This is a genomic window from Citrobacter sp. MGH105, from assembly GCF_001037485.2.
In the GTDB taxonomy this organism is placed as follows: Bacteria; Pseudomonadota; Gammaproteobacteria; order Enterobacterales; family Enterobacteriaceae; genus Citrobacter; species Citrobacter portucalensis.
On sequence record NZ_CP073049.1, the window covers coordinates 1 to 115,343 of the forward strand.

Annotated in this window: 114 protein-coding genes (1 of these 114 running past the window's edge); 71 read left to right on the top strand and 43 right to left on the bottom strand. The window is 51.9% G+C overall.

Going from position 1 to position 115,343, the window contains the following annotated elements:
• From SK35_RS24355 to SK35_RS24420, 14 genes are all read left to right on the top strand, one after another.
• The coding region (locus tag SK35_RS24355) for a RepB family plasmid replication initiator protein (protein WP_015063098.1) at positions 1-876 on the top strand (876 nt) is incomplete at its 5' end.
• Between the two features lie 1,058 nt (positions 877-1,934).
• Entirely contained in the window at positions 1,935-2,120 is a 186-nt protein-coding gene (locus SK35_RS24360; protein WP_032610388.1) for a hypothetical protein, read from the top strand.
• 289 nt (positions 2,121-2,409) lie between these two features.
• Complete coding sequence (locus tag SK35_RS24365; protein ID WP_015063100.1) at positions 2,410-2,763, top strand: hypothetical protein; 354 nt, start codon at positions 2,410-2,412, stop codon at positions 2,761-2,763.
• Positions 2,764-2,814: 51 nt separating this feature from the next.
• Positions 2,815-3,132, top strand: coding sequence for a type IV conjugative transfer system protein TraL (locus SK35_RS24370; RefSeq protein WP_022652151.1), 318 nt, complete (start codon positions 2,815-2,817; stop codon positions 3,130-3,132).
• Between the two features lie 11 nt (positions 3,133-3,143).
• Positions 3,144-3,929, top strand: coding sequence for a TraE/TraK family type IV conjugative transfer system protein (locus tag SK35_RS24375; protein ID WP_022652152.1), 786 nt, complete (start codon positions 3,144-3,146; stop codon positions 3,927-3,929).
• A 2-nt stretch (positions 3,930-3,931) separates the two neighbouring features.
• Positions 3,932-5,170 (top strand): TraK domain-containing protein, encoded by a 1,239-nt coding sequence (locus SK35_RS24380; RefSeq protein ID WP_015063103.1) that lies wholly within the window; start codon positions 3,932-3,934, stop codon positions 5,168-5,170.
• A gap of 1 nt (position 5,171) precedes the next feature.
• On the top strand, positions 5,172-5,612 hold the full coding sequence (gene htdO / locus SK35_RS24385; protein WP_015063104.1) for a plasmid transfer protein HtdO: 441 nt from the start codon (positions 5,172-5,174) through the stop codon (positions 5,610-5,612).
• Positions 5,602-6,960, top strand: a complete 1,359-nt coding sequence (gene trhB / locus SK35_RS24390) for an IncHI-type conjugal transfer protein TrhB (protein WP_022652153.1) — start codon at positions 5,602-5,604, stop codon at positions 6,958-6,960. Before htdO ends, trhB begins: the two co-directional genes overlap by 11 nt.
• 8 nt (positions 6,961-6,968) lie before the next feature.
• Entirely contained in the window at positions 6,969-7,475 is a 507-nt protein-coding gene (locus tag SK35_RS24395; RefSeq protein ID WP_015063106.1) for a hypothetical protein, read from the top strand.
• A gap of 105 nt (positions 7,476-7,580) precedes the next feature.
• The gene (htdT, locus tag SK35_RS24400; RefSeq protein ID WP_185757620.1) at positions 7,581-8,333 is read left to right on the top strand and encodes a protein-disulfide isomerase HtdT; all 753 of its coding nucleotides are present in this window, start codon (positions 7,581-7,583) and stop codon (positions 8,331-8,333) included.
• A 9-nt stretch (positions 8,334-8,342) separates the two neighbouring features.
• Complete coding sequence (locus SK35_RS24405) at positions 8,343-9,293, top strand: TraV family lipoprotein (RefSeq protein ID WP_015063108.1); 951 nt, start codon at positions 8,343-8,345, stop codon at positions 9,291-9,293.
• Between the two features lie 8 nt (positions 9,294-9,301).
• Complete coding sequence (trhC, locus tag SK35_RS24410) at positions 9,302-11,983, top strand: IncHI-type conjugal transfer ATPase TrhC (RefSeq protein WP_015063109.1); 2,682 nt, start codon at positions 9,302-9,304, stop codon at positions 11,981-11,983.
• Positions 11,984-14,343: 2,360 nt separating this feature from the next.
• Positions 14,344-15,597, top strand: a complete 1,254-nt coding sequence (locus tag SK35_RS24415) for a ParA family protein (protein ID WP_015063110.1) — start codon at positions 14,344-14,346, stop codon at positions 15,595-15,597.
• A complete protein-coding gene (locus tag SK35_RS24420) occupies positions 15,594-16,598 on the top strand; it encodes a ParB family protein (protein WP_022652164.1) in 1,005 nt (334 codons plus the stop codon). Before SK35_RS24415 ends, SK35_RS24420 begins: the two co-directional genes overlap by 4 nt.
• A gap of 185 nt (positions 16,599-16,783) precedes the next feature.
• Here the strand turns inward: SK35_RS24420 and SK35_RS24425 are convergent, their stop codons facing one another.
• From SK35_RS24425 to SK35_RS24440, 4 genes are read right to left on the bottom strand one after another with little or no spacing between them, the layout of a single operon-like run.
• Positions 16,784-17,176, bottom strand: a complete 393-nt coding sequence (locus tag SK35_RS24425; protein ID WP_022652165.1) for a hypothetical protein — start codon at positions 17,174-17,176, stop codon at positions 16,784-16,786.
• A complete protein-coding gene (locus SK35_RS24430; RefSeq protein WP_015063113.1) occupies positions 17,173-17,694 on the bottom strand; it encodes a hypothetical protein in 522 nt (173 codons plus the stop codon). Before SK35_RS24430 ends, SK35_RS24425 begins: the two co-directional genes overlap by 4 nt.
• Positions 17,687-18,526 (bottom strand): hypothetical protein, encoded by an 840-nt coding sequence (locus tag SK35_RS24435; protein WP_015063114.1) that lies wholly within the window; start codon positions 18,524-18,526, stop codon positions 17,687-17,689. The genes SK35_RS24430 and SK35_RS24435 overlap by 8 nt, the downstream gene beginning before the upstream one ends.
• A complete protein-coding gene (locus SK35_RS24440) occupies positions 18,526-19,473 on the bottom strand; it encodes a metallophosphoesterase (protein WP_015063115.1) in 948 nt (315 codons plus the stop codon). The genes SK35_RS24435 and SK35_RS24440 overlap by 1 nt, the downstream gene beginning before the upstream one ends.
• 372 nt (positions 19,474-19,845) lie before the next feature.
• On the opposite strand from SK35_RS24440, the gene parM reads away from it, so the two are divergent.
• The 11 genes from parM to trhN all read left to right on the top strand — a co-directional run bounded on the left by parM (position 19,846) and on the right by trhN (position 34,686).
• Positions 19,846-20,880, top strand: coding sequence for a plasmid segregation protein ParM domain-containing protein (parM, locus tag SK35_RS24445; protein ID WP_015063116.1), 1,035 nt, complete (start codon positions 19,846-19,848; stop codon positions 20,878-20,880).
• Between the two features lie 26 nt (positions 20,881-20,906).
• Positions 20,907-21,584 (top strand): hypothetical protein, encoded by a 678-nt coding sequence (locus SK35_RS24450; RefSeq protein ID WP_015063117.1) that lies wholly within the window; start codon positions 20,907-20,909, stop codon positions 21,582-21,584.
• A 564-nt stretch (positions 21,585-22,148) separates the two neighbouring features.
• Positions 22,149-22,601, top strand: a complete 453-nt coding sequence (locus SK35_RS24455; RefSeq protein WP_015063118.1) for a hypothetical protein — start codon at positions 22,149-22,151, stop codon at positions 22,599-22,601.
• Entirely contained in the window at positions 22,591-23,025 is a 435-nt protein-coding gene (locus SK35_RS24460) for a hypothetical protein (RefSeq protein WP_022652166.1), read from the top strand. The genes SK35_RS24455 and SK35_RS24460 overlap by 11 nt, the downstream gene beginning before the upstream one ends.
• A 2-nt stretch (positions 23,026-23,027) precedes the next feature.
• The gene (locus tag SK35_RS24465) at positions 23,028-23,585 is read left to right on the top strand and encodes a hypothetical protein (protein WP_022652167.1); all 558 of its coding nucleotides are present in this window, start codon (positions 23,028-23,030) and stop codon (positions 23,583-23,585) included.
• A 121-nt stretch (positions 23,586-23,706) separates the two neighbouring features.
• Entirely contained in the window at positions 23,707-28,005 is a 4,299-nt protein-coding gene (gene rsp, locus SK35_RS24470) for an IncHI-type conjugal transfer protein RSP (RefSeq protein WP_022652168.1), read from the top strand.
• 278 nt (positions 28,006-28,283) lie between these two features.
• Positions 28,284-28,796 (top strand): IncHI-type conjugal transfer protein TrhF, encoded by a 513-nt coding sequence (gene trhF / locus SK35_RS24475; protein WP_015063122.1) that lies wholly within the window; start codon positions 28,284-28,286, stop codon positions 28,794-28,796.
• Positions 28,783-30,291, top strand: a complete 1,509-nt coding sequence (trhW, locus tag SK35_RS24480) for an IncHI-type conjugal transfer protein TrhW (protein WP_015063123.1) — start codon at positions 28,783-28,785, stop codon at positions 30,289-30,291. Before trhF ends, trhW begins: the two co-directional genes overlap by 14 nt.
• Position 30,292: 1 nt before the next feature.
• Positions 30,293-30,424: a hypothetical protein gene (locus SK35_RS27085; RefSeq protein WP_022652169.1), complete on the top strand. Its 132-nt coding sequence runs from the start codon at positions 30,293-30,295 to the stop codon at positions 30,422-30,424.
• Between the two features lie 11 nt (positions 30,425-30,435).
• A complete protein-coding gene (gene trhU / locus SK35_RS24485) occupies positions 30,436-31,491 on the top strand; it encodes an IncHI-type conjugal transfer protein TrhU (protein WP_022652170.1) in 1,056 nt (351 codons plus the stop codon).
• An 18-nt stretch (positions 31,492-31,509) separates the two neighbouring features.
• Entirely contained in the window at positions 31,510-34,686 is a 3,177-nt protein-coding gene (gene trhN, locus SK35_RS24490; RefSeq protein ID WP_015063125.1) for an IncHI-type conjugal transfer protein TrhN, read from the top strand.
• A gap of 28 nt (positions 34,687-34,714) precedes the next feature.
• On the opposite strand, the gene SK35_RS24495 is transcribed toward trhN, so the two are convergent.
• Positions 34,715-35,587 carry a hypothetical protein gene (locus SK35_RS24495; protein WP_015063126.1) on the bottom strand — a complete coding sequence of 291 codons (873 nt, stop codon included), beginning with the start codon at positions 35,585-35,587 and terminating at the stop codon, positions 34,715-34,717.
• A 182-nt stretch (positions 35,588-35,769) separates the two neighbouring features.
• On the opposite strand from SK35_RS24495, the gene trhI reads away from it, so the two are divergent.
• The 25 genes from trhI (at position 35,770) to SK35_RS24625 (ending at position 57,966) form a co-directional block, all read left to right on the top strand.
• Positions 35,770-37,578 carry an IncHI-type conjugal transfer helicase TrhI gene (gene trhI / locus SK35_RS24500; RefSeq protein ID WP_015063127.1) on the top strand — a complete coding sequence of 603 codons (1,809 nt, stop codon included), beginning with the start codon at positions 35,770-35,772 and terminating at the stop codon, positions 37,576-37,578.
• Positions 37,579-37,951: 373 nt separating this feature from the next.
• On the top strand, positions 37,952-38,827 hold the full coding sequence (locus SK35_RS24505) for a hypothetical protein (RefSeq protein ID WP_015063128.1): 876 nt from the start codon (positions 37,952-37,954) through the stop codon (positions 38,825-38,827).
• Between the two features lie 58 nt (positions 38,828-38,885).
• Entirely contained in the window at positions 38,886-39,263 is a 378-nt protein-coding gene (locus tag SK35_RS24510; protein WP_022652171.1) for a hypothetical protein, read from the top strand.
• A 60-nt stretch (positions 39,264-39,323) separates the two neighbouring features.
• Positions 39,324-40,310, top strand: a complete 987-nt coding sequence (locus tag SK35_RS24515) for a hypothetical protein (protein WP_022652172.1) — start codon at positions 39,324-39,326, stop codon at positions 40,308-40,310.
• A 59-nt stretch (positions 40,311-40,369) separates the two neighbouring features.
• On the top strand, positions 40,370-41,422 hold the full coding sequence (locus tag SK35_RS24520) for an ATP-binding protein (protein ID WP_022652173.1): 1,053 nt from the start codon (positions 40,370-40,372) through the stop codon (positions 41,420-41,422).
• Positions 41,423-41,460: 38 nt separating this feature from the next.
• A complete protein-coding gene (locus SK35_RS24525; protein ID WP_032610391.1) occupies positions 41,461-41,730 on the top strand; it encodes a hypothetical protein in 270 nt (89 codons plus the stop codon).
• A gap of 71 nt (positions 41,731-41,801) precedes the next feature.
• Complete coding sequence (locus tag SK35_RS24530) at positions 41,802-42,929, top strand: DUF3150 domain-containing protein (protein ID WP_015063132.1); 1,128 nt, start codon at positions 41,802-41,804, stop codon at positions 42,927-42,929.
• Between the two features lie 77 nt (positions 42,930-43,006).
• Positions 43,007-45,019: a vWA domain-containing protein gene (locus tag SK35_RS24535; protein WP_022652174.1), complete on the top strand. Its 2,013-nt coding sequence runs from the start codon at positions 43,007-43,009 to the stop codon at positions 45,017-45,019.
• Between the two features lie 70 nt (positions 45,020-45,089).
• The gene (locus tag SK35_RS24540; RefSeq protein WP_015063134.1) at positions 45,090-45,311 is read left to right on the top strand and encodes a hypothetical protein; all 222 of its coding nucleotides are present in this window, start codon (positions 45,090-45,092) and stop codon (positions 45,309-45,311) included.
• A gap of 114 nt (positions 45,312-45,425) precedes the next feature.
• Positions 45,426-46,658, top strand: coding sequence for a DUF7146 domain-containing protein (locus SK35_RS24545; RefSeq protein ID WP_032610499.1), 1,233 nt, complete (start codon positions 45,426-45,428; stop codon positions 46,656-46,658).
• Positions 46,659-46,931: 273 nt separating this feature from the next.
• Positions 46,932-47,456: a hypothetical protein gene (locus SK35_RS24550; protein WP_022652175.1), complete on the top strand. Its 525-nt coding sequence runs from the start codon at positions 46,932-46,934 to the stop codon at positions 47,454-47,456.
• A gap of 77 nt (positions 47,457-47,533) precedes the next feature.
• Positions 47,534-48,412 (top strand): hypothetical protein, encoded by an 879-nt coding sequence (locus SK35_RS24555; protein WP_015063137.1) that lies wholly within the window; start codon positions 47,534-47,536, stop codon positions 48,410-48,412.
• A 67-nt stretch (positions 48,413-48,479) separates the two neighbouring features.
• Positions 48,480-49,415: a hypothetical protein gene (locus SK35_RS24560; RefSeq protein ID WP_015063138.1), complete on the top strand. Its 936-nt coding sequence runs from the start codon at positions 48,480-48,482 to the stop codon at positions 49,413-49,415.
• A 77-nt stretch (positions 49,416-49,492) separates the two neighbouring features.
• On the top strand, positions 49,493-50,413 hold the full coding sequence (locus SK35_RS24565; RefSeq protein WP_022652176.1) for a hypothetical protein: 921 nt from the start codon (positions 49,493-49,495) through the stop codon (positions 50,411-50,413).
• A gap of 73 nt (positions 50,414-50,486) precedes the next feature.
• Positions 50,487-51,422, top strand: a complete 936-nt coding sequence (locus SK35_RS24570) for a hypothetical protein (protein ID WP_022652177.1) — start codon at positions 50,487-50,489, stop codon at positions 51,420-51,422.
• A 176-nt stretch (positions 51,423-51,598) separates the two neighbouring features.
• Positions 51,599-52,555, top strand: coding sequence for a hypothetical protein (locus SK35_RS24575; protein ID WP_022652178.1), 957 nt, complete (start codon positions 51,599-51,601; stop codon positions 52,553-52,555).
• 408 nt (positions 52,556-52,963) lie between these two features.
• Complete coding sequence (locus SK35_RS24580) at positions 52,964-53,233, top strand: hypothetical protein (protein WP_015063142.1); 270 nt, start codon at positions 52,964-52,966, stop codon at positions 53,231-53,233.
• A 109-nt stretch (positions 53,234-53,342) separates the two neighbouring features.
• Positions 53,343-53,879: a hypothetical protein gene (locus SK35_RS24585; protein ID WP_223203164.1), complete on the top strand. Its 537-nt coding sequence runs from the start codon at positions 53,343-53,345 to the stop codon at positions 53,877-53,879.
• A 7-nt stretch (positions 53,880-53,886) separates the two neighbouring features.
• Complete coding sequence (locus SK35_RS24590) at positions 53,887-54,144, top strand: hypothetical protein (RefSeq protein ID WP_015063144.1); 258 nt, start codon at positions 53,887-53,889, stop codon at positions 54,142-54,144.
• 73 nt (positions 54,145-54,217) lie between these two features.
• Complete coding sequence (locus SK35_RS24595) at positions 54,218-54,754, top strand: hypothetical protein (RefSeq protein ID WP_015063145.1); 537 nt, start codon at positions 54,218-54,220, stop codon at positions 54,752-54,754.
• Between the two features lie 16 nt (positions 54,755-54,770).
• On the top strand, positions 54,771-55,217 hold the full coding sequence (locus SK35_RS24600; protein ID WP_015063146.1) for a hypothetical protein: 447 nt from the start codon (positions 54,771-54,773) through the stop codon (positions 55,215-55,217).
• The gene (locus tag SK35_RS26970; protein ID WP_015063147.1) at positions 55,210-55,818 is read left to right on the top strand and encodes a hypothetical protein; all 609 of its coding nucleotides are present in this window, start codon (positions 55,210-55,212) and stop codon (positions 55,816-55,818) included. Before SK35_RS24600 ends, SK35_RS26970 begins: the two co-directional genes overlap by 8 nt.
• Positions 55,808-56,767 (top strand): DNA replication terminus site-binding protein, encoded by a 960-nt coding sequence (locus SK35_RS24615; RefSeq protein WP_022652180.1) that lies wholly within the window; start codon positions 55,808-55,810, stop codon positions 56,765-56,767. Before SK35_RS26970 ends, SK35_RS24615 begins: the two co-directional genes overlap by 11 nt.
• A 10-nt stretch (positions 56,768-56,777) precedes the next feature.
• On the top strand, positions 56,778-57,686 hold the full coding sequence (locus SK35_RS24620) for a hypothetical protein (protein ID WP_022652181.1): 909 nt from the start codon (positions 56,778-56,780) through the stop codon (positions 57,684-57,686).
• Positions 57,622-57,966 carry a hypothetical protein gene (locus tag SK35_RS24625; protein WP_015063150.1) on the top strand — a complete coding sequence of 115 codons (345 nt, stop codon included), beginning with the start codon at positions 57,622-57,624 and terminating at the stop codon, positions 57,964-57,966. Before SK35_RS24620 ends, SK35_RS24625 begins: the two co-directional genes overlap by 65 nt.
• 24 nt (positions 57,967-57,990) lie before the next feature.
• Here the strand turns inward: SK35_RS24625 and SK35_RS24630 are convergent, their stop codons facing one another.
• From SK35_RS24630 to SK35_RS24695, 14 genes are all read right to left on the bottom strand, one after another.
• Positions 57,991-59,172: a tyrosine-type recombinase/integrase gene (locus SK35_RS24630; RefSeq protein ID WP_015063151.1), complete on the bottom strand. Its 1,182-nt coding sequence runs from the start codon at positions 59,170-59,172 to the stop codon at positions 57,991-57,993.
• 374 nt (positions 59,173-59,546) lie between these two features.
• Positions 59,547-59,792: a DUF2274 domain-containing protein gene (locus SK35_RS24635; RefSeq protein WP_006378741.1), complete on the bottom strand. Its 246-nt coding sequence runs from the start codon at positions 59,790-59,792 to the stop codon at positions 59,547-59,549.
• Positions 59,789-61,072, bottom strand: a complete 1,284-nt coding sequence (locus tag SK35_RS24640) for a TrbI/VirB10 family protein (RefSeq protein ID WP_016487820.1) — start codon at positions 61,070-61,072, stop codon at positions 59,789-59,791. The genes SK35_RS24635 and SK35_RS24640 overlap by 4 nt, the downstream gene beginning before the upstream one ends.
• A 2-nt stretch (positions 61,073-61,074) precedes the next feature.
• Complete coding sequence (gene trbG, locus SK35_RS24645; protein WP_016487821.1) at positions 61,075-62,067, bottom strand: P-type conjugative transfer protein TrbG; 993 nt, start codon at positions 62,065-62,067, stop codon at positions 61,075-61,077.
• Positions 62,064-62,768, bottom strand: a complete 705-nt coding sequence (trbF, locus tag SK35_RS24650; protein WP_006378793.1) for a conjugal transfer protein TrbF — start codon at positions 62,766-62,768, stop codon at positions 62,064-62,066. Before trbF ends, trbG begins: the two co-directional genes overlap by 4 nt.
• Positions 62,769-62,786: 18 nt before the next feature.
• The gene (trbL, locus tag SK35_RS24655) at positions 62,787-64,052 is read right to left on the bottom strand and encodes a P-type conjugative transfer protein TrbL (RefSeq protein ID WP_022652183.1); all 1,266 of its coding nucleotides are present in this window, start codon (positions 64,050-64,052) and stop codon (positions 62,787-62,789) included.
• A complete protein-coding gene (locus tag SK35_RS24660) occupies positions 64,049-64,375 on the bottom strand; it encodes a hypothetical protein (RefSeq protein ID WP_006378798.1) in 327 nt (108 codons plus the stop codon). The genes trbL and SK35_RS24660 overlap by 4 nt, the downstream gene beginning before the upstream one ends.
• Before the next feature lie 12 nt (positions 64,376-64,387).
• Positions 64,388-65,131: a P-type conjugative transfer protein TrbJ gene (trbJ, locus tag SK35_RS24665; RefSeq protein ID WP_006378800.1), complete on the bottom strand. Its 744-nt coding sequence runs from the start codon at positions 65,129-65,131 to the stop codon at positions 64,388-64,390.
• Positions 65,128-67,578, bottom strand: coding sequence for a conjugal transfer protein TrbE (gene trbE / locus SK35_RS24670; RefSeq protein ID WP_006378801.1), 2,451 nt, complete (start codon positions 67,576-67,578; stop codon positions 65,128-65,130). The genes trbJ and trbE overlap by 4 nt, the downstream gene beginning before the upstream one ends.
• Positions 67,579-67,590: 12 nt before the next feature.
• Complete coding sequence (locus SK35_RS24675; RefSeq protein WP_006378802.1) at positions 67,591-67,860, bottom strand: VirB3 family type IV secretion system protein; 270 nt, start codon at positions 67,858-67,860, stop codon at positions 67,591-67,593.
• Positions 67,857-68,243 carry a TrbC/VirB2 family protein gene (locus SK35_RS24680; RefSeq protein WP_006378803.1) on the bottom strand — a complete coding sequence of 129 codons (387 nt, stop codon included), beginning with the start codon at positions 68,241-68,243 and terminating at the stop codon, positions 67,857-67,859. Before SK35_RS24680 ends, SK35_RS24675 begins: the two co-directional genes overlap by 4 nt.
• Positions 68,230-69,309 carry a P-type conjugative transfer ATPase TrbB gene (gene trbB / locus SK35_RS24685; protein ID WP_022652184.1) on the bottom strand — a complete coding sequence of 360 codons (1,080 nt, stop codon included), beginning with the start codon at positions 69,307-69,309 and terminating at the stop codon, positions 68,230-68,232. The genes SK35_RS24680 and trbB overlap by 14 nt, the downstream gene beginning before the upstream one ends.
• Complete coding sequence (locus tag SK35_RS24690; RefSeq protein WP_006378865.1) at positions 69,306-69,782, bottom strand: CopG family transcriptional regulator; 477 nt, start codon at positions 69,780-69,782, stop codon at positions 69,306-69,308. The genes trbB and SK35_RS24690 overlap by 4 nt, the downstream gene beginning before the upstream one ends.
• The gene (locus SK35_RS24695; RefSeq protein ID WP_016487822.1) at positions 69,779-71,776 is read right to left on the bottom strand and encodes a conjugal transfer protein TraG; all 1,998 of its coding nucleotides are present in this window, start codon (positions 71,774-71,776) and stop codon (positions 69,779-69,781) included. The genes SK35_RS24690 and SK35_RS24695 overlap by 4 nt, the downstream gene beginning before the upstream one ends.
• Positions 71,777-72,082: 306 nt before the next feature.
• Between SK35_RS24695 and SK35_RS24700 the strand changes: the two genes are divergently transcribed.
• The 3 genes from SK35_RS24700 to SK35_RS24710 all read left to right on the top strand — a co-directional run bounded on the left by SK35_RS24700 (position 72,083) and on the right by SK35_RS24710 (position 74,350).
• The gene (locus SK35_RS24700; protein ID WP_006378991.1) at positions 72,083-72,988 is read left to right on the top strand and encodes a LysR family transcriptional regulator; all 906 of its coding nucleotides are present in this window, start codon (positions 72,083-72,085) and stop codon (positions 72,986-72,988) included.
• Between the two features lie 280 nt (positions 72,989-73,268).
• Entirely contained in the window at positions 73,269-73,799 is a 531-nt protein-coding gene (locus SK35_RS24705; RefSeq protein ID WP_016487823.1) for a polyketide cyclase, read from the top strand.
• Positions 73,800-73,843: 44 nt separating this feature from the next.
• Positions 73,844-74,350 carry a hypothetical protein gene (locus SK35_RS24710; protein ID WP_006378996.1) on the top strand — a complete coding sequence of 169 codons (507 nt, stop codon included), beginning with the start codon at positions 73,844-73,846 and terminating at the stop codon, positions 74,348-74,350.
• Positions 74,351-74,685: 335 nt separating this feature from the next.
• Here SK35_RS24710 and SK35_RS24715 read toward each other — a convergent pair whose 3' ends face one another.
• The 4 genes from SK35_RS24715 to SK35_RS24730 form a co-directional block, all read right to left on the bottom strand.
• Positions 74,686-75,003 (bottom strand): DMT family transporter, encoded by a 318-nt coding sequence (locus SK35_RS24715; RefSeq protein ID WP_000539741.1) that lies wholly within the window; start codon positions 75,001-75,003, stop codon positions 74,686-74,688.
• Positions 75,004-75,061: 58 nt separating this feature from the next.
• Positions 75,062-75,325, bottom strand: coding sequence for an EexN family lipoprotein (locus tag SK35_RS24720; protein WP_016487824.1), 264 nt, complete (start codon positions 75,323-75,325; stop codon positions 75,062-75,064).
• Positions 75,326-75,357: 32 nt separating this feature from the next.
• A complete protein-coding gene (locus tag SK35_RS24725; RefSeq protein ID WP_006378999.1) occupies positions 75,358-76,263 on the bottom strand; it encodes a LysR family transcriptional regulator in 906 nt (301 codons plus the stop codon).
• A gap of 89 nt (positions 76,264-76,352) precedes the next feature.
• Positions 76,353-77,756, bottom strand: coding sequence for an efflux transporter outer membrane subunit (locus SK35_RS24730; protein ID WP_016487825.1), 1,404 nt, complete (start codon positions 77,754-77,756; stop codon positions 76,353-76,355).
• Between the two features lie 101 nt (positions 77,757-77,857).
• Here SK35_RS24730 and SK35_RS26975 point away from each other — a divergent pair, with 101 nt between their 5' ends.
• The 6 genes from SK35_RS26975 to SK35_RS24760 all read left to right on the top strand — a co-directional run bounded on the left by SK35_RS26975 (position 77,858) and on the right by SK35_RS24760 (position 82,673).
• Positions 77,858-78,346 (top strand): TetR family transcriptional regulator, encoded by a 489-nt coding sequence (locus SK35_RS26975; protein WP_022652185.1) that lies wholly within the window; start codon positions 77,858-77,860, stop codon positions 78,344-78,346.
• Between the two features lie 15 nt (positions 78,347-78,361).
• Entirely contained in the window at positions 78,362-78,982 is a 621-nt protein-coding gene (locus SK35_RS24740) for a DUF3313 family protein (protein WP_016487830.1), read from the top strand.
• Positions 78,979-80,136: an MlaE family ABC transporter permease gene (locus tag SK35_RS24745; protein ID WP_016487831.1), complete on the top strand. Its 1,158-nt coding sequence runs from the start codon at positions 78,979-78,981 to the stop codon at positions 80,134-80,136. The genes SK35_RS24740 and SK35_RS24745 overlap by 4 nt, the downstream gene beginning before the upstream one ends.
• Before the next feature lie 29 nt (positions 80,137-80,165).
• A complete protein-coding gene (locus SK35_RS24750) occupies positions 80,166-80,954 on the top strand; it encodes an ABC transporter ATP-binding protein (protein WP_028689679.1) in 789 nt (262 codons plus the stop codon).
• Between the two features lie 91 nt (positions 80,955-81,045).
• Entirely contained in the window at positions 81,046-81,975 is a 930-nt protein-coding gene (locus SK35_RS24755) for an MlaD family protein (RefSeq protein WP_016487833.1), read from the top strand.
• Entirely contained in the window at positions 81,972-82,673 is a 702-nt protein-coding gene (locus tag SK35_RS24760; protein ID WP_016487834.1) for an ABC-type transport auxiliary lipoprotein family protein, read from the top strand. Before SK35_RS24755 ends, SK35_RS24760 begins: the two co-directional genes overlap by 4 nt.
• Before the next feature lie 75 nt (positions 82,674-82,748).
• Here SK35_RS24760 and SK35_RS24765 read toward each other — a convergent pair whose 3' ends face one another.
• The 9 genes from SK35_RS24765 to SK35_RS24805 form a co-directional block, all read right to left on the bottom strand.
• A complete protein-coding gene (locus tag SK35_RS24765) occupies positions 82,749-84,743 on the bottom strand; it encodes a relaxase/mobilization nuclease and DUF3363 domain-containing protein (RefSeq protein ID WP_016487835.1) in 1,995 nt (664 codons plus the stop codon).
• Positions 84,744-85,191: 448 nt separating this feature from the next.
• Positions 85,192-85,779, bottom strand: coding sequence for a S26 family signal peptidase (locus tag SK35_RS24770; protein WP_006379345.1), 588 nt, complete (start codon positions 85,777-85,779; stop codon positions 85,192-85,194).
• Positions 85,776-86,333 (bottom strand): DUF2840 domain-containing protein, encoded by a 558-nt coding sequence (locus tag SK35_RS24775; RefSeq protein ID WP_006379346.1) that lies wholly within the window; start codon positions 86,331-86,333, stop codon positions 85,776-85,778. The genes SK35_RS24770 and SK35_RS24775 overlap by 4 nt, the downstream gene beginning before the upstream one ends.
• A complete protein-coding gene (locus tag SK35_RS24780) occupies positions 86,330-86,593 on the bottom strand; it encodes a hypothetical protein (protein WP_022652187.1) in 264 nt (87 codons plus the stop codon). The genes SK35_RS24775 and SK35_RS24780 overlap by 4 nt, the downstream gene beginning before the upstream one ends.
• Positions 86,590-87,228 carry a ParA family partition ATPase gene (gene parA, locus SK35_RS24785; RefSeq protein WP_003092312.1) on the bottom strand — a complete coding sequence of 213 codons (639 nt, stop codon included), beginning with the start codon at positions 87,226-87,228 and terminating at the stop codon, positions 86,590-86,592. The genes SK35_RS24780 and parA overlap by 4 nt, the downstream gene beginning before the upstream one ends.
• 241 nt (positions 87,229-87,469) lie before the next feature.
• Positions 87,470-88,327, bottom strand: coding sequence for a replication initiator protein A (locus SK35_RS24790; RefSeq protein ID WP_003092315.1), 858 nt, complete (start codon positions 88,325-88,327; stop codon positions 87,470-87,472).
• A 14-nt stretch (positions 88,328-88,341) separates the two neighbouring features.
• The gene (locus tag SK35_RS24795; protein WP_001247107.1) at positions 88,342-88,626 is read right to left on the bottom strand and encodes a helix-turn-helix transcriptional regulator; all 285 of its coding nucleotides are present in this window, start codon (positions 88,624-88,626) and stop codon (positions 88,342-88,344) included.
• Between the two features lie 111 nt (positions 88,627-88,737).
• Positions 88,738-89,508, bottom strand: coding sequence for a DUF2285 domain-containing protein (locus SK35_RS24800; protein ID WP_006379424.1), 771 nt, complete (start codon positions 89,506-89,508; stop codon positions 88,738-88,740).
• Between the two features lie 342 nt (positions 89,509-89,850).
• On the bottom strand, positions 89,851-90,198 hold the full coding sequence (locus SK35_RS24805) for a DUF2958 domain-containing protein (RefSeq protein WP_016487838.1): 348 nt from the start codon (positions 90,196-90,198) through the stop codon (positions 89,851-89,853).
• Positions 90,199-90,485: 287 nt separating this feature from the next.
• Between SK35_RS24805 and SK35_RS24810 the strand changes: the two genes are divergently transcribed.
• Positions 90,486-90,779: a helix-turn-helix domain-containing protein gene (locus SK35_RS24810; protein WP_006379425.1), complete on the top strand. Its 294-nt coding sequence runs from the start codon at positions 90,486-90,488 to the stop codon at positions 90,777-90,779.
• Between the two features lie 312 nt (positions 90,780-91,091).
• On the opposite strand, the gene SK35_RS24815 is transcribed toward SK35_RS24810, so the two are convergent.
• The 4 genes from SK35_RS24815 to SK35_RS24830 all read right to left on the bottom strand — a co-directional run bounded on the left by SK35_RS24815 (position 91,092) and on the right by SK35_RS24830 (position 95,425).
• A complete protein-coding gene (locus SK35_RS24815; RefSeq protein WP_001273857.1) occupies positions 91,092-91,406 on the bottom strand; it encodes a DUF736 domain-containing protein in 315 nt (104 codons plus the stop codon).
• Positions 91,407-92,176: 770 nt separating this feature from the next.
• Positions 92,177-92,386 carry a hypothetical protein gene (locus SK35_RS24820; RefSeq protein WP_016487839.1) on the bottom strand — a complete coding sequence of 70 codons (210 nt, stop codon included), beginning with the start codon at positions 92,384-92,386 and terminating at the stop codon, positions 92,177-92,179.
• 61 nt (positions 92,387-92,447) lie between these two features.
• On the bottom strand, positions 92,448-94,517 hold the full coding sequence (locus tag SK35_RS24825) for a ParB/RepB/Spo0J family partition protein (protein WP_006379606.1): 2,070 nt from the start codon (positions 94,515-94,517) through the stop codon (positions 92,448-92,450).
• An 80-nt stretch (positions 94,518-94,597) separates the two neighbouring features.
• Positions 94,598-95,425 carry a DUF932 domain-containing protein gene (locus SK35_RS24830; RefSeq protein WP_003092327.1) on the bottom strand — a complete coding sequence of 276 codons (828 nt, stop codon included), beginning with the start codon at positions 95,423-95,425 and terminating at the stop codon, positions 94,598-94,600.
• A gap of 392 nt (positions 95,426-95,817) precedes the next feature.
• Between SK35_RS24830 and SK35_RS24835 the strand changes: the two genes are divergently transcribed.
• A complete protein-coding gene (locus SK35_RS24835) occupies positions 95,818-98,274 on the top strand; it encodes an ATP-binding protein (protein ID WP_016487840.1) in 2,457 nt (818 codons plus the stop codon).
• 66 nt (positions 98,275-98,340) lie between these two features.
• On the opposite strand, the gene radC is transcribed toward SK35_RS24835, so the two are convergent.
• From radC to SK35_RS24850, 3 genes are all read right to left on the bottom strand, one after another.
• Positions 98,341-98,850: a RadC family protein gene (gene radC / locus SK35_RS24840; RefSeq protein WP_016487841.1), complete on the bottom strand. Its 510-nt coding sequence runs from the start codon at positions 98,848-98,850 to the stop codon at positions 98,341-98,343.
• A 351-nt stretch (positions 98,851-99,201) separates the two neighbouring features.
• A complete protein-coding gene (locus SK35_RS24845; protein WP_016487843.1) occupies positions 99,202-100,266 on the bottom strand; it encodes a PDDEXK nuclease domain-containing protein in 1,065 nt (354 codons plus the stop codon).
• Positions 100,263-101,462: a tyrosine-type recombinase/integrase gene (locus tag SK35_RS24850; protein WP_014603550.1), complete on the bottom strand. Its 1,200-nt coding sequence runs from the start codon at positions 101,460-101,462 to the stop codon at positions 100,263-100,265. Before SK35_RS24850 ends, SK35_RS24845 begins: the two co-directional genes overlap by 4 nt.
• A gap of 313 nt (positions 101,463-101,775) precedes the next feature.
• Between SK35_RS24850 and SK35_RS24855 the strand changes: the two genes are divergently transcribed.
• The 8 genes from SK35_RS24855 (at position 101,776) to SK35_RS24890 (ending at position 107,834) form a co-directional block, all read left to right on the top strand.
• Positions 101,776-101,988: an Hha/YmoA family nucleoid-associated regulatory protein gene (locus SK35_RS24855; protein WP_022652191.1), complete on the top strand. Its 213-nt coding sequence runs from the start codon at positions 101,776-101,778 to the stop codon at positions 101,986-101,988.
• Positions 101,989-102,164: 176 nt separating this feature from the next.
• Positions 102,165-102,806, top strand: coding sequence for a hypothetical protein (locus tag SK35_RS24860; protein ID WP_015063153.1), 642 nt, complete (start codon positions 102,165-102,167; stop codon positions 102,804-102,806).
• Positions 102,807-103,097: 291 nt separating this feature from the next.
• Complete coding sequence (locus SK35_RS24865; RefSeq protein WP_022652192.1) at positions 103,098-104,171, top strand: competence protein CoiA family protein; 1,074 nt, start codon at positions 103,098-103,100, stop codon at positions 104,169-104,171.
• A 527-nt stretch (positions 104,172-104,698) separates the two neighbouring features.
• Entirely contained in the window at positions 104,699-105,091 is a 393-nt protein-coding gene (locus SK35_RS24870) for a hypothetical protein (protein ID WP_022652193.1), read from the top strand.
• A gap of 409 nt (positions 105,092-105,500) precedes the next feature.
• Entirely contained in the window at positions 105,501-105,731 is a 231-nt protein-coding gene (locus SK35_RS24875; protein WP_022652194.1) for a hypothetical protein, read from the top strand.
• A 152-nt stretch (positions 105,732-105,883) separates the two neighbouring features.
• Complete coding sequence (locus tag SK35_RS24880; RefSeq protein ID WP_015063155.1) at positions 105,884-107,089, top strand: hypothetical protein; 1,206 nt, start codon at positions 105,884-105,886, stop codon at positions 107,087-107,089.
• Positions 107,090-107,104: 15 nt separating this feature from the next.
• The gene (locus tag SK35_RS24885) at positions 107,105-107,284 is read left to right on the top strand and encodes a hypothetical protein (protein WP_032610397.1); all 180 of its coding nucleotides are present in this window, start codon (positions 107,105-107,107) and stop codon (positions 107,282-107,284) included.
• Between the two features lie 49 nt (positions 107,285-107,333).
• Positions 107,334-107,834 carry a hypothetical protein gene (locus SK35_RS24890; protein WP_228745493.1) on the top strand — a complete coding sequence of 167 codons (501 nt, stop codon included), beginning with the start codon at positions 107,334-107,336 and terminating at the stop codon, positions 107,832-107,834.
• Here the strand turns inward: SK35_RS24890 and SK35_RS24895 are convergent.
• Positions 107,831-110,728, bottom strand: a complete 2,898-nt coding sequence (locus SK35_RS24895) for a Tn3-like element Tn5403 family transposase (protein ID WP_004206881.1) — start codon at positions 110,726-110,728, stop codon at positions 107,831-107,833. The genes SK35_RS24890 and SK35_RS24895 overlap by 4 nt on opposite strands.
• A 94-nt stretch (positions 110,729-110,822) precedes the next feature.
• Here SK35_RS24895 and SK35_RS24900 point away from each other — a divergent pair, with 94 nt between their 5' ends.
• Together SK35_RS24900 and SK35_RS24905 are read left to right on the top strand one after the other, a co-directional pair.
• On the top strand, positions 110,823-111,428 hold the full coding sequence (locus SK35_RS24900) for a recombinase family protein (RefSeq protein WP_000509966.1): 606 nt from the start codon (positions 110,823-110,825) through the stop codon (positions 111,426-111,428).
• A 147-nt stretch (positions 111,429-111,575) separates the two neighbouring features.
• Positions 111,576-112,895 (top strand): IS1182-like element ISKpn6 family transposase, encoded by a 1,320-nt coding sequence (locus tag SK35_RS24905; protein WP_004152397.1) that lies wholly within the window; start codon positions 111,576-111,578, stop codon positions 112,893-112,895.
• A gap of 249 nt (positions 112,896-113,144) precedes the next feature.
• Here the strand turns inward: SK35_RS24905 and SK35_RS24910 are convergent, their stop codons facing one another.
• The 3 genes from SK35_RS24910 to istA form a co-directional block, all read right to left on the bottom strand.
• Positions 113,145-114,026, bottom strand: coding sequence for a carbapenem-hydrolyzing class A beta-lactamase KPC-3 (locus SK35_RS24910; RefSeq protein ID WP_004152396.1), 882 nt, complete (start codon positions 114,024-114,026; stop codon positions 113,145-113,147).
• A gap of 386 nt (positions 114,027-114,412) precedes the next feature.
• Positions 114,413-115,192 carry an IS21-like element ISKpn7 family helper ATPase IstB gene (gene istB / locus SK35_RS24915; protein ID WP_004152394.1) on the bottom strand — a complete coding sequence of 260 codons (780 nt, stop codon included), beginning with the start codon at positions 115,190-115,192 and terminating at the stop codon, positions 114,413-114,415.
• A protein-coding gene (istA, locus tag SK35_RS24920; protein ID WP_004199214.1) for an IS21 family transposase crosses the window boundary here: on the bottom strand, positions 115,189-115,343 show its 3' portion. Its footprint extends 871 nt past the window's final position; 155 of the gene's 1,026 nt are visible here — the last part of the coding sequence; the start codon falls outside the window, past its right edge; the stop codon is at positions 115,189-115,191. The genes istB and istA overlap by 4 nt, the downstream gene beginning before the upstream one ends.

The following is a 115,343-nucleotide window of genomic DNA, read 5'->3' on the forward strand; positions in this document are numbered from 1 at the left end:
ATGAGTGATAACAATGAGTTAGCACATCCGTTTGATGTGACCAACACGGATACAGGGAGGACTTATCAACTGAGTCCAAACTCTTCGAAATCGGTCCAACCCATTGCTTTACTGCGCTTAAGTGTTTTTACCCCGGTGGGAACTAAAGAGAAGCGATTCAGAAATTTTGAGGTTGATGCTTCTGATGAGTTGTCGAGCATGGAACTGGCCCGGTCAGAAGGATACGATGACATCCGGATCACTGGCCTTAAGCTTTCGATGTCCACGGACTTCAAGTGTTGGCTTGGGTGCATTATGGCGTTCAGTAAATATGGATTCGCCTCCGAGAAAATAACATTGTCGTTCAATGAGTTTGCAAAAATGTGTGGTATCAGTTCTACAAATATCAACAAGCGAACCCGTTCACGATTTCAGGAAGCGCTGGCAAACCTCGCGTCCGTTGTTATTTCTTTCCGTGATTCTAAAACTGAACGCTTCACTGTCACACACCTTGTGCAGAAAGCTATGATTGACCCTAAGAAGGACACAGTAGAGCTCGTGGGTGATCCCTCGATGTGGGAGCTTTACCGGTATGATCATAAAACCCTATTAAGCTTACAGGTACTGTCGGTTCTCGCCAAAAAAGAAGCTGCACAGAGCCTGTACATCTATTTTGAGGCAATGCCTGCCGGAACGTTATTCGTTAACATGAAGCGTTTGCGTGAGCGGCTTCTTTTGACGACTCCAGTACGTACTCAAAACCAGATCATCAGAAAGGCTATGCTGGAGTTAAAATCAATAGGATACCTTGAATATCAAGAGGTTAAGAAAGGTAGAGATATTCAGTTCCAGATTTTTAAGAGAAGTCCAAAGCTTGCTCTGGCAAAACAAAGCTGATCCTCTGGTTCAGTTCGCAGAAAAGTAACTTTGGATGTAATGAGGCGTACGGGCATTCATCCAAATGCTTTTTTGGACGCCTCTGCTGATATGAATACCCTTCCCTGCTTCCCTGCTTCCCTGCTTCCCTGCTTCCCTGCTTCCCTGCTTCCTTTCTTACTTTTGCTTAAGCACCCTGGGAATTTTGAGCATTCGATCGAATGCTTTATTTAACTAATTTTCACTGAGTTAGATAACGAATACTAAGCAATTGATTTTGAATGATTTAATCAGAAGTCATTCATCCAGATGCCTTTAGATAAAACTACCCATCAACGTTTGTGCATAGTGGCTATACGTGAAAAATCCCTGTCCTTCTCATGTCACACTGAGATTTGCACAGAAAATTAAAGCCTGTAATTGTCTGGGACATGATTAGAACAGAGGCGTTTTGATAAATATCCAGTTCAAAACAGAGGTCCCATAAGTAAACATAACCTCATGAAAATAAAAGCAAATCGTTTAAAAATCCCATAGTGGTGGTGAAAAGCATTTGCTTCAATGGGGGGAGAAAAGTGACCTTTGTGAAAAGCACTTGCTTCAATGGCGACAGAAAAGTGCCTTTTGTATAAAAGCATTTGCTTGAATGAGTTTGTGTAAGGTGCCTACGTTGGAAACCCCTGGCATGAATGAGGCGGGAAGATGCCTTTAGCTGAAAAGCATTTGCATGAATGGGACAGTAAAAAGGTGCCTTTAGCTGAAAGCATTTGCATGAATGGGGCCGCAAACGGTGGCATTGGTCGAAAAGCATTTGCATGAATGGTGCAGCAAACGGGGCATTGGTCGAAAAGCATTTGCATGAATGGGATAGTAAAAGGTGCTTTTGGTTGACAGGCATTTGCATGAATGGCGCCGTAACGGTGTCTTTGACCGGAAAGCATTTGGATGAATCGACCTGAAAAGGTGCCTTTGGACTGAAAGTACCTCTCTTAATGGGATTCGATAGCTGAATTTCACCAAAAAGCATTTACATGAATGGAATAGTAAAAGTTGCCCTTGGTCGAAAAGCAACTGCATGAATGAGCCCGGAAAAGGTTCCTTTGGTCGAAAAGCATTTGCATGAATGGGTTTCGGATATGTGTCTTTGCTACAAAGGCATTTGCATGAATGAGGCTGGAAAAGGCGCATTGTTTGAAAAGCATTTGCATGAATGGGGCGACACACAGGATGTGGCTGAAAAGCACTTGTATCAATGGGAAAAGTGACTTTTTTAGAATGACATCCTTACACAGAGCTTTCTCAAATATCGGACTGGATGGTTATCACAAAAATGGTGAAGAGATAGACGATGAACTTCTTCCCTATAAAGAAAAAATAACCTGCCTCACCTTCTTCAATCCGATATACACACGGTATTCACATGTGACATTCATAGGCTAAAAAAACACCAGGCGCAATTAAGGGAAAAAAAGGGTGGTTAACAGAAAAATGAAAGAAAAATAAAAAGTATTATGCAAATGCGTTTACGTGAACTCAAATCAACACGGAGTAATTATGGAACTGACATTGAATACTAACGTTGAAAGAGAACAAACTAACGCTTTTGCATTTCTGAAGTCTAAACATGCAAAAGTGCCTTTGTTTATTCTCCTGTTTTTAGCAAGTTGCGGTTTAGCGTACGCGGGTTCCGACGACGGAGCCTTCGGCGATATCTGGGCCTACATGAGCGAAGCATTAACTGGTGCGCCGGGTAAAATCATCGCTTGCGGCATGTTGTTCTCCGTAGCTTATTTCGGCGTTGTAAAACCTAACCTTGGTTTGGCGCTGGTTTCAGCATTAATGATGCTGATTATGGCAAACGGTGAAAAAATTATCAGCACGTTCCTGGATGCTGGTATCCCGCTGTGATTTGTTAGAACAATAACGATGAGGGGGATATTCCCCCTCTCTGGAGTTTTTATGACAAGTCAGTACGAGGTACCTCCACATACCTATCGTTTCCCTTACAGAATTAATATGCCTTTGTTGATTCTATTCTGGGATGCAAAGCAATTGGGTATAACATTCGTGACTATCGCGAGTGGTAATATTTTTGATTTCTTTATAACTTCTGTAGTTGTTGCGGTTGTGTTTTGGTTTGCATATAAAAAAGCAGCTGAAGAAGGAGTTAGAGGAAAACTCAAACACAAACTGTGGTGGTTCGGCTTGTTTCCAGGGAAATCAGTGTTTAGTAGTCGTTACTTTACCGATCCATTTATCAGAAACCTCTATTCTTGATGGAGCTAAGAATGAAACTTCTCAGCAAGCTTAAAATTCCATTCATTAAAAGTGCCAGTAATGGCGATTTTGATAAAAAGGACGAGACTTCGCAAAATGGAGGCGAAGACTCAAAAGGACGCTTTCGGGATTCTAAAGCTCGCTTTAGTAAAGAGATTGAAGCTTCTGAAATTGGAATTACTTATAGTGCATTGATTAAACGTGACGAAAAACTCTTACGTGTGAATTCAATTGCTATATTAGTCATCGCAGTTTTAGTGGTAAAAAATCAATTTCTTACCGATCCTGTGACTATTGTGCTTCCGCCTAATATGACGGAAGAAGTTAAAGTTGTGGGAAATAAAGCCTCAGAGTCATATAAAACTCAATGGGCCTTATTCTTCAGTACTTTAATTGGGAACATAAACCCAACAAACATAGGCTTTGTAACAACAACCATATTGGATGCGCTTTCTCCGGATTTACAGGCGAAAACCCGTGAGTCATTACAGCAGCAGACCAATATTATGCAAGCTCGTGGTGTTGAACAGTCATTTAAACCGATCGATATGTATTATGACACCAAAAATGACATGGTCTATGTCTGGGGAACGAAATCAACGCGTTTGATTAATGTTCCGGACAAAACAGAATCATCAAAATGGACGTTTGAATGGGTGCTGGGTATGAAAAACGGACGACCACGCATAGCCTATGTAAATCAGTATTCTGGTACACCAAATATTAAGAAAATTACAATCAACGGCAAAGAACAACTGGCAACACTCGATAATCCCCCGCCGTCTACAGGTAACTAATTATGACTTCTAAAAAGGGCTTTCGCTGTCACGCGATTACAGCAATGATCTTGCTGGCAACTTCGAATGTAGTCTTTGCTGAAGACTATCAGTTACCGGCGACAGTAAATAACCCGGTTGTTATGCCTGTCGGGGCAGATGAATTTCAGAATGGTGTGAAAAATGCGATTATTAAAGAATCTGGCACCGGCCCCGCGCCTGAGACGTCACAAGCAACAAAACCGACCACTGAACTACCAAGTCTTTCACCTGCAAGTAGTGCCTCCCCAGCTGTCAATGAGATAACTGGCGCATTGTCAAAAAACCCTACGCTTGTCGGTTATCAGCAACAGGTTAAATCCGGAAATTTTGATAGTTACGGAAGACCGGCAGGGAAAGAGCCTCAACAAAATGCACAAAGCACCGGGGCCCCTTCAAAAGCAGATGAGTTATATGTAGAGGCTCGTAATCGCTACAAAGAAGTGCAGCGAGTAAACGTCCCACCGGGTGGGAATATTGTACTGCCAGTTTCACGGGGTCTGCAAAACAGAATTTCAACTTCATTTAAAAACGCATCTGTAAGTACTTCAACGCCAGGTGATGAAGCCAGTATTTTCGTTAACGGCGGCGATGTATTTATTTCAACAAACACGGATAAGCCAATTGGAATAATGCTTTCAGAAGATTCAGTGCCTGAATCGACTTATAACCTGACACTGGTTCCACTGGATGTTCCTGGTGCAATGATTTCGGTCACAACTTCTTTGAGCCCGACAATGCAGGCGAAACGTGAGACATCTTTGGATAAACATAATTATGATGAGATGCTGGCACGATCCCAGTCAGAAGAGTTGGCACCATCTGACCCTCGTCAGGATGACCATAAACAGCGGATCATTGATTTACTGACTCCGGTTGCGCTAGGTGAGGTTCCTTCTGGTTTTAGTTTACAAGAAGACCGCTTGTCACGTATACCGAGCTCAGAGCAGTCCCCGTGTAATTTCAATATGTATTCAAAGTTAGGGCAAAGACTTGTGGGATCTAGGGAATTGATAGATGTCATTCTTGTTAAAAATGACAAGCCTTACGGACAAGTTGTCGCTGATCAGCAATGTATAACTGAAGGAGTAATTGCAAGTGCTTTGTTCGATAAAGCATTTCTTCAGCCTGGAGAGGAAACCGAGCTTTACATTGTGCGGGATAAATTATTTAAAGAGCGCCAGACTCGTGTAACCACACGACCAAGCCTGATTAAAAGATAAAATGAGAAAAGCTACTTTTCTTACAGGGGTCTCATTTGGACTAGTCGTTTTTTTGGGTACCAGTTATTACTACCAAACTGAGTACATTCCAAAAGGAACAGTGAATATAGTTCCCGATGACCACCGACCGGGTGAGACAGTTGACGATGCGTTTGAAGAACATACGATAATTATAAGCGACCCTACCCTTGCGCAAAAATTCGTTGGAAGCTCAACCGAGTTTGAAAGTCGGCGCGGAGTTAAGGAAATTAAAGAAGTTGGTTCGCTTAATAATGGTAAGGATTTTGCCCCTGTTGAATCCGATAATTCAGGATTGAATTTTAAAGATAAATGGCCCAGGGCGGGTGAACCTTATATCGTGCCTCAGATGACAGAAAACGAACGAAATTTGAAAGTTAAGCGCTTCCAGCAACCAAAGAGTGGAGTTAATAATGGACATTAAAAATGCCTGGGAAAATAAAACTGTCAGAATCTCAGTAATTGGTGCTGCGTTGATTGTATTGATTATCGTTATTAGTCAATCAATTTTTTCCACTCCGGTTAAAAAAGAGAAGAAAACCCAGAAAAAAGATATGCAAACTGGGTTCCTGATTGATGATTCACAAATGACTAAGCTGAGTAACGAGGAAAGCCAGAAGACTTATAACGAAATGGTCAGGCAGAACCGCATTGATCAGAATGCGGCAAAGGCAGATCGTGATAAAGCTGAAAAGGCCCAGCAAGAAAGCAAAGTACAGATTGCCAACCTTGCTTCACAAGTCCAGCAGCTCTCGACGCAGTTGACTGACATGCAGACCTCACGAAACGGTAATCGTAATCTCGACGCAGGTGGGTCACGCAAAAACGTCAATGAGCAGGCCCCAGCAACGCCATACCAGCTAAATCCAAATGCTGCGGTGAATGGGGCTAGTTCCGGATACGCTCCGATCACACCGACCCGAAATAGCCCAATGCGGACTATCACGCAGAGTTCAATTAAGACAAATGGTTCTGATGGTGTCATTCAGGTTATGCCGATATCCGAAAGCCGGATAAGAGAGGGGCGTGAGGTCGTTGCTGGCGGTGACAAAGCCCCGACACGAACTATTCGCGGCGACGGGACCGCTCCTGTAGACAGTAAAGCTCGGCATGCGGCACGTAAAGACGAAATGTTTCTCCCAGCGACGTCAATTATCACAGGGGTGCTAATTAATGGTCTGGAAGCCCCAACGAGTCTGTCGTCTAAAGCTGAACCCATGCCAGTCACTATGCGTATTAAAAAAGACATCATCATGCCAAACAATTTCACGATGGATTTGCGGGATTGTAATTTGTTGGGTTCAGCTGTGGGTGATCTGGCGTCACAGCGAGCATACATTCGGGCAACATCAATATCTTGTGTGAACTCGAAAGGAAAAGCTTTCGACGTCAAACTGGAAGCATACGCAGTTAGTGAAAATGACGGGAAAAATGGTATTCGTGGAAATCTGATAAGTAGAAATGGAAATGCGATCGCAGGTTCTGCTTTTGCAGGAGGCCTGTCAGCACTGGCTGGTAGTCTGAGCCCATCTAAGGTGTCTTCGTTAAATATCGATCCTAACTCAACGGCTGAATACCAATCGCCGAACATCGGGGCATTAGGAGCGTTGGCCGGAGCCGGAGCAGCTCAGGGCGGTCTAAACCGTCTTGTGGACTACTACACATCAATTGCTGAGCAGCAGTGGCCAATAGTCGAAGTTAGCCCAGGGCGCCCAATTACGTTTATCGTTCAATCAGGCGCAACAATACCTACAAACCTGACGAGTCGCTGAGGTTAATTATGGAAAATAACATTGAACCAGGAACAAAAAGTGATTCTGCTGAAAACGTGAAGCTTGAGGCGGCTAAACCTGTTGGGGGTATACGTACAACCAAAAAAGTAACTTTGGAAATAGATATCGAGAAAACCCTCAAGTATTTGATGCTAGCTGGCCTAGCTGTGCTTTTCGTGATCTATGGATACAAGGGGGCGAGTTTTGTTTATGAAAGCGTCAAAGCAATGTCGAATCCGTCCTACCAAATTGCAGTACTTGATATGCAAACTTTAAGGAAAGAATTTAATAAGCAGAATCCTGAGCCGGATTTGGTACAGTCTAAAAACAACTTTGAAAATTACTTTAAAGCATTAATGAAAGTTTACCGTTCTCGTGGCTATTTGGTTATTGATGCATCATTAGCAGTAACAATTCCAGATAATGTTCAAATAGTCTCTTATATCGACCTTGGTGGAAGTTTTGGTGAGGTACAATCTCTACAAGGCGAAACAAAAGAAAGTGAGATACGATAATTGAAAAAGTTACTTTTATCTCTGCTGGTCTCTATGATCACAGTGTGTCCACCCCTTACAAATGCTGCTGAAAATGTATTAAACAACACTGATGCAGCTGCATTAATGGAAAAAGCAAAAGAAGGTGGAGTGTCCACGAAACCTTTAGAGGGCGTACTGGCGAAAATGCAAAGCTATAAGCCTAAAGATGTTATTTACATCCCGACTGGAGGTCTTTATCTGTTCCAGGATGAACGTTCGCAGTTGATGGCTGTGACCACTGATGGACGTTATACAATAACGGGTGGTAGCGTCATGGACATTCTTCAGAGAAAGTCAGTCTTATCCGTAGAAGATGTACGAAAATCCTACTTTATTAATTTAGACGACGCCCCCTTTCCTCTTGATACTGTGGCATTGATCCCTTTAGGAAACCCAAAACTAAAAAGACAAGCCGCTATTTTTATCACGCTTGATTGTGATGGTTGCCAAGATTTAATAAAAAAATTCTATGACGAAAGAGAAAAATACCGGGTTGACATCATTTTAATCCCCTCCCCCGGTGAGCCAAAGCAAGAATTACGTCAACTATGGTGCAGTAAAGAAAAAGGCAAAGTGAATGACCTTGATATCTTGCGTTGGCTTATGGGAAATAAGACCGATATAGAACAAAGGCTCCTGACAAAAAAAGAGGCAGAAACATGTCCGGCTGAGCCATTGGTAGGATCTCTGATGCTGGCAGGTATTTATAAATTACAGGGCGTACCTTCAGTTGTGAGACAAGACGGACTTGCCGGTAATGGCATACCGAAAGATTTTGATTCATGGTTAAAACAAAGTGTCGAACCCTTACTCAAAAACCCATTTGCTACTAATTAAGGTAATGAAATGAACATTAAAAAAGTTATTTTCAGCGCTCTGGTTGTTGGTTCATCTTCATACCTAGCGGGTTGTACTATCGGCAGCTCAGAATCAGAATGTCCGGGAATTGAAAAAGGGGTCGTTTGTAAAGGCCCTCGTGAAGTTATGGAACTAACGAATAACCGTGATGATCTTTCCGGCCTTGCGGAGGAAGAAGCTAATTCGGGAAAGGAGAAATCGGCTGTCAATGACAGCCAGTACCCTGCCCAAATTTCGCCGCCTGGCGCTGTGCAATACCCTAAGTCTGCCGTCTTGGTAAATAAGCCTGTGACATACAAGACGACGCAAATTAAACCTGCTGGCCAAGTCCCCGTTATGTACGATGAGACATTAAAAATGGGCGCGCCAACATCAACAATCGGGCCACGGCCGATAAGCGGCGTTCCAGTTAATTCTAATGTAAGGATGACAACGAGCTACAGCTCAACAGGTGCATCCGGTAACCCTTTTATCCATCCGACTGCTGATGTCATGAAGCAAACAACACAGGTTGTATCTCCGGCACCTGTACCGCGCTACGTTGCGCCAAATTCCGATATCAGTGCTAGTAAAGACCTTTACTCCGTTAATAATGGACAGCCTGTAAACCCTACGCTCAGCTCTGGCCAGATCCAGCAATACCGTACACAAGGGTATAAACAGGCTGTGGTAGCTCCAGAACCGCTTGCTGTACTTCAGCAAGGCCGCGTCATGAGAATCACCTTTGCACCATACACGGACGATAATGACGCTTTAAACCTGCCTGGCTTTGTCTATGTGAATGTCAAACCCCAAACTTGGATTGCGGGTAAAAATTCGACATCAAATCCGGCGCGAATAGTTCCTTTGCAAGTTCAGGATGCCGCTCGTGAAAATATGCAACAGCAACAGCGAGCAACGAAAGCAGTTTCGTCTAACGGTATTATCAGACAACTCTGAGGTCGCGAATGAAATCTGCTAACATCTATAATAAAGAATTAAGTCGCCACCAGTTTGGTGGGTTTATTCCTGTATACGACCAGATTCCTGGCACGAATTATTTTCTAATAGACGGTAATCGGCTTGGGTTTATGTTTATTTGTAACCCCTCACCTGGTGTTTTTGATAATCAGCAGGATGTGTTAGCTGAATTATTTAAAATGGATTTTCCTACTGACACTATCTGTCAGACCTCATTAACAGCACTGCCGGACCTGACCTTGCATTTAAGTGCCTGGTCGGCAGTTCGTGGTGGTCGAATGGAAGGACATGATAAGCTTAAGGGGGACTTACTCACGGCCTACCAGCTGGATTATTATGATAGAAGTCTAAATGAACCCTTAAAACCGGATCATGATAAATTAATGCTTCGTGACTTTCAGATCTGGATGTCATTTTCTATTCCGTTGAAATCTGCGCTTCCTACTGAAATTGAAATTAATCGCATCGATGCACTGTACTCTGACCTAATCAGTAAGTTGAACACACTGGGCCTTTTTCCACATAAAGTTAGCGCCGAAAACTGGCTTTATTGCATGGATAAATTAATGCATCCGGGAAAAACATCACGTTGGGCTGAAGGTCATGTTGAAGTCAACACTATGAGGCGTCTTAACGAACAGCTAAATGTTCCGGGGCGAAAATATACAGTAACTGAAAATAATTTTTCATCTACAACGCAGAGTACTGATGTTTCTGAACATCGTTATTTCAAACAATTATCTGTGGTCAAGTTCCCAGAACATGTAAATTTTGGAAGCATGTATGAACTTGTAGTGAATTGGATGAATGGGCGTAAAACTATATTTAGCCCATTTATGATAACTCAAACAGTCCATTTCGCCGATCCCTTAAAATTAGCTAGAGATAACGTCAGATATAAGGCAATTACTAACAAACAAGCTAGTATCCCAACCGTCTTAACGTTTTGTCCAAGACTGAAGGACATGGATAATGATTACATGGCGGTAACACGTGAACTGGAAGATGGGGCCCGTCTTTTACACAGTTATCTGACATTTACCGTCATGGGGAATTCAGCATTAGATGTCCAGTCTGCCGCAGACCAGTTAAAATCATTTTATCTGGAAAGTCGCGTTAAAGTGGCTGATGATTCATACATCATCTTTCCATCTTTTGTCTCTTGCCTTCCAATGTGTAATGACCCCAAGACGATACTAGATCTGGACCGTTTTGAGGTAGTCAGTAATACTGGTGCAGCGCATATGACCCCTCTATTCGGCCCATGGAAAGGTAATACTGACAGACCTGTACTTAACCTCGTCTCACGAGAGGGCCAGCTGTTGGGGCTTGATATCTTCAAGACTTCTGCCAGCTATAATATGGTTGTTGGGGCGACTTCTGGTGCAGGCAAATCGTTCTGGGTTGCATACATCATTAATAACTATCTTGGTGCAGGGCCGCGTTCTAATAATCTGATCCATTATCGTGATACTTTTGAAGGTTTCAAAAACAATGCTTATGATGCATTTGACCCTGATGGAGCCCAGATTTTTGTAGTTGACGTTGGTCGCTCGTATCAGGGTATTTCGGAGCAATATACAAATAGTCAGTTTATAGATTTTGGTAAAAAGCCTGATTTTACTCTGAATCCGTTCGCATTTTTGACCGATGTCACTGTTGCAGACCGAGTTTTTGATGAAGCGCCTGTTTTCAATGACGACTCAAATAATAACGATGAAGAAAAGGATAAAGTTGCACAGACCATTATGGTCCTGAATCAGTTAAAAATAATGGCATCTGAAAAAGGAAATATTGACGACTTTCAACAATCGGTCATGCTTCAACTGATTGGTGATGAATATAACGAATCACGTAAAGTCGGAAGTACAGGCTCTATTACAGGATTTGCACGCCGCTGTTCTGCCCATGAAGATAAGCGTATTAAAGATATCGGTGAGCAATTAGGGCAATGGTGTGAAGGAGGCATTTACGGAAATCGATTTACCGAAAAGCTCCCGCCAATAAACTTCGGTAGTCGGTTTATAGTTCTTGAGCTTGAAGAGTTGAAGGGTACCCCTCACCTCCAGACAGTCGTGCTCATGTCGATCATTCAAGCTGCTCAGCATGCAATGTTTATCAAAAAGGACGGTCGCCGCCGGTTGTTCATCCTTGATGAGGCATGGGAGTATATTCGCCCGGATAATGCTTCAGGCTCCAGTAATCAGTCAAATCAGTTTTTCTCATCTTTCCTTGAAGCTGCCTGGCGCCGATTCAGGAAAACGAACTGTGCTGGTATTTGTATTACCCAGTCCTTTGAAGATTACTTCACCTCCTCGGTAGGTCGAGCCCTGACGGCCAACTCGCCGTGGAAGATCATCATGAAGCAGGAAAAGGAGAGCATAGAAGCCATGAAGGCTAATAACTACTTCTCCACGACTGATGCTGAATATGAGCGTATGAAAAACATACGAACGATAAAGCGTGCATTTTCTGAGATGCTCGTCCGATTCGAGAATTTCCAGGAGATATGTCGCCTCTATGTAGACAGGAAAATGGAGCTTTGTTTTACGACTGACAGTACCGACCGTGGAAAGCTATGGGAAATACAAAGCCGTCTTGATTGCTCTTACGGCGAAGCAATTGAGATACTGTATGAACAGGAAGTTGCTAGCAATGCAGCTGCATAACGTTTAAGTAGTACTGGATACCTCATCTTTACTGGATGAGGTATCCGTACTTTACTCAAAATACAGGTTTTTAACTGTGTTACACTGCCCTCCCCCGCAACAATTGTTCAGGTTCAGAATTTCTGGATCGAATTAACTCCCCTAAATATCCCTAAATATCCCTAAATTTTATTTGTAGATACTGTTGATTGGCTTCTCTGGGGCTTCTACTTAAGTTGATTGGTGATGTAGCTTTTATACGGCTGATGTTTAATCATGCTCGGCCTGTGCTGAGCTAAATTTCCTGCCTTGGATACGGATGTTGTGGTTGCAAGTGATAACCAAATTTGTCGCGCTACTGTATATTAGATATAAACACTATCTTTATGGTTAGCTAAGCAACCCATAATTTCTTATGTATCGATTTAAAGTTTGGTAAGGCATTGAAAAACAAACAATAACTCATGTCTTGTTGGTTTGTTTAACAAGTTAGAGATAATATTTGTGAGTTGGTTTCTTTTTGTTTTGTTAGTCAATTTTCGTATTTGTGGTTATCTAAACCAACCATAACTATTAAGTTGCAGTTTTGTTTTGAACTAAAATGAAATGCCTTCTATTTAGGTTGGTATAGTCAACCATTTTCAGCTTCAAGTGATTACTAGAATATGGTTAATCGAGATGTTGTAACTGGTTGCTATCTGTAAAACAAGCGTAGTGCCATTTACCAAAAAACCTGAAATTCGCATCTTGAAATTGGGGAAGTTTATTCCTAATAAAACAATTTACTGACGATCCAACCAATTCGCTCCGCCGGGTATGTGCGCCTTAATCTCCAAAATTGGTATATAAACACCTTAAAGTTTATCCCGGGTGTTGAGTAACATTGCTTTGCATAATTTAGCCAAAGGGTTATAGGCTCAGATTCGGCGTGCTTTCTTAGTATTCTGAATGCCATCTTTTGGATCACGAGGTAAGCAGGAAGGATTTAGTTCATTCCTGAATGGCGCCTTAGCCGTCGAAAATTTTGCGGGGGCCTGGCATATTCTACTCTTTTGCCCGGTATTAGAGTCCAGGCTTTAAATTCCAACAAAGTTCTAGCACACCGAAACCTTATTTCGAAAACACTAGAAAAGGTAAAGGAAATTAAATGTTAGTAACATAGAGATAATTAGAACGGCCTACGAGATTTCAGAAGAAGTAATCTGCACAAGTCTCCACAACTTTTGTGAGAACGCCCTCTTATTTTGCTGCGAAGAATTAACATTATTGTCTGGGTTCACGCCGAACCACACGGTACTCTTTCAGTCTGTGCGCTTCAGACCGGACGTCGTCTAACCAGCTTCCCATAAATATGTAGATTTATGTTTGCACCATAAGTCATTACCACTAACGTTAGAGAGGTCCAACCCGCGTTTCATATTTCAACTTTGTACTTTTCAGTTCTTACAACCAAACTTTAATGTTGTTTTGCTTTTATCGTAGGTCATGTATAGATCCCTCCCGGGAACTGATTCATATAACCCCTTAATCGCCAGCTCTAGGCGGGATACTGTCCGGGTGCCGGAACACATTTAACCCCCTTAATCGCCAGCCCAGGGCGGGATGCTGTTCGGGTGCCTGTATATTTAACCCCCTTAATCGCCAGCTCAGGGCGGGATACTGTTCGGGTGCCTGAATATTTAACCCCCTTAATCGCCAGCTCAAGGCGGATACTGTCCAGGTGCCGGAACATTTAACCCCTTTAATCGCCAGCCCAGCGCGGGATACTGTCGGAGCGGCGGTACATTGAACCCTCTTAATCGCCAGCTCAAGGCCGAATTCTGTCCGGGTGCCGGAGCATTCAACCTCCTTAATCGCCAGCCCAGGGCGGGATGCTGTTTGGGTGCGGGAACATTTAACCCCCTTAATCGCCAGCCAAGGGAGGGACGCTGTCCGGGTGTCGGAACATTTAACCCCCTTAATCGCCAGCCAAGGGAGGGACGCTGTCCGGGTGTCGGAACATTTAACCCCCTTAATCGCCAGCCCAGGGCGGGATGCTGTTTGAGTGCCGGAACATTTAACCCCGTTAATCGCCAGCCCAAAAAGAGATGCTTTTGAATACAGGGGAATTGACGTTAGTTGCCACATAGCTGACTCTTGTTAAGTCGGTAGTTTGCTATCGCCAATGTTGAAAGTCATTCCTTATAACTCTCTTTTTACACATAACAAAGTAAACCGATGAGGCTGATATCCCATAATCGACGAAAAAGAAACAGAACGTTAGCGTATAGTTAGAATTACGGTTACAATTAAACGCATAAGGCACGAATGTACGCATTATGCGTAAAGTGTACATATATGCGTTTAATTTCATTATTTAGGTTAAAAGGGATCGGAAGAGAATGAATCTAATTGATAAGATCGCCCTTGTCGGTCAACGAATGAAGAGCGAGCAGATTTCCCTGAAGGAGTCATTATTGGTCTCTTCAAGGGTTTCGGTCTCGGATGATAGTGTTGAAGGTGTAGATCGCCTCATCTATAACCATTGTTTGAATAAAAAAAATCTGTCAGATTTTTTTGGCAAGTCACGCGTCACCTTTAATAAAATCCTTGCCGATCTTGAAGATAGAGGTCTGGTTGGTGCTCCTATCTTTCAGAACAAAAACCATCTCTATACCAGGTGGGACGTCCAAAAAATCATGGATGCTCTGGGCTGTCCTCGGTACAGCGACTATTACCATAGCCGTGCAATCGTAACGCAGAACCATAAGGGCGGCACGGGTAAGAGTACAACTTCAGGGGCTCTTGCTGTAGCCGCAGCGCTTGATATGCATCTAAACGCAAGGACACTTTTGATCGAATGGGACCCACAAGGCTCAATTGGTAGCGGGATGATACAAAGTGTAGCGGAAGATGATGTTTTCCTCACTGCTATTGACGCCATCTTAGGGGTTTATGAAGAGGACTCAGATTACAAAAAATACCTTGATTTAGGGTATTCGGAAGAAGAAATCATTGAGAGTATGCCTTTTTCGACACACCTACCGAATCTTGATGTTATTACAGCATTTCCTACAGATGCGCGATTTAAAGATAAATACTGGCAGTGTTCCAGAGAAGAACGAACAGAGCTATTACTTCGATTCAAAGAAGTTATTCTGCCTGTTTTGAAGAAAAAATACGGCCTGATTATCATCGATACTCCACCAGAGGATTCGCCAATCACTTGGGCAGCTGATGAAGCCGCTGATGGCATTCTTGTTGCCGTATCACCTCGTGAATACGATTATGCTTCCACAACTGATTTCATGTTGACCATCAGCGAGCGTTTCAAACAATCGCCGAGCAAGGGCGAAAATCTGAGGTGGTTCAAAGTGCTGGCTGTTAACGTAGACGATAAGAGTCCATATGAAAAAATTGTTCTGGATAAACTGGTAAGAACAGTGCAGGAACTCTTTATGTCTGCAAATATTAAAAATTCCGAAGCGTTTAAAGCCGCAGCATCAAGGGGCAGAACCGTATTGGATATTAAAAAGTCTGAAGAGCTTTGCTCACCTAAGCAGCTTGATGTGGCTGAAGAATCTGTAATGGCGGTCTACCAGCAATTTATAAATGAGATTAAGAGTTTTTCTGTGAAAGAAAGGAGTAACGCATGAGTGATGAGCAGCATATCGGGAATGACAAATCCCGTTATATTAATGCACCTAAGCGTACTGAAGTCAGCCATCGCTCCGGGCTTCCAGGCCTGAAATCACAGCCTCGACTGAGGAAGCTGTTTGCTTTACATAATGGACGTAAGCTGGAAGCTGAACACATCATTGTACCGGCTGAGAAGGTGGAACTGGAAACCGCAGTACACCCTATGAACCCACGAAACCAGGAAGCTCTCACTGTAAATGCAGTTCGAGATATCCTGGAACAAATTAAGGTACGTGGTGTTGATACAGAAGGCGTTGCTGTCAAACGAAATGGGGTGTATCTGCTTATAGAGGGCAGTCGTAGGCGTTTCTGTTGTATTCAATCTGCGAAGGATTTGCCACTATGGGTGTTGCCGGATGAATTATCCCCGGAAGATATTAATTCCATCATTACAGCAGCACAGACATCACGGAGATTTTCTTACCGTGAAGTTGGATTCCAGTATTTACAGAAAATGAAAGACCTTGGATTTGCAACTAATGAAGAGCTTGCTAATTATCTCGGAATCAGCCATGTATCTGTTTCTAAGCGTATCCAGGCGGCGAAGATAGATAATTCTCTTATTGCTCTCTTTCCTGACTATGAAGGTATTCCTAACTCGTATTACAATCGCTTATCCCGACTACAGAAGTACGTCGAAAAGAATTTATTCTCTCTTGAGGAAGTTGTAGATAATGTTCGGGAGGAAATAAGGAGCTTGGATGTAACCGATATTTCCGAAGCACAGAAGACAGTAATAGATAAAATTACTACAGTAGTTGAACAGCTTGACATAAAACCTCCTAGCAAGGGGTGGGAAACTCGTGAATTAGCCGTGTTTGATAATAAAGATAAATATGCAAGGATTAGCAAAAATGCGTCTGGAAGAAAAATTAGGTTTGAATTTAATAGAATTAATAGCGAATTGATCGCAGAAATTGAGGAGTTTATAAAATCGAAGTTGAAAGAAAAAGAATAATTAAATTTTGCATTAATCCGCATCGCAAGGATGCGGATTTATTACTATGTTGACCTTAATTTCATTCCCTCCATTATCAATACTGTAAAGCCTTAATCATTCTAGATGCGTGTAACTGCATGATCTTTAGAACAAATATCCTTATAAATGAGATTGCAGGTCCCCATGACAGGGACCTAAATTAACTATTGAATGGGTTGATGTACAGGTTCAGAAAGAAAAGGCCTGAGATCTATGTGAACTGCTGCTGCATTACTGTCATTAATTACGTTTAAAGGGGCTTTACCTGGTAAAGACATTGTTGCAACGTCGGGACCTGAAACAGTAAAGTTATTTTCCGCGCTTGGCATTACTGTGAATATTTTTATTGCAACATTCTCATGCCGATACATAGATATCCCGAACGTGGAGCCTGCTTCAGTATTACTGACATCAACTTCAACCGGTGTCCTACCGATCACTTCATTGGTCAGTATATTTTTCACAATGGCACCATCAGGTGCTGTGTAGATGCGATAAGGATAAGCAAAAGCCACCTCGCAGCAGCAAATACAGATGACGGCCAATATAGATTTCATGATTGCTCCTGTTCCAAAAATGCAAGACTTAATGATTGCGTAACTAGCGTTGTGTTTGTTTCACCCGAGCCGGGAAATTCATATCTAATACTGAACAACAATGGCAATGTGGGTCCATCACTCGACTTTTGTGAAATTTTGGTAAATGCGTTATTAATAAACGTTAATTGGTCAGTGTTGTCGTAGCAAAGGCCGAGTAAACCAACAGTCGGAACAGTAAACAATGAAACTGAACCAGGTGTTAATAACAGTTTCCCACGCGATGAATAGGTGCAACGGCTTCCGGCTAGATTTAGATCCGATAACTCAATAAATTCCTTGGTACCATTCTTGGCGAGCAGCCAGACATCAGTGCCTGAACTCTCAATCAGAAAAGTAACTTTTCCGTCGGTATAGGATTCACTTTTGTTGCTCATCACAGGGTCGAAACCTACTGAGGGGAGGTCTGCAATTTTGCTTCCAACCGACTGACAGCCAGTCAAAAGACAGATAAAAATCACTCCGGCTGCTTTAATCATTACTAGCCCTCATAATCGTTTTCTGTATGGTGCTGATATCGAATTCTTCACCTGGGTAAACCGTCAAATTTTTGGAGAAATAATTAGAACCAACGAGGAAGCTGTTACGTTTACCAACCCAAACAAACTCTGAAAACATAAAAGACCTGAGTTTATCAGTCGCTATAATCTCGTAGGTATGTGAGGACGGTAATGATGCAGTCGCGACATCTGGGATTGTGACGGAAGAGTGAATTTTTTTGGGCACATTGAGACGTAGTGCGACTTCTGGTGAAGGGTCATACTCCTTTGAAAAATCCTGTGATTTTGAAGTTTGGGGGAGGGTGAATTTTTTACCCTGGTCTGGTCCAAAAATCGCAATAACGCTTTTATTCAATTTACTTACGGACACTATCGCCTGTAATGGGGTACTGGATAGGTCATTGACGAAAGAGATTGTCAGGCTGGAACCCGGCTCTAACCATAGAATTTTTTTACCGGCTGCATCTTCATCCAGGGATACAATATTTGATAACAAAACGCCATTTTTGGCTATAACGTCAAATGCAATTTTGGGTATCACAAGGTTCAAAGGCGTAAGTGTTGACTGATTTGCGATCTGGAGATAGTTACGCTTAGTCATGCTTGTTTTAATTACAGGTCTTTGTTGACCATTAACAAGCCACATACCGTCGACATATTTTGCAGAAATAGAAATAAATTCATAGTTAGCCTCAGATTTAGCAACTGACTGCTGAGAAGTAGGCATTGGTGTTTTAGTCGATGCGGTTGCATTGATTGATGGCCACACAAATGCCAGCACCGGTAAAATTATCAGTTTTAATTTCTGCATTATAAAGCAGCCTCTATGTTGTTATCTTTTAAATCCAGGTCAAGTGGTGTTGTGTTTTGTGTGTAAATGCCGTTCTTATTAAGGATCATTTGGTGGCAAATTAGGGTTGGTGTTGAGGCCAGTATCAACTCGACCAGCGTTATTGCCGGAACTGTAGTACGAGGTATACCTGGGGCTAGTAGTGCTGGATCGCTAATTGCTGACATGAACAGCGAGCCAGTATTGATATGGAGACAGTTGCCGACGAGTACAGGTAAGTTAGTCAAAGGTAACCCATGAGCCTTTCTGATGCTATTGACCGGATTCCGACCCAGTACAACGAGGTTGACATCGCTAATATTCATTGGGCTGACTGCGTGATCCATACCAAAAAGAAACTGACTCTGAAAGATATTCACGTTTGCCTGATTAAACGCGAGGAGAGCGTTATAGGTATTGTCGAAACCCTGTCGTATGTCCGTGTAGTCGGATGGACAAACACCGATAGTAATATTTCCTTTAAAAAGCACCTTCATCACCGTGGCCAGCTGGGTGGAGAGCAGTTTGCTGATCTCCTCTTCAAGATAACTGCGGTTAATTTGTTTATGCCAACGTCCGCCTCTTGCACACCACCGTTCGTTAAGAAATGTGCTTGGGTAATAAGTCCTACGATCATTATTTGTGGGTAAGAGCTTCTTCATCATCTCTTCACCAGCCCCGGCTGCTGAGAACACTCGCACAGAACGTCCATCAAAAATACCAGTGTTTATCGCTGTCATTAACTCCATGGGCTCAGGACCATAATCAAAGAGATTCCCGGTAGGGAAAATGATTAGTTCCTCATCTGGGCTCGATATCGAATGGATAAGATTACAAAGCGTCGAATAATGTCCATGGGGGTCTGCCAGAAAGAAAACCCTTCCGGAATAATTAGTCAGGTCAATTGTCTGGACGTGCTCAGATGCCATAAATGCCTCTTCTAGAAAGTACAGTAATAATACCGGATGAGTGTCGGCAATATTTTCGTTAAGAGGGCTAATTTCTGCGCTTAGGCAAAATAGAAGTTGAATTCATCTGTAGTATCCGCACAGAGAGACTTTTAAGTGCCGTCTTTGGATAGGATTTTTTAGTGTCGTAAAGCTGAAGAAAACGTCATTTATGTGTGTTTTTATCAAGTGTACATAAAGTAGAGCAAGACAATTTTTAAAAACGAAGGATTCTTTTTTAACAATAACTTACGTGTGTTTCTTGCCTCGTTTTTGTTGACCTAAAGCAACCATTAGTGTATAAATCCCATATCAAAAGTGGTGGGTTAATTAAACCAATTCGAGGGGTTCTGCATGACTGAATTAGTAAAAACAAAACTGGCTGTAGCTGAATCAAACTCTACTGAATTAGAGACACTTAAAGTTGTTATTGATGATGGTAGTAAAGCGGCAAAACTGGTTTGTGTTAACAATCAAGGTGACCTTGTTCCCTTATTGACTCAAAATAGTTTCGTTGCAGATTTCCGGGTAAGCCATGACGGGCTTATTCCGTTTAATTACCTTATTGATGGCCTTCAACGATTCTCTCATCACAGTGAATCTAGTAATGCCCTTGAAACTACCGACGTTGCGCATCAGTACGATGAGATCAGTCGTCTGAATGTTCACCATGCTCTTCATTCCTCTGGTTTAGAGCCGCAGGATGTTCATCTCTATGTAACATTGCCACTTAGTCAGTTTTATACCGCTTTGGGTGAAACCAATGACGAAAACATCCAACGGAAAAAAGACAACCTGATGAAGCCGGTTGAACGTTATATTGATGGTAAGCGTGTTTCATTTAATGTTGTTTCAGTTACCGTGTTTCCTGAGTCACTTCCGGCGGTAACTCGTGCAGATGAAATTGAGTTAATTGAATCTTTTGAATCAAGCCTGGTTATCGATTTAGGTGGGACAACACTTGATGTAGCAAGCATTACTGGTCAGCTGGAACAGATCTCCCGAGTCAAGGGTTTTGACCGTATTGGTTGTTCTATCGTATATGATGAAGTCCGTCGTTATCTGGATTCTTCAAAGCTGAACGCAAGCTACGCGTATATTCAACACTTGGTCGACAATCGTGATAACAAAGCCTCACTAAAGGTTTCTTCCGATGATCTTGATGGTGTCTTCCAAGCCGTAAATAGTGCCGTAGCGCAACTTCAAGAAAAAGTGATCAAAGCAGTCACTCAGGTGGAAGAACGTCCGCACAATGTATTCCTAGTCGGTGGGGGTTCTTACCTGATTGAACCGGCAGTGCGTGAACATTTTGATAAATCGAAAATCATCATGGTAGATAATCCGCAATTCGCTCTCTCACTGGCTATTGCAGATACTGTTTTTGCGTGATGATGGTTTTGTAAAGGGGGGGGGGTATGACAAAAAAAACTGAGAAGGAAAACGATCGCATCCAGATTAGCGCGTTTTGGTTATCGGAAAGGCAATCTCCGTATGCCTATAATTTTCTAAAAAAAAGTGACTTAACACATCGTGGCGAACAGCTTTCCATAATAAGGTCTGCAATCACTACGGGGTTAGTGCTAAATAACCTCTTCCCCGAGCTATCAAGTTTTATTAATGGACTGAATGAGAGATTAACGGCTGCTGATCTAAATCGGTTTTTTAATGATGAATTTAAAAAGAGTGATTTAAGTAATGAACAGTTGAAAGAACAAATAAGTCTTATGCTTGATTCGAAATTCAACGATTTAATTTTAAAGATTAATAATTGCAAGAATCCTGCTGCTGTATTTTCAACTAATTGTCAAACTGATGTCAGTGATGCAGTAAAGCCTGAGACAGCAAAGGAACAGCGGTTGGAATTAATGTCTACAGAACTGGCCAAAAACTCCATGCCTGTGACTGTAGAGACCTTGCCGCCTGTTGCGATCGCAAATCAGAATGATTCAGTTCTAAAAACTAATCATGGTTCTCCGGACGTTAACTTAGCTCAAACCGAAACCATGGCGCTCAGTGAACAAGCGCAAGTGCAGGGTGTGACAACAAAGCAGAAGAAAAGGGCAAATGCAAACCTCGCAAATCTTGCAAAGTAAATATAGAAGTATCAATTGATTAAAATTTGTAATCTCTCAAAAAAGTCAGCTTACCAGCTGGCTTTTTTGTTGGTATATTATTAGTAGATGAGGTTGGATGGTGAACCGGTTACATGTAGTTAATGGAACACTCAATGCTGCATAGCAAGTTAAATAATTTCGTAGAATTATAGATCCAACTCAAAAACTCATTATGAACCTCTTTGGTTGTTTCAGGTCTAACCAGTTTGTTTTATGAAACCTAATTTTAGTTATGTATACTACTAAAAAAAAGGTGGTTTAGCTCCTGTTTATGGTTGTTCGTTTGCACGATTTAAGAACAGGTGTTAAAACGGGTACAGATTTGTCCTAAAGTATTGGTTGAAGTAAGAAATATCTTACTAAAATTGGTACTTATTTATTATTTTATGTAAAAAATCTCTATGCTTTACTGGTCAAGTTAGGTTTTTTTGTTACCCTAGCACCCTATGATCCTAAGAGTTTCTGCCGTGCAATCTGGATGAGCGTAAAGAAACTAACGGCATCATGTGTAACTGTTTGATTATTATAATGAAGGCTGACTGAATGTTATCACGCAACTCACTAATACATGGTTTACGTCGAGATCAGTTAATCGAAGTTCTGTCTATTTCTGAATTCCCAGTTGTCCTGGTCGAGAATCCCTTCATTCAGCCTGAATCAACGGGCAAAAAACCTGTAATTTTTAATATTGATGAATTTCATGTTTCTATCGCTCCAATTTCCTCCCTTAAGTACGACTGGGAATGGGCTCCAATTGATACAATACTCATCGAAGTGGTCATTCCACCTGCGGAAGCAGACCTCGTAAGCGCCGAGAATGATTTTCTTCGCGATGCGGGTATTGGCCATATTCAATGCGAGCCTGGTGGTGTATCGATACGCCGTACAGTGACATTTGTTGGTGGTATCACCGCCGACAATTTGCTGTATCAGCTTAGGCTTATGTGCGTGAGTGCTTTACACCTGATTGGAGAGGAACTGGAGGATGAAAGTTAATTACAAGAAACTATTACCTCTTGTAGTGCTCGGTTTAACAATTGCGGGGGCTTACTCGCTTTTCAACGCAAGACCGGCGGAGCCCGACTTGTACGATTTTACTGGCAAAGTTCTTAAAGCCACGTCTGTTTTCCAACCCTGTGATAAAGAATCCACACCTTCGTTAAACGTTAAAATTGCAGATAACGGAAACATACATATCAATGGTGTTGCATCAAAAGTTACTTTTGTTGAAAAAGTTTCGCCTGATGAAATTTCTGTTAAGTGTGCTGGGTTACCAATCAAAAATGCTCGGCTTGTGCATACGAGCTCTTACACCATGATAATTTCGGAAGGAAAAGGTGGTTTTGTTATTTCGGATTTGATACGCATCCAGGATAATGAAGTCATCTCCGGTATATGGTTCTTTAAGAAGAGAGCATAGCAATGAAAGAACTGGAAGCTATTGGAACGAAGGCTCTACGGGCTAGGGTCTTCAGCCAGTCAGTGGCGATGGCATTTGAAGTGAACGTCGACATAAGTCGGTCTGCTGATAATTCAGCCTTCATAAGCGAGGCTGAAAAATATTACCTTACTCTCCAATTCGCCCCTCCGGCTGACAATAGAGAATATGGGTGGAATTCAGAGGGAAGTATTCTCATGAAACTATCCCAAAACGAAGCCATGGCGCTGGCTTCTGTCTTCCTGAGAATTAAACCTACACTTAAAATTGAAAAGAGAAAAACCACGCATCGCACACACCAGGCTTACAAAAATATCACTATCGGCCCAAATGACCGTGGGGGCTTGTTAGTCACGTCAGGCATTGTTCCGGTCGAAAGGGGTTCATTTAAACCCATAAATTATAATCTTCCCGTAACGCAAATGGATTGTGTTTCAACAGGACTTTTTTTGCTTGGATTCTTGACGCTTAAGATGCCATGGGTATCCTCAGAATCGATAATAACTGCTCTGCGCCTTTCGGAGTCGAAAAGCTGTCAGTGAGTTAAAAATCTTCAATTTTTAGCAAAAAATTAATATTTTTTTTTCCTCTTAACGAACAAGATTTCAGATTTTTTTATCGTAGAGTAATTTTAATTCTGCGTAAAAAAAACAGGTGTTCGTCATGAGAAAATCAGGTTTATGTTTAACCCTGTTGTTTTCTTTAATTGCCTCGATTAAGTCGGTACATGCCGAGGCAATTATGATTTCCGGAAAACTCCAGGCTGATATGCCTGCCGTCACGTTTAATCCCGACCCGGGCGATTTTGTTGCATTCGTAAACAATAATATAATTACTGCCTCAGGCTCTGGAACCGCATGTAATGTGACGGTTGATGATCGTGCGACATCAACGGTGGATAATCTTGTCTGCTTCTTTGAGTGGCTTCCAAATAGCTCTGGATTTACTGCTAACGGGTTCACGTTAACCGGGATTCCAAACAGCTCAGGAGACCTAAAACTCCCTTACAAAATTTCCTATTTTTCCGGTACAGAAAGGCAAAAAGTAGAAGTAGTGAAAGGGGAGTATACAGTTAATGCTCTCGTACCGGTTAAACCGACGATCACCGGCCTAAAGTCGTCTATGAATGGGCTGGTTCAAGAGGGTTACACACTTAAATCTTATATTAAGGATGAAGTGATCAGGAGTTTTGCCGTCTCAGTAGAACCCCGCAATTTTGTGCAATATATTTCTATCGGATCGGGTTCTGCCTGTGAAGTCCCTATTGGTGGGACCAGTTGCACGATCGATGTAGGAAGTATTAAAGTAAGTGATTCGGATTTATTGATAGGTTCACGGGAAATAACTGTCACCGCTAATTCGAAAAATAATTACTTTGCCCCTCCTGAAGCGCAAAAGCTTACGCTGACCTGGGACTACCGTCCTCCTGTTGTTGACCATACTCTCTGGAATTTCACTGATGAAGCTAAAACTATCAGTATTGGCGGTCAGCAAATCTATACCGGCGCTAAAACGGTAGCTGTAGCCGTCAAAGTGCCCCAGGAAGAGACTGAAGGCGAGTGGTGGCTACCAACAGCTATGACGCTGACGATGGTGCCGGACGGGGTTTTCAAGCCGACAACAAAAGTAACTTTGGATGACGGTACGGTTATCGACTTTAAGCAATCCTGGGTAACACCGATACGGCGTACCCTCCAGCCCGTGAGCGGACCCCAGAAGGTCGGCGATGAGTATCTGTATATCTTTGACTTAACAGACCTGACGAATGGCTCTTATGCCGCCACGTTCACTATAGAGAATACTAGCAAGAATACGTCTACGTACAATGAGCCCGAAAGCAAACTGATGCTTTCTGATAACCCCACACTCATGGTACTTAAGGATGGGGCAGCGCTGGCAAAACGAGCACCTGTTTATTTCTTAAATGAAATTATTGTTGCCGCATTCCAGGGGCAGGCCGGGGTTGCGGATATTAAAGCCGTTACTATCGATAACAAAGTTGTTGAACTCACCCCAACGAACTACAAAGGCATTTATTATCTGCCGGTGGGGGATGATCTAGATGTGAATGCTGACCACGAAATCACAGTCGTGGCGGAAAACCTGTATGGCAAGATTGTGACATTCAATACCACTTTCACGTATCAACCGACAGGGTTTGCGCTTAAAAACTTAGAAAAAGACGTCACCTTGTATTCTCGCGTTCGGCAATATACCGATCTGATGAGTCAGACAGCCGGTGATAAATGCACTCTCTTTACTACGGAAGAGAACGCGCAGGCTTATCTTGAGTGGTATGGCGGCAAATCTGATATCACTGCCTGTTACCCTCAGTGGAACAATGTACCGGACGGGCTTGAATTTTACTTTAAAGGCAGGACGCCAGGACTTACGGGGTTCTTCAATAAAACTGGCGAAAACCTGCTCGATTACCAAGTCTATATGATAAACGGTAGAGGCTCTAAAGCTGTGTCGGCCAAATACCGCCGCGTATTGACAACTCAACTGCCATATAACCCAATCCTTACTTACAAGAAAAATAAGTTGGTAACTGGGATCAACCCTAACACTGCACTAGCGTACACGACAGGTGGGGAAGCTGCTCGCCTCTTGGCAAAAGTGGTACCTGCTGATGTGACAGTCTATGTTTCGCAAAACGGGGGTGAGAACACAAAAACGACGTTTAAAAACCGTTCATCAAACAACGATGCAACTACATTCGTTCAGCGTCTGAAAGTAGCCGCAGCCCCACTGTGGACGAAAAATGTATTCGACATTGCTGTAGAGTACTCGAAGGACCCGACAATGCGGACCGCCGATACACTTAACGTGTATACGGTCCCCGACTTCAGCATTCGGGCTACGATGGAAGTCGAAGACAAAAAGACGGCTACTACAATGGAATTACCGTTGAAGGTGTCAGTTGGGCGCTATAACAATTCAACTCGCAAAAGCTCATTTAGCCGGACGACAATGGGTGACTGGGATGTAACCATTTACGCTCAGAAAAGTATCTATGGTAAAGATCCAGAAACAGGCCGTTTTAAAACGACGTATGAACGTACCCCATTAACCGAGGCATTGCCGGTGAATGATGCCGGGGTAGTCGAAACAAAAATCAAAATCGAGAATATGGACCTTGGGAACATGCGTCTTGTCGGGATAGCTAAAGTCCGTTCGCCTTTCGCTGATTTTGAATTGACCCGGGAAACAAGTGCGGTCGGCATACGTGTGTATAAGGGTGAAGAGCTGGAGGGTAATCTCTCAAAGAGCCTGATTATCGGCCGTATCCCGCTCAGTACGCTTGTGAACTTCAAATCGGCCAGCACAGCTAACTCTGATGCGCTTGCTCCTACCGAGTGGCAGGAGTCGTCAGACAATGGGCAGACATGGACGATGCTTTCGGACATGACTGGGAAGAGAAGTATTTCAATCAGAAAAACTGACGTCGGTAAGTGGCTCTACAGGGCCAAGATGACCAACAAGTTTACGTCAAAAGTGTCTTATAGCGACGTGCTGACAGTTGTAACGTACAAACAGCCTAAGCTAAGTATTGATGTTGCGGAAATTCTTGAAGGCGATGATTTACCAGTCTCGTTGCTGGATAATGATGAGCCGATTCCGCAGGGTACGGCTGAAGTAATGTGGTCGGAAGATAAAATTAATTGGGTCGCGGGTGACACTACCTATACCGTGACTGCCGCTGAGAAGCTTCCGCCAACTATCTACGCCCGGATGCGCTATCTGGATTCAGACGACCTGGCTGAAGAGTCCTCCTGGAAAGAGACGTCTGCGCGGTTAACGGTCGCTAAACCCAAGCGCCTTTCCGTTTCAGTGAGCAGCATTTCAAAGGTAGAGGTGGGAAGTAAAGTTACTTTAGATGGTAAATACTCCAACCCGAACAGTCGGTACCAGAACGGAAATGACGTCATTGAAGAATGGACTGCCCCTGACGGACAGAAAATCAGAGGGCCTAAGTTGTCGATGACGCTGACAGAGGAGATGCTGGATAAGCAAGGCTATGCGGCATTTACATACAGTGCATGGCTCGCTGACAGCAAGGAAAGTACCATTTCCACGCGGAAAGTATCGATTAAGTCCTGGGTGTATAAGTTCCCTGAAATGAAAGTCAGTACGAAGCTAAAATACACTATGGCCCCGTCGACCTTACACGTCGCCCTGACCGGAATAAAAGACGGTGACTATCCGGGAGTAACTTATTCACGGGAGTGGATCTACGATAAGGAAAATATCTCCATTTCAAAAGATGAAGGAGATACGAAAGAGTTTGCAATTGCGAAGCCGGGTAAATATACGTTGATGATCGTTTTCCGCGATAACCGTAATAACGAACAGCGTATTGAAAATACCTTCGTCGTCGATGAGCAAACTCCGATGACTGTTGAAATGACCCCAAAATTCTCTAATAAGTTCATGAGGGCTCCTCTTGATGTCACACTAAGATCTAATATTAAACTGGCGCACTCTGCTGACAGTATTGATACGGTGACGTATAAAGTAAATGGAGAGGTTGTCCAGGGTAGTAAAAACTATTGGGCTCAGGGAATTCCCGGTCTTACTGAGAAAAAATATGAAATCACGCTGGATGTTGTCAGTAAAATGGGACAGCGTGGTACAGCATCAGTAGATTTTGATGTTGTAAAAAACGCCGCTCCGCAATGTGTGCTAAGCCATACAGAATCCAATATGAGCTGGAGTTTCACAAATAAATGTGTCGATACTGATGGCAAACTGGTTCGTTATGAATGGTATATCAATGATGAACTAAGGAATGTTTTTGGCAGCACTGCGACACTATCGAAAAATCTTAATCGTGGGAAGCAAGATATCCGTGTAGTCGCATATGATGATAGTGGAGATTCAGCAACACAGCGCACGGTCGTATATGGCCCAGATGAGGAAAAATCAAAGGCTGTAGAAACAACTGGTACATCGCAGTAAGACAAATTTATGTACTGAAATAGAAGCCGGGACAGTAATGTCCCGGCTTTTTGTCTTTGGTCTTTTGAATTGATTTCGTCGGAAAAGTTACTTTGCATGAACGGTGATACAAGTCTCATGAATCACCAATCAATGGCAATAATGAAAGAAAAAGAGGGGCGTAAATTATCAGAAATAACTGGCTTTGTAGAAATAATGACGGTCCAAAACATGGATAATAGGTATTAAGGTAATGTAAAAATTAGTCCTTTGGTTCCGGTATCTGAGAGAAGCAGGTTATGAGCGAATACATACCTAAGAAGCGTGGGTTACTGAGTTTTGATTGGTACGTGCCGATCAATTTGGCAATTCTGATACTGGTACTGGCCATCTTCTTTACTCGATTTACATTTGGACATGGGCTATTAAATGGTTGTTTACCTGCTGATTTTTACATGATTGACTTGAAGGATAAATCTGTCAAGGCAGGAAACATCATTGCATTTCATATGCCAAAATCAGTCCGATTTATACGTGAAAATGAGAAGGTTATTAAAATTGTGGCGGGGGTAGGCGGAGATCGCCTAAGAGTCACAATGGATGGCGTTTATAACGGGAGCAAGTTTTATAAAGCTAATGCCAGACGTATTTCAATGAAATACAACATACCTGCTGAGTCTATTGAAAGAGAATTAACTATTCCGAAAGGAGAAGTTTTTTTAATTGGCCAAACGGATCACTCATGGGACTCACGATTTTGGGGGCCGGTTAAGTTGACTTCAGTTATTGGGAAAACATATGCGATCTATTGAATTAAAAACAACGATTAAGCCTCTGGCCACCTGCCTGGCGTTTTACGCCTTGATGTCCACCGCTACGGCTAGCCCCCAGTATCAACAGGTTGCTGACGACATTGCTAGGCAAGCTCAAGTATTGGGCGCTCAGTCAACGCCGCCGGAAACAGCAGAAGGCCCGCTCTCGTCAGGCTCTCTGGATTCTCCGGATGTCCAGAAGTACGTCCGCCAGGCTGAAGCTTTGAAGCAAAACAGGGACATCAGTCAGCCAACGAATCGGGGCTATGTACCGGGTATGAATGCTGACAGTGTGCAGGCGGTTATCGATCATACTCAGGCTATACGCGCTCAGAATAATAATTCTGAAGCAGTTAATGACATTATTCGCAGACGTGATGAAATTCAGGGAAATATTCAGCTGAACGACTCAGCACTGAAGTCTGTCGAAAATAAACCAGAAGTAATGCGCAGCCAGTCGACGAATATCGAAAAAATGTTTGGTACCTCAGGGATCACCGCCGCTGACTTCGAACGAAAAATAGATAGCAGACGGGAAGAGGTGCTTTCGACAGAAAACGGTATCACTATCTTTGCGTCATTTAGCCTGCCTGATTACGTCCTAGAAGATCTACTCCGTACCGCGTCACAAAATAAGGCGAGAGTGGTTTTTAATGGTCTGAAGAAAGGCACGACGCGTCTTCCGGAGACTCAGGCTGCAATCAATCAGTTGGTGGTGAAGGGGAAGTTTGACTCTCCACTGATTACGATTGACCCTGATGCGTTTGACCAGTACCAGGTCACGCAGGTCCCGACAATTATCTCCCGTGAGGAATCCCGATTCGCTAAAATGGTCGGTTCGTTTAACGTTGATTTCTTCCAGCGAGAACTGGCCAGAAATCCCGATCAGGATATTTTACCTAATGCTGGTACGACCTATCCGGTCGAAGAGAAAAGCATTATTAAAGAGCTCGAAGAGCGAGCACAAAAGTATGACTGGGAGGGCGCCAAGAAGCGAGCTGTTGCAGACACATGGAAGAACCAATTCATGGTTAATCTGCCTCCGGCTCAGGAGCACAAGGAATGGTTAATTGACCCGACTATCAGGGTCACTCAGGACGTGAAAGATAAGCAGGGCCGCGTCATTGCTTCTGCGGGCGAGCTGATTAACCCGCTGAGCAGGTTCCCGCAGAACCTCACCATGATAATTTTTGACCCATTGAATCCGGGGCAGCTTGATTGGGCTGAGAAGCAATATCGCCAACTTCTTGGCAGCGGACAGGTTATGCCGATGTTTACGCGAATTAAACAGGAAAATGGTTGGGACCATCTGAATGATCTGCGCGAGAAATTTAACGGGAAAGTATTCAAAGTCAATGAGCAAATTATTTCCCGCTTCCAGATTAAAAACACTCCAGTGTTGATTTCAACTGAAAAAGATAAATTCCGGATAACGCAATTCAGTGAAGCTGAAATACGTGGTGTTGGAGAAAAAATCTCGGCAGAGGAGAACTGATATGAAGATCGGATTTATTTTAGGGGCGCTGCTGGCCACATGGCTGACTCTGAATTACCCGGACCTGATGAGAGAGTATTTCAACAAAGTGGTTACGTATATGGAAAGCGTGACAACATTCATTACTAAATAGTGAGCGTGCCGGTGAAGAAGCTAAAAAAGTTACTTTTGGAAATTTTGGTTGCTGTCATGCTGTCATTTTCCCTGCCTGCAATGACCATGGCCGCAGATACCGGCGTCCCGGGAGCAATGTGCCAGTCAGCTGGTGTGTGGCAGGGACTAATCAAAAATATCTGCTGGAGTTGCATCTTCCCGATGCGGATCATGGGAATTGGTGCGGCACCTGAAGGTGCCGCACCCTCACGCCCCGGCTGCTATTGCACAGACCAAAATGGGATACCAGAAATCGGATGGCAGTTAAGTTTTTTCCAGCCAGTTAAAATCGTAGAAGTAGTGAAAAGCCCATGGTGCAGCCCATTTTTGGAGGGAACCATGTTGCAAAAATCACAGTTCGATATTGGCAAGAGCAATACTAACCAGCCTATGACTGCTACAGAAGCCGGATTCTACGACGTACATCTCTGGGAATTCCCGATCATGACAATGTTGAAATTGCTGATAATCGGTGAATGTACAGCAGAACCTTATATTGATGCCAGTCTGACGTATATCAGCGAAGTTGATCCAATGTGGGAAAGTGATCTGTTGACGCTCGTGCTGAACCCCGAAGCTGTGGTATTTGCAAACCCTATTGCCTCAATGGTATGTGCTGCTGACTGCGTGGCAGTGACTGCCGGAAAGGATAATTTGGCTGCCTATTTTTGTGCCGGTTGTGATGGTAACTTGTACCCGCTTACAGGGCACGTCTATGCGAATGATGATGCCGTCAGAACCAGTTCCCTTATTACACAACGACTACTAACTAAGTTACATCGGCAAGGAATGCTAATGAGAACAATGGGAGCAGATGCAATGTGTGAGAAAACATGGGAATACTTCACTCCTCGTTCACAATATAGACTTTCAATGCTTTACCCAACGCCAGAAGCTAAAGGGCCTGATTGCTGCCATAGGCTTGGTGACTCCGTACATGATTGGTCAACGCTGAAAGGTGGACGAAAGAAAATAGGCATAGATAATTATGTCTATATGCTATGGAGATATAATGACTGTTGCGTGCGTTTTAATCCCGGCGCTTAATTGCAGGAGGCTTTTAATATGAAAACTAGGAAATTAATTGCTTCAACAATTATTGCGTCTATGCTCGCAAATACTATGAGTTGGGCATTTTACGTTTCGCTCATTAACATGGTTATGACACCAAAAATATACGCAGCTGATGCGATATTTGATCAGTTGGAAAACAATTTTGACCTTGCGAACCCCAACGCAAATCGAAATGCAACAACAAGTGCTCAGGATATTGTAGAGAAGTACAAGAATGCTGATTCCGGGGAAAACCTGAGCGGAAAAATATCAGATAAATATGTAGGTAAAGCAGATTCAATAAACTTAGACGTTGGGAAGTACGGGGCGCTGAACTCAAACGAAAGTGTTATGAGTAATGCTGCATCTGACGGCAAGTCGATCGGTAAGACCGTACAGTTACCGAGCATGACGGGCGGTACGATCAACTCTAATTATACGAAAGAGGGGGCAAAGTTACTTTCCAGAGACAGTAGCGGTAACATTGGTATAAGTAACAACACGAATACAACGGCAGGAACTAAAACCAGTACAGGAGAGCTATTCAGCTCAGAGCAGAAGCACAGTGATATTCAGTTTAATTCCGGTGGCCGGTATGGAGATGAGGATGGATTCATCAATGACATCAAAAATCGAAAAAGTCAGCTGTTTGAAGCGCAGAGTTACGATGGGGTTGCCTACCGTACACTGGTGAATGCAAATAAAGACAACCCAGCATCTAATATTAAACCTAACGACCCTATGTTCAATGCTGGCCGAAATGAAATTGGTAATGCTGTAGCCGGTACAGGCAACTGGCTACAGAGTTGCAATACGGAAACAAAAAAACAAACTATTACTACACACTATCCAGATTATAAAGAGTTTTACTGCAACTCACCCAAGAAAGATAACTTTAATAGTTGCACAATAACTCGTGATTTTTCCGTACCTGTTTATATCTCAGGTGGTAATGGTGATATGTCTATGTGCGGGGATAATTGTGTGAGGGTCTGGTTCGGCAGAAGAGACGACAACTATTGGAACGATGGAGTATATGACAACTCATTAACCTTAAAATTTCATCCTGATGCAAAGCTTGCAACTGCGAAAATAATTAATGCAGAGTGGGATGATCATATGAGGGTCACGCTTGATGGAACGCAGATTTTTGCTCACATAGATGGAGAATATAGAAGTAGCAATTATCCATCACCACAAGGGCCATGGGAGCTGAAAAAATCATGGAAGCTTGACAAAGTCTACGATATTACCGACCAGGTAAGAAACTCTGTATATCAGGAGGTGGACCGTGAAGTGACAATGGCGTCACGCGTTTGGGTAGGTGGCGGTGGGGAAGGCTATTTTGAAGTTGAGCTGACTTTTGAAAATATGAAGCTGGAGGATAAACATATACAGGAACCCGCAGGTTGTTTTGATGCAGTACAAACGCCGAATTCATTCTGTCGGTTTGACCGGTTTGTGAACATGGATGTCGGTACAAAGCGGCTCCCGGAAACTGTGCTTAAAATGGCCACACCGCTTTATAAAGGCGATACCGGGTTCTTAACCTGGAAAACAAACCTTGAAGGTTACTTCTGTGATCCCCTGGCGAAGGAAAAGCTGTGCTCATATGATGCGAAGGGAAACATCATGAAAGACGCCGCAGGAAAAGACCTCTGCTACAACTACGACGACATTAAAAATATGCCTGACGCTTGCGGCACATATAAAAATGATGCTGCGTGTGTGCTCGATACACAGACTTGTGCAGAAGGTTGGTTCGATGAAGGCACAAATACATGCTACATGTATGAGCAGAAATATACGTGTGACAGAGGTAAGGACGTCGTCAGAGAGGTAGAGTCACAGACTAACGCCTGTGTAGGTATGATCCCATGTTCTGGTGGAACATGCGAAACCGGCCCAAAAGAGGAAAACAATGATTTTGGGAAAGTGGCCGCGTACTCAAACATGGTTCAGTACATGCAGGGTGAGGCAAAATGCGAAGATCCCAACGACCCTAATTCCTGCTCCGTCTTTGAGGGGAAAGCAGAATGGTGCGGCAGGTCCGTTGGTTTTGTGAACGGGCTGGCCAAAACAGATTGCTGCGAACAGCCACAGGGTACCGCTGGCTCACTAGAGGCGATTATGCTGGCTGGGTCGATGATCCGAAACACGAACTGGACACGAGTGAATGCTCAGCTGGTAAGCTGGACCGGTGGGGAGAGTGGAACCTGGGCTTCAATGGCTAACTCGGTTGGTGAATGGACAGCATCGGCAGGTAAAACTGTTGGTCAGATGTGGAACAATGTCACCAGTTCGCTAACCAGCGTCTACGAAAATGTGGCCGGTAACCTTGGGCGAACAGTAGGTTCATCCACTGCTGGTGGAAGTGGTCAACTTGCTAAGGAGACAATGAGCTCTTTCGGGCTTGGTACCCTTAAGAAGATGGCCATGGAAAAAGCATATGACTTGCTTCCCGATACAGTAAGGGACTTCGTTTTTAAAAATGTAGCGACAACGGGTGGCGAAGTAGTCTTTTCAGCAGCAATTCAAAACTTTATGCTTGCATTAAATGTCATTGGCTGGATTTATACCGCATATCAAATAACAAAAATGTTGCTTGAAATGCTTGTGGCCTGTGATCAAAAAGAAATGGAAGCGTCTATTCATAAAAATCAGAAATCCTGTTTCACACTGGATACTGAACGCTGTGTTAAATATCTCAATATGGGATTTACAAAGAAGTGTGTTAAAAAAGCAACAGACATGTGCTGCTACAATTCAATGTTATCTCGCGTGATTATGCAGCAGGCGTATCCTCAACTTGGAATAGATCCGGTTGCTTCGAGTTGCGTTGGATTATCAATTAGTCAAATACAGAGATTAGATTTTGATAAGATCGATTTAACTGAATGGATTAACGATGCCGTCCAGGTCGGAGAAGTTCCTGATCAGTACGCTACATTCTCCGAGTCATCGATAACAGAAAATTTGCCATTTAAAAATGAAAATTACCAACTTCCATCCCAAAGAACGAAAGAATCAATGGGTGGTGAGGATAATATGATAAAAGCTAGACAGGAAAATAATCAGGCAATTAAAGAGGAGAATGTGGACTGTAGCTATCTACCACGGCCCGCGATTTGTGAAGTTGGGTCAACTTATGTAGACCCAATTACTGGGAAGGAATTACCAAAATACTAAATGTAGGGGCTGTAAAGCCCCTTTATTTTTATTTTGCTTTAAGAGTTTTTTCAGGGAAACCCTTCTGACCATATTCTCCTGCGAAAAGATAATAATCTTTACCGTTAATAGATGCAGCAACGCCACCTGGGGTAGTGAATTTTGGACTGTCAGAACGGAAAATAATACCTGAGAAGTTAGTACTAGATTCATTGCCTTTAAATGGAATGAATACGTAACGAACTACTGAATAATCACCGGCAGGTAGATTAAGTTGAGGGATTTCAGATCCAGACGCTGGGCGAATAACCTGGAAGCTGTACATGGACTTAGTCGGCATTACGTCGGCAGCTGGCTTTGAAGGGAGGTCGCAGGTACTCCATTTATTCATCACTGCCATATCAATCTTGCATGAAGCCAGAGCCGCACTTTGCTTCGAAGGATTGAACCCGAGTGCCACCTGTGACTCTTTGGTGTGATTATAAACATATGCAGCACCGGCACGTACTAAGCTTTCATCGTTATAAGGAAGTTTTTTAGGGTTCGGGACAAAGACGACGTATTGGTTAACCTGGATATATTCAGCGTCAGAGGAGCTGTACATTGATCCCAAACTCATAATACTTAATCCACTGAGCCCTCCTGTAACATAGCCCATAGAGCCACTAATTAGCAGTTTGGAAAGCAAGTTATCTGCATCGCCACCCGGCTGGACTGTTTCTTCATTAAAAGTAACGTCAAAACCGGCCAAAGAGTAAGCATTTTTGGCTACCGAGTCTTTAGAATTAGCATGCCAGTAGAGCCCATGAGTGTCGCTGTGCTGTGCAGAATTCGGGGTTTTACCAGCATCCCGGGCACAACCAACCAGCGATGCACTGGCAACAAAAGCAGAAACCAGAGATACAAAACGTTTAGTTTTCATTTGAGACCCTTCTTTGAATGATTTTTTTGTCTAGAAGCATTATTTCATACTCGTCAGTTTCTCAAACAACCAAAATGCAGAAAAAATGAAAAAATGTGAAGCGAACAAAAACCAGCCTTGTAAAGAAAAATCCCTCTAAATTAAATCGTATAATCAGTGGGACTAAATATTCAGAGGCTTTTATGGGTAAACCAACAGATGAGCAAAGGGTCATCATTGAAAATGCAAACGCAAATAATATGGTTATTGCAGCACCAGGGTCTGGGAAGTCATTTACGATGATCGAGGCTGTGATCTCAATCCTCAGGCAGTTCCCATATGCCAAGGTTGGAATGGTCACATTTACTCGCGCTGCAACAAATTCATTGGCTGAAAAGCTGAAAAGTCGGTTAAGTAAAAAAGACCAGGATAGGGTGCTGGTAAATACTTTCCACGGCTTTATCCGGATGCAACTGGACATGGTCAACTGGAAGGGCAAGATGCTGATTAGCTCGGCACAGCGTTCTGTAATTCATCGTGCGTTAAAGGAGTCAGGCGCGCCTTTCCGTTACCCGGAAGCTGAATTTGCTATTGATGCGATTGGAAGGGAAATGGATACAGACATCATTTCAGTTCGCCATACGCGTCAACAAATCCACTTGTTCAACACATACCAGGCAATATGTCAGAAAGACCACGTAGCTGACTTAAATGCACTCTCACGTTTTGTCGTGGGCCAGATGCACTCAGGAAAAATGCAGCCACTAAATTTGACGCATTTAGTTGTAGATGAGGTGCAAGACACCGACTCGATTCAGTATGCCTGGATCGCACTACATACAAGGGGTGGTGTTAACACGAGCATCGTAGGGGATGATGATCAGGCAATCTATTCTTTCAGGGCCTCCGGCGGGGTAAAAATATTCCAGCAATTTGAAAAACAATTCAGGCCAAACATATTTTATCTAAATACCTGTTTCAGGTGTGAACCAGAAATTCTTAAGGTTGCAGGGGCATTGATTGAAAAAAATGTTTACAGATACGTTAAGGATCTGCGTTCAGCTAAAAGTGGTGGTGGAAAAGTTAATTTCCGCTCATATGTTGATATGGATGAACAGATTCAAGGCATCCTCAATCTAATTAACCAAGACCCAAATGGCTGGGCAATCCTTAGCAGAGGTAATGCACATCTTGATCAGCTTGAAAGCCTCATAGAGCAGCCGGTTCTTCGTTATGGAGGCAAGTCCTTTTGGGATGAGAAAGAGACGAGCGACGTACTGCATCTGATGGCTTTCTTTCGGCAGTCCAACGATGTTCGATTAATGAAGAGGGTGCTGGCGCTTTTCGGTGAAAATGAAGAAGTTTTGGATCAAACAGCATTTAGCATGAAAGGGAGAAAAGTAACTTTTGGTGAACTGAGCATCCCAGATGCAAGTTCCCTGGAAACAAGAACACTTCACTCAAACTTCACCCGGTTTACACAGGAGACTCGGGATAAAGTTGAAATCGAAAAGCGCTTCGCAAATCTGATTAAATGGATGGAATTGTCATCAATAAAAATGAGGACTCAGAAAGGTTCACCTTCACTGACACGAATTGCGTTAGATACCTGTAAGCAATGGGCTGAGAAAAATGGCTGGCAAAACATGATAAATCGAGCTGCGGCGATGTGTTTGGGGCCTAAAAAGAAGGATGAGGAATATACGCCGGATAAAGTAGTTTTATCGACATTGCATGGTTCGAAGGGGCTAGAATGGAAAAAAGTCATTATTATGAGTTGCAATGCTGACCAGATCCCAAGCAAGAGATCAGTGGGGCAGGAAGCGATTGAAGAAGAGAGAAGACTTCTATTTGTAGGATTTACACGAGCAGAACAACAGCTGCATGTAATGTGGTACGGTGATCCGTCCTTCTTTTTAAGCGAATGCGCCGAAGAAAAATTGAAAGAGGCAGCGAATATGAGAATAGAATCAAATTTAACAGAAGAATTTTCCAATCAGTATTTACAATAATGACTCTATGTTGTATAAGAATATTGAGCTTTGTATTATCGCTCCCACATTTCAAGTAACTGACAAAAGTTACTTTGCGCATTAAGCGCGGATTCAGCCGTGAAAAGCGGCCAGCTTACTTAAGCTGCAAGGCACCACCGGCAAAATGTCACCTTTGTCGCTGGTGCCTTTCCTATGCCCGTAAAAAGGCAAACCGAATTTACCAAATCGTAACTAATTTAGCTCTTGATTGAGCTATTTTCGTTGCGTACTTCTAATGCCAGAAAGTATAAATCAGGCGGTTCATAGCTTACGGGAGATGAATGACAGGCTTTGCCTTTGTGTTGGAATATTCCATTATTCCTTCCTTCTTACTATATATAGGTGACCCCAAATGTCTAAAAGCAAAGCACGCAGTAAAGCCCTTCTTCTGGCCTTCGCCGATCTGATTCCGGATATGGACAAGGCAGTTAACAAGAAGTTATTGGAATCTCTGATTATTTACTCAGGGCATGATAATGACCTTATTGTTATTTTGAATGAAGACGGACCAACTATAATTGAACTGAACTCTTTAAAATCGGTTTCTATGCTGGCCCAAAAGCTTTCAGCTTTTTCAACTTATTATCATGTAGAAATGCAGCAAATTCATGTCAATCCAATTGACTTTGAGAAGGCTTATAAGCTACTCAAAGAAGCACCTGCAATTCCCATGTTTAAAACTTTAGCTGAACTGGATAAGTTTTTAAATGAAGAGTTTGAAAAGTATGGGTTGAACACATTCCTTGATGTGGATGACCTAGATTATTCACTCGATAAATCCAGAGAGTTAAAAAATGATCAGTTGATTGCCTGGGTTTCTGAAATTATTGTGAAGCGCGATAAATTAGCATTGCGTAATCGCTTTAATGAAGTGACAAAGGCACATTATGAAACTGTAGATGCATTGTATGCAGCCGTCCGTCCCTTAATGAAAGAATTAGGTTTTCCTGATGAACTCATGCTACATACCTTTAGTGAATTGAGCGTTTTCGATTCCAAAGGCTGGGACCATGCTATCAAATCTAAAATTGAATTTCTCACAAAACGAGAAGCGCAATATTTAGATGACAAAATGAAGGCAGAAAAACGGCAGTTAACAATTGATGAACTTTTGACTCAAGTCAATAGCGCTAAAACAGCTAAAGAACCAAGACCTTTTGGTCAGACGTTTTGTTTTGCTGTTCTTGGCATGATGTCATTGATGTTCATTGTAAATAAATTTATTTAATCCTGTTAAGGGGGAACCCTGACAGGGCTTCTCTTTGATTAAAATGAGGAGAGAAGAAATGTCACATCTTGAATATGTTAATGAAGTTAAAGTGTCCGGGATAGTTATCAGTGCAATGGAGAAAGAAATGACTGACGGTAACGTTGGGTTATTAATAAAGCTCAAAAACAGAATGAAGACTGAAATTAATGGTGAAATCGCTGAGAGAGAATTTTCTATTCAAATCAAAGTGTCACCAGAAATGTATTCAGGCTGTTTCACTGGTATAAATCAAGGTGATGAGTTAATGGTCTCCGGTTATCTTGTTGTGGATATTGTCACGTTGGAAGGGAGAGAGCACCCTCTTGACTACATGAGAGTCGTTGCAACAAGTAAGTTAGCTCACATACCTAAACCCCCCAAGGGTTTTGGGCAAAGTAGCTTTAGACAGATCTGACATTTAAACCACCCTAAAGGGGAGAAATCCCTTCATGGGAGATCTCCCTTTGGAGGCCCCATGAAACAAAAAATTAGCTCGACATCATTTATTGGTAAACAAATGGATTTTTTCTCTATATTCGATTTTGAAGAAGAGGAAAATGAAATAATACCCATAGTTGAGTCTCCGCTTGAATATATAAATAATGCAATAGCCCAAAAGCAAAGCATGCAATCAGAAGAAAAACATTCTGGCCCGGAACTGGTGCCTCATGTGTCGGATGATGTTGCATTGCTAGGTCATTGTTCCAAATTACTCAACAATCAAATTCTGCATGGAATTAGTTTTGCTTCTGAAACTGATTATCTCTTCACTTTAGAAGAATACAATGCAGAATTAGGTGGTCTGGTTATCGACTGGGCTCCTGAAGATGTATATCAGTTATACGTCGTCGCAATGGAAGAGTCGTTGGAAAACGTTAAATATCTTGTCTTTACAAAATCACTCTATACAACTGATGAATTCGGAAATATCAAAGTGAATCCGCTTCTTGAAGCAGAAACACGTTGGTATATGTCGCAGTCATTTGAGCTTACATGTGCCACTCATGGTATAGATGCTATTGAGTTTAGGTCAGAGCTTAAAAAAAGCTTGTATGAATACACGCACAGTTTTGAAAGTGAAAATGTTAAATTATCTCAATATCATCAGGATAAAGAGATTATTTTGCATGATTGTAAGGAAGATATGGGATGGGATATCTTTTTCGACCGTGACTATTTATTGGCAGAAAATAAACTGGCAGTAAAATGGACTGATCGGGATATAATGGATGTCTATTCTAAAGCATTTAAATCAACAATTAATTTGTTTGAAAAACTTGTCGTAAATAACAAGTTAACATTAAGGGATACATCAGGTTGGGTTATCGTAAACCCTACATTTGAGCGCCAGTTCGAATGGATTGAATCTGAAGTATTCGAAATTGTAGGGACTCATCTTGGTTACAACGTTGATGCTATCAGAAAACAGATGGTTACAGCGTGTAAGATGACCTTCAACTAATATGCCACTGGCAAACATCTGCCAGCGGGCGGTGTTTGCATTTTACCGGAGTTTTAAAAATGACTAACGCCGCAACTATATTAGAAACCGAAAATTCATTACTGGAAGAAAATATTGGTAATCTGTTACCCGCAAATGTTATATCTACAAAAGCATATGCGAATAAGGAACAATATTACCTGGTTAAGGCCAAAGATTTGTTTGGTATTCCTGAAATGTCCGAGGATATGATAGTTCCAGTATTTAAACGTTTATCTCCACATCGTGCAAACCTGAATAAGGATTATATACCGAATGCTCGTATACTTGAGCAAGTAGTACAATTGCTCGTAAGTAACGATATAGATTTAAGTGTATGCCTGAAAGGGGAGTCTGGTTCTGGTAAGACTGAAATGGCAATGTACATTAGCCATATGCTGAATTGGCCGCTAACCATAAAGCAAATCAACAGTAATATTCGTGCTGATGAACTTGAAGGTGAGCGTAGTCTCATTAACGGAAACACCAGTTTTGTGCCCAGCGAGCTTGTAACGGCGTTTCAGGAAGGCCACCTCATTCTTCTGGATGAAGTGGACAAGATTGACCCTGATACCGCCGCGAAGCTGCATATGCCTATAGAGCGTAAGCCCTGGTCACTAGCCGCCAACGGTGGCGAAGTGGTTAATGCCAATAAGTTTACGCGGTTTATGGGTACAGCAAACACAAACATGAGTGGGGGATCTCGTAAGTTCGTTTCATCACAGCGGCAGGATGCAGCGTTTATTAAACGCTTCCTGATTGTGGAGATGGAAAGGCCTTCAGAGGTTGCATTAACCAACGTTTTGCTTAAACGCTACAATAGCCTGCCTATGCTGGTAATTGAAAAATTCGTTTCGGTAGCCGTTGCAGTAAACAACATAGGAACTGAAGACAGTGTAATGGATATTCGTCAGCTTGTGGCATGGGTTGGAACGTCGATGACGTTAAAGACCATGTCCTTACTGGATACGTTTAAAATTGCTTTTGCGTCGGCTCTGCCTGCACATGCCAGTGGTATGGTGCTGGAAGCCATCGATTTAAAACTCGGTGACGATAAGAACCGTACAATGGAGTATTACACTGCAAAAAAGTAGTTATAGATGGGACGAGTTATCAGAAGGCTGAATGCCTTGTGACAGACTTTGCTCATCTTTCGTTTTACGGTTTTTTGAGTGCAGACGGGGATGAAACTTTCGCGATTGCACAGGAAGGAAATCAATATATAGGTCTTAAGCAGCACAATAATGACTATTCATTTATTTGTTATCAAGATTGTGACAAAGATATGGAAGCCATGATTAAGGGCCTTGAATCAAAAGGATTCATGTATCAAGGAAGTATTCAATCGACGTCTGTCGAGAGTGAATTTCCTGGAATTCTTTTAACAACACTTGAGAAGTAATAATCTTAACCCTATCGGGAAATCTTTCCCGACAGGGAGGTTTTCCCATTTTTTTAATCTGGAGAAAACCTATGACTTTCAATACTTCTAAACTTAATAAAGTTTCCGCTAAGCAAATCTGTGATAACTTTGTAAAAGCACATCCTGATTTGTTGGAAGGTGCTGTTATAACAAAAATCGAAATCAGTGGTTGTCAGGGCTCTCGGCGTACCGATAAAATCGAACTGTCCTATGGCGGCGATGATATAACGGACCAGAAGAGCGTGTCTAAAAGTGAAGTTCGCTGGATAGACATAAAGGCACTGAGTTTCAAAAGCACTATCACTAGTCGAATTTCAACACTCTGTTCACGGTTGTGTATCCGCTATAGCAATATGTGGATTTTGCCTGTCGAAAGAATGGAGGAGTTTCTGGAAGAGGCACAAGAAATTGAACGTGAATTTCAAGCCGGTATCCAGAATGTGGTTGATAACTATGACACTCATATTCAGGCTGAGAAAGATCGCAGTCCGTTGATGTCAGATTTAATCGACCAGTTGAAATTAACGAAAGATGATTTTATTAAATCATTCCGGTTTAATCTGGCGCATTTCATTCCGTTTTCACCGATTAGTGTGGAGGGGGATGAAACACAGGACTTTTATCAGGAACAACTGATAATCGATTTGGCCGATGAAGCTATGAAGGTTTATGCAAAAATCAGTAAAAATGATAATTTGCGTTCCAGCACGATTGACCGATTAAAACAGATGCAAGATAAAATCATTAGCTTTATGTTCATTCATAAAGAGGCGGTTGTTCTTGCAGAAGCTATCAAGCACGTCATGAATAATTTACCCAAAGGCGCCATTTCTTCTCCCCGTGATGTTGCGGTGTTAAAGCAATGGTTCTATTTCATGAGTGATGCGTCAATGCTGAAACGTATTATTTCTGGTGAGCAGAAAGTAACAGATTGGCTGGATTCCATTACCCGGTCATTCAATATTGATTCACAGGATAATACGGCTAACTCTCAGAATGCTTTTGAGGATGATGTTTTTTCTTCAGCAAATGTGTTCAGAGAAGATCCGCTTGAAGAAGTTGAGAAAAACGCAGTAACTGCACCTTTGTCTGCTGTTGTCCCTGAAGAAGATGTTTCCCTTCAGGCCAGTGGTAGTAATAGTGCTTTTAACAGCGAACTCGAACTGAACGGCTGGTGATTTAGTCTTGTAAAAATAACCCCAGATGGGTACTTCACCATCTGGGTGAGTACCCTTTATTAATTAAAGGTACTCAAATGAAATTTGATTTGAAATCTTCACCCCGCCATATTCAACGCCTGACGAATATAGCCAGCGTGATAAGCGGTATAAGTGGTCTTAATGTTGTAATAGACAATAAGGTACATACACCTTATTTCAACAGCGAAAAGAACGTTTGTGTATTACCTAATGGTGATTATAGCGATGAGAAATTCGTCAAGCTAATTGAAGGGTTTATATGTCATGAAGCTGGACACGGTCGCTATACAGAACATGAAGTATACCGTGAAGCTTTTGTTGGGGAACTGATTAATGCAGATGGCTTCATCAGTATAGATGATAAGCTGAACGCTGAATTTCAAACCCTTAAACAAAAGAAAATCGCATATGCCCGGGCTTACCGTCTACATGGACTTATTAATCTCTTTGATGATGTCCAGATGGAAGAGAAAACGGGTATTAACTATCAGGAGGCAAAAAAGCGCCTCGCGGTAAGTTATGCCTTGATGGTTGAAGCTGGGCGAATGACGGTTGATGTTTCTTCAAGCCCTCAAAACCCTGTTCAGTTTATTGAAATGTTCCTGCTTAATACATTGCGGGTTAACGTTCTCCAGCAAGAAGGGCATAAAGAAACGCTTGATCCATTTTTCGATTATGCAAAGAAAATCCTTGAGCCTGTAATTTTAGAAGTTGATGAGATTATTCATCAGGCTCTAAGTTGCAAAAGTACGCAAAATTGCGATTCTCTGGCGCGTAAAACCTTGGCTCTTTTAGAGCGTTTACGGGATGAAGCCAAAGAGAAACAGCAAGAAGAGGATCAGAATAAAGACCCGCAAAACGACACAGACAATTCATCTGGCTCTGAGAATGAACCTGATTCCGAAACCAATGGTGACAACCAGGGTGAAGGGGATGGAGATTCCGAAGAGCAAGACGATGATGCTGGTAATGGTAAAGCACCTATGGAAGATAATGAGCCGTCAGAGCAATCTAAAGGGGATGAAGAAAGTGCTGAGAGCGGTAACGGTGAACCTGATGGAGAGCCCGAAACCGATGAATCGGCTAACCCTGACTCGTATGATGCTGACGGAACTCCTTCCCAAATCGACAGTTCCAATGGAAATCCTTCCGATGGGGAAAGTAACTTTTCTCCTGAGCAGTGGAGTATCCTTGCCAAATTGCTGGATGATTTTCTTAACAGCGATGAGGAAAGTGAAGATTTTCATGAGGCTCTTGCAAATGAAATCTCCGTAATTGCTGCCAGTGTGTCGGATGAGGTTAAAGCTGAATTTGGTGCAAATGAGTGGGATCTTCCAGATTTGCTTATTGATCTGAATGTCTACAATGAAGCATTAAATATCAGTCAGACTCTTGGGGCAGACTTATCTGTTTTACAGCAGGTAAAAATGCGTGGTCAATTTAAAACCCGTGATAGAGGCTTGTCATTCGACATTAATCGATTGATCCAGTCTCCGATGGGTGTGAGGGATGTATTCCGGTCGCAAAGCGAATCTAAAAACCGGGGCCACGTCGGCTTGGTTATTGTTCGTGATATTTCAGGTTCTATGATTCTGGATCACCGTTATATCCACGCAATTAAGACTGACCTTGCATTAACTTTGGCGATTGAAGCTAATTCAAAAATGCACGTTGCTAATGTGATTTATCCGTTTGTCGACAAAGACTTTGAAGTTATCAAAACGTTTGATGAAAACGCGGAAGAGACGCTTTCAAAATTTTCACTCGGCTGTAAAGGGAATAATACCCCAACGGGTTCCGCCTTAATGGCTGCTGTAGAATTGTTACTTGAAAGCCAGTTTGACAGGAAAATTGTTTTCCTTATTACTGATGGTTATCCGACAGAGTCTGATTACACCATTAGTGATGTTCTTACGGTAGCTGAAAGTAACGGTATTGAAATCGCTGGTGTAGGCATTAAAACTGATGAGTTAATTGGTTTTGATGAGGGCACCTTCGTAAATGTTGATGATATTTCTTTACTGCCGAATGTGGTCAGTAAATTAGTACATCAAATTCTATCTAATTAACTCTACCCAATCGGGGCAAAATGACGCCCGGTTGGGTCGTTTTGCTCCCTGAAGGATTAAGGAGCAATATATGACTCAGATAAAGACTTACCGTGTCGAGTATGAAAAAGTCGGGATGATGCATCGTGTCCGTATTTTTGGTCGCATGGGTGAAGTTGTCAAAAGTGAATTGCCAAAAGAAGTAATTCTCCGGGATGTATCTATACCGGAGGGTAATGTAAAAATGGCAACATCAATGGTTGATGGTTTTATCCAGCGTCTTGAAAATAATGGCTTCAAGTCTGAAGCGTAATTGTTAAGGGCCATTATGGCCCTTATTCTTAGATTCTGCGTTGTGGGTTTCTCCCTGTTTTCTGCATCGCAGAGGGCATTGAGAAACCCACAATGCCAGATAAGAGAGAACAAAATGACTTATGCATCACCGGCTGTTAAGCGTACACCACATGAAGTATCTGAGCACTTTATTAAAATGGTTCACGCTCGTGTTGCGGAAGCCTCTGGCTGGCGCTATGTATTCGATAGAATACCGGCATTTAAAGATGCTTGTGATAAAGCACCTAGCCAGGTTCCTTGCCCCTTCACCGGGGACGGGAAATCAAAGTTCCGTTTCCGAAAAAAAGACCTCTATACCGGTTGTGCTATTCACAATGATTTCCCTGTGAATGCATTTTGTGACGGTATTGATGTGCTGGCAGAGTATTACAAGTTGAGCAAAACCCAGACTTGTAAGAAGATCTTGACTGATTTCTTTGGTATGGATCTGTACGCTCCGTTAACTGATGCGGATCTCGAAAGTGAACGGCGTTATAAATCAACAGTTCGTGCAACCGAAACGCTTGATAGCGATGAAGTTGAAAAACGGCTGCGTAAACTTGAAGTGTTATATCACTATACAGGTGAAATCAAGCCAGGGAGTCCTGTGGGCATGTATCTCCGAAATCGTGGTCTTAAACGAATTCTGAGTAATCTGCCTAAGGATCTTGGTCTGAACAACCGACTTTACTATATGGATAAGTCACTAGAGAAACCGTCAACTTACCCGGGAATGATCGCAATTTATCGTGATACACGGGGACGTCCTCTGACAATCCATAGAACGTTCGTAGAGAAAAATGGTGATAAGGCTCGGGTAGAGAATCCGAAACTGATGATGAAACCGCCTGCCGATATGACCGGCGGCTCAATTCAGCTGTACGACCCACACTACAACTCAGGTACCCGTACCTGGACGTTAGGTGTGGCTGAAGGCATAGAAAACGCGCTGTCAGTAACTGAAGCGACTTCAACACCGTGTTGGGCTGCGAGCTCTGCCTGGTGTCTTGAAAACGTTGAAGTGCCGGATAGTCTACTGCCTCCTCCGGATGTGAAAGAAATACAGTTTTACGTCTGGGCGGATAAGGATGTTGTGAATTCAAGAGGCGCTTGCCCGGGTATGGAGTCAGCAATACGACTTCAGGCCCGAATGGAAGAGTTTTTTGCAAAGCGATATCCCACTTCAGAGCTGACAATTAAAGTCTTTGAACCAGATTTCGATATTCCTGAAGGGACGAAAGGAATCGACTGGAACGAAGTATTGAAATTAACAGGACCTGATGGCTTCCCAGTAAAATGGGCTCCTGAATGTCTTGCTCAGCTTTAAACCCGATAACTCCCCCGCCTTTTTAGGTCGGGGGGGGTTATCTCTTTAGTGTTTAATTTCATAAATACTAAACAGATAATTAGATTTCCTTCGTGAAAATCACCTGTTATTCAGGTTTTTTTTACGGCTGAGATGCTTGCTCAGTTAAATAAATGTGCGGTACATCTGGCTACGGTCGGTTGTATGACGTGGTATATCCATATAACTCAAAACCCCTGACGGGAGTATTACCGTTAGGGTGATGCTCATCGTTTAATATAAGAGAGCATTGTTATGAAAACTGAAAATCAAGACTTATTTAATAAGTTTGCTGCTGTGATTTCATCTCGTATCGTTGAGCAACCATCATCATGCTATTATCTTCATGATAGTGAAGTTGACCTTACGATTTTAAAACACAGCATAATAGATAAGGACAAAAACCTGTTGTATGTAATTCGCCCTTCAGGTACATGTTTGTTACGCTGTGATAAATATTTTTTTCCGAATTACTATCTTACCTGTCGTGGAGATTATAAAGCATTCATTTATGTGCATTTTAATCTTGCTACAGGAAAAGCGGAAGATATCACGTGGCAACAAGCTTTAGAAGTTTTGTCCAAACCGGGAAGGCCCCCATTGAGAGGTTCTCTTGGAAGATTTGATTATTTAAAACTTGTGGTTGATGATCTTCGTACCCGTGGTTATGCCGATTTTCTACCGGCATATAATCTGGATGGACTTCGTCATTTTGCAGTAAAGGATGAGCGACCATCTCTTGTCAGTTATATCGACAATGTCATAGCTCTTTGCGCATAAACATATCACATATTTTAACTACATCCCTGATGGCCAATCCCATCGGGGGGGCCCTCAGCATTTAACCTGGAGGCCTTATGAAATTAGCTACAGATCTTGTCAATGCAGTTCTGATAAAGGATGGTGTTGTACCGGTTTCCATTACTGAGATGCCTGTACAGTCTCTTGTAAATCCTTTGACACAAGTGCATCTCAGCCTGTACCTGAAAACAACGCATTTATCGCGGTTCGTCCCTGACTATGTCGAGACTCTGAAAGATTGTCCGGTATCGTATGATATCGGCCTTGAACTTCAGCAGTGTATCAGCAGTGCTGAATTGCTCTGCGAAGACATGGAATCGCTTGAATTTATCTCTGTATGGATAGAACTCTATACGTGTAATTCAAAGCAACAACGGTTTGAGGAAAGTAACTTTTCTCTTCGTTCCGAAGATATCGAGCTGGCTAAGATGCTAGCTTGTTCCCATGATCTCTTGATTAGCCAGGCTGCTTGTTTCTGGCTTTTATATTTTGATGACTTCATGAGATATGTGCGTAATAGACTCTGTACTTTACTCAGAGAAGTTTTAATACTGATTGCCGGACTGCGGAATGCATTCTTGCACCGTAATGAAGATCAGTTAATTAAGAGAGTGAAGTACGGGAATGAAATGCTGGAGGTAACTCTTAAAGCTATTGCACTATGTTCAATGGACCGGTATCTGAAATCATTTACCTCTTTACGAACAGAAGCGGCAGCTTCGGGTTTTATCAAATGTGTTAAGTCTTATATCAGTACAGGGTGGAGACATGGTTATATAGTCTGTCACTATTATCGAAATGGACAGTCTCTTGGTAAGTCATTACCACTTTTTATAAGTGAGACGTCTGAATACAGTATACAGAAACGAGTAAATCGTCTTATATCTTCCACGATATCAGGGCGAAATAAAGATTTAGGTCTTTCTGATTTCTGATTAACACTACCCATCTGGGGATTACTCCCCTGATGGGCGTAATCCCTTTTTATAACGAGAGGATTACATGAAAATTATCGAGAAAATCATTAATGCATTTCTGATGTCACGCAATCACGCTGTGAAGGTCAGCAATGTTATCTGCTTAACTGGTTGTGACGGTAAATTTACTGGTATACGCTGTGACGCCGATGTTTCATTTGATTTTCTTCATTCGTATGCTAACGCATACAGTTCAATATTTTTAGATATCCCGTTCCCTGGGTTCGAAGACCAGAACATTACGGATTGTGTTAAACGTCAGTTAGATGTAGTGAAAAATAAGCAGAATCGGTCTTTCTTTATTGACCATATTAGATTCCCGGTTACTGTCAAGGAAGGATTCACTCTACAGCGCGGTGGTAGTTACGACGTGACTGATAGTGAATATAACAAGCAACGATTGCTGCATTTAACTCGACATGGACGTTTTGGTGAAGACTATCTCACGTACAAAGAAGGACTGAGTCCCTTCTTTTCATTTGTGAATGTAGAATTACATGAAACTATGAAGGAAGGTATTCGTTTAGCACTTGATGTTTTAAATAAGATAACAACTGACCAACCTGACCGTCTTATAAAGGACTTTAAATATCATGACTGTTACAATAGTTATAATGTTCAAATATTTTGTAAGGGGTTGCCAGTTGATATTCTGGAAACGATGATCGCACCTGACTTTTTGTCATCCGACATGTCTGGTAGTCGTCAGATCATCAAAAATGCACGCCGCTATCTTAAAGGCTTTGCCCACAGTAATCGTGTTTACATGAAGTACGGTTGGCGCTTAGCGGATATCGACACGTCTGATTATGCTAAAGTCATGTCAGATAAAGAAATGCATGCCAGAGATGATCTTAAAATGTTTTGCGGTGTCTTTGTTAAAGAGTGCTTCGCATCCGGAAAAGATGAATACGAAGCCTACCTTCAAGAAAGACAACACGCTATTCGTTACGGGTATTAAAACTTATTTTCAACTTATCTAATCCCTGAGGGAACTCTTCCCTTGGGGAGAATTCCCTCTTAACCGAGGGCAATAAAATGAAAGCTATTTATAAATTAATTGAAGCGATGCTGGTGAAGATGGGTTTTGAAGGTGCTGCGATCCAAAGTGTCAATCTGGAAACCGGAGTCATTCAGAGTCTTGTTGTGAAGGTTGATATTCCAGTCCGGACTTTAAAACCGCATTTAATGCGTTATCTGCGCGACTGGGAGCCTTTATGGGGCCCTGACGTGGATAACCATCCTGTTGCACAATATTGCTCAGGAGCTGCGTTGTTGAAGGCTGGGCCGGTCACTCTTGAAACCTTGCAGTTTGAGGTTTCAGTGTCAGCAGCTCACCTGCGTCTTGTTGATGTTGAGCCAGACTGGCTGAATGAAGGTGTGAACCGTGAAAAACTGGACTATGTCTATTATCGTTCCAGCAATGCAGACAAGGATTTAATCCTTGGTATGGTTGAAAACGGTCACAATTTCATCAGCCATCTTCATGGCCAGTTACGGTCACGCTTATCTCAGGTTCTTCCGCTTATTTTCGCAGTTACAGAAAAGGTTGCGGAAAGTTCAGTTCCACAAGTGTTAACCAGGTTCTTCAGTGTTGACCATCAAATCAATACTCAGATAGTAGTTGAACCGGTACCCGTTTCAGTTGCAGACCAGATAATTTCTGCCAACTGGGATGTGAGTAGTATTTCTGGGGCTGACAAGTTCCTGAACCATGTTAATCGTTACCTGTCGGGTAGGGTGATGAAGCGGCGCATTTACGCTGTTATTGAATCTTGCAACGATGGCCCTTTAACTCTCGACGCGAATCTAGGTTGCTTTACTTCACCTCTTCTCGTCACTGAGTACAAAATGGTTCAATCGCATTCTTCATCGCTGTACAGAAAGGCTATAAATAACTCGCTTAAGCAAATCAATTCGTATGCTCCAGAGCATTCGGATGATCTGCTTTACATGTAATTAATAAATAACCCTAAGGGAAGCTCAATCCCTTTAGGGGATGCTTCCTTTATTCTTTCAAGAGGAAGTAGATATGTTTAATGAAAACGATGATATAAATTTTGTTAGCGCCATGCTTAAAAAACAACTTGGTCTGACAGTAATTCAACAGGATATTAAACTGTTTGATAAGTCTAATTTCTTTGAACAACTCTCATTCAAAGCAGAAGTGGCGACTGATGATTTGTTATTCTATCTTGATTCATATATCGAAGAGTTGATAAAACATAAAGCGCCGTATTCTGAAACCGAAGTTCTCCGGAATAAAATCAAATACCTTTTTAAAGTATATGAAAAGTCTGGGTTTCAGAAAATAACAATTCGTGGTTATCATAATGCGCATAGCACTATGAAATTTTTCGATATAGCAACATCAATATTGGCGGCCTCAGAATCGTTGCCTGAATATGATGAATTTCAGAAAGGTCTCAGAAAGGAAATTTATCAGAATAGAATGAGTGTTGACGGGAAAGTTCTTATTGCCCGGTATGCACTGAAGCAATTTTTCCATTCTGATTTTGGCGACTTTATCTATGAGTTTGAGAAAAAAATAACAGAGTGTCTATTTAATTCTCTTCAGGTTATCAAGTCTGTTAAAAATTCATTTCATAGTTTAGGTCAATATCAATATCACCGTCGTGTAAATCATGAACTGATGTTGCATCTTGAGCTGAACACTGATGAATACCCGGCTTGCATGCCTGATCTTTACATTGGTTTCAATGAGTCTGAAGGCACGACGGGGGCGTATTGCGATGATGAAAAACTCATTCGTCTTTATACCTGCGTAAGTTCCGGACACGATGTGCCGGTTATGATGAACGTTCGTTTCACTGGCAGTGATGGGAGTGTTAAGTGTGAATCCTCGCACGGAACCTTCTCTTCTGTGGGACCTTGTGGCCGAGTACAAATCTGTGACAGAGCAGCGTTGATCCATGAAGCGATTGAAGAGTTTCGGGACGGTGTTTAACCGGTCCTCATTCTCACCTCATCGTAAAAAGTAACTTTGTTCGACTAAATGATTGCGTTCACTTTCCTGTTTAACTGGCAGGATAGAATGATTTAGAAAAACATATTTTTATCCACCCACTGGGGAAGTTGCTCCCCTATGGGGCACTTCCTTTCAATTTTCCTGAGGAAGTGAAAATGACTAATTATACTGATAATCAAAACTACGTTCGTGCAGTACTGGCAGACATTGGCATTGATTTTGATGAGACAGAGATTCATATCAATGTCTCTCACTGCCAGGGCGACGAGGTTTCTTTTTCTTGCAGTATATCAGCCAGTGAATTAAGACAGTCTGTGGACCATTATGCGGAAACGCTTAATGCTACTCAACTGGATGGACTGGATGCTAATACCCTCAAGAAGCGCCTGGTTTACTTCCTTGAGGTCTTCGACCAAGTTTCCGGTCAGTATCTGGATATCTCTGGTAAACACTACGCGACTAGCCGCTTTGAATACGATGATGTCTGTTGTGATATCCTAAGTCTTTCTGCGGATAGCACACAACCTGGTGGCTATGATCGTGAAGAATACAAAAAACTGATGGAAGTTGATGGACAGGTTTTAATCGCCCGTTTTGCACTGGAACAATTCTGGAATACGCATTTTATTGGGCTTATCAACTATGTATCAGATGAAATAACATCCGGTCTTCATGATGCTTATCGCACTTTCAGTGATATAAGCATGGCCGCTTATACATTTAGTGAGTATTCATATTCACGTCGAATTACCGACGAACTGAGTCTGCATATTTCACTTCAAGAGGACGATTTCGACGATCAATTAACCGATTGTTATATGGATGAAACAACGCTGCCGTCCGGCAAAGTAGTTTTACGTCGTAATAATGAATCGATTATTGATATTTATGAAAGTTATGCTGCAAAATCTTACTTTCATATGGTTGCTCATGTTCGAGTCCTTGATCAAGATGGTGAAGTCGTTAATGAACTTTACCAAGGGGTGAATGTATCTGAATTGACTGGTGGCCGGGTTAAAATCCATGACCGTCAGGATCTAATTTATGAAGTATTCTCCACATTACGTAAACTCATCCCCGCTACAGAGGTTAAAGTCTCCGTTGCGGCATGAGTGCTGAAGATAGTTTTATATCTTCAGTTTTTTATACTCCCAAGAAGGCACGGTTATCCGTGCCTTTTTTTATTCCTCAAATCTGTTCTTTAATCCGCTATATTTCAACGTACTCATTGACCGATATGATTAACTGCATTGCTCTCCGGTCACAGCTCTTCATAAACCATCCGTTACCTTCCGCATCAACTCCAATCCAAAATGACACTCTTTCTGCTGCTTCCTTTCCTGCTCCGGTTAGTTTCAATTTTTTGACACGTGTTTCCGTTTCCGGCCGCAATCAGTCTACATGCTGGAGACTGCATAAATAAAATTTACTTACTTTGTTTTAGTTTCGCGAAAATAGGTCTCTTATCCGAAAAATGGAACGATAGAGATTTGTATACTGTTTAAAACAAAGGAGTGACTATGCCTGCCACCATAAGTCTGAGCAATATCCCTGTGAACTCGGTCTTTTCCCACGACCAAAGCCAGTTCTCTTATCGGCATGTTGATTTCAGTATTGAGTTGCTGCTTTCTTCGGGAAGTGACTCACAGCTGGAGTATCTTTTTCTCAAACCGGCAGCTGAAGTAAAGGCCGATCTACAGCGTCGTTTAGGCCGTGGGGAACTCTTTGTGACAACAGACAGTTGCGACAATTTTAGCGAAGTCTATGGCTGTATGGGACACGATTGCTGAGGGCTTTATAAAGGCAGGCGTCCGATTTTATAACAATACGAGACACAAGCACCTAATGATGACTGAATCGTTCTATGACTGGGTTGTGTACTGCATCACGGGCGTAATAATGGCGTCGGCGCTCCTCGAAGGAAAAAGAACCCGTTTCCCGGCTGCATTTTTTTACGGAAGCATTGTGCTTCTGGTTGTTTTGATTGTGGCCGGTGGCCTGAACTGGTGGTTTTACCGGTCAAAATTCGGCTCAGTCGTCGTTATTTTTGCTGCTACAACACTGTTAATGACCCGATTCAGGATGGTCATTTATGCGCTCAGGTTTCGGTCGCTGGTTGCAGGTCTGCAATCACACGTTAACAAGGGGTTCAGGATAATCCTCGTTTTACCCGAAAATGAGGACGAGAAGATCGTATTAATGAGCATGTTGTCTAAAAAAATACCCGCAGGCGCGTTGTTTTATACCCAAACTGCTCTGGGTCCATATTCAGGGGATCTACTGCATGCATTGGGACAAAAGCATCTTATGGGCGAAGGTTACCTGCTTCTCTGTGAGCAACAACTTCCTGCCCGAACCTGGCTAAGCACTGTGGAAAACGGTGAACCAGAGACGTCTCTTGCAGTCAATTTTCATTCGATCCCTGATATGGAGTGATACCCCTATGTACAATACCGATTCACAGACCGTACCAGCTGACACCCTGTGTGAAAGCAGTTCTCAGGTGAAAATTCAGTTAAGTCGAAGTGCCTCCCGGGCGCTGACGACGGCGAAAGAAATTCTTGAAACCCGGGGACTGGAATCTGTATCAACTGAAGATCTCGTTCGGGCATGCCTCGAAGAAAATCATCCTCTCGATCTGGCCAGCATCTATCTTGAGCATCGACTAAAACAGAAGGGGACCAGCATCTGCGAATTTTAGCGTTTTGCAACCTATTGGGGAAAATCCGGAATGTGTTTAAATAGCTGTAAATAAAGCAATCTACAGGTAAATCATGAAAAGCAATCTTCATCCTTTTGGAGCGTCTGGCACGAAACGAGTACTCAAAACGGACATTGCGTTGTCGCTGCTCTGTTGGATGTTTACCAGTCCCTTTAGCAACTGGACCGAAAAATATTTTACCGGCACAGAGGTGCCTGAAGCACCGATGCCCGAGTTGGGTCAGGCACCTGAGGCTATCTTTCGATTTGTGCTTAATGATGATGGTTTTGATGTTGGTTATGACGCTGTGGGTATGGATCTCTGCTGTTTCTCTATCCCACTATCTGCAATGCCAACAGTAAATCTCGACGAAGAAGAGACGTTATCCAGGCTGACTGGCGAAATGATCCACGGCGTACTGCTTTCTCTGCCTGAGTACCTTGAGATGCCAGACAGGCTTGTCTATCAGCTAAATGATGAGGTAATGGCGTTCAATTCACACTGTGGCAACGGAATTCTCCATGGATGGACGTCAGCGCAAGAGCTGTGGCGAAACGAGATCTTGCCACGCACACCTATTTTGATGCAGCACACCTCAGTCATTCACTGAGTTCCGGGGGCTCTGGATGAAAAAGCGACTTTACCTGTTGGAATGGAAACTTTGTGAGACACGAGCCTGGTTAGGATGGATGGTTTTTTGGTTGATCATCAGTTTTATGCTGTTATCTGCGATGTTGATGACAGGGCATTTGCTAAACAAGTTTGTCCTAGCGCCCGTCTGGCTGTTTATCTGGTGCTCTCCCTGGTTATGCTTCTTGTTGAAGGTACGCGTGACCGAGATTGATAAAGGGCTGGTGAATACCCTTCAGCTCGGAGGTTTACCGGTTTGTCGGTGGAGCCGTCCTGTAGTTCCCGGCATTTGGTCTGTTGATCGAATGAACGGCCGCTACAGGCTGAACCGTATTGGCACGGATGGCCTAACGGTACATTATCCGTGGCGCTTGCATTATCAGCCTTTGTTCCTGACTCCGGATAACCAGATTTCTGATATTAACGGGGGTAAACATGAATGAAAAATATGACGCTGTAGTGAGTGCAGCTACCTCCTGTCTGTTGTATGTCCGTGAAAACGGAAGGTCAGGCCTCGGGGAATGCCCGGTGGCGTATTCGAATGAACTCATCAACAGATGGCTTAGTTCGGCTGAACGTCGTAATTTGCATTCTCGTCAGTGTTTGCGTTCGATCCGAACCATTCTGAAGCAAGCCAGAAAGTGTCGTCAGCCTGATTTTAAGAGCGTGATGCATTTGCTGGTGGAAGGTAATGGCGTTATCCCGGATGTTACAGTATCGGATTTGGGTAATGTGCAGAGTATACGAAATGAACTTATTGGACTGGGCTGGTGGGTGAAGTTCGGTGTACCGCTGGACTGGCAGCGTATCAATCTGCAACACAGGCCTGTCAGTTTTGGCCTTTTGTCCGACCTTAATCGTTGTTTCAGGCATGACGGCCAGCAGGCTGAACCTCTGCCCCTTTATACAACAGGCAATTCCGATGAACTGCGGAAGGTGTTGGAAAAGTACAGCTACCGGCTGCGTATCGCATCTTCAGAAGTGGTTGAGGATGTAACGGTGTTGCGCTGTTTTATTGAAACCGGAGTGATGAATGTCCAGTGAAAATTTACCTTTCTACCGTGATCGGATTCTGGAGCGAATTGAACAGCTCAGAGCCTTTCTGAATAACCATCAGCCGGTGATGGCGGAACTGATGACTGTGGGGGCCGTCACGCGCCACGAAGAGCGGCTGAAAGAGGTTACCCCAATTGAGGTGAGTACTATTTCTGATGCCTCTGTAGATGACATTATCCGTGTATTTCAGGATTTTTGTATCGATGACATCGATGTACTCAGCAGGAATTCAACGAAAGTAACGACCAAATATCCGGGGCTGATTATTGTTCCTGAGGGTGCCGAACTGCTGAGCAGAATTATTCGCGATATCAACGACGCCAAAACTGACTTTGCCTCAGCTATGAAAAGGGTAAATGATCAGAAACACATCCGCTTTGAGGAAGTTCACCGTAAACTTCCCGGCCTTGTGACAGTGGCGTCTACTCGCAAAATTATGTTTGTGGAGGCACGGCTTAAAAAAGTTACTTTTTGCTGGCGACTAAACCGGAACCAGGTAAAAACCAACGCCAGTGAGCTCATCGCGATGCTGGATAAGCGTCGTACGGCAGCGGTCAAATCGCCAGCGACCACTGACCTGACAGTGGTTGCGAACATCGATAGGGCGAAGGCATTACTTGAAAGAAAGGTCCTACAAGACGGGGATGCGTTACGTCTTTGTCGGACCAATACCTTCCCGGTTCCGATCGCGCATCTGTTCTCATACCGTCCTGAAGGCACGGAGCGTGGAAGTAGCAAATACGCCGAGACGGATTACAAGGTGGTGAAAGCCTCACTGCCCATTTTCGCTGTTGGACAAAAGCCAGCATTTAAAGGTCTTCAGAACTGGGTGCCTGCGTCGGATGACGCACCGTCAAATGCACGAAGGATCAACCATAGCTACACGGAGCTTGTACCCGGTGCGGATCTTGGCATTTTCATTATGAGTAAGGTCTGAGGAGAAAAGCATGCAATGGATCTCCACTACCAGCCAGAAGCTCGATGAGAGACTTTATCGTGTCTGTGTCTGGGTGAAAAAATACCACGAGGACGCTATTAACCGTGTTGTATTGACGGTGGATCTCAGTAAAGCCCGACATGACCCGGGAGAGGATAAGGTACGGTCCGAGTTACTGTGTGGCCATTACTTTCTCATGAGGAAGGAAAACAATGCGAAATCGGCGCCAGCGGATCAAAACTTTGAATTTTTACCTGACGGCCGCAACCTGAGCTGGCAGACGTCGACCCCGGGGCTTCAGCAGCTTCTGCTGAACAATAATGTACCGGAGTCCCTCAGGACCCTGGCTGATTATATTCACATACGTCTGACCAAACTGACAATGGTCCCGATGTCGGGAACCATAATGAAAGCTGCACAGGAAGACAGTATCAGCTGGGTGAAAGTGGATCTGCGATATTTCTGGCAGTATGAACTGGTTGATTCCCATCTGGGACCTGTCCAGGTGTCTCATAAGGCGCTTGTGCGTTTTGGCCGTCTGGCTAAACACGATGAAAATGCCAGCGCTATTCGTATGCTTCGCCAGCGGTTGTCATCACCATTTATTCAGGAATATGAGATGCCTGAGGAGGAGCTGAAGCGTAAGCAACAGATCATGAATACCGCCGATGTGAAAATGCTTTTTCATGCTCATTATCCGGGGCAGAAATTGCTGTTGGCCCGGTATGCCAATGGCTGGGTGCTGGTGGATTGTTTCCTGTTCCACCATATCAAACCCAAAAAGAAGGCGAAAAACAAAACCAAAGCAGGCAAATCAGAAACACAAAATATAAAAACGACGGGGAGTGAGGATCATGGAACTGGGCATTATGGTGTGCATCGTGTTGTTACTCTCACTGGCAGCGGTGTGGATCAGTAACAAGGCGGTGGGATTACTGGAAATCCATTATTTTAAGCGACCGCTGAGCATGGAATATGCGGCGTGGCTGAGGGTGATGTGTGCCGGTTTGTTGTTTATTTTTATCCAGATGGCCCCGGCATTCACGTTTCTGTATACGCTTAAGCTGGTGGCACTGTTAAACTTGGGTGTGCAAACTATGAAGCTTAACGGCGTTTATAAAATGAAACGCACAGGTATGCTGCCGCCGAAAGACGCCCTTCAGGATCTGAACCGGTTTAATCCTTTCCGTAAGAAATAACCCTCAGCAGCGCCCGCATGGGCGCTACTCATCCAGCGCTCCGCGCATGAATTGCGTCATCGCTTTTTTACCAGCTTCAATGTTACGGATATAGCGTGAAACCATCTCCGCGTTGCTCCAGTTACCCATCTCCATGATCTGCAAGAGCGTATACCCGGCATGAGCAAGTTCGATGGCACCGCCTACGCGGACGCTGTGACCGGTCCAGCATCGGGTGCCCGTTTCCTGCGGATGAAGCTCTTCCCAAAGCGCTTCAAAGGCCCGGAGTAGCGTGTTCTTACTAAGCATACCCTCATCCTCGACGGGAATGGGTTCGCCATTTCCCCCGAGCGGGGTTCGGGTAGGCAGATAGGGCATGTTATGGTTTCTCAGCAGCGCATTGATTTCGTTACCCTGGCTTCGTAAACCCCATTCAGGTGGCATATATCCGTTATCCTGAAAGTTAACGGCCTGAAAGAGATAGTCCTTCGGATGGCTGTATTGATCCCTTCCGACCATACCCATCAGCCTTCTCAGTGTGGCTGTGAGGTTAGGGGTCAGATGATAGGTGAGCAGGGTACTGACAGTGGATTTTGTCCGGTATACCGTCAAGGTAAAGCTGCCGGTCTTTTCATCCAGCACAAGGTCTTCCATCCGAATTCGCCTGATCTCCGCTGAGCGAAGCAGTGTTTCAAACCCTGTCCAAATTAGGCAAAGGTCGCGGAGTTTGCGCACCGACTGCGTCGTACTGTGTGCTTTAATCAATGCCTTTAGATCCGTCACCATGAATGGCGTAGCCTGGCGGGTAACTTTCTGCTTTCGGGCTTCAGCCTGTTCGAGGGCCGCAAGAATATAACCCACTTCAGATGTGATGATCCCAGGCTGATCGAGTGCTTTCCTTTGGATACTGTTCAGGGCATGCAGGCACCCTTTAATACTGCTTCGTGACAGTGACTTCTGAAGATGGTCTAAATAGGCCAGCAGTGGAGTTTCAGTCACCGGGAGAGAGCTGGCGGGCCAATCTTCGTTCACCTCCTTTCCTGCATTTGCCTGATACCACTCATTCCAGGAACGCAGCCAATGGAGATACGTCTTAGCCGTATGGTATTTCAGGTGAGAAAAATAGCGGATGAGGCGCATCAGTTGCTTGTCATTAACTTTAACCGTAGACAATTGTTGATGGAGATCGTTGTCTGCAAACCGTCTGGTTACTGGCTGGCTATTCATTGTGTCCACCTGAATACACTGTTTTTATTTACAGCCATTTTAGCATTGCGGTACCTGCTTATGAACAGGTTCCGGGCAACAAAAAAGTGCCGGTGTCAAGTCTTTCGCGCAAATCAAGAAGGACTTGAAACCGTATATGGGACAGTAGGTTAGCTCCTTTCGGGGCCGCTTAGAAGAAGAGCGGCGTTGTCGGCTAGGAGCGACATAGGAGCGTTGGGAGAGAAAGCCGCATCGCACTGTGTAGTGCTGGATTGCCGAGGAACGGCGGGCCTGTCGCATCATCATAGCCCAACAGGCTCGGCGGCATCCAGAATGAAGAACGCGCAGCCTGGGCTGCGCGTTCGATGGATGCCGTTGAATAGCATGCGGTGCAATCATGGCGGCTTCGGTGGTGTGCTGCGGGTCGCCGTGCCCTTCCTGAATCCTCGATCCCCCGCCATGAACGCTTCCAGCATATGCGGGATCAGCGTCGCCGCATCAACGGCCTCGCCATACGCCTGCGCGTGTAGCGCGGCGTAGCGGTCGAGGTCGGCTTTCAAGCTGGTCGGGCAAACGAAAGTCAGCTTGGTGCTCTCGGTCTTCGGCAGCGGGCCGAGCCGCAGCTTCTTGGTCGTGCTCATCGTGAAGTCCCCCGGTTGAAGAACAGCGGCTGGTACCGCCGCAGCACCAGATCCCGGTTGACGATGATGCGAACCGGCAGGCCCGGCCGTTGCGTTAAGGTCGGCTGGATGTTGAGGTTGCGCCGGGTCATCTCCTGGCCGACCTGATTGATGCTGTCCTGCGCGCTGTCGCGCCCAGCGATGATGACGCGATCACCATCCTGCCGGTTCTCCGGCGCGGCCAGCTCGGCACCGACGCCCAGCAGCGTGGTGAGTGCCGCACCGGCAAAGATGCGGCCCCAGTGGTAGTCCACATCGTCCTCCAGCCCGGCATAGCCGGCTGGGTCGGTGCCGGCCAGGTTGTCGAGCGTGAGCGAAGACGTGTCCGGCAGGATGATCCGGTTCCAGACGACTTGAACGCGGCTCTGCCCGTAGCTGACCTGGCTGTTGTATTTGCCCAGGATGCGCGAACCCTGCGGAATCAGCAGGAAGCGCCCGGAGGCTGTGTCATAGACCGGCTCCGTCACCGTGGCGATCACGTCGCCGGGCAAGTCCGACTTAATCCCCGTCACCAAGGCACCTGCGACCACCGTTCCGGCCATGACCTGATACGGCGAAGTTGGCAGGGTCAGATTGCCGGAATTACGGGTTTCAGTGGAGCCACCTTTCAAGAAAGCCTCTTTATGGTCTTGCCGGTTTTGCACCGCTGTCGGGTCAGCAGGCTGGGCCGCCGTGGAGACCGGCCCGGCCGCCAGCGGGTCAAACACCGCATTGGCGGCGAAGCCCGGCGCAGCGGCCACCTGTGTCTGCGCCACCGGCGCCGCATTCTGCCCTCCCGAGCGGAAGAACACGGACGAGGCCGCGGCCGCTTCGGCTTCTTTGCGCAGAGCATCGTTCGGGTCGTGGCCGGGGGCCGCGTAGGCGGCCGTCGCCGGCTGCTGCGACTTCACGATGGCCGGGCCAAGATCGCCCGGCAGCGGCGGCCCCAGTTCGGGAACGGCAGGCGGCAACGCCGGCGGCAGCTTGGAGTAGTCCGTCGGCAGCGCATCCAGTCCTTCAGACTTCGAGACACGATCGACGTTGTAAAGCTCGGTCTGCTCGCCCGCACCGCGCCGCTGAGGTTGCAGCGACCACATCACCGCGCCGAGCACGGCCACCGCCAGGACGCCGGCGAGGATGGCCAGCGTGCGCCGATTCAGGCGCGTGACCGGGCGCGGCTGGGCGCGAAGCGCGACCGCCTCGGGAGCGATCTTGCCCGCCGCCTGCGGCGCGGCAAGGTCGGGAGTGTCATCCTGGCTCATGGTCAGTTCCTCCGCGCAACGCCATCGGTGCGCTCGATCCGCACCACGTCGCCGCCGTCGCCGCCCAGCCGCAGTTCGGCCGCGCCGAACAGGCGATCCACGACGTAGTACGGCGCGCGGAAACGGTAGTTCACCAATTGCCCGTCGCCCTGCGCGCCGATGACAAACAGCGGCGGCAACTCGCCCTGGGCGATGCCCGCCGGAAACTGGATATAGACCTTCTCTCCATCATCGAAGGCGCGTAGCGGCTTCCACGGCGGGTTGCTGCCCGATACCGCGTAGCGGAAGCGGATCTTGTCCAGCGACAGGCCCGTATCGACAGGCGTTGTCGCCTGCGCAGCCTGCGCCTGGCGCTGCAACGCGAGCATCCGGTCTTTCGGGTAGTCCCAGGATACCGACGCCATCCATGCCTTCTCGGTCGAGGTCAGCTCCAGCAGGTAGGTGCGCCGACTGGTGGTGATGACGAGATTGGTTTTCAGGCCGGAACGGATGGGCTTGACCAGCACATTGACGCGCAGATCGGCCCCGCCGCCGCTGGACGTGTCGCCCACGATCCAGCGCACGGTATCGCCGGCGGCGACCGTCACCAGTTCCTCGCCCGGTTGAAGCGAAACCACCGTCACGCGCCCCGGCGACGCATAGACCTGATAAAGCGCGCCATCGGTGAACGGCCACACCTGAATCGCGTTGACGTAGCCCTCACGGGTAGGCGCGATACGCGCTTCTGCATTGGCACGGGAAACGCGCACCTTTTCGTCGGCCGGCTCCGGCGCAACGGGGGCCTCATCGAGTTCCGGCAGCGGCTTCAACTGCGCCGGCAGCGCCAGCGGTTCAGGGACGGCGACGACTTCGACGGGCTTGGGCGGTTCGGGCAATGGCTGGGCCAGCACCGGCTCGTCGAGCGAGATGGACGGCGGCGGCTTGCCCTGCGAGGCGCAGCCCGCGAGGGCCAGCAGCGTCAAAGGAAAAACGTAAAGGCAGAAACGAAGTTTCATGGTTTGGCTCCTTCGGAAGAATCCAGTTCGCGGCTCCATGACAGGCCGTTGACGTAGATACCCAATGGGTTCTTGCGCAAGCGCTGTTCAGTACGCGGGGTTTGCAGGACGGTCGAAAGCACGGCGTTCCAGCGTTCGGTGCCGGCGGGCGCACCGTTGACATAGCGCTGCTCTGTCCAGCGCACGTTGAAAGACGTGTCGCTGGCGCGAACCACGCTGGTGATTTGCACCGTTACCGATTCCTTGCCGATGCGGGCGAATGGGTCATTGGTGCGGGCGTAGTCGTTGAGCACCGCCGCGCCCTTGTCGGTGGTGTAGTCGTAGGCATCGAGCCAGTTCTGCCGCACCACGATGGGGTCGATGGACAGCGAGCGAACCAGCGTCACGAAGCGCGCCAGGTGGTGCGCGATCTGCGCGTCGCCGGGCCGATACGGCGTAGCGGCCTTACCTACAGCGCGCACCTGCCCGGCCTGATCGACCTCGATGACATAGGGCGTCACGATGGACTGCGCCGAGCGCCACACCAGGCCGCCGGCCATCAACAGCGCGAGCACTAGACAGCCGAAGGCCATCAGGCGCCAATTCTTCGCCTGCACGCGGGCGGAGCCGATACGGTCGTCCCACACCTGGGCGGCGGCTTGATACGGGGTGGCAGGCTGCGGCGTATCGGCGTAGCGCACCTGCGGTCGTTTGAATCGCATGGGTGTTCTCCTTGAAGGTTAGGTATCGGAATCCCGCAGGCTCGGGCCTTGCCCGGAGCCGCCGCCGTCGCCCCCGCGCAGCGTGTGGGCGGCAGTGGTCGCGGCATGGGTAGCCTGCTGGCGGCGGTGCATCCGCTTGGCCCAGGCCGGTTGCTCTTGCTTCTGCGAGCCTGCGGTGCCGTCTGCGGTCTGGCCGCGGCCAGCACCGTCGCTGCCGGCTTCTGTGCCGTTCCAGCCAGCGCGGAAGGAGTCGGCCACCTTCTGCCCAACAGCGGAACCGGCCTGGAACGCCGATCGGGCACTGCCGGCCGCCGAAGTCGCGGCACGCGCGCCGGCACCGGCCAGCTTTGCGGCCGCCGGGGCCATTCGTGCCCCAGCCATGACGGCGCCGCCCACTCCCGTTGCGGCGGCTCCGATGGCAACGCCGGTGCCGACAGCCCCGACCGCAGCACCAGCCATCGCGCCCGCACCAAGCTGTGGCGCACCGGACACCAGGCCGGTGGCGATACCGGGGCCGAAAATGCCCAGCGCCAGCAGCGCGAGCGAGGCCAGCATCACGACCAGCGCGTGGTCGATTGATGGTTCGTCGGGATGTACCTGGAACTCGGCAAACAGCCCGGAACCAATGCCGACGATGACGGCCAGCACCAAGACCTTGATGCCTGACGACACCACGTTGCCTAGCACCTTTTCCGCGAGGAACGAGGTCTTGTTCCAGAGTGCAAACGGGATCAAGACGAAGCCGGCGAGCGTAGTCAGTTTGAACTCGATCAGCGTGATGAAAAGCTGTACGGCCAGCACGAAGAAGCAGAGGATCACCACCAGCCAGGCGATGAACAGAACCACGATAGGGTCGATGTTCACGAACACCTCGGGGAACCCAGCCATGTCCCCGATCTGTTCCAGAATCGGCGCGGCTGCGTCGATGCCGGTCTTCGCCAGCCGGCCCGGCTGAAGAAAGTTCTCCATCGTGATGGCCGAGCCGGTAGCGGTGATTCCCAAGCCGGCGAACGAGCGGAACACGATGCTCGCCAGCCAGTTGAAGTTGCCGATGATGTAGGCGAACGCGCCGACATAGAGCACCTTGCGCAGCAGCTTGGCGATCACGTCGTCGCCCTGGCCGGTGGCGTGGCTCATGGCCCAATACAGGCCAGCGATCGTCATGTCGATGACGATGAGCGTGGCGGTGAGAAATGCCACTTCGCCCTGCAATAAGCCGAAGCCCGAGTCGATGTAGCGCGAGAACGTATCGAGGAAACGGTCGATGATGGTCACGTCGTTCATGGCGAATCCTCGGGCGGAGTGAGCGGAACGGCGCCCTCTGGCAATTCATCTGCGGGCGTATCGAAGCTCGGCGGAATCGGCGGGAGTTCAGCCAGCGAGTTGTATTCATCCGGCCCGGTATGGCCGGCGAAGAAGCGCCGCCGGAAGGCTTCGGCGGCGGCGCGGCAGGCATCCTCGCCCATGGCCTGCCGGTCGACCGCGCATTGCCCGCGCAACGCCTTGAGCCGCACCGGATCTGCGGCCAGGGCGTCGGCCAGGTTCTCGGCCGGCTGCTGGCCGCACGCGGTCAGCAGCACGGCCAGCAGGACGGAAGCGCATCGCATGGCCGCCTCCGGTCAGTTGTTGTAGAAGTTGACGGACTGCGGCGTGTACGGCGTGCCGGTGCCGAGGAAGCGCCGCCGCACTTCGCGGGCGCGCTCCATAGCCGCCGCTTGCCGCGCCAGTTCCAGCGAAGCGGCCCGGTCTTGCGTGATCTGGAGCTGCTGCGCCTGGATCGACTGCTTGGCCTGCAAAGCCAGGAGCTGGTTCGTCGCCTGCATCGCTTGCAGCGCGCCGGTGGCCGACTGGCTCTGGCTCACGAGGTCGGCCAGCGCGCTTTCGTCTTGGGCGAGGTTCTGCGACACCTGCGCCTGCATCCGCATCGCGGTGTGCAGGCCGTTCAAGGTGTTCTGCCAGCGTTCGCGGGCATCCTGTGCCATGCGGTCGCCGCTGATGGTGGAGGCGTACTGTTCCGGGTACAGGCGGGCGAACGTGGCATCCATGCTCTGCACGTCGTAGGCCAAGCCGCGCGCCTCGGCGATCAGGCGCTCGGTGGTGGCGAGCGTCGAGCGCAGGCGGTTGACGATGTTGAAGTCGAGATTTGCCAGGTTCCTGGCCTGGTTCATCAACATCTGCGCCTCGTTCTGGAGCTGGTTGATCTGGTTGTTGATCTGTTCCAGCGTGCGCACGGCGGTCAGCGTGTTCTGCACGAAGTTGGACGGGTCGAACACCGTCAGCGCGGATGCGGGCTGCACGGCCAACAGCGATACCGACAGCACAGCAGCGAGTGAGACAGAGAGCAAACGGGGCTTGGTCATCATGGCGAAACCTCCAGCGGTTGAGAAGCGAGAAAGGAAGCTGCCGCCGGAGCGGACGGCAGCAGGTCGGCGGCCCAGCCGAGGCCGCGATGGCGCAGCCACGCGCCGGCGAAGCCGGGAGCGCCGGCCTGCGTCAGCACGCGGTCAATGTCGCGTTGGTCTTGAGGGGTGGATGCGCTCGCGAATGCGAGCGCGACAGGCCCCAGGTCGAGGTCGAACAGGCGATTGCCGAGGCGCGACTGGTAGTAGTAATCGCGCTTGGGCTGGGCGGTCGCCACGATCTCAATCTGGCGGCTGCTCAAGCCGAAGCCTTCGTAGATCGTGCGAATCTGCGGCTCGGTGGCCTGCGGGTTAGGTAAGAAGATCCTGCTCGCGCAGCTTTCGATGATGGCTGGCGCGATGGTCGAGTCCTTGATGTCGGCCAGCGACTGCGTGGCGAAGATGACGCTGACGTTCTTTTTTCTGAGCGTCTTGAGCCATTGCCGGATGCGGGCCGCGAAGGACGGCTCATTGAGGAACAGCCACGCTTCATCGAGGATCAACAGCGTGGGCGCGCCGTCGAAACGTTCGTCGAAGCGGGCGAACAGGTAGCGCAGCACCGCTTGCACGGCGGCCGGGCTGTGCATCAGTTCTTCCATCTCGAAGCCCTGCACGTCGGCCATGCCCAGCCGGTCGTGGTCAGCGTCCAGCAGCTTGCCGTGTGCGCCGCCCAGCACATAGGGCGCGAGCGCTTGGCGCAGCGCGTTAAACTGCAATAACACCGACAAGCCGGTCATGGTGCGCTGCTCCACCGGCGCACCGGCAAGGCTTCTCAGCGCCGACCAGATGGCAGCCTTCTCGTCCGGGCCGACCGTCACGCCTTCGTGCAGCAGCCGGCCCTCCACCCATTCGGCGGCCCAGGTGCGGTAGCCCTCGTGGGCAATTCGCGCGAGTGGCTGGAAGGCGATGCCGCCATCGGCGCCGAGGTCATAGTGCTCACCGCCAAGGCCGAAGATGGTGGCGCGCATCGAGCGGCCCATGTCGAAGGCGAAGATCCGCGAGCCGAAGTAGCGCCGGAACTGCATGGCCAAGATGGCGAGCAGCACCGACTTGCCCATGCCGGTCGGCCCGGCGACAAGGGTGTGCCCCACGTCGCCGATGTGCGTCACCAGCCGGAACGGCGTCGCGCCATCGGTGCGGGTGACGATCAGCGGCGGGCCATCGAGGTGTTCGTTCTTCTCCGGCCCAGCCCATACCGCTGACATCGGCATCATGTGCGCCAGGTTCAGCGTCGAAACGATGGGCTGACGCACGTTCGCGTATGCGTTGCCGGGGACGGACGACAGCCAGGCATCGACTGCGTTGAGGGTTTCGGGGATGGTCACGAAACCCCGGCCCTGGATGACGCGCTCCACCATGCGCAGCTTCTCGTCGGCCACGGCCGGGTCGGCGTCGAGCACCGTCACCGTGGCGGTGAGGTAGCCGAAGGCGACTTGATCGCTGCCCAGCTCCTGCAAGGCGGCATCGGCGTCGGCGGCCTTGTTGCTGGCATCGGTATCGACCAGCGGGCTTTCCTGCTGAAAGATCGTTTCGCGCAGCAGCGCGATGACGTTCTTGCGCTTGGCGAACCATTGGCGCCGCAAGCGCCCCAATTCCCGTTCCGCCTCGGCTTTGTCCAGGCACAGGAAGCGCGTACTCCAGCGATACGCAAAGCCCAGGCGGTTGAGGTCGTCCAAGATCCCCGGCCAGGTCGAGGTCGGGAAGCCTCGTACCGACACCACGCGCAGGTGCTGATCGCCCAGCATGGGCGCCAGGCCGCCGACCAGCGCGGCATCGGCAAGCAGTGCGTCGATATGGAACGGCACGTCGGGCACGCCGACGCGATAGCGCCGGGTGGAGACTGTGGCATGCAGGTAGGTCAGCGTCTGGCTATCGTCCAGCCAGGCAATCTCCGGCATCACACCATCGAGCAGGTCGAACACGCGATCGGTCTCTGCCACGAAGGAATCAAGCCGACCACGCCAGTCCACACCCTCAGTGGGCCGGTTCTCGTACAGCATCCCAGCCGCACGGGCGCGAGACTCTTGCGGCGGTAGGTGTTGCAACGTGAAGTGATAGACGCTCTCGAAATGGCCATCCGACTCCTCGAACGCCGCGCGTCGCTCCTCATCCACCAGCCAGGACAGTGGTTCGGGAAAGGAGGATTGCGGATAGCTCGATGCCCGCATCCGCTCGGCCTCGATATAGAAGGCCCAGCCAGACCCGGTACGGCGAAGCGCGTTGTTCTGCCGCGCCGACGTGGCAATCAGCTCGCCCTGTGTCGCACTGTCCAAGTCGGGGCCGCGAAACTGGAACGTGCGTTGAAACGAACCATCTTTGTTCAGCACAACGCCCGGCGCGACCAGCCCGGCCCAGGGCAGCCAGTCGGCAAGCAAGGCCGGGCGCTGACGATATTCGGCAAGGTTCAGCATGGCGTCCTCCCCTCACACGTCCAGAAGCGGGCGGTGTTTGATATGCCGCGCGAAGACCTGCATGAACTGCGGATCGACGCGCGCACCCCATACGGCCAGCGAGTGGCCGACGATCCAGAGCACCACGCCGGGAATCCACAGTTGCAGGCCCAGCCCGACGGCGGCGGCCAGCGTGCCGTTGGCAATTGCCACGGTGCGCGGCGCGCCGCCCAGCAGGATTGGCTCGGTCAGCGAGCGATGCAGCGGCACCTCGAAGCCTGGAAGGTCGCTGGCCGTACTCATACGACGGCCCCGCCGGAGAACGAGAAGAACGACAGGAAGAACGAGGAAGCGGCGAACGCGATGCTCAACCCGAACACGATCTGGATCAGCTTGCGAAAGCCGCCGCTGGTGTCGCCGAAGGCCAGCGCCAGGCCCGTGGCGATGATGATGATGACCGCGACGATGCGTGCCACCGGCCCCTGGATCGACTCCAGAATCGACTGCAAGGGCCCCTCCCACGGCATCGAGGAACCGGCGGCTTGCGCCGTTCCGGCCAGCAACAGCAGCAGCGCGGCCAGCAGCAGCCCCTGCCTCGCAGGGCGGGTGAGGCTGCGCAGCCGCGCCAGGCCGGACAGGCGAGGAAGCGGATTTACGGAAAAGCGGAAAGAATCAACGTGCGTCATGGCAGTTCTCCAAGTTGGTTGGGGGACGGGAATGTGCAGCGGCGTCGGCTGCGAGAGGAACCGGCGTCAGCTCGGGAAACGGCGTTTCCAGTGCGTCCGCCAGGCGATAGCCGGTGCCGTCGAAGCCGACGACACGGGCGATGGTTTCGACGTGGCGCTTGCGGCCGCGTCCGGCGATGTTGATGACGACGTTGACCGCCTCGGCGATCAGCGCCCGCGGCGGATTCACAGCGACTTCGAGAATCAACTGTTCGAGGCGCAGCAACGCGCCCAGCGCGGAGCCGGCATGGATGGTCGCAATGCCGCCGGGGTGGCCGGTGCCCCACACTTTGATGAGGTCGAGGGCTTCGCCGCCGCGCACCTCGCCGACGATCACGCGGTCAGGCCGCAGGCGCATCGTGGCCCGCACCAGCTCGGTCATGGTGACGACGCCGGCGCGGGTGCGCAGCGGCACATGGTCGCGGGCCGCGCATTGCAGCTCGATGGTGTCTTCGAGCACCAGCACGCGGTCGCCTGTGGCGGCGATCTCGGCCAGCAGCGCGTTCGCCAGCGTGGTCTTGCCGGTGCTGGTGCCGCCGGCGATTAGGATGTTCTGCCGCTCGCGCACGGCGCGGCGCAGGAACTCGGCCTGCCCGGCGGTCAGGATGCCGTCGGCCACGTAGCGATCCAGGCCGATGATGCTCACGGCCCGCTTGCGTAGCGCGAAGGCTGGCCCCGGGGCGGCCGGAGGCAGGATGCCCTCGAAACGCTCGCCGGTTTCCGGCAACTCGGCGGTCAAGAGCGGCTGGCCGCGATGCACCTCCGCGCCGACATGCGCGGCGACCAGGCGGATGATGCGTTCACCATCGGCCTCGGGCATCTCCACGCCCAGCGGCGAGCGACCCGACGACAGCCGATCCACCCACAGGGTGCGATCGGGGTTGAGCATGATTTCCACCACATCCGGGTCTTCGAGCGCAGCGGCGATCAGCGGCCCCATTGCAGTGCGCAGCATCTGGATGCGGCGATCCTGGGACGCTGCTGCGGATGAGCGAGGTTCGGGCTGGATCTGTGGAACGGCACTCATGACGCACGCTCCGCAGTTCGTTCATGGGCGGAGGCCATCGCTGCTGCGTCATCCATCTGCATCGGATCGGGGTGCAGTTCCTCCACCACGTCGCGCACCAGACTGCGGCCACGCAGAAGGTGGCGACCCAACTGTTCGACGAACTGCTCGAAGCGCACCTTGCCCTGGGCGCGTGCCGCATCCTGATGGGCTTCGGGCACCGGCGTGCTGACGGTCAGGAAGTAGCGGATGAACAGCGCCAGCGTTTCGATCTGGATGTTCTGGTCGCGCTCCAGGCGTTCGGTCTGCCGCGACAGTCGATCCAACCGCTTGGCAATGGCGGCCTCGCGCTGGTCGCCAGCATCGGGCGACAGCCAGGACGCCAAGGCCGCTGCGACGATGGACGACTTGGACACGCCTTTCTTGGCGGCCAGTTCGTCCAGGCGCTGGGCGTGCTCGGGCTGGATGAAAAGATTGAGGCGGTATTGGCTCATAGGTCGATTCCGTCGTTGGGGTCGAGGGAAGCCAGCCGGGCCGTGCGCTGCATGGCCGGGTCGAGCTGGCCGGGAAGCGGCAGCGCCAGGTCGTCGTCATCGAGCAGCGCCAGGTCGTTCGCATGTGCGTCCGGCTCGGGGTCGTAGGCGACGGTTTCGGAGAGTTCGGGCTGGCGGCGTGGGCCGCCGTCATCGGTGCCGCCCAGGCCATCGGCGGATGCCGAGGCCGGCGCCGCAGGTACGGCCGGGATCGCCAAGCCGCTCCAGTCGTCGGGGCGGGCTGGCGGCGCGTCGGCGTACCTCCCGGCTACGAGCGCGGGCGGTGGCAGGACGCGATTCTTGAAATTGGCGTCGGCGTAGTAGCGCAGCTTCTTCGCGCGGATCGGGGCGACGCTGGACACCATGACCACGGCGTCATCAGGTGGAAGCTGCATCACCTCGCCGGGCGTCAACAGCGGCCGTGCAGTTTCCTGACGCGACACCATCAGGTGCCCCAGCCACGGAGCGAGCCGGTGGCCGGCGTAGTTGCGCTGCGCGCGAAGCTCGGTGGCGGTGCCGAGGGTTTCTGAAATCCTTTTCGCCGTCCTTTCGTCGTTGGTGGCGAAAGTCACCCGGACATGGCAGTTGTCGAGGATGGAATGGTTCTGCCCATACGCCTTGTCGATCTGGTTCAGGCTTTGAGCGATGAGAAAGCTGCGGATGCCGTACCCGGCCATGAAGGCAAGCGCGGACTCGAAAAAATCGAGGCGGCCCAGCGCCGGAAACTCGTCCAGCATCAGCAGCAGCTTGTGCCGGCGCGCGATGCCATCGCTGCCGTCGAGCGATTCGGTCAGCCGCCGCCCGATCTGGTTCAAGATGAGCCGGATCAGCGGCTTGGTGCGGCTTATGTCGGAGGGCGGCACCACCAGATAGAGCGATACCGGGTGCTCGGCGGAAATCAGGTCGGCGATGCGCCAATCGCAGCGCGATGTGACTTCGGCCACGGTCGGGTCGCGGTACAGGCCGAGAAACGACATGGCGGTGGAGAGCACGCCCGATCGCTCGTTGTCCGACTTGTTAAGCACTTCGCGGGCAGCGGATGCGACAACCGGGTGAGGCGCATCGCCCAGGTGCTTCGTCGTCATCATCCGGTGCAGCGTCAGCTCGAACGGACACGCCGGGTCGCTGAGGAAGTTGGCGACGCCGCGCAGCGTCTTGTCCTCGCCTGCGTACAGCACATGCAGGATGGCGCCGACCAACAGCGCGTGACTGGTCTTTTCCCAATGGTTCCGGCGTTCGAGTGCGCCATCGGGATCGACAAGAATGTCGGCCACGTTCTGCACGTCGCGCACTTCGTGCGCGCCGCGCCTCACTTCCAGCAGCGGGTTGTAGGCTGCCGACTGCGCATCCGTGGGGTTGAACAGGAGGCAGTGGCTAAACCGCGAACGCCAGCCTGCGGTGAGCGTCCAGTTCTCGCCTTTGATGTCGTGAACGACGACGGATGCGGGCCAACTCAACAAGGTGGGAACGACCAGGCCCACACCCTTGCCCGAGCGCGTTGGTGCGAAGGTCAGGACGTGTTCCGGGCCTTCATGGCGGAGGTACTGGCCGCGATGCAGCCCGAGGAAAACCCCGTCGGGCTGGATCAGCCCAGCTTTGCGTATGTCTTCCGCATCGGCCCAGCGTGCCGAACCGTAGGTGGTGACAAGGCGCGCTTGCCGCGAGCGCCACACCGACATGGCGATGGCGACCACCACGGCCACCAGACCACTTCCACCCGCGATGGCCCCGCCGATATCGAAGACGTGCGGCGCGTAGGCATCAAAGAAGAACCACCACTCGAACAGCCGCCAAGGGTGATAGACCGGGGTTCCAAAGAAGTCGAACCATGGCGAGCCAAGGCGTAGTTGATAGCCCAGGGCGGCGGCTGTCCATTGCGTTGCACCCCACACGCCGGCGATCACGATGCCGAATACGGCGGCGATCTGCCCGAACAGTACGCCCTGAGCTTGCATTGACTGGCCTCCGATTTCCCTGCACTGATTCCTCGTTCAAAAGCGGCACAGGAACGTGCCGCATAGAGCGAGGATCGGTGCCGCGTGGGTGCCCGTCAAAGACCGTTTTGAGCACAACGGTCGAGGGAAAAGAAAGAATGAGCGGCGGGGCGAGTCGAAGACAAACGCCGCAAACTAAAGCACCCTATGGCGCATTTGGAGTTTCCAAGAGGTTGCCCAGAAAAAAATTCTCGCTGGGTCTCGCTCCCCTCATGAGCAGAATCTAGATATCATGGGAAAGAATTATTTATTGAAATCTGGATAAGAATGAAAGATATCAAGAGCATGGATCTCAACTTACTCAAGGCGCTGGACGTATTGTTGGACGAACGCAACGTGACACGGGCGGCAGCACGTCTTGGACTAACCCAACCGGCCTTGAGCGGCATGCTTGCGCGGCTGCGTGAAAGCTTCGGCGACCCGCTGTTCGCGCGTGCGCAGCGGGGCATCGTTCCGACGCAGCGGGCGCTAGACATAGGGATATCTGTCAAACAGGTGCTAGCGGAAATCGACGCGCTGCTCCAGCCACCTTCTTTCGACCCGGCCACCGCACAACTGACCTTCTCCATCGCCGCGACGGACTATGCGCTGCGTGCCATTGCTGTCCCATTTCTATCGGCACTCAAACAGCACGCACCGCGCGTTCGAGTCTCATTAGTGCCAGTCGAGAGCGGACTGCTACAGAACCAGCTTGAGCGCGGTCAAATCGATCTAGCCCTCCTGACGCCAGAGATCACTCCGCCAAATCTGCATGCCCGAGAGCTATTCAAGGAGCACTACGTGTGTGTCCTGCGGGAAGACCATCCAGCGGCTATGGGGCGCAAGCTGACAGTTAAGCAGTTCTGTGCTCTCGACCATGCGCTTGTTTCCTACGATGGTGGAGGTTTCCGCGGCGTCACCGACGATGCGCTAGAACAGTTGGGCAAACAACGAAGCGTCACACTGTCGGTCAAGAGCTTTCTGATCTTGCCAGACATCCTGCGTGCCAGTGACATGGTCGCGATCTTGCCGAGCCGCTTGGTCGCCGGTATGGACAAGCTGGCTATCTCCCTGCCGCCGATGAAGATACCGGGGTTCACCAAGACGGCTGCTTGGCACGAACGCACCCATCACGATCCAGCACATCGCTGGATACGAGCACTGCTGTTCACTTCCTGTGCTAACAACAAGTAGGCAAGATGGCTCTCATCGTCATGCTCAGCACAACTCTGCCTCGCACTACAAATATGCAATCAGCCGGCTCAATTGGAGACGGACCCTTTCGTAGCACCGCTGCGAGATAGCCTTGTCGGCGGATGGCAGAACCTAGACGCTGATATCAAATTATATGATTTCAAAAATAAAAAATTAGGATTTCACTTATTTCACAGGGAGGCTCATGATTGCTCTATGACCACTTGAATGACGCAGCCACCCCTGTTGCGTCATTGACATTTTGTGAAGGAGCTTCGATATGAGCAAGCAACAGAACGCCATCCTCTGGCCCGAAGGCTACACGCCGGGCTTTACTGAGAATTTCGCCTCTAATGAGATCATCGCCGCCGGCTTGAGCGCGGCCGACGTATGGCCGCTACTCGTCACACCATCGCTGTGGCCAAGCTACTACGCCAACTCGGCTAACGTGCGCTTTCATGGCGGCAAAGGCCCGGTACTGGCCGACGGCGATCGATTTTATTTCGAGACCTTCGGCTTCCCGGTAGAGGGGCAGTGCAACGAGTACGTGGCACCTGCGGATGGGCAACCCGGCCGCGTGGCCTGGCACGGCTGGTCCGGCGAGGAAGGCACAGATACGCGCCTGGATGTGCATCACGCCTGGCTGGTCGAGAACCTGGACGGCGGGCGCGTGCGCATCCTCACGCAGGAAACGCAGAAGGGCAAGCCGGCCGAGGAGCTGCACAACGCCAAACCCAACCCGATGATCAACGGCCATCAGGACTGGCTCGACAGCTTGGTCGAGACAGCGCGCAAAGCCAAGCAGGCGTAATGGTCGCTGGCCGCTTGATCCCAAGCGTCTGAACTGAGAAAACCATGATGGGAACTCCCCTCGAGATTCTGCTGGTTTTGACTTCGCAGGCAACGATGGGCGACGACCCGCGCCTGACCGGCGTGTGGTTCGAGGAACAGTCCACCCCGTACTACGCCTTGGTCGATGCAGGTGCCAATGTGGATATTGCGTCAATCGCCGGCGGCGAGATTCCGGTGGATCCTCATTCCATAGCGAGCGAAGGCATGAACCCGCCGAGCGTGGAATGCTTCCTCGATGACAAGGTGTCGATGGACAAGCTCGAAGGCTCGCTGAAGATCGACAGCATCGCCCCGGAAGGGGGTGCGGTGATGTTCCTGCCCGGCGGCCATGGCACCATGTGGGACTTACCCGGAGCGGGGCGCTCGTCAATCTGCTGTCGGGCGCTTGGGCTGACGGCAGGGTGGTCGCGGCGGCCTGCCACGGCCGAGCCGGACTGGTTAATGTCAAGGAAGCGAATGGCCAGCCGCTGGTTGCCGGCCGTCGCGTCAGCCCCTTTGCCAAACGCATGAGCCGCGAGACTGGGCTACCTGTGGCAGTGAGTTGGGGCATCGACGATCCGCGAATGGCCGAGCACGTGATCGCTGGCAGGTAGATGGGTTTGGTGATTCTTGGCCGCGCCATGCTAGCCAACCCACACTCTTTCTCCACCTTTGCAGGAGCTGAAGGTGGAGCACCCGGAATGGCTGCTCCACCGCCTTACGCGCACTGGCTCGAACTCTCCCGAGGCTGCGGCAAGCTCACCACATATAACGACTAGGAGGAGGTGACCGTGCGAGTTCCCAGAACCCGATCCAGTCTGTGTCGCAGGGTGTCCCAGTGACTACGCTATCAAAGGAGCTAGTACTCAACTCGATAACTTGAGCGTGATAACGCCCAGGATGATCAGCGCCACGCCAAGGTATCGCATCAGGGAGGTTGGGTCGCCATAGAAATGAATTCCGACTAAGAACGTTCCCGCCGCTCCGATACCCGTCCACACCGCATAAGCAGTCCCAATCGGTATCTGACGCTGAGCAAGCCATAGGAAGGCGCCGCTAATTGTCATGAAAGAGACGGCTACTGCGACCCCACTCCAACGCGATGTTGGCTCTTGCGCCATTTTCAGCCCGACCGGCCATCCGATTTCAAACAATCCAGCCAAAACAAGATAGATCCAGCCCATTGCAATTCTCCTTCAAGTTTTTCATATCCGGCATACATACTCCAGCGTGACCACCAGCTTAGAACTTCGGCGGCTCTTTAGGTGTGGTGTAGGGCACATCGCCATCTTCGTAAAAACGCTTTCGCGTAGCCTCGGCAACCCGGTTACATAGTTGGTCGCCCAGCATAGGACGATCCAACTTGCATTGCTGGCGCAACTTTTTCAGCCGCTCAGGATTGAGCGCTAATTCATCGACCGTCGGAAGGTTGCCTTTATCTGGTTTCCCGGATGGGCTGCAGGCTGCCAGTGTCGAGGAAAGCAATATGAGAGCAATCTTCTTCATGGTTAAGTTTCCTTGGGAGATTGTGTGATGGTTTACCGCCGACTTTTGGCGTCTGGAGATTTGATCGAATGAACGCGTTCCATGAAGCGAGTCAGTATTTCTGACGGCTCGCTGGCCGGTCGTAGCAGATAGGTCGTGAGCATGGGCGAACCTCCAGTCAGCGGCCGTGCGACCACACCCTGTTCCCTGCTGGCAGTAATATGCGCACCTCCTGTGAGGCCTAGTGCAAGTCCCGCCGAAACCAGGACCATCATTAGATCGCTGGAAGTCACGCGTTCGGCAATTAGAGGCTCAATGTCCACGCGACGTAGCACCCGTTCAACTTGCCGAGCATGGCCCTCACACGCCACCGCGTCGCAGAGCACCAGCGGATACCGCAACAGCTCTTCCAGGGGAATCTGTTTGTGGGATAGCAAGGGGTGCCGTGCGGGCACAGCTACCATCAGAGGGTCACTCCACACCGGCACGGCGATGATGCCTTCGCCGACTTCATCCGATTGAGCGAAGCCGAGATCGTACAGTTCGCCACACAATCCCTTGATTTGCTGTGACAAAGGCACTTCGAAGAAGCGAACTTCCACTTCCGGCTCTTCCTGCCGGCAGAGCGCCAACAACGCAGGCAGGCGCGATGGCGTGATTCCATCAGACAATGCAATACGGAGCTGGCAATGAAAGCCATTGGCTGCGGCGTTCACACTGTCGCGCGCCTGCTGCAAAGCTGCGAAGACACGGGGTACGCTCTCAAAGAAGAGTCTGCCTGCACGAGTCAAGCGGGTGCTCCGAGTGGTTCTCGCAAATAGCGCTACGCCCAACTCCTCTTCAAGCTCTTTGATGGCGCGCGACAGCGGCGATGTCTCGATGTGGAGGCGCTCTGCGGCTCGGGCAAAGTGCAGTTCCTCTGCCACCGCTAGAAAGTAGCGCAGATGCCGAATTTCCATGTTCGCATTCCTCCTCACTTAGGCCTCACCACCTTCGCCTTGCGCCACGCTATCTAGCCTTCGCAAGCTGCTCCAGCAAGCTTCCCCGATCAAACAGGTGGGCCGGATAGTGCTTTTGCCAGCACACCCCATTGCACGGCTGTCTCGGCCCGCGTGCGGATCAGCGAAGCCTGCGCTGACATCACCCCCGCCTCAGCCTCGGCCACCACCGTGGCGTCCACTTGTCCCGCCTCAAACAGACGGCGGCTGCGATCGAGCTGACGCTCCGCGACTGCGACCCCCTCGGTCTGATGCTCCAGTGCGGCGTGCTGCGTATGCCAACCGAGGTATGCGTTCTCTACGTCCTGCAATGCACTCAACAAAGTGCGCTCGAACTCCGCGCGCGCAGCTCGGCTGCGCGCCTCTCCGGTCTCGATGCCGGCACGGATCGCGCCACCATCGAAGATCGGCAACGAAACCCCGGCCCCAAGTGAAAAAATGTTGCCGGTAATGCGCGTCCCCGCACTCTCAACGCGCTGCCGTCCGCCGCTCAGGTCCAACACCAGCTTAGGGAAGCGTTCGCCTTCGGCTGCGTTCCAGCGCGCGGTTTCGGCTGCGAACTTCGCTTCGGCGGCGCGCACGTCGGGCCGCTCACTCAGCAGGTCCGCAGGTATGCGTGTCGGTGTCCAATTGGGGGCGGCGAGTGAAGCAAGAGTCGGAGAAGCTGCAGACGCTCCGGGCGTTTGTCCCGCTAGTACATCAAGTGCATGCGTCGCCTCGCCGCGCGCACGCCGAAGTTGCTCTTGCTCCACACGCAGTGCGACGACGCCGGAGCGGGTTCGCTCGATGTCGAAGCCGGTAGCTTGTCCGGCCTCGAACTTCCGTTGTGTCAGCAAGACGAGTCGCTCGGCGGATGCCAGCCGCGCCGTGGCGAGCGCTTCGAGTTCACTGGCTTGGCGCTGCTGCACAGCCGCCGACACTGTTTCAAACGCGACCTGCCAACGCGTGGCAACCCACGCTTGTTCGGCTGCCACCGCATCCAGGCGCGCACCTTCTGCTGCCTGCGAAAGCCGCCCCGACAGGTCTGCCTCCCACGATGCAGACAACGTGGCGCGGCCATCATTGCCGATCGCAACGTTCTCTGAATAGTCGCGTCCTCGAGTTGCCTGCGTGCCCGCGGACAACGAGGGGAGCAGGGAGGCCCGTGCTCGCCGCGTGGCGGCCGAGGCCTCGTCGACGCGCGCGCGCGCAATCGACAGTTCGGTGTTGCGCTCCAGCGCCGCCCGGACTAGGACATTGAGCTGTGGATCGCCGTAGGCCGTCCACCAGTCGACGGGAAGAGTACGGCGGGATGATTTGTCCAGGATGCCTTCACCTCCCTCTTCATTTGAGAAATGGGCCGGTACATCCAGGCGAGGCGGATCGGCAGAGTGCGGAGCATGGCTGCAAGCCGCAAGAAGCATTAGCGGCGAAATCATGGCCATGAGGCGATAGCGTTCAAGAATTTGAGACATGGCAGGTCCTTGCATTCCGAAAAAGTCTTGACGGACTGTTTTACGCCTTCTACTATACCGTCTGGACTGTATATGACTCAAGCTTTTTTTGGAGCACGACCATGCCGCCTCGCGCGAAAACAAAGTTGCCCCCCCCGTCCACCGCCCATAGCAGCACCGATGCGCAGCCCGTTCTCCAGCAAGGAGCCCAGCTAACTCGCGAGCGCATCCTGCAGGCCGCTCGCGAACTGGTGCTGGAGGAAGGCGCCAGTCGTCTGACGCTGGACGCCGTCGTCGTGCGGGCCGGGTTGAGCAAAGGGGCGTTTCTCTATCATTTCAAGACCAAACGCGATTTGTTCGTGACACTGATCGACGAGATGATCCGGGCGTTCGACGCGGTACAAGCCAATCACGAGCGCAGGTTTGCCGGAGATTTGTGGCTCGCGCTCAAGCGGATTCCGATCAGCGCGGCCTCTGCAGCCTGGGCAGGAATCGGGCTACTTGGAAACTTGGGTATCGGCGCCCTCTTGCTAGGCGATCTCGCATCAGTGACGCGCTGGTCTGGCACCGCCCTCATCGCAGCAGGCATTGCCTGTCTTAGTTTCGTTTGATCAAGGAGACCCATTATGAAGAGCAAAACTGCATTGATCCGCGGCGGCATTTTTTTTTGCGTAGCAGCCGCGCTCTCTGGATGCGCGACCAACAGCATGACGCGCTCCGGATTTCTCGGCGACTACGAGAAGTTATCGCCGACACGATACGAGAACGTACTGATGTACCGCGCAGCGGGATTCGAGCCCAAGCGTTATGCCGCTGTCGTGGTGGAAGATGCGCAGATCAAGACCGCCTCGGGTCGCATCGATGGGCTCGATGACGCGCAGCAGCGTGAAGTGCTAGACCATGTGACGAGCGAACTGAAACGCCAGGAAGGCAAAAGTCCCGCCACCCCAGGTGGCACGGGACAGGTTCGGGTGCGTGTAGCGGTCACCGAACTGCAGACACCGAATCGGGCAGTCAATGCAATGACGACCCTGCTGGTTGGACCCGTGACGACGGGCGGTGCCAGCCTAGAGTTCGAAGCAGTCGATGTAAGTACGGGACGACGCGTTGCTGCCGCCAGTTGCTTCGAGCGCGGCAACGTCATTAAAGAGTTCGCCGGTTCGTACACATTGCTGGGTCATGCCAAAGCGGCGATCACGAACTGCATCGAGCGCATCGACAGCGCTTGGCGGGACACGCAGCCATGAGCAACGCTTCACAGGCTTGGCTCCGGCAGGATGCCATGGTCGGCGGTGATCACAAATGGCTGGCGGGTGGCGACTGGACGATAGAGCACTACGCCAGTCTGGCAAAATCCGTGTCCGCCGCCCGCATCAGCCATGCCGAGGGGTACGCCACTCCCTTGCTCGACTGGACGCAAGTCCAGAGACTGGACACCGCCGGCGCGGCTCTGCTGGTGGAAATTCTCGGGCCAGACTCGATACTCGACCGGCCGGAGGCAGCTCCAAATCTGTCCCCGGATCGCCTCGCCCTAATGAAAGCGCTTGCCGCCGCTGCTACCGCTCAGCAGAAGACGGACAAAGCAGCGGTGAGCGGGAATCCTCTGCTCCGCGGTCTGGGACGCATAGGCCTGACCGTGGAACAGGGCTGTCGTGCGTGTCTTGGTCTGGCCGGGTTCGTGGGTCAGATCATCGAAACATGGAGCCGTACCGTTCGTCACCCGCGTCGCTGGCGCACGACCTCGGTGATCGCTCAAATCCAGCGGTCAGCGGTGGACGCCATTCCCATCGTGGCGCTACTGAGCTTCATGGTAGGAATGGTGGTGGCGTTCCTGGGCGCAACGGTGCTGGCCAACTTCGGTGCGAGCATCTTCTCGGTGCATCTGGTCGCCTTCTCGTTCATGCGCGAGTTCGGAGTGCTGCTCCCGGCCATATTGATTGCAGGCCGTACCGCAAGCGCGTATACCGCCCAAATCGGTTCGATGAAGGCAAATGAAGAGATCGATGCGCTTCGCTCCAACGCGCTCGACCCCATCGAGTTGCTGGTGCTGCCACGCGTGCTGGCGCTTCTTGTGTCCTTGCCACTGCTCACATTAGTAGGCATCTTGGCTGGCATTGTGGGCGGCGCCACTGTATGCGCACTGAGCTTGGAGATTCCTCCTGCACAGTTCCTTGCCATCGTGCAGGAAAAAATCGAGGTGCGCCATTTTCTTGTCGGAATGAGCAAGTCCCCGCTCTTCGCGGTGATGATCGCCGCTATCGGCTGCCATGAAGGGTTCAAGGTCGCCGGTAGCGCTGAGTCGGTAGGCGACCACACGACTTCTAGTGTTGTGCAATCAATCTTCATGGTGATCCTGATCGATGCCATCGCTGCACTGTTCTTCATGGAGATGGGCTGGTGAGCGCGGTGAAGGAAGACACCGACAACGGTGTGCGACACGCTATTGAAGTGCGCGGCCTAGACAACAGGTTTGGAACCCAGCAGGTCCATCAGGACCTGGACCTGGACGTGCGACGCGGGGAAATCCTTGGCGTGGTGGGAGGATCAGGCACCGGGAAATCCGTGCTCTTGCGTAGCATCGTCGGGCTGCAGAAGCCGCATTCGGGCGTGGTCCGTATCGGGGGGCGCGACCTACTGCGAGCCCAATGGCTTGCACGCGCGCGTATGGAGCGAAGGTTCGGCATTCTGTTCCAGAAGGGCGCGTTGTATTCATCGCTGACCGTCTTGGAGAACGTCGCTCTTCCTTTAATCGAGCATGTCGGTCTGGCGCGGCCTCTTGCCGAGCGTTTGGCAAGAAGCAAGCTGGGCTTGGTGGGGTTGCCTGCCGGAGCGGGAGACAAATATCCGGCCTCGTTGTCCGGAGGCATGGTGAAACGAGCAGCACTGGCGAGAGCCTTGGCGCTTGATGCGAACATCCTGTTTCTTGACGAACCCACCGCAGGACTGGATCCAATCGGGGCTGCATCTTTCGACCAATTGATTCTGACCCTGCGCAATGCACTGGGTCTCACGGTGTTTCTGGTAACCCACGACCTCGATACGCTGTACACCATATGCGACCGTGTCGCGGTCCTGGCGAACCAGAAGGTACTCATCAACGACGGCATCGAGGCAGTCGAGCGATTCAAGCACCCGTGGATACAGGAATACTTTCACGGCCCCCGTGGCCGTGCGGCCGCACAGGCCACTGGTGCTTCCAGCCAAGAGACGCAGCCATGAAACCCTTCCGCATCTGCATCATTCTTCCGTCGCGCACGCATTGGGCTGGGCGCACGCAATATTTACACTCTGAAAACGAGGTGGTCTGATCATGGAGCCACGTGCCCATCATGTATTCATTGGTCTGTTCGTCGTGCTGCTCGGTGCGATTGGTATCGGCTTCGCGCTCTGGCTCAGCGACACACGTTCCGACCACGATTACCAGTATTACCGGATCATGTTCGATGAGCCAGTGACCGGGCTTACGCCCGGCAGCCAGGTTCAGTACAGCGGAATCACGATTGGCGAAGTCGTTGCACTTTCTCTTTCGCCGCCTGACCCAAGGCGGGCGATAGCGCGCGTGCGTATCAATGCCACCATCCCGGTCCGGCAGGATACCCGCGCTGAATTGGTCATCACGGGAATTACCGGCAACGCGGTGATCGAGTTGAGCGACGGTGGGCCAAACGTGCCATTGCTGGATCGGAAAGAGGACGAGGAACCGTTGATCCTCGCGCCACGTTCGGCGATGGCATCCCTGGTCTCCGGCGAGGGTAACAGCATGACGACACTCAACGGCATCTTGCTGCGCACGCAGGAGTTACTGTCGAAGGAGAATTTGGCTCTTGTGCACCGCAGTCTAGTGAATCTCGAACAGACTACGGGCGCGGTCGCTGACCAGAGGGCCGAGATCGCGACGTTAATCAGCAATCTGACCGAAGCAAGCAGAGAATCGACAGCTGCCGTGCGCCAAGCAAATAGCACTCTTCGCGATGCCAACCTGCTACTAAATAACGATGGTAAGCAAATCATGGTGAACACGCGTGATGCAACGGCATCCCTCGAACGCGCCGCTTTCAGGGTTGAGACGCTACTGCAAAACAATCAGGAATCGCTGAACCAAGGCATGGCCGCCACAGGCCCTGCCATGCACGAACTCCAGCAGGCGCTGGCCAATCTAAACACCGTGCTGCGCCGACTGGATCGCAATCCGGCGCAATACCTGCTCGGTGGAGAGAACATTGAGGAAACCAAGCCGTGAACACTTCCGCCAGGATGATTCCCGTCGCTGCCGCGACTATGACGCTAGTACTCGGCTTGTCCGCGTGCAGTGTGCTTCCCAAAACAGCTCCAATGGTCACCTACAAACTGCCCGACTATCACATCGCCCAGGCGGAGAGTACGCCACGCGCCGTTCCTGGACCTGGGGCGCTGCGCGTCTACGCCCCTGAGAGTAGTCGCGTCCTGGATTCGGAGCGGCTTTTCATTGCGCAGCCCGATGGTCGCTTGTCGGCTTGGCAAGGAGTGCGTTGGGCCGACCCCGCACCGGTGCTGCTACGCGACCGAATCGTCGAAGCCTTCATGCGCGATGGGCGGTCGACTTCGGTGATTACCGATAGCACGCCAATGAGCGCCGATATGGAGTTGCGCAGTACGCTACGGGCGTTCCAGCTCGAATACCGCGGCACTGAAGCGATCGCCGCGGTTCGGGTTCGGCTCGATGTGCAACTGGTCGATCCGGCCAAACGGACTGCTATTGCCAGTAGACGCTTCGAAGCAATCCAAGCTACAGGCAGCAAGCGAGAGGCAGATGTGGTGAGCGCGTTCGGTGTCGCGACGGACGTGTTGGCCGGGCAGATCGTTGAATGGGCAGTTCAGGTCGGGGCAGCGCGTTTGCGAGTTGCACCGGAATCGGCAAGCAACCATGCACCCACAGCGTCGGCGATAAGCACAGACTAGTCGCCTTAACGGAGCACAGAAGCTAGGGCCAGAACGCTGCTCGACACCTTAACTCGGTACGACAGCCTACGGCCCCTATCCAATCCCAGGACCTCGTTGCCGTCCAACCTCCCATGACACACCGCCGCCGCGTACAGTCGCGGCGATCTGCTGCCCCAGTCGTGGCTCGATTATCGGCCGCCAAGGCACCAGACTGAACCCCATGCCGTCATCGAGCAGCGCATAGCGACCGCTGGCGAGAATGACCGAGCGCCGGTAGATGCCGGCTACGCGCTGCCCGTCTGTGACGTGCCGATGCTCCAACCCACTATCGGCGGCAATGTGCTGGGCGGCCTGCGCCAGCTCCCGATTGCGCAGCGTTTCCAGCAGATTCCGGGAGAGAATCACCCGCTGCCCACGCCGCTGGGCCAGCCCCTGTTCTTCGAGGAAGTCGGCGCGCTGCTGCAAGGCTTGCTTGGCATCGCCACCAAAGCCCAGGTCGCCCAATCCCCGGCCGCCGCCGATCAGTTGCTGGTCGAGCCAGGTGGCGCCGATCACGCGGGCCTGCCGCTCGATCGGCAGGTGAGATTTCAGGTCCACGGCCACGCCGCCCAGTCGCTGCGCATCGTACTGGCGCCCACGCTCGGATAGGTCGTCCGGCACTTTCCATAGCCCTTCCGCCACGCGCTCCACGATGCCGGCCCGGCGCAGGGCTTCCAGCCGTCGGACGTGGGCCGCGACGACTTCCTGCGGGTCGCGGCCGGGCTTGGCTCGGCCTTGCTCGATCGCCAGGTGATGATCGGTACGGTACAGGCCATCGCTCGCCAGTGCGGCGATGTTCTTGTCCGCCGCCCGTACCTCGGCGGAACCACGCACCTCCACCACCGCGCCGGTGGGGTAGCTCGCCAGTTCGTCGCGGGCGTTCAAAGCGACGTAGTGGGCCTTGCCGTCCACGCCGTCGATGACCAGATAGCCGCGGTCGTGCAGCTCGTCGGCCAGCCCCTTGGCGGCCACGCGGCCGACGAGGGTACGGCCGTCGTCGGCCGGCTCGAATACCGCCAGCTCGCGCGGCTGGCCGCTCATGGCGCGCTGCATGGTGCGGATGATGTCGCCACGCTCGCCCAGGGCACGCAGGGTCTTCTCAGCGTCGGCATGGATGGCCCAGGTGCTGGGCTGCACCTCGTCGGCCAGGCCGAGCCGCTGCAAGCGTTGCAGCCGGCCGATCAGTAGCAGGCGCTGGCGTTGCAACGTCGGTTCGTTGAAGCGTTCGATCCGCACCCGGTCATCCTCGCCGACCTCGCGCTGCAACGTGCGGTCGAGGCTCGTCCACCGCTCTTGCTTCACCTCGCGCTGCCAGGTCTGCTGGATCTCCAGTTCGGTGCGCGGCCCCAGCCATTCCGTCGCCAGCTCGGCGGCGCGATGGCGGAAGCCGTGGGCGATGTAGTCGCCCGCGATGACGAGGTCTCTGCCGGTATCGTCGCGTCCGCGCACGATCAGGTGCGTGTGCGGGTTGTCGGTGTTCCAGTGATCGACCGCCACCCAATCCAGCCGCGTTCCCAGGTCGGCCTCCATGCGGTTCATCAGGTGCCGGGTGTAGGTGCGCAGGTCGTCCAGCTCGGCTCCGTCTTCCGGGGAAACAATGAAACGGAAATGGTGTCGGTCGTCCTGGCAGCGTTCCTTGAAGGCATCGAGGTCGGCATGGTCGGTCTGCGGCCCGTAGGCACGGCCCGGCTCGCCGTCCCGGCCGGCACCGTCGCGCTCGATGTAGCGCAGGTGCTTGGCGAGCGACTGCGGGCTGGCGTTGCGCTGGTTGACCAGCAGCGTCTTGACGGTCACGCGCCGTGACATGGGTGTCAGCTTTGCACCTGCGAAGCGCGCTGCCGTATGGCCGCGCCCAAGCCGTGAGCCGGGCCGCTGGCCCGCGTGCTGGCCGCTCCCGCCAGCGACAGGACGGCGCACCGCCGACTTGCCGCCGCTGGCTTTGCCAGCCCGCTTGAGCACCTTGGAAACGAAGCTCTGGCCCTGGCCTTTGCCTCGGTTCTTCGGCGCGCCAGGGCGCACCCGGAAATCGTCGTCGCGGCGGTCGGTCATGGCAGCGCCCCTGGCAAGCTCCGGCGTCTCCGGGCGTGCGAAGCACGCGGACATGCCTGCATTGGCGCGGGCCTCGCGCCCCACGCGGCACGGCGGCAAAGCCGCTCCGTGCCGCGCCACCCCCATGTGCAGACAGGCCTTCGACGCGGCCCGGTGCCGCGTCCTTTTGTCTTGCCTTCCGCCTTTGCCCCTCGCTCCCGCTCCGGGCATCGGCGGCCCGGCGGCGCTGCTGCACCAGCAGCCAGCCCGCCGGCGAACACGCCAATGGCCGCAGGCCAGGCGCGTTCGAGGCAAGACGCCTGCACGTTGGACGGCTGCGCCGAAGGCAGCGCGAAGTGCGGTGCGAATGCACCCGCACTGCACGTGCGATGACAAGGCGACGAACAGTAGAACGACATGCCCGATGGCACGATGAGAGGCGCGGCAAAGTGCAGCGAATCGGCGGCCATCATGGACGTGTCTCCAGCCAGATCGGATGCGCAACGCCGATCGCGGTGGATGCACTGACCGGCCCGAAATAGCGGCTGTCGAACGACGCTGGGTTGGTCACGCTCAAGAGGAACAGTTCGCCCGGTTCGAGACGGCGGCAAAGCTGCAAGGATGGCAGCGGTCGGCCCTGCCGGTCGGCAGGCAGGGCGGCGGCCACCGGCACGCCGTCGATGCGAACCTGGCCGGCGACGATGCAGACGTGTTGTGGCGCGACTGCGCCCACACGTTTGAGCAGCGGAACGCGGGTCGGTAGGTAACTGCGCTGCGCAGCCAGCATGGCGGCCCTGTCGGGCAGCGGCACCAGCACGATGCTGTCCACGGACAGCGGACGTGGCCGCGAGGCGGTGCGCGGGTCGAACGGTTCGATGCGATACCAACCGACCGCCACGCTGTCGGACGGGTTGTAGGCCATTCGCGGCAGGGGCTGCACGAACGCAGCCCAGGCCAGCGCAGCGAGGCCGACGGTGGCGAAGCCTGCCAGCACGAGGCGAGTGCGCAGGCGCGAGCGAGGATGCGGCACGGGGCCGGTCGTGGAAATCGTGGTCATGGCAATGCCCTCCCTGCCAGCCAGGCGGCGTGCCGTTCTGTGGTGTATGTGGGTAACGCCGAGCGCGCTGCGAGCCGGTTCGCGAGCGTGCGCCAGTACGCGGGCGATGTGTCTGCGGCTGCGATGCCCAGCGCCTCGATGTCGTCGATGCGTTCCAGCACGGCGCGAACGTTGGCATCGCCTTCGGCGTGCAACAGCAGACGCGCGCCCGGCTGCACGCCGGGGATGCGTTGCACGGCGTCCAGCGGCGTGGCGGTCTGCATCACCATGAGCTGCCAGCGGATCGTGCCGTAGTCGTTGGCCTGCCAACGGATGCGGCACAGAACCGCGTTCGGCAGGAACACGGCGCAGCGCCGCCAGCGGTCGAGCTGGAGCGTGCGCGCCGGTTCGCCGAAGCGCAGGTAGAGCTTGAAGCGGGGTTCGATGTAGGTCAGCGCCACGCGCGTCAGCGGCACGTTGCCGGCCTGGCCGGCGAGTGTCGAAGGCGCCGGCGGCGGTGCAGCCGTGGGCGCACTTGCTTTGGGGGTGTGGGCGGTCGAAGCGGATGCGTTCACGGCGTGCCCTCCGGGGGAAACTCCCGCTCCAGCAGGCTGCGCAGCAGTTCGGCTACGGTCACGCCTCGCGTGAAGGCCGACACCTTGATGCGCGCCCGCATGGCGGGCGTGATGTCAAGCGTCAGTCGAGCGGTGTAGAGGTCGCCTTTCTGCAAGGCATCTGCGTCGCCCTGGCGAATCCACGCTTCGGCGTGCGGATTCGCTGGGGGACGTACACCGATGCCGACGCGCTTGCTGCGTGGTGATGGCTTTCCAGTCATGTCGGCCACCGCAGCAGTTCGTCGGTGAGCGCGGCGATCTCGCGGGCAGCGGCGCTGTCGGGCGCGGTTTCGCGGGCGAGCCGGCCAGCGGCTACGCTGTCGGCAAAGACGATGCGCTGGTGGATCTCCGAGCGCAGCGCGGGCAGCGGCTGTTCGGCCAGCGATTGCCGTGCCTCCCTGCCGATGATGGTGGTGCTGACGCGCCGGTTGATGACGAAGGCCGCGCGTAGCGCTGGCCGGAACACCTGTGCTTCGCGGATCAGTGCGACCATCTCGGCAGAAGCCCATACGTCGTAGGGGCTGGGCTGCACGGGGATCAGCACGCGCTCGGCCGCCAGCAGCGCGGAGCGCGCGAGGGCGGCGATGCGCGGCGGGCCGTCGATGATGATGTGATCGGCCCGCCTGGCGAGTTCTGGCGCTTCCTGATGCAGCGTTTCGCGGGCAAGGCCCACGGCGCTGAACAGACGGGGCAGGCCCTGCTGGCTACGCCGCTGCGTCCAGTCGAGCGATGACCCCTGCGGGTCGGCATCCAGCAGGATGACATGCAGGCCGCGCATCGCCAGTTCGCCGGCGATGTGCGTGGCGAGCGTGGTCTTGCCGACGCCGCCTTTCTGGTTGAGAAACGCGAAGATCATGGCGCGGCCCTCCGAGCTGGAAAGCCGGCCTGGGCGTGCCATTTCGTGGTTGTCCACCGAAACGGCGCGCTTCTACTAAAAGTTATGTATTTCTTGTTAGGTAAGTTAGAGGGAACGCAAACCCGCGCCGTTGTTGGCTTTCCGGCGTTTTCGTACTCCTGATAGCACGAGGGTCGTACTCCTGATAGCACGATACCCGGTACTCCTGATAGCACGAGGCCGTCCACAGGTTCTCCCGCAGTTATCCCCGTGCCGCGTGCGGCACGGGCCGGAAGGTCAGCAGCTCGGTGTTGTCGTCCGGCATCCGCTCGATGCCGAGGACGTAGCCGGGCAACGACTGCCGCGCCACCAGGGCGCGCACGTCGTAGGCGAAGTCCGAGAAGCGGGCCGCGCTGCCGGATTTGCGGTACAGGTGTCGGAAGTCGAATTGCCAGCCGTGCTCCTGCCGCCCGCCATGCTTGCGCACCAGGCGGTACAGCCAGCGTTCGATACCGCCTTTCAAGCGGAAATAGGCCGGGTCGATGGTCAGCACCAGGGCGGCGTCGAGCACGCCGGCATAGAACCAGTCCGGCAAGATCAGCTCGATGCCCAGCGGGGTGCCGCTGGCGTCGGCGAGTTCCTTCCACTCGTTGATCCACGAGAAGCGATGCAAGCGCCTTCCCGTGGTTTCGCGGATGGACGTGGCCACCGTGGTCGATTGCAGCCGGTCGAGGGCGGCCTTCAGGCGCTGGTAGTCGTTGAGGGACGTGCCGCGCCCGATGAAGCGCAAAATCTCGTAAGGCGTGGCGCGTATCCAGCGCGACGGGCGCAGGCCCGCGTCGCGCGCCTCCACGATCTGCGAGGCGGCCCATATCAGCACGTCGGCATCCCATATCGTTGCGATGCCGTGCTCCTGCGTGCCTTCCACGCGAATGGTGACGTTCCCGCTGCGGAAGTCGATCGGCGCCGTGCGCCGCGACTTGGCAAGCGAGAAGAACGGAAAGGCCATCAAGTCCTGGGAATCGCGTGGCGCCATGTCGCCCGGCAGCGCTCGGAACAGATCGAGCTGTTCGCGCTGCGGCAAGGCTTGCCCTGGCGGGCTGGACATGGCGAAGGCCACCCACGCGCCGACGATCAGCGGCCATCACGGTAGTCGCCCGCGTGGCGCTCGGCGTATTCGGGATCGGACGTGGCCTCGTAGCTGCGCTGGTCGGCCCAGGCATCGAGGTCGGACACCGCGTACATGACGCGGCGGCCGAACTTGCGGAACTTGGGGCCGCCGCCGATCACCCGCTGCTTCTCCAGCGTGCGCGGCGACAGCCGCAGGTAGTCGGCGGCTTCGTCGTTTGTCAGGTAGCGTTGAGGCTGCGAGGTCGCAGTGACGGCAGCGGCGGCAGGCCGCGAGGGAGCAGGTCGCATGGGATGTACCTCCATCAAGCCCGGCCACACCACGCGGCCGGATAGAGGCACTCTCAAGAAAGCAAGGCTTCTTGCTAAGGGACGATTCGCACGGGTCGAGAAACGTCCCCCCTAATGCGACGGGAACATTGGAAGCTGCGCTAGTCGGCGGTAGCCGCCGTGCATCAGCTCATCGCCGCGGCGTACCAGCCGCCGCACGCGGGCACGCAATGCACTGTCTTTGTGCCAGTCGGCCGCGACGGCATCCGCGCCGAACAGACCTTCGGCCACTTCGCGCAAAGAGGCTCCCGCGAGGGTCGCGTCGAGCGCTTGCAAGGTATGCAGTTCCAGCAGCGCGGCGGGCGTGGGGCGAGAGCGGGCTGTTGCCACAGGCGCGGCCACGGTTGCGGCAGATAGCGCATCCAGCTTCGCAGCGAGCGTGCGGTAGCGCGCACAGGGCGTGGCGCAGGCGCGTGTGGCGTAGAGATAGGCCGAGCCATCTTCTAGGTCGGGTGCGAGTGCGAGCCGAACGCAGCAGCCTGGCCAATGCGATACAAGCACCAGGCGCTTGCCGTCGTGGGTCAGTTGCTTGCGCCCAGGAATGCGCCAGAACTCGAAGGTATGCGCATCGGGTGGTGGGTCGGCGTCGGGGTATAGCTGCACCACGCCGTCGTGATCGGGGAACCAAGCAGGATGTGCATCGCGCGCATCCAGGCCGGGATCTTCCAGCAGGCGCAGGCCCCAGGCCTGCGCCGCATCTGGCTTGCGACGCCGGCGTAGCCAGTCGCGCCGGTAGCTTGCATTCCTGCGCAAATACTCCCAAGCCAGCGCTGGGCCATCGAGGTGCAGCGTGTAGAGATACGCGGCCGTGGGATACCAGTGTTGGCTGCTGCGGTCAGTCATGGCGAAACCTCCCTGTTTCTGGGAACGTCGCCACAATTCCGCTGTGCGGGAGCTATCGAATCGCCATCAAGTGGTCATCAAACTCGGGTTACGCTTTAACTGCTGGTGTCAAGACAGATTCGCTCCAGTGCATTGCCGAAATCGTCTAAATGCGACGACTGCACCGCCCGGAAATGGGGTGCAGCATTGAACACCGTGCCGAATCTCGCGCCTGGCATCATGACTGTTTTGGTCAGGAGCGCACCACCCTGGTGCAAGCATGCGGATCAAGACTTGCCAGGTCTTGGCTAAGACCGAAATAGTCACAATGCGATACTTTTTGCCTGGTCGCGCTGGAATGCGTCAATCGGTGATCGAACCGTTTTCCTGAGCCAGTCGAACGTATTCCGACAGCGGCCGCGTCGGCTGGAAGTACCGATCTCGTATCACGGGCTGCTTGAGCGGCCCGACGATGGACGCCAGATCGGACAGCTTCACCGTCGCCAGGGCAGGCATCCCGATCCCGAGGTCGATCAGGCCGTAGGCCGTATCGCCATCGGTCGGATCGAGCGCGGCCAATAGCCAGGTCGCATGTGCGTCCGGTGTGAACAGGCGCACCACGGGCAGCGGGTCACATTCCTGGCCTGCGGCGCGGGTGAGGCCGTGGGCCAGTAGGTGCACCCGGTCTTCCTCGGTGACAAGCGTGGTCAAGGCCGCGCCCCTTCCACGAACACACGCAATCGCCGAGGCGCATCTGTGCCTGCGGACGGATGCACGTATGCGCAAGCGCACGAAGCCGCAAAAGCGGAGAGGCACGAAGGCGTATTGGTGGAAGTCAGGAAAGACACGGACGCGGTTCCCTGGGTCTGAGGAAATCCGCAGATGCGGATCTCCGTAAAAGCACGGAAAAGGAAAACATCACCACCAAATGAACACTATAGATTGTAGTCCTATAGGGCGCAATGGGCTGTCATCTTGGTTTTTTGGGGAAACCATAGGTGGCAGCGAAGAACTCATTGGCAGCGGCGATTCGGACGGTAAGGAAGGCGCGTGGTTTGAGCCAGGAAGCGTTCTCCAACGTGTCCAGTCGCACCTACATGAGCACGCTGGAGCGCGACCTGAAAAGCCCAACCATCCAGAAGCTGGCCGATCTGTGCGAGGTCATGGAAGTGCATCCGCTCACGCTGCTCACATTGGCTTATGCCGGTGACAGCACCCGCGAAGCTGATGAATTGCTGGCACAGGTGCGCCAGGAACTCAGGGCGATATTGGAAGAGCCCGACACGCCGTAGCGCGTTGGCGTGTGGTACTGAATTGCAGCAAGCGGAGCGCGCAGCGCCGCAGGCGCGAAGGCGTGAGGGATTGAAGCCGGATGGCCGTGACGGCTTGCCGGCACGGGGCGAAGCCCGAAAGCCCGGCGGCGCTTACAGCGCCGACACGCCACACACCGCTCGTTGACACGGATTGCGAGCCACAAGGCACGCATGCAGGCCCGCGGTGACGGGCGTATCCAGCACGCGGCAGCAGCAGAAATCCTGCGCGTGCGGTGCTGCGATCAGCAGCATCGCGCCCCGCCGCAGTGGGCGGGACGCGGTAAGCGGCTGTCAGGCCGCCTTCGGCTTGTTGCGCGACCAGATCAGGTCGTGCGTGCCGTCCTCGTTCTCGATCAGGCGGGCATAGACCGTCGCCGGGAACGAAGGGTCGTCGATGGATACGGACAGGTATTCCCGCCCGGCCTCGCTGGTCTTCTTCCACGCTGCGCCGACTTCGTGGCCAGCCGCTTGCAGGTGGAAGTCGGGGGCGTTCTCGGTGTCGCCCTTGTCGTTGGGAACCAGCTTGACCTTGACGTTGAGCGTCAGGGTGCGAAGCGTGCCGGTGAAGCCGTCTTTCTCTGCGGTGAAGGTGCCGATGTTAGCCATGATGTTTCTCCTTTCGGGTTGAACAAGGTCGCGCCAGTGCGTCCTTGTTGTGATCCGGCCGGCGGGGGATGGGCTGGTCGCACCGCGCAGCGGTCGCAACAACGTGGAGAACCTGGAAGCGAAAAGAATTTGTCCCGCGAGGAATGCGCGCAGCGCAGGGGAAATTGTTTTCGCTGCAAGGTTGCGGCCATGAAGCCCAAGGCGCAGCCGCGCCACCGCCAGGATTCACAACAAGACAAGGACGCACAGGCCGCCCGCTCCCGAATGGAGACGTGGCCAACTCGGCATCCCCGCGTGACGGCTGCACCGGCTTGCGCCCTGACGCGGGCCAGGTCAATGCCCCGACGACAAGGCCAGAGCGCCCCTGCCGCAGCTCACGGCCACATACTGAGGCGTGGTGTGGAAGCTCCATAGAAGCGAGGCTGGGCGGCGTGTCGGTGAACCGTCTTTCGTGACGTACAGACAACGAACCGCCAGCGTCGGGGACGGCACGCTTTCGTGCAACCTGCCGCAGCAAGCCGGGGCGTAGCCACACCAGCCCCGCCCATTGCGGCGGGGCTCGGTCGAATCGTTGGCGGCGCGATGCGCCGCCACACTTGCTGGCTTCGTGGATTTCGCGCACGAGCGCCCTTGTGCGTGGCCCCATCGCCGCCGACCGAAGGCGGCGATGGGGCTTTTTTTTAGCAGTGAAACCGGGCGCGGCCACCGCCGCGCCCGGAGTTTTCGACCACCGGCCCCAAGGCGGCACGGCTTGGGGCCGGTGCGGCTCGTTATTTCTTGGTTTCGATGATCCACCACACGGCGCGCGGCAAGGCGCGGCCCGTGAGGGGATGCAGATCGGTCAGGTCGGCGCGGGCCGTCCAGCCACGCGGCGGACGGTAGCCGCGCACGTCGCCGTCGCCGTGCCAGCGGCGGGCGCGCACCGTGCCGGAGGCATAGGTCGCAGCCATACGGGGGCGGTTTGCGGGTTGGTGGGTCATGGCAGGCATCCTCAATATGAAGCGCCCCGGCCGGAACCGGGGCGCTATCTACGGTGCGAAGTCACGCGGCCAAAGCCTCGGCCTGCGGCTGGACATCCGCCACGGCGGCCGCTTCTTCCTGTGCTTCGGCTTCGCCATCCGCCGGCGCGTCCTGCCCGGCCTGCTGCGGGCCTTCGGTGCGGAAGATGGCGGGCATCCAGCCGGTGCCAGCGGCGAGCCGTTCGGCTTCGCTGGCAATGTCGCCCTTCTTCAACTTCGCCAGTCGGGTGACGTGCGAGGGCGCGAACCCGCCAACGGCTTCCAGAATCGCGGCCTTCGGCACATGCCGGAAGTAACCCTCATTGGTGGGCTGCCACCACGCGGCCATATCCAGCCCCACGGCCTGCGCCAGTTCCGCGCCGGGCTGGTGCGGCGTGGCGCGAGGCGTCACCACGTCCACCGTGGAAGCTAAGCACACGGCCAGCAGCCGCACCAGTTCATCCTGTGATTTCGCCAGCAGCGCGGCGAACAGTTCGGCGCTGTCCTCCGGCAAGGTTTCGCCTGCCACCTGTTGCAGTTCGCGCAGCGCCACGGCGGCGGGTGATTCCGGCCAGTCCGGGGCCATGCCTTCCAGCCGGTCTTGCACCGTGAGGCGCACGCCCAGCGGCAGGTCGTGGCCGTAGTGGCTTTCCTGCAAGACGGTCTGCACCATGCCATGCACCACGGCGGCCAGCGCGGCTTGCGGATGCCGGGCCACTTCGATTTGCAGCGCGGCGGTACGGTGCGCGCTCAACCGCTGCGCCAGTCGGTCGGACATGGTGGCGGTCTTGGGCTGCTCGTCGTCCTCGCCTTCGTCCTCGTTTGCGGCTTCGCCTTCGCTGCCGAAACCCTGCCGCAGTCGTTCCAGCGTGCGCAGCGCCTTGGCTTCGGCTTCGCGCAGCAGCCCGCGATGAATCGCGGCCTGCCCGTCGCGGTCGATGGTGACGATGGCACCGGCTGCGGCCTTCACATTGGCCGCATAGTCCAGCAAGCCTTCTTCCAGCGCCTGCAACTGCTCGCCCAGGCGTTCGCCTTCTTCCTGCAAGGCATCGGCCTTTTCTTCGTCTTCGTCGTCCAGCGCGGCATCCACGGCTTCGGCCAGTTCGTGCAGCTTGGTTTGCAGCTTCTCGATGCGCTGCGCGTCGCGCTTGTTCGGACTGCGGCGTTCCCTTGGCGCACGCTGGAAGGCTTGCAGATCGGCATGGGTCATGCCCGGCGTGGCATCCACCCACGCCCAGCCCTCGGCCTGCACCTTGGCGGCGATACCTGCCAGCTTGTCCTGCGCCAGCCGTTCCAGCAGTGCGGCATCGGTCAGATACACGCCTTTGTCGCCCTCCGCGAACAGGTCGCGGCGGATGCCACCGCCTTCCTGCTCGTAGCCGTCCAGCCCGACAAAGCGCACCAGCGGATGCCGGTAGGCGTCGATTTCGCGTTCGGTCAGACGGTCGCGCAGGTTGTGCGGGCTGCGCTGCCATGTCGGCGCATCGTAGAACGCGGCTTCCTGCGCGGCGTGGTCGTCGGTGATGGCAAGGGCCATCAACTGGTCAAGGCTCACGGCCTCGGCGCGATAGTCGGCCAGCAGGCGCGGCGAGACGTTGGCGAGTTTCAAGCGGCGCTGCACCACCAGCGGCGTGACGGAAAAATCCGCTGCGATATCCTCGATGCTGCGGCCTTCGGCCACCAGCGCGGCGAACGCCTCGAACTGGTCGGCGGGGTGCATGGCTTCGCGCTGCACGTTCTCGGTCAGGCTGGCCGTGCGTGCGGTGCCATCGGCCACCTGCAGGCAAGGCACCTCCCATTCCTTGCTGATGCGGTGCTTCTTCGCCAGCAGCTTCAACGCTGCGAGGCGACGGCCACCGGCCACGACTTCGTAATGCTCGCCGTCGGCGGCGGCAATCACGATGAGGTTTTGCAGCAGGCCGACACGCTGGATGCTGGCGGCGAGTTCGGGAATGGACATGCGCGGGGTCTTGCGCACGTTGCGGCCAGTGGGGCGCGACACCAGCCGCGACAGCGGAACCAGAATCAGGTTCTTGGTCGGGTCAGCGGCTTCCAGCGGGATAGCGGCGGCGGTGTTGATGGCGCGGGCTTCGGTTTGGGTAACGGCGTTCATGGTGATAACTCCTATCGGTTCAGGAATGCAGCAGCGAAGAAAGCGACAAGGGCTGCTGCCTGCCCCTGCCGCGTGGGGATTCAGGCTTTCAACTGGCGCATGCCATCGGCCAGCAGCCAGAGGGCGCGATTCAGTCGGATGTTTTGGTCGATGCCCTGCACCGGGCGGGTTTGCTGTCGGCGCCCGTTGGCGCTGCGGCCACGCAGCCCGCCTTGGGTCAGGTTTTCTTGGGTGCGGTTGAACACGCTCCACAGGTCGGGGCGGCGGTCGTCGAAGCGGCGCGGCATCAGGATTTGCGATTCCGTGATGGGCGCGGGCTTGTCGGGGTCGTCGTACTTGAGGGCGAGCGCGGCGCGGGCGAACACTTCGGATTCGCCATCGTCCAAGGTGATGCCGCGCATGGCATCGCGCGATTCCTTCACCCGATCGAAACCGCTCAAGACTTCGTAAGCGCCCTCAATGACCAGACCGGCCACGTCGCCTTTATGGGGCACTCGCACATCGGCCACGGTGTTGCCGCAAACAAGGCCATTGCTGCACACGAACCGGAACATTCCGGCCAGCATCTGATAGCTGCTGGTGCCGTCGTGCGAGTTCAGCAGCACGATTTCGTTGGCCTCCGCGCCGTTGATCTGGCTGGCATGGCGCAAGCGAATCATGTGTTTGGTGTGCTCGCGCTTGCCTTCGTCGCGCACGCGGGTTTGCGTCACCATGAAAGGCTGGAAGCCTTCTTTGCGAAGCTCGGTCAGCACGGCGGCGGTGGGGATATAGGCGTACCGCTGCGAACGGCTCTCGTGCGGGGCATCCGCGAAGATGGACGGGGCCACGCGGTGAATCTGGTCGTCGGACAGCGGGTAATCGCTGCGCAGCGAGGGGGAGCGGAAAGCGAAACGGGATGCGAGTTGCATGGTCTTTCTCCTGACAAAAGAGGTTTGCTGTTCACACCGCACACCGGATTTCTAGATTCGGAGCCCAGCCTTTCGGCTGTTTGGTGCGGTCGGCACGAGGAACCCGGTTGGCCCTGTTGCCACCGTCTTTCCTGAGTTCATCGCCCGCGGCCAAAGGAGCGCGCGGACGGGGGCCGTCAAGGAGCCAAGCGCAGGGTGGGTGCGGCCCGCAGGCGCAGCCGAGGACACGGCCCTGCGCGCCTTGACGGCACACGGGCGCGGGCTACGGTCGCGGGTAAGGTGATGAAGTCAGGGGAGACGGCTGGACAAGGCAACGGCCATCCCTTTGTGCTGACCGCACGCAAGCGAAGCGCGCAGGCCCGAAGCTGGAAGCCGGGCCGTAGGCGTCAGCGATGCGGAAGGCTGGCGAAGCCAGTCCCGCCAGGGATGAGCGACTAGCGAACCTGGAGCAGCGCGATCCGCGAAGCGGAGACGCAAGAGGACTCTTCGTTTACCATTTGTTTCGCAAGCTAATGATGGGAAAGCAAGAACACGGAGATCTAGAGATGATTGTCTGCATCAACCGCCTCAAACAGTTCGGAATCTTCAGCGACTTCAATGGAACGAAGATCCAAAAGTTCGGCCGGTACAACCTGGTCTATGGTTGGAATGGAACAGGCAAGTCAACGTTATCGAATCTATTCTCTTGCTTTGAGCTTCGCTCGATGGTTCCCCGCTTCAGCACGGGCCAATTTTCAGTAGTTCTGGAGGATGGCTCAACGATCACGGAATCCACACTCCACTCATCCCAATTGAATATTCATGTTTTCAATCAACGCTTCGTGCATGAGAACATTGATTGGGACAAATCCGTAAAGAGCATCCTTCTTATTGCGAAAGAGAAGATTGATGACTTGCAGAAGCTGGAGAAGCTGAAGAGCGAGCTTCAGTCGAAAAAGAAGGCTCACGACGACAAGCAAAGCGATATCAAGAAGCAGCGTGAGGCATTAGAGAAGTTCCTGACCAATGCTGCCAAGAAAATGAAGCTTGGACTTCAGGCGATTGATACGAGCGACAGTTATTACTTGAATTACGACCGCCGCAAGCTCTCCAACTTCATACAGAATAACGGCGAGACAATTATCAAGGCGGAGTCGGTTCTTCCAGATGAGAGGGTTATCGACCTTACGAATGCCGCCAAGCCAGATCAGCTTCCAAGCATTGCTTTCGCCTCAACGGCCATTGAGCCGGACTACTTTAAGAAAGCGGCGGGCCGCATCAGAGATTTGATTGGGACTACGGCGGTCAATCAAGCAATCCAGCGGCTTACCGATAACCCGGACATCCGCGAATGGGTTCAAGCAGGCTTGGAAATCCATAAAAACCACGACTCGCAATCCTGCGAGTTCTGCGGCTCTCCGTTCGCCCAGCTTCGTGCCGAGGCGCTTGCTGCCCACTTCAGCAAGGAGTTCACGGAGTTTCAGAGCCGACTTCAGAATGCGGCGACATGGATTGAATCTCAAGGCGCTCCAGCTAATCAGTTTCCCGCATCGACCGAGTTTTATAAAGAACTATCGGCCGAGGCAGAAAAGCTTCAAAAGGACTACGCAACTGCTGCTGAAAAGATCGACCAGCAAATGGACGCCTGGCGGGAAGCCCTGAAGGCCAAGATCACAGACCCTGGGAAGACAGACATTCAGATCTCGGATGTGGTTGAAGACGATGTCACCAATTTCAATGACATCCTGAAGTCGATTGTTGCTCTCGTTGGAAAGCACAACAATAAGACTTCAAATTTCAAATCTGAGACCTCAAAAAGCAAGGTGGCACTGGAGCTTCACTTTGCTGCGGCTGAGGTGCAAGAGTTTGACTATGCTGGAAGTGAGAAGAAGTGCAATGACCTTGAGTCAGAAGCAAAGAACGACCATAAGGAAATTGAAAAAATTAGTCTAGAGGTCGGAGCCATAGAAGCGGCGCTCTCGAATGAAACGGTCGGGGCAAAGGAGTTCAATGACATCCTGCATCGCTTCATTGGCCGCTCTGAGCTTTGCCTGAACTTCAATCAGAAGAAGAAAGGCTATGAGATCATCAGAAACGGGGTTGGTGAGCACGATGGGAATTTGAGCGAAGGTGAGAAGACTGCGATTGCATTTGTCTATTTCATCACGAAGCTCAAAGAAAATGGAAATAACATCAAGGATACGATCGTCGTCGTTGACGATCCGGTCTCAAGCTTTGATTCTAATCACTTGTTTCACGCCTACTCGTTTTTGAGAACGCAATGCACTGAAGCCAAGCAACTTTTTGTGCTGACTCACAACTTCACTTACTTTAAGCTAGTGAGAGACTGGTTCACTGGCACCAATAGGAATCGAGTCAAAAAAGGCAACGCCGAGAATTGCTTCTTTTATCGCCTGGATGCGCCACCTGGCTCCCCTCGTCACTCCCTACTTGTGGATGCCGACGACTCACTCAAGAACTACGGTTCCGAGTACCACTATATCTTCAAGAAGCTTTACGAATATAGGGCGCACACGACACTCAATCGAGATGAGGCGTTCTTGACCGCCAACCTCGCCCGAAAGCTTGTTGAATCGTTTTTTACCTTCAAATATCCAAGGCGGCGAAGCGACATTAGTCAATTGATGGAGGCTGGCCTAAAAGATTGCACCATCACGACACCAGAGCTTAAAGAAAAAATCTACCGCTTTATCAATAAGTATTCACATAGCGACGTTATTGAGATAACAGAGGAATCCGCAGAAAACTTGGCAGGCGAAAGCCACAGCGTCATCGGGAACATCTTCCAGTGGCTGGAAGAGGTGGACAAGAAACATTACGACGAGATGATTCAGGTTGCGACGGCCTGAGCATCAGGCCGCGAGGGCCATAGCTATGCCACCAGGCGCAGCAAAAAGGGGCCGAAGCCCCTTGGGCTAGATCAGCCCATGCTCGGCGAACGATGCCGTTTCGTTGCCCGCAACGATGATGTGATCGAGCACGCGCACGTCCACCAGACCCAACGCTTCCTTGAGCCGCTGGGTCAGCGCCCGGTCAGCCGCGCTCGGCTCGGGGTTTCCGCTCGGATGGTTGTGCGAAACGACGACCGCCGCCGCATTGAGCCGCAGCGCCTCCTTGACCACTTCGCGCGGATACACCGACGCACCGTCAATAGTGCCGTGGAACATCTCCCTGTATTCGATCAGACGATGGCGCGTATCCATGAACAGCACTACGAACACCTCATGCTCGAAGCTGGCCAACTTTGTACGCAAGTATTCCTTGACCGCCGCCGGCGAAGTGAACTCTGCTCCGCGCTGCATTTTCCGGTCAATGACCTGGCGCGCAGCTTCCAGAATGTCGTCGGCCGATGCCGGTAGATAGCGCCCGTGCGCGTCGCGCACCAGCAGACAGGAATCGAACGAGGGAAAGGACAGTTGCGACATGATCGTGCTCCGGTTGCTCGGGCGGAATTGCCCGGAACCGGCGGCAGCACGGCGCAGCGCAAGCAGTCAGGGGTCGCAGACGGCCGCCAGGACGCAAGCGCGCATGGCGCGCGCCGCCCTTGACGGCGAGAACGCCGTGATACGGTGAAGGGAACAGCAAGACCGCCCACACCCGCCCACTGCACAGAGTCGATTTTTGGCAAGCGGAGCGCGCAGGCCCGGATCAACGAGCCGGGACGGAGGCGTCAGTGATGGAAGCCCGACAGGGGCGAGACTCGCGCAGCGAAGCTCGATGCGCAGCACGACAGCGCGACGGCGGCACGCCGGGACGCCCGACTGCTTGGGACAGGACTACTCGTTGTCCGTCTTGCGCTGCTCGATTTGCAACTGCGCCCGTTGCGTTGCCTGTTGCAGCCGCTCCACCAGCACGCCCCTCGGCGGCAAGGCGGTCAGATACTCGGCAACGTGGATGCCGGACTTGTCCAGCTCCAGCAATTCGATCTGCTCGCGCTTCTTGCCGGTGCAAAGGATGATCCCGAGCGGCGAGGCTTCCTCCGGCTCCCGTTCGTGCTTGTCTAGCCACCGAAGGTAAAGCTCCATCTGCCCTTTGTAGGCCGCCTTGAAGTCACCTACCTTCAACTCCACCGCAACCAGCCGCCGCAGCTTGCGGTTGTAGAACAGAAGGTCAAGGTGGAAATCCTCGTCGTCGATCGGAATGCGCTTCTGCCGGGCGACGAATGAGAAGCCCGCGCCCAGCTCCAGCAGGAAGGACTCCATTTCACGGATGATCGCCGCTTCCAAGTCGCCTTCCTGCCAAGTGTCCCGCAGGCCCAGGAAGTCGAGGATGTACGGGTCGCGCATGACCAGGGCCGGCGACATGCGCTGCGCATCGCGCAGGGTCGCCAACTCCTGCGCTATGGTTTCTTCCGGCTTTTGGGAAAGCGCCGTGCGCTCGTACAGCATCGAGTCGATACGCTCGCGCAGCGTCCGCACGCTCCAGCGTTGGGTGCTGGCCATCTGTGCGTAGTAGTCCCGCTGGAGCGGGTCTTTCAGCGGCATCAGGGCGATGAAGTGCGTCCAGCTCAATTCTCGTATCAGTGATACGAGAATTCGCTCGTCGGGGAAGGTGGCGGCGAACTGCACCATGCGGCGCAAGTTCTGCTCTGCAAAGCTGCTGCCGTACTCCTCCACCAACTGCGCAGCCAAGGTGGGCAGAACTTCCTTGCCGTAGGCGCCCCGGCGCCTGTCCAAGACCTGCGTGTGGATGCGTTGGCCGATGCGCCAGTAGAGCATCGTAAGCTCGCTATTCACCGTCGAGGCGGCGCGCTTGCGCGCCGCCTCGATCAGTGCCCGAATGTCGCCCAGCAGCGCCGCGGGCGCTGCGAGCGATGCTGCTGATGGCCGGCGCCCGTTCATGCCACCGCCTCCGCAAGCTGCCGCGCGCCCGTGATGGCTTGGCGGCGGCTGGCCACCAGCTCGGCCGCCTCGCGCACCGGCTTGTCCTCGGTGTGGACGTAGTGCATGAACATCGCCACGGTCTTGTGGCCCGTCAGCTTCATTCCCACTTTGGTCGGCACACCGGAATTGGCAATGTCGGTGGTCGAGCGATGACGGATGCCGTGCGTGCCTACGTGCGGCACGCTGGCGGCCTTGAGCGTCCGGCACCAGCCGCCATAGTGCTCGCCAAAGGTCAGGTGCTTGGCCGGGTCGTTCGGCGACGGCAGGACGTAAGGGCAGCCTTCCAGACGCGGCGCCGTCGAAAGCAGCCGATAGGCTTCCTCGCTCATGGGCTTGGAAATGCCGCCAACCTTGCTGTCGGGCCACACCACGCGCCGGTTCTCGAAGTCCAGCCAGCTCCATTCGAGCGGGCAGATTTCGGAGCGCCGCGCCGCAAACTCGAATTGCAGCCGGATCGCCAACGGGATGACGTAGTTCTCCAGCCCCTCCGCCTCCAGTTTCTCCAACTGGCGGAAGATCCGCACCATTTCCTCGTCCACGATGAGCCGGGTTTCCTTGCCCGGCGGGTACATCGGGACGTGGCGGCACGGATTCGTACCGTCCGGGCGGAAGCCCCAGACTTCGGCCAAGTTGAACATCTTGCGCAGCACGCCGAAGGTCTTGTTGGCCTCGGTCGGCTTGTAGGCCAGCTTTTCCATGAGCCCCGCAATGTCGGGCCGCTTCACGTCATGCACCTTCTTGCGGCCCAGCAGCGGGATGATGTTGCGGTCGATGACGCCCTGGTAGCCGTCCTGCGTGCTGACCTTGTTGCGCTTCTTGGAGTAGTCCTCCATGAACTTTTTGCACAACTCGGCCATCGTGGGCGCCTTGCGCGCCTCGGCCTTGGCACCGCCGGGATCACCACCCCGGCGAACCTCGGCCAGCCAGTCCTGCGCTTTGACCCGCGCCTGTTCGACGGTTAGCTCCCCGTAGAGTCCCAGCGAGGGCTTGCGGGGCTGGCCAGAGTTCGTGCGGTACTGGAGCATGAACACCCGGCGTCCCGTCGGGGTAATCTTGCAAAGGAAGCCGGGCACGACGGTATCCCGTAGTTCGATGTCCTTCGCCTGGGGTTGCGCCGACTCTACGGCGGTCTTGGTGAGCTTGATCTTTGCCATGATGACTCCTTGGAACGACCCGGATTCCAGGAGCCAGATAGGAGCGGCGCGAGGGAGAACCGGGTCAAGTTTCAGAAAGCACCGGCATATGATGGACGCGCGTAAGCTATTGATAAACCTGTTGTATCGGGCTACGTCGCAGTCCAGCGAACTACCGGGCTGGAGTCATCGTGAAACAAAAAAAGGGGGCCCGCCAGTTCAGCAACGAGCCGGAGTTATACGTCAAATAGTTGCAAAAAAAATTAGATTCCCGGAACAAATCCACATAAGATTGGGATACTGTACTTTTGCTGAAAATAACTTAAGGTTGACCATGTCCGAAACTAAACAGGCGTATTTGATGAAATTTCGTAAGTGCTCTTCATTTGACACACTGGAAAAAGTATTTGAACGACTCTGTGAAAAGAATGTTGGTATAGTTTCACTAGAAATTTCCGGGGCATATGACCATCGAAAAGCTGAACTGACAATGAAAAAACTCTACGATAAAGTCCCCGCCAGTGTATGGACCCTGGTTCGTCAGTAAAATGAAAATCCCGGGAACCATTATACAGCCGACGTTTAACAAAAAGAGGTTTATGAAATCGTCTGTTGAACATATAAATTTATTAAATTATTTATTACCACCTCTGGGAATTAGTTTAATCAGAAAAGTAATAACTTCACTTAAAATGCTTTACTTGCTCTGTTGTGGTAAAACGCATGGGAATTAAACCTTTATTAATTTTAACTCTTCCATTCATCTCCTTTTATTTAAACGCGGCGAGCCTAAACGAGTTCAGTCAAAAACTGGATGAAGGTTACCGTTACGCCTGTAACGCAACTCAGACGGGCAACGCAGAGGTTGCCTCTCTGGCGCTTGAGAACTACAGGGCAAATTTCACTACCTCAGACCCAAAAGTTGGTTTCAGCCAGATAATGAATGATGAAATAAACAAGGTTGTCTCGAATTTTTTCAGAATGGGCATGATCCAGGGGAACACCAGTACTGCGGCCTGCGAGACGCCTTCGGAGTTGCTGAGTCAGACCGCTTTGGCGGTATATTCCCGACAGGAAAAGGCGGCGTTGGCATCGAGCCTTGATGCTGTCCGCTTCACTGAATATGCGGCGCAGGCCTACCCGATTTTTGATTCAATCCGGAGTACAAGCATCAGTGAGGATGAAGTAATTAATCAGATTAATAAAATTGGGAATAATGCAATTATAAATGACAAGAATGCTATTGACGCCAGCAATGCGACAAGTGCGATGAAAAACGTAGTGACTGTACTTTTTTCTGCCCGGAGTGACCCGGAACTTATGCAATTTATGATGGGTTATATTGATCAACACAAACTGCATTGAATGTAGGGTCCAGTATTTATATTAAATCAGCTTTCGTCCTGAAAGTGAGCCCACTGTTGGAATGCTCACTAATTCCGGTTCCGTCCGTATTAATAAGTCTCACTGCTGGTGGAGGGACGGGCAACCGGAAAAGTAGCTTTTTACCAGCATAGAATTGCCATCGCTTTATCCATTTGCCCCTGCCACAGTAATAAAAGCAACTTAAAAACTCATGAAAAAAGACCTCTTATCGAAATGTCATACTGCTTTCGTCCGATATAGTGAATGTCTGTATGCTGCGGGGGAAATAACATGCGAAAGAGCTATACCTATGGGATTCCTTTCGGACTCCATCGCGAAACTGGACGGTATCTGGACATCACGGAAGTAAGCAGAGGGAGTGCATGCAACTGTATCTGCCCCGGGTGTCGTACGGATTTGATCGCCAGGCAGGGTGAGGTCAAACTCTGGCACTATAGCCACACCACGGACCTCTTCGGTGATTGTGACGGCTTGATGGAGGCGATTCGGGGAAAAATTATTGAAGTTGTCCGGGAAAGACATCTTCTCGGTTTCCCGCATCTTCTGGCCGGTTATGAAGGCGGGAAGGTGCCACTTGATGAGGTAAGCGGCAGCGGAAGCATGTTCGGCGCCACGGCAGATCTGTTTGTGAAGGTTAACGACCTCTGTGTCGCCGTGTTTCTTGATACCGATCGCAGCGTGGCCGGGAAGCTGACGTTCGACCATCTCCATCCCTCGGAAATGGTAGCAGCATTACGTATCGATCTGCCGGATATAGAATACGAAATCAGTCAGGTACAACTTGGCAGGCGAGATGGAACCTACAGCGAACGTATCGAGAAAATTATCATTGATGAGACGGAGTCACGAGAGTGGTTGTATCATCCCATGATGCAGGAACTGGGGACTGAACCCCTGAAGGTTTATCAGGGCCGTGAGCCTGCGGAAGCAGGACCACTTCTCCAGCGTCTTTCCGACTGCTACATGAAGCTGCCGGACATCTTACCCCAGAGCATGAATACGCTGATAAGAATGCAGCAGGACACCATCGTTTGTTTGTGTCGGCTCACCGTCAGAGCATCCAATATAGCCCAGACTGATGAATTTCCGCTGTTTATACGTTACTTCCGTCTGCATTGTCTCGACACCAGTGAGCATGTGAATTACGAGAAATTGCTGAACTGGCAGGACATGATCACAAAATCACAGGAAGGGCAGTCGCTAACGATGGAGGAACGGGATTATCTCCAGGAAATCGCCCGTATTGGCCTCTACAACCACCGACTTAAAAGTGTCTGCCTGACGGCCTGCGAAGACAGTAAGGTGGCAACAACTGAAGGACCAACAAATTTCTCATTGCTCTGAAGGGGGCTGGGGAGTTACGGGCCTGGCGGGCATGGAAACGTAAACAAAATCTACTTGCTCGCCTTAAGCAGTAATGGGTTGTTCATTTCTTACATGGTCTCAGAGTACCTATCATGATCAGTCCGGTAATATAAACTGGCACAGCCATCATAACAGCCCAACGCTAATGGACATACATTAGCGTTGGGCTGTTATGGCCGAAAGACTGGATCAGGAGTTCCGGATTTTTGCGCGGTAGGTGTGTTTGATCCTTTCAATCGTGGCAAGAGATGCATTCCAGTAGCGTTCAGCGTCGGGGCGATATTGGTCATCGAAGATGCAAAGATTCAATAATAGTGTAATTAGCGTCTCCTGGCGGCAAAGTCAGTCGGCCGGAACTGGTAAACTGTATTCCACCTCACCCGGGCTGGCGGGCGACTGACGTCTTGCCGGTTCATAGCCGGTGGTCGCGTCTGACAATGCGGTGTCCTGCCGGTAGTGACGCTGGCAGGGAGGTTTGCCAAATATACCCTACAGGGACTTCAGGAATGAATACGTTCGAACAGTTTAAAGCACAGGTCACCCAACATGCCTGTGGACTCGGTCCGGAACAACTGGCCGGGTACTGGGGGCGGTCCACCAGCGGCGAATGTGTTTCGCCATCGTATGAAGTGTTCAGGGGTTATCCGACCCGCCATCCGCTGGCGGAGTTTGTGGAGATGGCTGCATCCCGCAACGGCATCAGGCCGGATGACTACCTGGGTGATTTACTCCGGGGGCCGCATGAGGTTGTCGGCTCCCTGACGGATGACAGCACGTCACCCGCCGCCAGCCTGCCTGTCTATTTCTTCCCGGGTGCCGGGATTTACGCTGCGGCGGTCAGTGATACCGAGGTGCTCGATGTCTGGATGAGCTGGCCTTGCTACCCGGAAAACTGGTGAACATCCGAAACCGGGTTAACCGGCCGGGGATGATTTCCACGACAGCTGGTGCGGACGTGATAACACAATTGCATGTCCTCATCCCTAATGCCCCCTGCCAGACCCTTCCGTGCGGTCAGGCTTCGCCTGATTCCCGATCGGCGCGTATACATCAGGCTATAACTCTTTGTTTTCTTTTTATTTTCTTCCTGTTTACTCGAAATTCGCGGGCGGCCTTGCCAGGGCACAATTGTCAAATACGTGATACTGATGGCTGCACATTGTTAATGTCGGGCACGATGTTTTGTAGTTAACAAGCACTAGTTGGATGAGGACATGCAACTTCATGATGTATCTGACGCTGTTGACTCATGGCAGTCGCCAGTTCAGTTACACCATAAACGTTAGCTTTTAATAAGAGAGGGTTACTATGTTTAGAACTGAGCAAAAGTCAGAGCATTTAGGCCAGGTCATGATGATTGATCCGGAGCTGGTTGGGCAGGGCATAGAGGTTGGACAGGTCGTTGTGTTTGATCTGGGGCACGCCAGCAAAGGCGTTGTGCATTTGATGCGCGAAAGCAAAAAGCGTGATTGTTTTTCCCCTACAACAGAGCGCAAACAGACTTTCAATATGACCGATCAAACTACCAAGGGAGGTTGATACGGGTAAGACGACTGTGGGGCACATCTCACACTGATGATGAGGTCATGCAACCTATTAGTCACCGACTTGGCTGATGTTATGATGTACATCGCTTTCATCTCTTTAGACCGGTCTGAAGTAGAGTCTCAATAATCCGTGAGGAATTCGTTATGAGCCGTGAAGTACCTGCTGGTAGGTTTTTTTGTATGGATGAGTTCCACAATCATCATATGAACGATGATGTCATTCGCGAAAGGCTCCGCTCAATAGACGGTATCCCCGGTGTGAGCTATCAGGTATATGGCGATAATGTTTTCGTGTTCGAGAAACTTGTCCAACTGGTGAAACAGAATGGCCATAACCTGGCAACAGCCTTAGACCTCGTTCCGCAGGCAACAATGACCGCCTCAGAGGCTATTGAGGAGTGGTCGGTCTTCCCGGCGCCATATTCTCGTGAGATCAATAATACCGACCATAGTCAGGCGATCTACCACCCTTATTTCAATGCGTATTTGCCCCGGAAATATCCTGACCGTGACGCCTGTAATGCGGATGCGACCAGATTGCTTCTCGGTAATCCTGTCGAGGGTGAGGGGGATTTTGTCTACCGGGGGCAGTCCATGATCCTTCGCCAGCCCTTTACACTCGACCGTCTTCCCCCACGGCCTGAATGGGATGTGCCGGTGTATGAAAATCCCGGTGCCTACACGCATCTCTGGAACACGGATTTTGTCAGTGGCTTCGCGCCGGTTTCCGAATCTTTGTTTAACGAGGTTAAATCAGCGGAGTGGGAATGGAACCACGCTATCGCCGCGACATGCGCGTACATGGGAAATCCGGAGTGTTTCGCCTCGTTGTGGCCCCGGGCGGGAGAGTTCGGACTGGAGCAGCTGGAGCTCAAATCCAGTGACGTTGACGAACTCGATCCGGAATACCACCAGCAATTCCAGGCTATATACCCGGAGCTGTCCATGTTGTCCCCGGCCGCTATCCAGAGAGCCTATGACGAGTACTGTGAATCGATGTGGGAATACCCTGAGAGGTGCGACGGATTTCTTTATCACCTTATTGGCAGTACCGTCAGTTCGAATGTGTCCCGCGACAACCCGGAAAAAACAGGAAGACTCATCGCACACGCATGGCTGACAGGAGCCTCGGTTGAGGATGCCTATCGTTTTGGCTCAGAGGCTCAGCAGTTCGATACCGCTCTTTCTGGGCTGGCGTATCAGGTATCCGTGGCCATGAAATTTGTTGCCGGTGATTCTGCGGCCGCAGGAAATGAAGGCCATCCGATCAGCACACTTTCCGATACCTTCCGTCAGATGAGAAAAGTAAGTAGTACCCTCCTGACGGCCACACAGAACGGCCGGAAATGATAAGCACTAACCAATATGGATTCTAACAAAAAGCACGATGAATACGTCGACTGGCTCATTGAGCAGGCAGACGATCATGAAATAAATGCCATCAGCTCAGGACTCAGAGATGCGTGGGAACTTTGTACGACCTTTCTGGCCTGTGTTTTGCTCGGCAGTGGGATGGTTCTTGCCTGCTTAAATATCACTCAGTAGGGAAATCTGATGACAACTCAAATTGAAGTTATGACGGTCGCTGAGCTGCATGCTCAACTACAACAGCTGGTGGATGATTGGCTCGGAGATATTCCGGTATGTGCGACAGATCTCCGCGCCCGGTAACGGTACCGGCGGCGACATTTTTCCGGTGAAAACCCAGCAGGACTACCGTGCCGCCTACCGTAAGCTCGAAGCGGATGGATATGCACCGGCCGTTATCGAACAAATGACCACAGGCGCTGCCTACAATCTGGCTTATCCACGAATCCCGTTAAAACGCTCTGAGAACGCCACCAGCGAACGGAAGCGAAAACCTGACGTGGACATTCAGGGAGAGCCTTGCGAGCGCTTTGTGACCCAGCGGAGCGGCGCAGCGCAGACAAAATTCAAGAATCTCCTTGTTGAGAATTTCGCGGGTCGGTGTGCGGTCACGGGATGGGTTAATGGTGGTGTGCTGGTAGCGGCTCATATCGAGCATGGGACGCGCTACAACCCTTCGAACGGCATCCTGGGGTCGGTTCCGGCTGAGGGCGAAATGACACCCTAAGCTTTCGGTTCCTTGGGCCAAAGATATTCGCCAGTCAGTAGAATGTGCGCCCAGCCCAATGGGGATATGTGGGGAAGAAATTCAGGGGGAACATCCAACCCTTCGTTCCGCCGCTCCGTGACGGCATGACCAAGATGGACGGTATTCCAGTAAATGATCACCGCAGTCAATAAATTGAGCCCAGCGATTCGGTAGTGCTGCCCCTCTGTCGTGCGATCGCGAATTTCCCCCTGCCTCCCGATACGGAGCGCATTTTTGAGCGCATGGTGGGCCTCTCCCTTGTTAAGACCGATCTGAGCACGCCGCTGCATGTCCGTATCCAGGATCCACTCAATAATGAAAAGGGTCCGTTCAATACGACCAACTTCACGAAGCGCAACTGCAAGGTTGTTTTGTCGTGGGTAAGAAGCGAGCTTGCGCAGGAGTTGGCTGGGCCTGATTTTGCCAGCGGTCATCGTCGCGGCACAACGGAAAATATCAGGCCAGTTCGCAACGATAAGATCCTCCCGGGCTTTTCCACCTACCAACTTGCGTAACTCCCTGGGGGTCGTATCGGGATTAAATACGTACAACCGCTTCGATGGCAGATCCCTGATTCGCAGAACGAGATTGTAGCCGAGCAGGCTACTGGCTCCGAACAAATGGTCGGTGAATCCTGCTGTATCGGCATACTGTTCGCGAACATGGCGACCGACCTCGTTCATCAGTAGTCCATCGAGAATATACGGTGCCTCGCTCACGGTCGCCGGGATCGACTGACAAGCGAATGGCGCGAACTGGTCGCTTACGTGAGTATACGCTTTGAGGCCGGGAACAGAACCATATTTGGCATTGACCATGTTCATGGCTTCGCCATGCCGCGCTGTCGGGAAAAACTGACCATCGCTCGATGCTGACGTGCCCATCCCCCAGACGCGTGACATCGGCAGTTTACCCTGCGCGGCCACCACAATTGCCAATGCCTGGTTCATGGCTTCGCTTTCAACATGCCAGCGGGCAAGGCGTGAGAGCTGCCAGTAATCATGCGTGTTTGTAGCTTCCGCCATCTTACGCAGGCCCAGATTGAGCCCTTCAGCGAGCAGGACGTTGAGCAGACCGATCCGGTCGCGACATGGAGCCCCGGTTCTCAGATGGGTAAACGCATCTGTGAAACCAAGGGCTGCATCAACTTCAAGCAGCATGTCGGTAATCCGAACGGACGGCATTCGGCGATACAGATCCAGTATGAGTGCCTCGGCACCATCCGGCACGTCTGCTGTCAACCTGTCGATCCGCAACGTTCCATCTTCTATGCTACCGTGCGGAATAGTGCCGTTACGGGCAGCCCGGGCCAGCCGCTTAAGAGCGATCGTGAGTCGCGCCTTTCTGTCTGCCAGCCAATCCTGTGGGTTGGAAGGCACGGCCAGTTTTGCATTTTCCTGCGCCGCGATCATCGGCACCAGTACCTGCTTGAGGTCACCATAGCGGCGCGAATGAGCGAGCCAGACATCTCCGGAACGAAAAGCATCCCGGAGGTGAAAGAGTACCGCCACTTCCCAAAGACGGGTATCTCCTTTTTCCTGAGCTCGTAAATGACGGTTCCATTTGGAGCTGGGCCGCAGGAAACGCCTTTCTGGCGATGCAACACCTTTCATCTCTCCGATCGACAAAGCTGCTGCTACCAATGGTCCGGCGACCGGCGCGGCTTCGAGCTTCAGACAGCGCAACATGCGGGGCGCATAACGACGAAAGCGATGGTATCCCTGCCCGACATATGCAAGAGGCTCATCGGCTAGCGTGTTGCTGAGTTGAGTCCCTGTCGCTACCAGTTGAGCGAGCCGGTCCCATGCAACCGAACTGGCGACAGCCATCTCCAGCGGGGTTCCGTCACTGCGGGCCTCAAGCAACGAAGCTCCCAGCGCGGTGAAGGTACGGATCGTATCCGCGAGTGTGGCTTTAGAGCCGGAAATTGTTTCGTCATGCTGGCGCTTCGCTTCCCGCCAGGTTTTTCCTACGATCCTGTCATGGGTTTCGACTATGGCATCAGCAATCGCCGCTTCCCACTCCACAACACAGACGGCAAGGATCGCCCAGCGGCGGTCCGAAGTGATGTCACGCAAACCGTCGGTGAAGTAGCGTTCACCCTGCCGACGCAGCCGGGCAATGCGATGGGCAGGTATGCTGGCCAAAGCACTATGATTGATATTCAGGGTACGCAGAAATTCGAGCCTGTCGAGCAAACGGTTAGCAGCAGCCGAGTTGTTACCAACCTCGAAGTTGCGAAGCCAGATGAAACGACTGATATTGCCGGCGAGCATTTCACTCAGAAGTTTGTCCAGGTGATCGCGAACATCCGCTGTTAAATTTTCCACAATCCGCGTTTCAATCCGCCGCTCAGCGGCGACCAGAGCATCCGCGCACAAGCGCTCGATTGTCGATACTGCGGGCAGAATGGTGGAAGTTTCCCGACACCGCACAATAAAACGATGAGCAAGATCCTCGTTTGATCTGGCATCTTCGGCCTGGCCGAAAGTCCACTCCCGCAGATCACGGGCACCACGGCCCGTGAAGGTCTTGTAGCCGTAAATTTCGCGCAGCGTGTCCATGTGCTGCTGACGGGTTTGGCGCCGTGTGGCATAAGTGAGAAGCGCATCAGCCGGAACTCCAAGCTGAGCACCGACGAAGGAAAGGATTTCACGCGGGATCATCTCACCAGGAGCCAGTGCACGGCCCGGATATCGTAAGGCACAAAGTTGCAGGGCAAAGCCAATCCTGTTTTCCGGTCTGCGGCGCTGCCTAATGTTTTCCAGGTCATCATCGCCCAGCGTGTAGAACTTCAGTAGCGACAGTTCGTCCGTGGGCAGATCGAACAGCGCTGCTCGCTGCCGTTCGGTGAAAATATGGCGTCGTGACATACAAATTCGTCCCTTTTGAAGTATAGTCTGTTTTGGACAACAGCCAGCCCATATAAATCAGGGCGTTCCGATACAAAAATCCAGGAGGGTTCAATTGGGACATCGTGCCGCCATTTACTGCCGGGTTTCAACAGCGGATCAGTCTTGTGAACGCCAGGAATTTGATCTGCGAGCCTTCGCCGGCCGTGCCGGCTACGACGTGGTGGGAATATTTAAGGAAACAGGTTCAGGAACTAAACTCGACCGGGCCGAGCGAAAGAAAGTCCTGGCGCTTGCCCAGTCCAGACAAATTGATGCAATCCTGGTCACTGAGCTTTCCCGGTGGGGGCGCTCGACGCTCGATCTGCTCAATACGCTACGTGAACTGGAGAACTGGAAGGTTTCCGTGATAGCCATGAATGGAATGGCGTTCGATCTTTCGTCGCCGTATGGACGAATGCTGGCGACGTTTCTTTCCGGCATTGCGGAGTTTGAGCGGGATCTCATCAGCGAGCGGGTCAAGTCAGGCCTTGCTGTTGCGAAGGCACGTGGTAAGAGGCTTGGTCGTCAGGCCGGAGTGCGACCAAAATCAGACCGACTTTTGCCTAAGGTGGTTGCGATGAGGGCCGAGGGACGCAGCTATCGCTGGATCGCACGCGAGCTCGGTATCAGCAAGAATACCGTCGCTGACATCGTGCAACGACACAGAGCTAACGCTTAGGGTGTCATTTCGCCCTCAGCCGGAACCGACCCCAAGGTGGTCTCAGAGAGCGCTCAAGAAGCGGTTTTTCTCGTATGTTTAGCTACGGTGGCCTAGGAGCCTGCGCGGCAGAAGCCAAATCGGCGGAAGATCGAGGACGATACGGGGATGGCTGCCAGTTACCTTCCTTACCGACCCGACCAATCCTATCTGCTGCCCCCTTCTCTGGGAGAGTGGCTACCTGAAGGGCATCTTGCCTACTTCATCAGCGAGACTGTCGATACGCTGGACTTGAGCGCATTCCACGCCCGGTATGCCGGCGGTGGTCCGGGCAATCAGCCGTTTCATCCGGCGATGATGGTCAAAGTGCTGATCTATGGTTACGCGAGCGGCGTCTTCTCTTCGCGCAAACTAGCCAGGAAGCTGTACGAGGATGTCGCGTTGCGTGTGCTGGCCGCTGGAAACTTCCCGGCCCACCGCACGCTGAGTGACTTCCGTGCCCTACACCTGACCGAGCTTGAGAATTTGTTCGTTCAGGTGGTGCAACTGGCGCGCGAATGTGGGCTGGTGAAGCTTGGCACGATCGCGGTCGACGGCACCAAGGTAAAAGCCAACGCCAGCCGCCACAAGGCGATGAGCTATAAGCGCATGAAGCCGGCCGAGGACGAATTGCATTGCGAGATCAAGGCGCTGCTTGATCGCGCCAAGGCTACCGACGACCAGGAGCGTAACGAGCCGGAGCTGGACATTCCTGCCGAGATTTCTCGCCGCGAGAAGCGCCTGGAGGCGATCCAGGCGGCAAAGGCGCGCCTGGAAGCGCGCCAGCGTGAAGCGGACCAGGCCCGGGGGCGCAGCGAAGACGATGGCCGCCGGCCTCGCCATCCGGATGGCTCGGACAAGGGCGGTGGCTCGTACAAACGCGAGTTTGGTGTGCCGGATGACCGTGATCAGGAAAGCTTCACCGATCCGGACAGCCGGATCATGAAACACGCCGGTGGTGGCTCCGAGCAGAGCTACAACGGGTACACAGCGGTCGATGCCGAGCACCAGATCATCGTGGCGGCGGAGTTGACCAACTGCGCCGCGGACAGTCAGGCGCTGCTGGGCATGCTGGCAGCAGTTCAGGCCAACACCGGAGAAATGCCGGCCCAGACGCTGGCGGATGCGGGATTCCGTAGTGAGGCTGTTCTGGCAAAGGTCGCCGATCACCACGGCGATGTCATCGTTGCCCTCGGCCGCGAGGGACGTGAAGATGCCAAGGTCAATGCCAAGACCCATCCGCATACGGCGGCGATTGCGGCGAAATTGAAAACGGAGCAAGGCGATGCAGCTTACCGCCGGCGCAAGTCGATCGTGGAGGCTCCGAATGGTTGGATCAAGGCGGTGATGGGATTGCGTCAGTTCAGCATGAGGGGCCTGGACAAGGTGCAAGCCGAGTGGAAGCTCGTCTGCATGGCGCTAAATCTGAGGCGAATGGCGTATCTGTGAGGGCGAAGGTTAAATGGGGCGGCTCAAATGCACCCCAGTCGTCATAACACGCCGCGCGCCGCAAGATTGGTATCCTTGGCGCCGACGCCTTGCCAATTGCAGAGAGCGCCGCCGCCATCGTCAGTGCTCTACAGAAAACCGGTCACACGGCTCTGCCGCGCAGACTCCTAGCCTAAATGTGACAGTGGTTGGTAATCCATGCCGCCCGCAAGGGCGGCGGTGGTGGGCCAATAGATGATTTTCAGAGCCTTACTGCCCGTTGACGCCCAATCCCTCGAGCGCGAGTCTAGCCGCAGCGGCGATGACGGCCTCGCTGTACTTGTCATCCTTGTTAGGCGCCCGGGTGTAGACGGCCAACACAATAGGTGCGCGCCCAGTGGGCCAGACGACGGCATAGTCATTTGCCGTGCCATACACTCCGCAGGTTCCGGTTTTGTCTCCGACTGCCCAGTCTGCCGGCACCGCCGCGCGGATGCGGTGGTTGCCGGTCGTGTTTCCCTTTAGCCAATCAACAAACTGCTGCCGCTGCGGCGCAGCCAGTGCAGAGCCCAGTGTCAGTTTTTGTAAGCTTTCCGTCACGGCGCGCGGCGATGAGGTATCGCGCGCATCGCCTGGGATGGCGGAGTTCAGCTCCAGCTCCCAGCGGTCCAGACGGAACGTGGTATCGCCGATAGAGCGCATGAAGGCCGTCAGCCCGGCCGGGCCGCCCAACTCCTTCAGCAACAAATTGGCGGCGGCGTTATCACTGTATTGCACGGCGGCCGCGGACAGCTCCGCCACCGTCATGCCTGTTGTCAGATATTTTTCCGAGATGGGTGACCACGGAACCAGCGCATTTTTGCCGTAACGGATGGGTGTGTCCAGCAAGCCGGCCTGCTGCTGGCTGCGAGCCAGCACAGCGGCAGCAAGAAAGCCCTTGAATGAGCTGCACAGTGGGAAGCGCTCCTCAGCGCGGTAACTTACAGTTGCGCCTGAGCCGGTATCCATCGCGTACACACCGATGGAGCCGCCAAAGTCCTGTTCGAGTTTAGCGAATGGTTCCGCGACGAGGTTGGTCAGCGCGGTGGCAGAAAAGCCAGCCAGCGGCCATGAGAGACAAGACAGCAGAACTAGACGGCGATACAGTGACATCAACGATATTCCTTGTTTGAAGGTGGAGCTAGGTGTAGCGGCCGGATGTAATCAGGCCGCTACAGCTGGGATTATCACCGAGCGGCAAGCCGCTCCCTCTCCAGAGGCTGTAACGGCTGTAACTGCCCCGGATGGGCACACATCGGGTTGGTAAGTCCCTGGCACCACAACGTCCAGCGCTATTGAAAAACGAATCAGGTCGGCGTTCATGGGTCGGCCACCTCGCCTGACCTCGGCATCCACGTTACGGACGGCCTCAGGAAGTCCTGGCCAAGCCCCGACTATTGGGGCGCGAAGATAGCACCGAGGGTACGCCGGTGTCAACACCAACTGAAAACTGACCCACTTTACCCCTGAATCACCAAAGTAATACTGACCCACCTGGATCATTCGGGTTTGGAATTTTTCCTGACCACTCCCGCCTTCCTCTTGTCCTTCAAGCGGTAGCTTTCGCCGCTCAGGGTCAGGATATGGGCATGGTGCAGCAGCCGATCCAGCATCGCGGCTGTCAGGGTGGTATCGCCGGCAAACGCGTCGGCCCACTGGCTGAACGGCAGGTTCGAGGTCAGGATCATCGCCCCTTTCTCATAGCGCTTCGCCACCACCTGAAAGAACAGGTTCGCTTCCTCGCGTCCGAAAGGCAGGTAGCCGATCTCATCGATCACCAGCAGCCGTGGACCGAGGATGGCGCGGTTGAAGTATTCCTTCAGCCGCCCTTGTCGCTGCGCCGTGCTCAGTTGCAGCATCAGGTCGGCTGCCGTGATGAAGCGTGTCTTGACCCCGGCTTGCGCGGCCTTGTAACCCAAGGCGATGGCGAGGTGGGTCTTGCCGATGCCAGAGGGTCCGATCAGCACCACGTTCTCGGCCCGTTCGACAAACGCCAGACTGCCCAGCTCCTGCACCAGTGCCTTGGGCACGCCGGGGTTGAAGCTGAAGTCATAGTCCTCCAGGGTCTTGATGCCCGGGAAGCAAGCCATCCGCGTCAGCAGTTCGCGGCTGCGCTGCTGGCGACACCCCGCTTCATGCCGCAACAGGTGTTCCAGGAAGTCGGTGAAGCTGAAGTCCTCGCGCACCGCCTGCTGCGCCAGGACGGGGTAATGCGTTGCCACCCGTTCGAGTTTGAGTTGCTGGCACAGGGCGTCGATCCGCTCATGCTGGAGGTTCATCGGCAGGCCTCCCCAATTGCGTCATAGACAGACAGTGGGTGCTGGAGAGATTCCAGTGGTACCGGGCGGAGACTGTTATCCAGCAGGGGGGCCTCGTCGCGCCGCACACGGGATGGCAAGGGTTGCAGGTGTTCCCGCTCCTGCCGCCAAC

Coding starts and splice junctions, on each gene's coding strand:
- SK35_RS24430 (WP_015063113.1), bottom strand. CDS start 17,694: ATGATTAAAGCAGCCGGAGTGATTTTTATCTGTCTTTTGACTGGCTGT.
- SK35_RS24700 (WP_006378991.1), top strand. CDS start 72,083: ATGAAAGATATCAAGAGCATGGATCTCAACTTACTCAAGGCGCTGGAC.
- SK35_RS24770 (WP_006379345.1), bottom strand. CDS start 85,779: ATGACCACGATTTCCACGACCGGCCCCGTGCCGCATCCTCGCTCGCGC.
- SK35_RS24765 (WP_016487835.1), bottom strand. CDS start 84,743: ATGACCGACCGCCGCGACGACGATTTCCGGGTGCGCCCTGGCGCGCCG.
- SK35_RS24680 (WP_006378803.1), bottom strand. CDS start 68,243: ATGACGCACGTTGATTCTTTCCGCTTTTCCGTAAATCCGCTTCCTCGC.
- SK35_RS24640 (WP_016487820.1), bottom strand. CDS start 61,072: ATGAGCCAGGATGACACTCCCGACCTTGCCGCGCCGCAGGCGGCGGGC.
- SK35_RS24460 (WP_022652166.1), top strand. CDS start 22,591: ATGAAAGTTAATTACAAGAAACTATTACCTCTTGTAGTGCTCGGTTTA.
- trhN (WP_015063125.1), top strand. CDS start 31,510: ATGAAAACTAGGAAATTAATTGCTTCAACAATTATTGCGTCTATGCTC.
- SK35_RS24795 (WP_001247107.1), bottom strand. CDS start 88,626: ATGCGACCTGCTCCCTCGCGGCCTGCCGCCGCTGCCGTCACTGCGACC.
- trbL (WP_022652183.1), bottom strand. CDS start 64,052: ATGAACGACGTGACCATCATCGACCGTTTCCTCGATACGTTCTCGCGC.
- SK35_RS24540 (WP_015063134.1), top strand. CDS start 45,090: ATGACTCAGATAAAGACTTACCGTGTCGAGTATGAAAAAGTCGGGATG.
- SK35_RS24855 (WP_022652191.1), top strand. CDS start 101,776: ATGTCCGAAACTAAACAGGCGTATTTGATGAAATTTCGTAAGTGCTCT.
- SK35_RS24815 (WP_001273857.1), bottom strand. CDS start 91,406: ATGGCTAACATCGGCACCTTCACCGCAGAGAAAGACGGCTTCACCGGC.
- SK35_RS26975 (WP_022652185.1), top strand. CDS start 77,858: ATGCCGCCTCGCGCGAAAACAAAGTTGCCCCCCCCGTCCACCGCCCAT.
- SK35_RS24360 (WP_032610388.1), top strand. CDS start 1,935: ATGAGCCCGGAAAAGGTTCCTTTGGTCGAAAAGCATTTGCATGAATGG.
- SK35_RS24585 (WP_223203164.1), top strand. CDS start 53,343: ATGGCGTCGGCGCTCCTCGAAGGAAAAAGAACCCGTTTCCCGGCTGCA.
- SK35_RS24620 (WP_022652181.1), top strand. CDS start 56,778: ATGCAATGGATCTCCACTACCAGCCAGAAGCTCGATGAGAGACTTTAT.
- SK35_RS24865 (WP_022652192.1), top strand. CDS start 103,098: ATGCGAAAGAGCTATACCTATGGGATTCCTTTCGGACTCCATCGCGAA.
- SK35_RS24860 (WP_015063153.1), top strand. CDS start 102,165: ATGGGAATTAAACCTTTATTAATTTTAACTCTTCCATTCATCTCCTTT.
- SK35_RS24845 (WP_016487843.1), bottom strand. CDS start 100,266: ATGAACGGGCGCCGGCCATCAGCAGCATCGCTCGCAGCGCCCGCGGCG.
- htdO (WP_015063104.1), top strand. CDS start 5,172: ATGAGAAAAGCTACTTTTCTTACAGGGGTCTCATTTGGACTAGTCGTT.
- SK35_RS24600 (WP_015063146.1), top strand. CDS start 54,771: ATGAAAAAGCGACTTTACCTGTTGGAATGGAAACTTTGTGAGACACGA.
- SK35_RS24890 (WP_228745493.1), top strand. CDS start 107,334: ATGCTCAACTACAACAGCTGGTGGATGATTGGCTCGGAGATATTCCGG.
- SK35_RS24450 (WP_015063117.1), top strand. CDS start 20,907: ATGACAAAAAAAACTGAGAAGGAAAACGATCGCATCCAGATTAGCGCG.
- trhF (WP_015063122.1), top strand. CDS start 28,284: ATGAGCGAATACATACCTAAGAAGCGTGGGTTACTGAGTTTTGATTGG.
- SK35_RS24820 (WP_016487839.1), bottom strand. CDS start 92,386: ATGACCCACCAACCCGCAAACCGCCCCCGTATGGCTGCGACCTATGCC.
- SK35_RS24780 (WP_022652187.1), bottom strand. CDS start 86,593: ATGACTGGAAAGCCATCACCACGCAGCAAGCGCGTCGGCATCGGTGTA.
- SK35_RS24435 (WP_015063114.1), bottom strand. CDS start 18,526: ATGCAGAAATTAAAACTGATAATTTTACCGGTGCTGGCATTTGTGTGG.
- SK35_RS24745 (WP_016487831.1), top strand. CDS start 78,979: ATGAGCAACGCTTCACAGGCTTGGCTCCGGCAGGATGCCATGGTCGGC.
- SK35_RS24575 (WP_022652178.1), top strand. CDS start 51,599: ATGACTAATTATACTGATAATCAAAACTACGTTCGTGCAGTACTGGCA.
- SK35_RS24380 (WP_015063103.1), top strand. CDS start 3,932: ATGACTTCTAAAAAGGGCTTTCGCTGTCACGCGATTACAGCAATGATC.
- SK35_RS24395 (WP_015063106.1), top strand. CDS start 6,969: ATGGAAAATAACATTGAACCAGGAACAAAAAGTGATTCTGCTGAAAAC.
- SK35_RS24635 (WP_006378741.1), bottom strand. CDS start 59,792: ATGAGCACGACCAAGAAGCTGCGGCTCGGCCCGCTGCCGAAGACCGAG.
- SK35_RS24545 (WP_032610499.1), top strand. CDS start 45,426: ATGACTTATGCATCACCGGCTGTTAAGCGTACACCACATGAAGTATCT.
- SK35_RS24520 (WP_022652173.1), top strand. CDS start 40,370: ATGACTAACGCCGCAACTATATTAGAAACCGAAAATTCATTACTGGAA.
- SK35_RS24595 (WP_015063145.1), top strand. CDS start 54,218: ATGAAAAGCAATCTTCATCCTTTTGGAGCGTCTGGCACGAAACGAGTA.
- SK35_RS24660 (WP_006378798.1), bottom strand. CDS start 64,375: ATGCGATGCGCTTCCGTCCTGCTGGCCGTGCTGCTGACCGCGTGCGGC.
- SK35_RS24725 (WP_006378999.1), bottom strand. CDS start 76,263: ATGGAAATTCGGCATCTGCGCTACTTTCTAGCGGTGGCAGAGGAACTG.
- SK35_RS24755 (WP_016487833.1), top strand. CDS start 81,046: ATGGAGCCACGTGCCCATCATGTATTCATTGGTCTGTTCGTCGTGCTG.
- SK35_RS24590 (WP_015063144.1), top strand. CDS start 53,887: ATGTACAATACCGATTCACAGACCGTACCAGCTGACACCCTGTGTGAA.
- trbB (WP_022652184.1), bottom strand. CDS start 69,309: ATGAGTGCCGTTCCACAGATCCAGCCCGAACCTCGCTCATCCGCAGCA.
- trhW (WP_015063123.1), top strand. CDS start 28,783: ATGCGATCTATTGAATTAAAAACAACGATTAAGCCTCTGGCCACCTGC.
- SK35_RS24895 (WP_004206881.1), bottom strand. CDS start 110,728: ATGTCACGACGCCATATTTTCACCGAACGGCAGCGAGCAGCGCTGTTC.
- SK35_RS24535 (WP_022652174.1), top strand. CDS start 43,007: ATGAAATTTGATTTGAAATCTTCACCCCGCCATATTCAACGCCTGACG.
- SK35_RS24850 (WP_014603550.1), bottom strand. CDS start 101,462: ATGGCAAAGATCAAGCTCACCAAGACCGCCGTAGAGTCGGCGCAACCC.
- radC (WP_016487841.1), bottom strand. CDS start 98,850: ATGTCGCAACTGTCCTTTCCCTCGTTCGATTCCTGTCTGCTGGTGCGC.
- SK35_RS24885 (WP_032610397.1), top strand. CDS start 107,105: ATGGATTCTAACAAAAAGCACGATGAATACGTCGACTGGCTCATTGAG.
- SK35_RS24830 (WP_003092327.1), bottom strand. CDS start 95,425: ATGCAACTCGCATCCCGTTTCGCTTTCCGCTCCCCCTCGCTGCGCAGC.
- SK35_RS24730 (WP_016487825.1), bottom strand. CDS start 77,756: ATGTCTCAAATTCTTGAACGCTATCGCCTCATGGCCATGATTTCGCCG.
- SK35_RS24420 (WP_022652164.1), top strand. CDS start 15,594: ATGAGTGATGAGCAGCATATCGGGAATGACAAATCCCGTTATATTAAT.
- trbJ (WP_006378800.1), bottom strand. CDS start 65,131: ATGATGACCAAGCCCCGTTTGCTCTCTGTCTCACTCGCTGCTGTGCTG.
- SK35_RS24495 (WP_015063126.1), bottom strand. CDS start 35,587: ATGAAAACTAAACGTTTTGTATCTCTGGTTTCTGCTTTTGTTGCCAGT.
- SK35_RS24550 (WP_022652175.1), top strand. CDS start 46,932: ATGAAAACTGAAAATCAAGACTTATTTAATAAGTTTGCTGCTGTGATT.
- SK35_RS24455 (WP_015063118.1), top strand. CDS start 22,149: ATGTTATCACGCAACTCACTAATACATGGTTTACGTCGAGATCAGTTA.
- SK35_RS24630 (WP_015063151.1), bottom strand. CDS start 59,172: ATGAATAGCCAGCCAGTAACCAGACGGTTTGCAGACAACGATCTCCAT.
- trbG (WP_016487821.1), bottom strand. CDS start 62,067: ATGAAACTTCGTTTCTGCCTTTACGTTTTTCCTTTGACGCTGCTGGCC.
- SK35_RS24425 (WP_022652165.1), bottom strand. CDS start 17,176: ATGAAATCTATATTGGCCGTCATCTGTATTTGCTGCTGCGAGGTGGCT.
- SK35_RS24615 (WP_022652180.1), top strand. CDS start 55,808: ATGTCCAGTGAAAATTTACCTTTCTACCGTGATCGGATTCTGGAGCGA.
- SK35_RS24580 (WP_015063142.1), top strand. CDS start 52,964: ATGCCTGCCACCATAAGTCTGAGCAATATCCCTGTGAACTCGGTCTTT.
- rsp (WP_022652168.1), top strand. CDS start 23,707: ATGAGAAAATCAGGTTTATGTTTAACCCTGTTGTTTTCTTTAATTGCC.
- SK35_RS24720 (WP_016487824.1), bottom strand. CDS start 75,325: ATGAAGAAGATTGCTCTCATATTGCTTTCCTCGACACTGGCAGCCTGC.
- SK35_RS24375 (WP_022652152.1), top strand. CDS start 3,144: ATGAAACTTCTCAGCAAGCTTAAAATTCCATTCATTAAAAGTGCCAGT.
- SK35_RS24875 (WP_022652194.1), top strand. CDS start 105,501: ATGTTTAGAACTGAGCAAAAGTCAGAGCATTTAGGCCAGGTCATGATG.
- SK35_RS24625 (WP_015063150.1), top strand. CDS start 57,622: ATGGAACTGGGCATTATGGTGTGCATCGTGTTGTTACTCTCACTGGCA.
- SK35_RS26970 (WP_015063147.1), top strand. CDS start 55,210: ATGAATGAAAAATATGACGCTGTAGTGAGTGCAGCTACCTCCTGTCTG.
- trbF (WP_006378793.1), bottom strand. CDS start 62,768: ATGCGATTCAAACGACCGCAGGTGCGCTACGCCGATACGCCGCAGCCT.
- SK35_RS24370 (WP_022652151.1), top strand. CDS start 2,815: ATGACAAGTCAGTACGAGGTACCTCCACATACCTATCGTTTCCCTTAC.
- SK35_RS24705 (WP_016487823.1), top strand. CDS start 73,269: ATGAGCAAGCAACAGAACGCCATCCTCTGGCCCGAAGGCTACACGCCG.
- parA (WP_003092312.1), bottom strand. CDS start 87,228: ATGATCTTCGCGTTTCTCAACCAGAAAGGCGGCGTCGGCAAGACCACG.
- trhC (WP_015063109.1), top strand. CDS start 9,302: ATGAAATCTGCTAACATCTATAATAAAGAATTAAGTCGCCACCAGTTT.
- trhI (WP_015063127.1), top strand. CDS start 35,770: ATGGGTAAACCAACAGATGAGCAAAGGGTCATCATTGAAAATGCAAAC.
- SK35_RS24555 (WP_015063137.1), top strand. CDS start 47,534: ATGAAATTAGCTACAGATCTTGTCAATGCAGTTCTGATAAAGGATGGT.
- SK35_RS24515 (WP_022652172.1), top strand. CDS start 39,324: ATGAAACAAAAAATTAGCTCGACATCATTTATTGGTAAACAAATGGAT.
- SK35_RS24870 (WP_022652193.1), top strand. CDS start 104,699: ATGAATACGTTCGAACAGTTTAAAGCACAGGTCACCCAACATGCCTGT.
- SK35_RS27085 (WP_022652169.1), top strand. CDS start 30,293: ATGAAGATCGGATTTATTTTAGGGGCGCTGCTGGCCACATGGCTGACT.
- SK35_RS24465 (WP_022652167.1), top strand. CDS start 23,028: ATGAAAGAACTGGAAGCTATTGGAACGAAGGCTCTACGGGCTAGGGTC.
- trhB (WP_022652153.1), top strand. CDS start 5,602: ATGGACATTAAAAATGCCTGGGAAAATAAAACTGTCAGAATCTCAGTA.
- SK35_RS24905 (WP_004152397.1), top strand. CDS start 111,576: ATGGCTGCCAGTTACCTTCCTTACCGACCCGACCAATCCTATCTGCTG.
- SK35_RS24505 (WP_015063128.1), top strand. CDS start 37,952: ATGTCTAAAAGCAAAGCACGCAGTAAAGCCCTTCTTCTGGCCTTCGCC.
- SK35_RS24560 (WP_015063138.1), top strand. CDS start 48,480: ATGAAAATTATCGAGAAAATCATTAATGCATTTCTGATGTCACGCAAT.
- htdT (WP_185757620.1), top strand. CDS start 7,581: ATGGAAAAAGCAAAAGAAGGTGGAGTGTCCACGAAACCTTTAGAGGGC.
- SK35_RS24675 (WP_006378802.1), bottom strand. CDS start 67,860: ATGAGTACGGCCAGCGACCTTCCAGGCTTCGAGGTGCCGCTGCATCGC.
- SK35_RS24880 (WP_015063155.1), top strand. CDS start 105,884: ATGAGCCGTGAAGTACCTGCTGGTAGGTTTTTTTGTATGGATGAGTTC.
- SK35_RS24365 (WP_015063100.1), top strand. CDS start 2,410: ATGGAACTGACATTGAATACTAACGTTGAAAGAGAACAAACTAACGCT.
- SK35_RS24570 (WP_022652177.1), top strand. CDS start 50,487: ATGTTTAATGAAAACGATGATATAAATTTTGTTAGCGCCATGCTTAAA.
- SK35_RS24740 (WP_016487830.1), top strand. CDS start 78,362: ATGAAGAGCAAAACTGCATTGATCCGCGGCGGCATTTTTTTTTGCGTA.
- SK35_RS24910 (WP_004152396.1), bottom strand. CDS start 114,026: ATGTCACTGTATCGCCGTCTAGTTCTGCTGTCTTGTCTCTCATGGCCG.
- SK35_RS24715 (WP_000539741.1), bottom strand. CDS start 75,003: ATGGGCTGGATCTATCTTGTTTTGGCTGGATTGTTTGAAATCGGATGG.
- SK35_RS24695 (WP_016487822.1), bottom strand. CDS start 71,776: ATGCAAGCTCAGGGCGTACTGTTCGGGCAGATCGCCGCCGTATTCGGC.
- trbE (WP_006378801.1), bottom strand. CDS start 67,578: ATGCTGAACCTTGCCGAATATCGTCAGCGCCCGGCCTTGCTTGCCGAC.
- SK35_RS24565 (WP_022652176.1), top strand. CDS start 49,493: ATGAAAGCTATTTATAAATTAATTGAAGCGATGCTGGTGAAGATGGGT.
- SK35_RS24690 (WP_006378865.1), bottom strand. CDS start 69,782: ATGAGCCAATACCGCCTCAATCTTTTCATCCAGCCCGAGCACGCCCAG.
- SK35_RS24405 (WP_015063108.1), top strand. CDS start 8,343: ATGAACATTAAAAAAGTTATTTTCAGCGCTCTGGTTGTTGGTTCATCT.
- SK35_RS24440 (WP_015063115.1), bottom strand. CDS start 19,473: ATGGCATCTGAGCACGTCCAGACAATTGACCTGACTAATTATTCCGGA.
- istB (WP_004152394.1), bottom strand. CDS start 115,192: ATGAACCTCCAGCATGAGCGGATCGACGCCCTGTGCCAGCAACTCAAA.
- SK35_RS24800 (WP_006379424.1), bottom strand. CDS start 89,508: ATGACTGACCGCAGCAGCCAACACTGGTATCCCACGGCCGCGTATCTC.
- parM (WP_015063116.1), top strand. CDS start 19,846: ATGACTGAATTAGTAAAAACAAAACTGGCTGTAGCTGAATCAAACTCT.
- SK35_RS24415 (WP_015063110.1), top strand. CDS start 14,344: ATGAATCTAATTGATAAGATCGCCCTTGTCGGTCAACGAATGAAGAGC.
- SK35_RS24510 (WP_022652171.1), top strand. CDS start 38,886: ATGTCACATCTTGAATATGTTAATGAAGTTAAAGTGTCCGGGATAGTT.
- SK35_RS24835 (WP_016487840.1), top strand. CDS start 95,818: ATGCGGAAGGCTGGCGAAGCCAGTCCCGCCAGGGATGAGCGACTAGCG.
- SK35_RS24825 (WP_006379606.1), bottom strand. CDS start 94,517: ATGAACGCCGTTACCCAAACCGAAGCCCGCGCCATCAACACCGCCGCC.
- SK35_RS24530 (WP_015063132.1), top strand. CDS start 41,802: ATGACTTTCAATACTTCTAAACTTAATAAAGTTTCCGCTAAGCAAATC.
- SK35_RS24710 (WP_006378996.1), top strand. CDS start 73,844: ATGATGGGAACTCCCCTCGAGATTCTGCTGGTTTTGACTTCGCAGGCA.